General features: G+C 73.9%; 96 protein-coding genes, 2 pseudogenes and 1 riboswitch. Of the genes and pseudogenes, 51 read left to right on the top strand and 47 right to left on the bottom strand.

What is annotated here, in order from left to right; translation table 11 throughout:
- Positions 1-249 (bottom strand): EamA family transporter (locus AMK29_RS37180; RefSeq protein ID WP_241845488.1); only part of this gene is annotated, 249 nt, incomplete at its 3' end.
- A 71-nt stretch (positions 250-320) separates the two neighbouring features.
- Here AMK29_RS37180 and AMK29_RS18625 point away from each other — a divergent pair.
- The gene (locus AMK29_RS18625; RefSeq protein ID WP_073814261.1) at positions 321-1,199 is read left to right on the top strand and encodes a LysR family transcriptional regulator; all 879 of its coding nucleotides are present in this window, start codon (positions 321-323) and stop codon (positions 1,197-1,199) included.
- Between the two features lie 24 nt (positions 1,200-1,223).
- On the opposite strand, the gene AMK29_RS18620 is transcribed toward AMK29_RS18625, so the two are convergent.
- Positions 1,224-1,868 (bottom strand): DUF6197 family protein, encoded by a 645-nt coding sequence (locus AMK29_RS18620; RefSeq protein WP_073814259.1) that lies wholly within the window; start codon positions 1,866-1,868, stop codon positions 1,224-1,226.
- Positions 1,869-2,210: 342 nt separating this feature from the next.
- Positions 2,211-2,392: riboswitch (cyclic di-AMP (ydaO/yuaA leader) on the top strand.
- Between the two features lie 4 nt (positions 2,393-2,396).
- Between AMK29_RS18620 and AMK29_RS18615 the strand changes: the two genes are divergently transcribed.
- Positions 2,397-3,281 (top strand): LysM peptidoglycan-binding domain-containing protein, encoded by an 885-nt coding sequence (locus tag AMK29_RS18615; RefSeq protein WP_073814257.1) that lies wholly within the window; start codon positions 2,397-2,399, stop codon positions 3,279-3,281.
- Here AMK29_RS18615 and AMK29_RS18610 read toward each other — a convergent pair.
- Positions 3,275-4,561, bottom strand: coding sequence for a phosphoribosyltransferase family protein (locus tag AMK29_RS18610; RefSeq protein WP_073814255.1), 1,287 nt, complete (start codon positions 4,559-4,561; stop codon positions 3,275-3,277). The two genes, AMK29_RS18615 and AMK29_RS18610, sit on opposite strands and share 7 nt — an antisense overlap.
- Before the next feature lie 119 nt (positions 4,562-4,680).
- Entirely contained in the window at positions 4,681-5,445 is a 765-nt protein-coding gene (locus tag AMK29_RS18605) for an alpha/beta fold hydrolase (protein ID WP_073814253.1), read from the bottom strand.
- Positions 5,446-5,599: 154 nt separating this feature from the next.
- On the opposite strand from AMK29_RS18605, the gene AMK29_RS18600 reads away from it, so the two are divergent.
- From AMK29_RS18600 to AMK29_RS18590, 3 genes are all read left to right on the top strand, one after another.
- Positions 5,600-8,164, top strand: coding sequence for a SpoIIE family protein phosphatase (locus AMK29_RS18600; protein ID WP_073814251.1), 2,565 nt, complete (start codon positions 5,600-5,602; stop codon positions 8,162-8,164).
- 112 nt (positions 8,165-8,276) lie between these two features.
- Positions 8,277-8,525, top strand: coding sequence for a type B 50S ribosomal protein L31 (locus AMK29_RS18595; protein ID WP_073814249.1), 249 nt, complete (start codon positions 8,277-8,279; stop codon positions 8,523-8,525).
- A gap of 135 nt (positions 8,526-8,660) precedes the next feature.
- Positions 8,661-9,497 (top strand): NAD(P)H-binding protein, encoded by an 837-nt coding sequence (locus AMK29_RS18590; RefSeq protein ID WP_073814247.1) that lies wholly within the window; start codon positions 8,661-8,663, stop codon positions 9,495-9,497.
- 136 nt (positions 9,498-9,633) lie between these two features.
- Here AMK29_RS18590 and AMK29_RS18585 read toward each other — a convergent pair whose 3' ends face one another.
- From AMK29_RS18585 to AMK29_RS18575, 3 genes are all read right to left on the bottom strand, one after another.
- A complete protein-coding gene (locus tag AMK29_RS18585) occupies positions 9,634-10,131 on the bottom strand; it encodes a peptidylprolyl isomerase (protein WP_073814245.1) in 498 nt (165 codons plus the stop codon).
- Between the two features lie 122 nt (positions 10,132-10,253).
- Positions 10,254-10,469 carry a hypothetical protein gene (locus AMK29_RS18580; protein WP_241845486.1) on the bottom strand — a complete coding sequence of 72 codons (216 nt, stop codon included), beginning with the start codon at positions 10,467-10,469 and terminating at the stop codon, positions 10,254-10,256.
- A gap of 7 nt (positions 10,470-10,476) precedes the next feature.
- Positions 10,477-11,112 (bottom strand): DUF6629 family protein, encoded by a 636-nt coding sequence (locus AMK29_RS18575; protein WP_073814243.1) that lies wholly within the window; start codon positions 11,110-11,112, stop codon positions 10,477-10,479.
- Between the two features lie 98 nt (positions 11,113-11,210).
- Here AMK29_RS18575 and AMK29_RS18570 point away from each other — a divergent pair, with 98 nt between their 5' ends.
- On the top strand, positions 11,211-11,732 hold the full coding sequence (locus tag AMK29_RS18570; protein WP_073814787.1) for an AMIN-like domain-containing (lipo)protein: 522 nt from the start codon (positions 11,211-11,213) through the stop codon (positions 11,730-11,732).
- Between the two features lie 52 nt (positions 11,733-11,784).
- Here the strand turns inward: AMK29_RS18570 and AMK29_RS18565 are convergent, their stop codons facing one another.
- From AMK29_RS18565 to AMK29_RS18555, 3 genes are all read right to left on the bottom strand, one after another.
- Entirely contained in the window at positions 11,785-12,276 is a 492-nt protein-coding gene (locus tag AMK29_RS18565) for an NUDIX domain-containing protein (protein WP_073814241.1), read from the bottom strand.
- Positions 12,277-12,387: 111 nt separating this feature from the next.
- Positions 12,388-13,068: a response regulator gene (locus AMK29_RS18560; protein WP_073814239.1), complete on the bottom strand. Its 681-nt coding sequence runs from the start codon at positions 13,066-13,068 to the stop codon at positions 12,388-12,390.
- Entirely contained in the window at positions 13,065-14,303 is a 1,239-nt protein-coding gene (locus AMK29_RS18555; RefSeq protein WP_073814237.1) for a sensor histidine kinase, read from the bottom strand. The genes AMK29_RS18560 and AMK29_RS18555 overlap by 4 nt, the downstream gene beginning before the upstream one ends.
- Before the next feature lie 135 nt (positions 14,304-14,438).
- On the opposite strand from AMK29_RS18555, the gene AMK29_RS18550 reads away from it, so the two are divergent.
- Together AMK29_RS18550 and AMK29_RS18545 are read left to right on the top strand one after the other, a co-directional pair.
- Positions 14,439-15,347 (top strand): ATP-binding cassette domain-containing protein, encoded by a 909-nt coding sequence (locus AMK29_RS18550; protein WP_073814235.1) that lies wholly within the window; start codon positions 14,439-14,441, stop codon positions 15,345-15,347.
- Complete coding sequence (locus AMK29_RS18545; protein ID WP_073814233.1) at positions 15,344-16,171, top strand: ABC transporter permease; 828 nt, start codon at positions 15,344-15,346, stop codon at positions 16,169-16,171. The genes AMK29_RS18550 and AMK29_RS18545 overlap by 4 nt, the downstream gene beginning before the upstream one ends.
- A 2-nt stretch (positions 16,172-16,173) precedes the next feature.
- Here AMK29_RS18545 and AMK29_RS18540 read toward each other — a convergent pair whose 3' ends face one another.
- Both AMK29_RS18540 and AMK29_RS18535 read right to left on the bottom strand, forming a co-directional pair.
- Positions 16,174-17,028: a YhjD/YihY/BrkB family envelope integrity protein gene (locus tag AMK29_RS18540; protein ID WP_073814231.1), complete on the bottom strand. Its 855-nt coding sequence runs from the start codon at positions 17,026-17,028 to the stop codon at positions 16,174-16,176.
- 73 nt (positions 17,029-17,101) lie between these two features.
- The gene (locus AMK29_RS18535) at positions 17,102-17,575 is read right to left on the bottom strand and encodes a winged helix-turn-helix transcriptional regulator (RefSeq protein WP_073814784.1); all 474 of its coding nucleotides are present in this window, start codon (positions 17,573-17,575) and stop codon (positions 17,102-17,104) included.
- A 111-nt stretch (positions 17,576-17,686) separates the two neighbouring features.
- Between AMK29_RS18535 and AMK29_RS18530 the strand changes: the two genes are divergently transcribed.
- Together AMK29_RS18530 and AMK29_RS18525 are read left to right on the top strand one after the other, a co-directional pair.
- The gene (locus tag AMK29_RS18530) at positions 17,687-18,202 is read left to right on the top strand and encodes a PaaI family thioesterase (protein WP_073814229.1); all 516 of its coding nucleotides are present in this window, start codon (positions 17,687-17,689) and stop codon (positions 18,200-18,202) included.
- Positions 18,203-18,316: 114 nt separating this feature from the next.
- Positions 18,317-19,117 (top strand): hypothetical protein, encoded by an 801-nt coding sequence (locus AMK29_RS18525; RefSeq protein WP_073814227.1) that lies wholly within the window; start codon positions 18,317-18,319, stop codon positions 19,115-19,117.
- 334 nt (positions 19,118-19,451) lie between these two features.
- Here AMK29_RS18525 and AMK29_RS18515 read toward each other — a convergent pair whose 3' ends face one another.
- Positions 19,452-19,817 carry a luciferase domain-containing protein gene (locus tag AMK29_RS18515; protein WP_221743236.1) on the bottom strand — a complete coding sequence of 122 codons (366 nt, stop codon included), beginning with the start codon at positions 19,815-19,817 and terminating at the stop codon, positions 19,452-19,454.
- 137 nt (positions 19,818-19,954) lie between these two features.
- The gene (locus AMK29_RS18510) at positions 19,955-21,217 is read right to left on the bottom strand and encodes a PP2C family protein-serine/threonine phosphatase (protein WP_198942276.1); all 1,263 of its coding nucleotides are present in this window, start codon (positions 21,215-21,217) and stop codon (positions 19,955-19,957) included.
- Positions 21,218-21,345: 128 nt separating this feature from the next.
- Here AMK29_RS18510 and AMK29_RS18505 point away from each other — a divergent pair, with 128 nt between their 5' ends.
- From AMK29_RS18505 to AMK29_RS18490, 4 genes are all read left to right on the top strand, one after another.
- Positions 21,346-22,215 carry an AAA family ATPase gene (locus AMK29_RS18505; protein WP_073814223.1) on the top strand — a complete coding sequence of 290 codons (870 nt, stop codon included), beginning with the start codon at positions 21,346-21,348 and terminating at the stop codon, positions 22,213-22,215.
- Positions 22,212-23,636 (top strand): vWA domain-containing protein, encoded by a 1,425-nt coding sequence (locus AMK29_RS18500; protein WP_073814221.1) that lies wholly within the window; start codon positions 22,212-22,214, stop codon positions 23,634-23,636. The genes AMK29_RS18505 and AMK29_RS18500 overlap by 4 nt, the downstream gene beginning before the upstream one ends.
- Positions 23,637-23,840: 204 nt before the next feature.
- A complete protein-coding gene (locus AMK29_RS18495) occupies positions 23,841-24,050 on the top strand; it encodes a DNA-binding protein (RefSeq protein ID WP_073814219.1) in 210 nt (69 codons plus the stop codon).
- 68 nt (positions 24,051-24,118) lie between these two features.
- Positions 24,119-24,703: a nucleosidase gene (locus AMK29_RS18490; RefSeq protein WP_241845485.1), complete on the top strand. Its 585-nt coding sequence runs from the start codon at positions 24,119-24,121 to the stop codon at positions 24,701-24,703.
- Between the two features lie 12 nt (positions 24,704-24,715).
- Here the strand turns inward: AMK29_RS18490 and AMK29_RS18485 are convergent, their stop codons facing one another.
- The 4 genes from AMK29_RS18485 to AMK29_RS18470 all read right to left on the bottom strand — a co-directional run bounded on the left by AMK29_RS18485 (position 24,716) and on the right by AMK29_RS18470 (position 29,661).
- Positions 24,716-25,930 (bottom strand): alpha/beta hydrolase family protein, encoded by a 1,215-nt coding sequence (locus AMK29_RS18485; protein ID WP_073814215.1) that lies wholly within the window; start codon positions 25,928-25,930, stop codon positions 24,716-24,718.
- A gap of 566 nt (positions 25,931-26,496) precedes the next feature.
- Entirely contained in the window at positions 26,497-27,606 is a 1,110-nt protein-coding gene (locus AMK29_RS18480; protein WP_073814213.1) for a PP2C family protein-serine/threonine phosphatase, read from the bottom strand.
- 1 nt (position 27,607) lies between these two features.
- Positions 27,608-29,026, bottom strand: a complete 1,419-nt coding sequence (locus AMK29_RS18475; protein WP_073814211.1) for an MFS transporter — start codon at positions 29,024-29,026, stop codon at positions 27,608-27,610.
- Positions 29,023-29,661: a TetR/AcrR family transcriptional regulator gene (locus AMK29_RS18470; RefSeq protein WP_079196960.1), complete on the bottom strand. Its 639-nt coding sequence runs from the start codon at positions 29,659-29,661 to the stop codon at positions 29,023-29,025. Before AMK29_RS18470 ends, AMK29_RS18475 begins: the two co-directional genes overlap by 4 nt.
- 298 nt (positions 29,662-29,959) lie before the next feature.
- Here AMK29_RS18470 and AMK29_RS18465 point away from each other — a divergent pair, with 298 nt between their 5' ends.
- From AMK29_RS18465 to AMK29_RS18455, 3 genes are all read left to right on the top strand, one after another.
- Positions 29,960-30,544 (top strand): TMEM165/GDT1 family protein, encoded by a 585-nt coding sequence (locus tag AMK29_RS18465; RefSeq protein ID WP_073814209.1) that lies wholly within the window; start codon positions 29,960-29,962, stop codon positions 30,542-30,544.
- A gap of 178 nt (positions 30,545-30,722) precedes the next feature.
- A complete protein-coding gene (locus AMK29_RS18460; protein ID WP_073814207.1) occupies positions 30,723-31,340 on the top strand; it encodes a TetR/AcrR family transcriptional regulator in 618 nt (205 codons plus the stop codon).
- Positions 31,324-32,970, top strand: coding sequence for an acyl-CoA dehydrogenase family protein (locus tag AMK29_RS18455; RefSeq protein ID WP_073814205.1), 1,647 nt, complete (start codon positions 31,324-31,326; stop codon positions 32,968-32,970). Before AMK29_RS18460 ends, AMK29_RS18455 begins: the two co-directional genes overlap by 17 nt.
- A 98-nt stretch (positions 32,971-33,068) precedes the next feature.
- Here AMK29_RS18455 and AMK29_RS18450 read toward each other — a convergent pair.
- Positions 33,069-33,368: pseudogene (locus tag AMK29_RS18450) on the bottom strand (SMP-30/gluconolactonase/LRE family protein); the annotation flags it as partial.
- Between the two features lie 2 nt (positions 33,369-33,370).
- On the opposite strand from AMK29_RS18450, the pseudogene AMK29_RS18445 reads away from it, so the two are divergent.
- From AMK29_RS18445 to AMK29_RS18425, 4 genes and pseudogenes are all read left to right on the top strand, one after another.
- Positions 33,371-33,724: pseudogene (locus tag AMK29_RS18445) on the top strand (Lrp/AsnC family transcriptional regulator); the annotation flags it as partial.
- Positions 33,725-33,829: 105 nt separating this feature from the next.
- Entirely contained in the window at positions 33,830-35,125 is a 1,296-nt protein-coding gene (locus AMK29_RS18440; protein ID WP_198942275.1) for a M20 metallopeptidase family protein, read from the top strand.
- 181 nt (positions 35,126-35,306) lie between these two features.
- Positions 35,307-35,627 (top strand): cupin, encoded by a 321-nt coding sequence (locus AMK29_RS18430; RefSeq protein WP_073814203.1) that lies wholly within the window; start codon positions 35,307-35,309, stop codon positions 35,625-35,627.
- 161 nt (positions 35,628-35,788) lie between these two features.
- Entirely contained in the window at positions 35,789-37,399 is a 1,611-nt protein-coding gene (locus AMK29_RS18425; RefSeq protein ID WP_073814201.1) for an extracellular catalytic domain type 2 short-chain-length polyhydroxyalkanoate depolymerase, read from the top strand.
- 88 nt (positions 37,400-37,487) lie between these two features.
- On the opposite strand, the gene AMK29_RS18420 is transcribed toward AMK29_RS18425, so the two are convergent.
- Positions 37,488-37,796, bottom strand: a complete 309-nt coding sequence (locus AMK29_RS18420; protein WP_073814199.1) for a CU044_2847 family protein — start codon at positions 37,794-37,796, stop codon at positions 37,488-37,490.
- Positions 37,797-37,850: 54 nt separating this feature from the next.
- Complete coding sequence (locus AMK29_RS18415) at positions 37,851-38,336, bottom strand: SRPBCC family protein (protein ID WP_073814197.1); 486 nt, start codon at positions 38,334-38,336, stop codon at positions 37,851-37,853.
- Between the two features lie 146 nt (positions 38,337-38,482).
- On the opposite strand from AMK29_RS18415, the gene AMK29_RS18410 reads away from it, so the two are divergent.
- The 4 genes from AMK29_RS18410 (at position 38,483) to AMK29_RS18395 (ending at position 41,510) form a co-directional block, all read left to right on the top strand.
- A complete protein-coding gene (locus AMK29_RS18410; RefSeq protein WP_073814195.1) occupies positions 38,483-39,073 on the top strand; it encodes a PadR family transcriptional regulator in 591 nt (196 codons plus the stop codon).
- A gap of 176 nt (positions 39,074-39,249) precedes the next feature.
- Positions 39,250-39,699, top strand: coding sequence for a peroxiredoxin (locus tag AMK29_RS18405; RefSeq protein WP_073814193.1), 450 nt, complete (start codon positions 39,250-39,252; stop codon positions 39,697-39,699).
- 108 nt (positions 39,700-39,807) lie between these two features.
- Complete coding sequence (locus AMK29_RS18400; RefSeq protein WP_073814191.1) at positions 39,808-40,251, top strand: RrF2 family transcriptional regulator; 444 nt, start codon at positions 39,808-39,810, stop codon at positions 40,249-40,251.
- A 71-nt stretch (positions 40,252-40,322) separates the two neighbouring features.
- Positions 40,323-41,510 carry a globin domain-containing protein gene (locus AMK29_RS18395; protein WP_073814189.1) on the top strand — a complete coding sequence of 396 codons (1,188 nt, stop codon included), beginning with the start codon at positions 40,323-40,325 and terminating at the stop codon, positions 41,508-41,510.
- Positions 41,511-41,624: 114 nt separating this feature from the next.
- Here the strand turns inward: AMK29_RS18395 and AMK29_RS18390 are convergent, their stop codons facing one another.
- The 12 genes from AMK29_RS18390 to AMK29_RS18335 form a co-directional block, all read right to left on the bottom strand.
- Positions 41,625-41,996 (bottom strand): peptidase inhibitor family I36 protein, encoded by a 372-nt coding sequence (locus AMK29_RS18390; protein ID WP_073814187.1) that lies wholly within the window; start codon positions 41,994-41,996, stop codon positions 41,625-41,627.
- Positions 41,993-42,709, bottom strand: coding sequence for a hypothetical protein (locus AMK29_RS18385; RefSeq protein ID WP_241845483.1), 717 nt, complete (start codon positions 42,707-42,709; stop codon positions 41,993-41,995). The genes AMK29_RS18390 and AMK29_RS18385 overlap by 4 nt, the downstream gene beginning before the upstream one ends.
- Positions 42,710-43,216: 507 nt before the next feature.
- Entirely contained in the window at positions 43,217-44,002 is a 786-nt protein-coding gene (locus tag AMK29_RS18380; RefSeq protein WP_073814185.1) for a polysaccharide deacetylase family protein, read from the bottom strand.
- 189 nt (positions 44,003-44,191) lie between these two features.
- The gene (locus AMK29_RS18375; RefSeq protein ID WP_073814183.1) at positions 44,192-44,569 is read right to left on the bottom strand and encodes a hypothetical protein; all 378 of its coding nucleotides are present in this window, start codon (positions 44,567-44,569) and stop codon (positions 44,192-44,194) included.
- A gap of 114 nt (positions 44,570-44,683) precedes the next feature.
- Positions 44,684-46,231, bottom strand: coding sequence for an ATP-dependent DNA ligase (locus AMK29_RS18370; protein ID WP_073814180.1), 1,548 nt, complete (start codon positions 46,229-46,231; stop codon positions 44,684-44,686).
- Positions 46,232-46,321: 90 nt separating this feature from the next.
- A complete protein-coding gene (locus AMK29_RS18365; RefSeq protein WP_073814178.1) occupies positions 46,322-47,539 on the bottom strand; it encodes a DUF6397 family protein in 1,218 nt (405 codons plus the stop codon).
- A 135-nt stretch (positions 47,540-47,674) separates the two neighbouring features.
- On the bottom strand, positions 47,675-48,088 hold the full coding sequence (locus tag AMK29_RS18360) for a roadblock/LC7 domain-containing protein (protein WP_073814176.1): 414 nt from the start codon (positions 48,086-48,088) through the stop codon (positions 47,675-47,677).
- A gap of 227 nt (positions 48,089-48,315) precedes the next feature.
- A complete protein-coding gene (locus AMK29_RS18355; RefSeq protein ID WP_073814174.1) occupies positions 48,316-48,933 on the bottom strand; it encodes a GTP-binding protein in 618 nt (205 codons plus the stop codon).
- Entirely contained in the window at positions 48,914-49,330 is a 417-nt protein-coding gene (locus AMK29_RS18350; protein WP_073814172.1) for a DUF742 domain-containing protein, read from the bottom strand. Before AMK29_RS18350 ends, AMK29_RS18355 begins: the two co-directional genes overlap by 20 nt.
- A 13-nt stretch (positions 49,331-49,343) precedes the next feature.
- The gene (locus tag AMK29_RS18345; RefSeq protein WP_073814170.1) at positions 49,344-49,778 is read right to left on the bottom strand and encodes a roadblock/LC7 domain-containing protein; all 435 of its coding nucleotides are present in this window, start codon (positions 49,776-49,778) and stop codon (positions 49,344-49,346) included.
- Positions 49,775-52,894: a sensor histidine kinase gene (locus AMK29_RS18340; protein ID WP_073814168.1), complete on the bottom strand. Its 3,120-nt coding sequence runs from the start codon at positions 52,892-52,894 to the stop codon at positions 49,775-49,777. Before AMK29_RS18340 ends, AMK29_RS18345 begins: the two co-directional genes overlap by 4 nt.
- 79 nt (positions 52,895-52,973) lie before the next feature.
- The gene (locus tag AMK29_RS18335; RefSeq protein WP_073814166.1) at positions 52,974-53,807 is read right to left on the bottom strand and encodes an MHYT domain-containing protein; all 834 of its coding nucleotides are present in this window, start codon (positions 53,805-53,807) and stop codon (positions 52,974-52,976) included.
- Between the two features lie 151 nt (positions 53,808-53,958).
- Here AMK29_RS18335 and AMK29_RS18330 point away from each other — a divergent pair, with 151 nt between their 5' ends.
- From AMK29_RS18330 to AMK29_RS18300, 7 genes are all read left to right on the top strand, one after another.
- Positions 53,959-54,567: a class I SAM-dependent methyltransferase gene (locus AMK29_RS18330; RefSeq protein WP_073814164.1), complete on the top strand. Its 609-nt coding sequence runs from the start codon at positions 53,959-53,961 to the stop codon at positions 54,565-54,567.
- A gap of 158 nt (positions 54,568-54,725) precedes the next feature.
- A complete protein-coding gene (locus tag AMK29_RS18325) occupies positions 54,726-55,073 on the top strand; it encodes a hypothetical protein (protein WP_107422625.1) in 348 nt (115 codons plus the stop codon).
- Between the two features lie 153 nt (positions 55,074-55,226).
- Positions 55,227-56,210, top strand: coding sequence for a hypothetical protein (locus AMK29_RS18320; RefSeq protein ID WP_073814162.1), 984 nt, complete (start codon positions 55,227-55,229; stop codon positions 56,208-56,210).
- Positions 56,211-56,291: 81 nt separating this feature from the next.
- Positions 56,292-58,175, top strand: a complete 1,884-nt coding sequence (locus tag AMK29_RS18315) for an HSP90 family protein (RefSeq protein WP_073814160.1) — start codon at positions 56,292-56,294, stop codon at positions 58,173-58,175.
- A gap of 2 nt (positions 58,176-58,177) precedes the next feature.
- Positions 58,178-61,159, top strand: a complete 2,982-nt coding sequence (locus AMK29_RS18310; protein WP_073814158.1) for a hypothetical protein — start codon at positions 58,178-58,180, stop codon at positions 61,157-61,159.
- 230 nt (positions 61,160-61,389) lie between these two features.
- Complete coding sequence (locus AMK29_RS18305; RefSeq protein ID WP_073814156.1) at positions 61,390-62,325, top strand: hypothetical protein; 936 nt, start codon at positions 61,390-61,392, stop codon at positions 62,323-62,325.
- Between the two features lie 158 nt (positions 62,326-62,483).
- Complete coding sequence (locus AMK29_RS18300; protein WP_073814154.1) at positions 62,484-63,860, top strand: tannase/feruloyl esterase family alpha/beta hydrolase; 1,377 nt, start codon at positions 62,484-62,486, stop codon at positions 63,858-63,860.
- 21 nt (positions 63,861-63,881) lie between these two features.
- Here AMK29_RS18300 and AMK29_RS18295 read toward each other — a convergent pair whose 3' ends face one another.
- Positions 63,882-64,427 carry an MOSC domain-containing protein gene (locus AMK29_RS18295; protein ID WP_073814152.1) on the bottom strand — a complete coding sequence of 182 codons (546 nt, stop codon included), beginning with the start codon at positions 64,425-64,427 and terminating at the stop codon, positions 63,882-63,884.
- An 87-nt stretch (positions 64,428-64,514) separates the two neighbouring features.
- Complete coding sequence (locus AMK29_RS18290) at positions 64,515-65,603, bottom strand: acyl-CoA desaturase (protein ID WP_073814150.1); 1,089 nt, start codon at positions 65,601-65,603, stop codon at positions 64,515-64,517.
- 263 nt (positions 65,604-65,866) lie between these two features.
- Between AMK29_RS18290 and AMK29_RS18285 the strand changes: the two genes are divergently transcribed.
- Together AMK29_RS18285 and AMK29_RS18280 are read left to right on the top strand one after the other, a co-directional pair.
- Entirely contained in the window at positions 65,867-68,911 is a 3,045-nt protein-coding gene (locus AMK29_RS18285) for a DEAD/DEAH box helicase (RefSeq protein WP_241845481.1), read from the top strand.
- Entirely contained in the window at positions 68,908-70,218 is a 1,311-nt protein-coding gene (locus tag AMK29_RS18280) for an SWIM zinc finger family protein (RefSeq protein ID WP_073814148.1), read from the top strand. The genes AMK29_RS18285 and AMK29_RS18280 overlap by 4 nt, the downstream gene beginning before the upstream one ends.
- 90 nt (positions 70,219-70,308) lie before the next feature.
- Here AMK29_RS18280 and AMK29_RS18275 read toward each other — a convergent pair whose 3' ends face one another.
- Both AMK29_RS18275 and AMK29_RS18270 read right to left on the bottom strand, forming a co-directional pair.
- On the bottom strand, positions 70,309-71,430 hold the full coding sequence (locus AMK29_RS18275) for a hypothetical protein (RefSeq protein ID WP_073814146.1): 1,122 nt from the start codon (positions 71,428-71,430) through the stop codon (positions 70,309-70,311).
- 137 nt (positions 71,431-71,567) lie between these two features.
- Complete coding sequence (locus AMK29_RS18270) at positions 71,568-72,422, bottom strand: bifunctional 5,10-methylenetetrahydrofolate dehydrogenase/5,10-methenyltetrahydrofolate cyclohydrolase (protein WP_073814144.1); 855 nt, start codon at positions 72,420-72,422, stop codon at positions 71,568-71,570.
- 454 nt (positions 72,423-72,876) lie between these two features.
- On the opposite strand from AMK29_RS18270, the gene AMK29_RS18265 reads away from it, so the two are divergent.
- The 3 genes from AMK29_RS18265 to AMK29_RS18255 all read left to right on the top strand — a co-directional run bounded on the left by AMK29_RS18265 (position 72,877) and on the right by AMK29_RS18255 (position 76,793).
- Positions 72,877-74,115: a cytochrome P450 gene (locus AMK29_RS18265; protein WP_073814142.1), complete on the top strand. Its 1,239-nt coding sequence runs from the start codon at positions 72,877-72,879 to the stop codon at positions 74,113-74,115.
- A 5-nt stretch (positions 74,116-74,120) separates the two neighbouring features.
- Entirely contained in the window at positions 74,121-74,336 is a 216-nt protein-coding gene (locus AMK29_RS18260) for a ferredoxin (protein WP_073814140.1), read from the top strand.
- Between the two features lie 216 nt (positions 74,337-74,552).
- Complete coding sequence (locus AMK29_RS18255) at positions 74,553-76,793, top strand: MMPL family transporter (RefSeq protein ID WP_073814138.1); 2,241 nt, start codon at positions 74,553-74,555, stop codon at positions 76,791-76,793.
- 10 nt (positions 76,794-76,803) lie between these two features.
- On the opposite strand, the gene AMK29_RS18250 is transcribed toward AMK29_RS18255, so the two are convergent.
- Positions 76,804-77,766 carry a DMT family transporter gene (locus AMK29_RS18250; protein WP_073814136.1) on the bottom strand — a complete coding sequence of 321 codons (963 nt, stop codon included), beginning with the start codon at positions 77,764-77,766 and terminating at the stop codon, positions 76,804-76,806.
- Positions 77,767-77,919: 153 nt separating this feature from the next.
- Between AMK29_RS18250 and AMK29_RS18245 the strand changes: the two genes are divergently transcribed.
- On the top strand, positions 77,920-78,372 hold the full coding sequence (locus AMK29_RS18245) for an Lrp/AsnC family transcriptional regulator (protein WP_073814134.1): 453 nt from the start codon (positions 77,920-77,922) through the stop codon (positions 78,370-78,372).
- Positions 78,373-78,397: 25 nt separating this feature from the next.
- On the opposite strand, the gene AMK29_RS18240 is transcribed toward AMK29_RS18245, so the two are convergent.
- The 3 genes from AMK29_RS18240 to AMK29_RS18230 form a co-directional block, all read right to left on the bottom strand.
- Entirely contained in the window at positions 78,398-79,042 is a 645-nt protein-coding gene (locus tag AMK29_RS18240; protein ID WP_073814132.1) for an alpha-ketoglutarate-dependent dioxygenase AlkB, read from the bottom strand.
- Between the two features lie 61 nt (positions 79,043-79,103).
- Positions 79,104-79,997, bottom strand: coding sequence for a glucose 1-dehydrogenase (locus AMK29_RS18235; protein ID WP_073814130.1), 894 nt, complete (start codon positions 79,995-79,997; stop codon positions 79,104-79,106).
- A gap of 140 nt (positions 79,998-80,137) precedes the next feature.
- Positions 80,138-80,764 carry a flavodoxin family protein gene (locus AMK29_RS18230; protein WP_073814771.1) on the bottom strand — a complete coding sequence of 209 codons (627 nt, stop codon included), beginning with the start codon at positions 80,762-80,764 and terminating at the stop codon, positions 80,138-80,140.
- Between the two features lie 252 nt (positions 80,765-81,016).
- On the opposite strand from AMK29_RS18230, the gene AMK29_RS18225 reads away from it, so the two are divergent.
- The gene (locus AMK29_RS18225) at positions 81,017-82,060 is read left to right on the top strand and encodes an iron-containing redox enzyme family protein (protein WP_073814128.1); all 1,044 of its coding nucleotides are present in this window, start codon (positions 81,017-81,019) and stop codon (positions 82,058-82,060) included.
- A 2-nt stretch (positions 82,061-82,062) separates the two neighbouring features.
- Positions 82,063-82,548 (top strand): flavin reductase family protein, encoded by a 486-nt coding sequence (locus tag AMK29_RS18220; protein WP_382820383.1) that lies wholly within the window; start codon positions 82,063-82,065, stop codon positions 82,546-82,548.
- A 77-nt stretch (positions 82,549-82,625) separates the two neighbouring features.
- Here the strand turns inward: AMK29_RS18220 and ppk2 are convergent, their stop codons facing one another.
- Entirely contained in the window at positions 82,626-83,693 is a 1,068-nt protein-coding gene (ppk2, locus tag AMK29_RS18215) for a polyphosphate kinase 2 (protein WP_079196956.1), read from the bottom strand.
- 134 nt (positions 83,694-83,827) lie between these two features.
- Between ppk2 and AMK29_RS18210 the strand changes: the two genes are divergently transcribed.
- Positions 83,828-84,268, top strand: coding sequence for a VOC family protein (locus AMK29_RS18210; protein ID WP_073814126.1), 441 nt, complete (start codon positions 83,828-83,830; stop codon positions 84,266-84,268).
- 85 nt (positions 84,269-84,353) lie between these two features.
- Here AMK29_RS18210 and AMK29_RS18205 read toward each other — a convergent pair whose 3' ends face one another.
- On the bottom strand, positions 84,354-84,539 hold the full coding sequence (locus AMK29_RS18205) for a CsbD family protein (protein ID WP_073814124.1): 186 nt from the start codon (positions 84,537-84,539) through the stop codon (positions 84,354-84,356).
- 188 nt (positions 84,540-84,727) lie between these two features.
- Between AMK29_RS18205 and AMK29_RS18200 the strand changes: the two genes are divergently transcribed.
- A complete protein-coding gene (locus AMK29_RS18200; RefSeq protein WP_073814122.1) occupies positions 84,728-84,991 on the top strand; it encodes a DUF6479 family protein in 264 nt (87 codons plus the stop codon).
- A gap of 43 nt (positions 84,992-85,034) precedes the next feature.
- Here the strand turns inward: AMK29_RS18200 and AMK29_RS18195 are convergent, their stop codons facing one another.
- Positions 85,035-88,700 (bottom strand): DUF4132 domain-containing protein, encoded by a 3,666-nt coding sequence (locus AMK29_RS18195; RefSeq protein ID WP_073814120.1) that lies wholly within the window; start codon positions 88,698-88,700, stop codon positions 85,035-85,037.
- A 196-nt stretch (positions 88,701-88,896) separates the two neighbouring features.
- Here AMK29_RS18195 and AMK29_RS18190 point away from each other — a divergent pair, with 196 nt between their 5' ends.
- Positions 88,897-89,826, top strand: coding sequence for a TIGR03564 family F420-dependent LLM class oxidoreductase (locus AMK29_RS18190; protein WP_073814118.1), 930 nt, complete (start codon positions 88,897-88,899; stop codon positions 89,824-89,826).
- 88 nt (positions 89,827-89,914) lie between these two features.
- Here the strand turns inward: AMK29_RS18190 and AMK29_RS18185 are convergent, their stop codons facing one another.
- Complete coding sequence (locus AMK29_RS18185; RefSeq protein WP_073814116.1) at positions 89,915-91,108, bottom strand: MFS transporter; 1,194 nt, start codon at positions 91,106-91,108, stop codon at positions 89,915-89,917.
- Between the two features lie 270 nt (positions 91,109-91,378).
- Here AMK29_RS18185 and AMK29_RS18180 point away from each other — a divergent pair, with 270 nt between their 5' ends.
- Genes AMK29_RS18180 through AMK29_RS18155 form a run of 6 tightly spaced genes read left to right on the top strand, consistent with a single transcriptional unit; the run spans position 91,379 to position 96,895 of the window.
- A complete protein-coding gene (locus tag AMK29_RS18180) occupies positions 91,379-93,082 on the top strand; it encodes a sensor histidine kinase (RefSeq protein ID WP_073814114.1) in 1,704 nt (567 codons plus the stop codon).
- Positions 93,079-93,480 carry a roadblock/LC7 domain-containing protein gene (locus AMK29_RS18175; protein WP_073814112.1) on the top strand — a complete coding sequence of 134 codons (402 nt, stop codon included), beginning with the start codon at positions 93,079-93,081 and terminating at the stop codon, positions 93,478-93,480. Before AMK29_RS18180 ends, AMK29_RS18175 begins: the two co-directional genes overlap by 4 nt.
- Positions 93,477-93,830, top strand: a complete 354-nt coding sequence (locus AMK29_RS18170; RefSeq protein WP_073814110.1) for a DUF742 domain-containing protein — start codon at positions 93,477-93,479, stop codon at positions 93,828-93,830. The genes AMK29_RS18175 and AMK29_RS18170 overlap by 4 nt, the downstream gene beginning before the upstream one ends.
- Positions 93,811-94,428: a GTP-binding protein gene (locus tag AMK29_RS18165; RefSeq protein WP_073814108.1), complete on the top strand. Its 618-nt coding sequence runs from the start codon at positions 93,811-93,813 to the stop codon at positions 94,426-94,428. Before AMK29_RS18170 ends, AMK29_RS18165 begins: the two co-directional genes overlap by 20 nt.
- The gene (locus AMK29_RS18160; RefSeq protein ID WP_073814106.1) at positions 94,425-95,654 is read left to right on the top strand and encodes a cytochrome P450; all 1,230 of its coding nucleotides are present in this window, start codon (positions 94,425-94,427) and stop codon (positions 95,652-95,654) included. Before AMK29_RS18165 ends, AMK29_RS18160 begins: the two co-directional genes overlap by 4 nt.
- Complete coding sequence (locus tag AMK29_RS18155; protein WP_073814104.1) at positions 95,651-96,895, top strand: cytochrome P450 family protein; 1,245 nt, start codon at positions 95,651-95,653, stop codon at positions 96,893-96,895. Before AMK29_RS18160 ends, AMK29_RS18155 begins: the two co-directional genes overlap by 4 nt.
- A gap of 61 nt (positions 96,896-96,956) precedes the next feature.
- On the opposite strand, the gene AMK29_RS18150 is transcribed toward AMK29_RS18155, so the two are convergent.
- On the bottom strand, positions 96,957-97,685 hold the full coding sequence (locus tag AMK29_RS18150; protein WP_073814102.1) for a hypothetical protein: 729 nt from the start codon (positions 97,683-97,685) through the stop codon (positions 96,957-96,959).
- Between the two features lie 124 nt (positions 97,686-97,809).
- On the opposite strand from AMK29_RS18150, the gene AMK29_RS18145 reads away from it, so the two are divergent.
- A complete protein-coding gene (locus AMK29_RS18145; protein ID WP_073814100.1) occupies positions 97,810-98,457 on the top strand; it encodes a hypothetical protein in 648 nt (215 codons plus the stop codon).
- A 66-nt stretch (positions 98,458-98,523) separates the two neighbouring features.
- Entirely contained in the window at positions 98,524-98,790 is a 267-nt protein-coding gene (locus AMK29_RS18140; RefSeq protein ID WP_073814098.1) for a DUF4235 domain-containing protein, read from the top strand.
- 138 nt (positions 98,791-98,928) lie between these two features.
- Here AMK29_RS18140 and AMK29_RS18135 read toward each other — a convergent pair whose 3' ends face one another.
- The gene (locus AMK29_RS18135; protein WP_073814096.1) at positions 98,929-100,026 is read right to left on the bottom strand and encodes a glutamate--cysteine ligase; all 1,098 of its coding nucleotides are present in this window, start codon (positions 100,024-100,026) and stop codon (positions 98,929-98,931) included.
- Positions 100,027-100,166 lie beyond the last annotated feature (140 nt).

Here is a 100,166-nt window from a genome sequence, read left to right as displayed (position 1 = left end):
CGAGAAGAGCAGGAACGGCAGAGCGTTGCAGAAGAAGGCGGCGACGACGAGCCGTCCCCAGGTCGCCCGGTCCCGGGGCAGCCGCTGCCCCGCCCCGTGGGCGAGCGCGACGAGCACCGCGGCGCCGAGCAGGCAGCGCACGAAGGTGATCCATCCCGGGGTGAGGCCCTGGTTGAGGGAGATCTTGATCCAGAGGAAGCCCGAGCCCCAGAGCAGGGCCAGGACGCCCATGCGTATCGCCGATGTCATGTCCTCACGGTCCCGTGCCCCATCCGACAGGACAAGCGATGAATCATGCATCCAGCGTTAAGCTGTGCTACATGCTGGATGTGAGACGTATGCAGGTGCTGCGGGCCGTCGTCAGCAGTGGCTCCGTCACCGCCGCGGCCGCGCACCTCGGTTACACGCCCTCCGCCGTGAGTCAGCAGATCGGCGTCCTGGAGAAGGAGGCCGGTATCGCGCTGCTCGAACGGTTCGGCCGAGGTGTGCGACCGACCGCCGCCGGACGGCTGCTCACCGAGCACGCCGCCGTGATCGGCCGTCAGGTCGCCGAGGCCGAGACCGCCCTGGCCGATCTGCGGGCGGGACGCACCGGACAGATCTCGATGCGCTACTTCGCCACGGCGGGCGCGGATCTGGTCGCTCCCGCCCTGGCCCGGTTCCGCGTCGAGCACCCCGGCGTACGCGTCGTGCTCACGATCGCCGACGGCACTCCGGACGAGGACGCGGACCTCACCCTCGTCGTACGCCCCCGGAGCGGTGCCACCGCCGCGTCGGGCGACGGACTGCGGCTGGTCCATCTGCTCGACGACCCCTACCGGGCCGTCCTGCCCAAGGGGCATCCGCTCGCGGCCCGCCGTACCGCCGTCGACCTGGCCGAGCTCGCCGCCGAACCCTGGGTCGGCAGCGAGCGCCCCGGGCCGTGCCTCGACGCGGTCATGGACGCGTGCGCGGCGGCCGGGTTCACCCCGGACATCGCGGTGGAGTGCGAGGAGTACGCCACGGCGCAGGGCTTCGTCGCGGCCGGCCTCGGCGTCAGCCTGGTCCCGTTGACGGGCCTGGGCAGCCGCCACCCGAACGTGGTCGTCCGCAAGGTCCGCGGCCCGGAGCCGGTCCGCGCGATCCACGCGGCGGTACGGGAGTCGTCCCTGAGCCTGCCCGCCGTGCGGGGTCTCGTCACGGCGCTCCAGGAGGTGTGAGCCGCCGGCGACGGCGCCTGCCGGTCAGCGGCCGGCGTGCGCGGCGCGGCGGATCGTGGCGTCGAGGAGGGCGACGGCGTCGGCTGCGGTGCGGCCGGGTGCCCGGTTCCACGGTCCGATCAGCTCGCGCCACCCGCGTGACCGCAGTTCGGCCATGATCCAGGCGGCCGCCTCGTTCATCGTCGCCGCACTGCCGTAGCCGAGGCGGTGAGCGGCGAGCAAGGCGCCGCAGACGCATCGGGCCCCTCGGGCGTCCCGCAGCTTGTACGGGGTGTTCTGCCAGCCCCACTCGGTCAGGACCAGGCGCGCGTAGCCGAGGTGGACCGAGGGGCGCAGTTCGGGCTGGCCGACCCGGCGCCAGGCGTGCAGCCGGTCGGGCAGGACGGCGCCGATCCGGCCCGGGAGCCGGCGCTCGACGGGAAGGGGCGGCGGCAGCGCGTCGAGCGCGTCGGCGACGAGCCGGTCCACCGGCAGGCTGAGCAGGGCCCGCCATCTCTCGGGGTCCGGCGCGGCGTCCGGGGTGATGCCGGGTACGGGGCCGGGCGTGGCCGGGTGCGGTGGGGCGGCCATCCAGTCCGTGACGATCCGCTGCCAGGTGGCGCTCTCGTAGAGGGCGGCGGCCTCGCGGTCGAGGGCGTCGGGGCTGATCAGGGCTGCGGAGGGGGACATCCGGGCGGCTCCTAGGTCGGGGTGCACCATCCTTCAACACAAATGTCGGCTTTGCGCTGTATGCCCTTGAGCGCCCCGAATCCCTTGACCCCTTACAGAACACTTCAGTATTAACAGAATTAAGGTGCATATTCGGACATTAGGCACCTGGTGACGCGACTCACTCCCCGGCGACGCAACCCCCTCCATGGACGGACGCGATCCGGGCCGCGCAAGGAAGTTCGGCACGCCGGAAGAACGGTCGATCTTGAATTCGGCGAATTCGGTGATCCTTCTTCCGGGGACGACCACCCATCCCTCTTGTCCTTTTCCGCATTGCTGGCCTACGGTCACCTCCATTCGAGCGGATCGCCGAATCCTGCCACCGCTCGAAATACCTCCCTTTTCACCCGACGGCAGGAGCGGGGGACCCACGAATACGCCGGCCCGGAATCCGGGACGGCTCGGGGTGAAGCCGCGTGCGCGCGGCCGGGCATCTCCAGTCCGAACCCGACAGCTCACCCCGCAGGCGCCGGAGAGGAATCCGTCATGCCTGCTCACGGTAAGCACCGCCGCCCCCGACGCCACACCGTCTCTCGTGGACTCGCCCTGTTCGGAACGGGTGGAGCCGCCCTGGCCCTCCCGCTGATCACCCCCGCCACCGCCGGTGCCGCGCCCGTCTCCGGAGCCCCGGAACTCGCCGCCCGGCCCGCCGCCGCCCTCGCCGCTCCCGCCTCCGCCGCGGCAGCCGTCAAGGCTCCCACCGCCCCGGCCGCCGCCCGCACCTACACGGTCGTGCGTGGCGACTCGCTTTCCCTGATCGCCCAGAAGAAGGGAATTCAGGGGGGTTGGAAGGCTCTTTATCAGGCCAACAAGAGCGCGGTGGGTGACAACCCGTCACTTATTCGCCCCGGGCTTGAACTGACGATCGGTCGGGTTTCGGCGAAGGCCGCCCCACAGCAGGCGAAGAAGACCGGTTCGGCCGATCGGGCGAGCCGCTCCGAGCGCCGCGCGGCCGCCCCGGCCGTCGCGAAGAAGACGGGCGCCTCCGCCGCGCAGGCCGCTCCCGCCGCCGCTCCCGTGAAGGCCGCTCCCGTCGCCGCCACCCAGTACGCGAACAACCTCGACGGCTGGATCCGGCAGTCGCTGGACATCATGGCCCAGCGCGGCATCCCCGGCTCCTACGACGGGATCCTCCGCAACATCATGCGCGAGTCGTCCGGCAACCCCCTCGCCATCAACAACTGGGACTCCAACGCGGTGGCCGGAACCCCCTCGAAGGGCCTCCTGCAGGTGATCCAGCCGACCTTCGACGCCTACCACGTGCCGGGCACGTCCACGGACCTGTTCGACCCGGTCGCCAACATCACCGCCGCCTGCAACTACGCGGCCGACCGCTACGGCTCCATCGACAACGTCAACGGACCCTACTGATCCCGGAAGTGCCGGGTGAACCAGGAGCCGGCGAGCTCCGCCACCTCCTCAAGGGCGCCCGGCTCCTCGAACAGGTGCGTGGCGCCCGCCACGACGGCCAGCCGGTTCTCGCAGCGCAGCCGGGAGCCGGCCCGTCGGTTGAGGTCGAGGACCAGCGGGTCCCCGCCGCCCACCACCAGGAGCGTCGGGGCCCTGACCTGGGCCAGGTGATCGGCCGCGAGGTCGGGCCGGCCGCCGCGTGAGACGACGGCGACCACGGAGGACGCGGGAGCGGCCGCCGCCCACAGGGCGGCGGCCGCTCCCGTGCTCGCCCCGAAGTAGCCCAGCGGCAGGGCACCGGTCTCCGGCCGTGCGGCGAGCCACTCCGTCGCCTCGGCGAGCCGGCCGGCGAGCAGCGGAGTGTCGAACACCCGGGCCCGGTCCCCCGCCTCGGCCTCGGTGAGCAGGTCGAAGAGGAGGGTCCCGAGGCCTGCCCGGTTGAGTGCCGCCGCCACCGCGCGGTTACGTGGGCTGTGCCGACTGCTGCCGCTGCCGTGGGCGAACAGGACGATCCCGAGGGCGCCCTCGGGCATCGCGAGCCGTCCGGTGAGGGTGGCTCCGGTGGCCGGGATCCGTACGTCCGTCTCGTGGACGACCGGGCCCCGCGTCGCCCGGTTCCGGTCCAGGCAGGCGATGACCTCGGCGTCCGGGGTCTGCGTGAAGTCCCCGTAGAACTGTCCGATCGCGTAGAAGGACTCCGGGGTGTGGACGCTCACGGTCTCGTCCGCCTCGCCGCCGAGCCGGGCCGTCCAGCCGGGCGGCGCGACCGGCACCGCGAGGACGATCCGGGCGGCGCCCCGGGCGCGTACCACCCGACAGGCCGCCAGGGCCGTGGCACCGGTCGCGAGACCGTCGTCGACGACGAGGACCGTCCGGCCTTCGAGCGGCATGGAGGGCCTGCTGCCCCGGTAGCGACGGGCGCGATGGTCGAGCTCGGCCTGCTCGCGCCGCTCCACGGCCGCGAGGTCGCGCGCGTCCGCGCCGGTCTCACGCATCACCCGCTCGTTGACCACCCGCACGCCGCCCTCGCCGAGCGCGCCCATCGCGAGCTCCGGCTGACGGGGCAGGCCGAGCTTCCGTACGAGACAGATGTCGAGCGGCGCGCCGAGGGCGTCGGCGACCTCGGCGGCCACCGGTACACCGCCACGAGGGAGACCGAGCACCACGACGTCCCGGCCCTTGAGGTGGCCGAGTCGGGCCGCGAGCTGCCGGCCCGCGTCGATCCGGTCGCTGAAGTACATGGCCGCCGCCCTTCCGCCTGCGCGGCCGGGCCGGGAGGAACGGTGTACCCGGCCCCCTGCCCGCATCTCCAGGGTAGACGCGTCCAGGGCGGCGCCAGGTCGGGGGCGGAGAAGTCCGGTCAGGCGGCGAGGAAGGCCTCGATGGCCTCCGCGAGGGCCTGCGGGGTCTCCTCGGGCGCGTAGTGGCCGGCGTCCTTCAGGACCGCGAGGCGCGCGTTCGGGTACCAGCGCAGCCAGGTCGCCTCCATCGCCTCGGTGCCGAGCGCGGGGTCATGGGCGCCGACGACGAGCAGGACGGGCGTGGGGTTGTCGCGGACGCGCTCATGGAAGTCGGTGCGGGACCAGGAGTCCAGGTAGGCGCGGAAGGCTGTCGGGGAGGAGCGCGCGAGGGACCGGTCGACGAGGGTGCTCAGCCAGGCGTCGTCGTATCGGCCGCCGGTGGTGTTGTCGATGATCGCGCGCCGGTTCGCCGGTTCCTCGGCGGCCCCGGCGAACAGCTCCCAGGTCTCGCCGTCGAGGGGGAAGCCGGCCGCCGAGACGGGCGAGATGCCGACGATCGAGCGGACGCGGTCGGGGGCGTCGAGCAGCATCAGCTGGGCCGCCTTGCCGCCCATCGAGTGACCGATGACGGAGAAGGAGTCCCAGCCGAGGTCGTCGGCGACCGCGAGGGCGTCGGCCGCGACCTCCTCCATCGTGTAGGCCCCGGCGCGGTCCAGCGCCTCGCCGTATCCGCGGCAGTCGACGAACGCGTAGGAGCCGTCGGCGTCCTGAAGGTGGGCGCGCAGCGGGGCGAAGCTGGTGCGGTCACCGAACCAGTTGTGCAGCACGAGGGCCCGCCGGGGGCCGTCGCCCTGTACGTCGTACGGAAGAACGCGGTCCGTCATCGTGCCCCCTGAGCGAGAGGTGGTGGTGGCGCCGCACGACTGCGGGCGCGATCGACTACCGAGTGTGACGGTATGGACGCGTGTGGTCAATACGACATCGGGCGACGCCCGTCCCGGGATGCAGGGCGTTTCCTCTCGGGGGCATGCTGGCTGTGTGACCTCGCACGGCACGTCCGGCCCCGGCCCGGCTGGCGGAACCGGGCGTCCGTCCGGAACGGGAGCCGCGGACGGGCCTGCTTCCGGTGCGCTGACCTGGGCGCTCGCGGAGGCGGCGCTCCGGACGATCGAGGCAGTCGGCGGCTACGCGGGCGGGGTGTACCTGCGCTCGGGCACGACGGGGCTGCTGAAGCTCGCGGTCCTGGTGGGACTGCCGGGGGAGTTGTTCCGTCCGTGGTGGCGGATGCATGAGAACCGGCCGTTCCCGGTGGCCGAGGCGCATCGATCAGGCCAGTCCGTCCACCTCGCCGACGTCGAGGAGGCGATGCGGCGGTTCCCCCAGCTGGTCGCGAGCCTGCCGTTCCCCTTCGCCTCGCTGTACACGCCCGTCGTCGCGGGGCGTGAGCGGTTCGGGGTGCTCGTGGTCCTGCGGGCGCCGACCCCCGGGGTTCCGGTGGAAGCCCGGGACCGCGACCGGATGACGCGGGGGGCGCTCCGCCTCGGCGAGGCCCTGGCCGATCTGGCCCGCCGGGGGACGGTGGTCGAGTGGCCCGGCGACCCGGTGTGCGTGCAGCTGTCCACGACGGGCGCGCCACCGGTCCGGTTCGGTTCCTTCGACTGGGACCTGCCCACGGGCACGGTCACGATGGACGCCGGGCTCCTGGAGATCCTCGGCACGGAGGTGACCTCGCCCTGTTCGATCGAGACGCTGACGTCCCTCCTCGATCCCGAGGACGGGTACGCGCTCTGGGCGGCGGCCCGGCAGGCCACGGGAGCGGACGGGCGGCCGGCGGTGCGCAGGATCCGGCTCAAGGGGCCGGACGGCGGACTGCACCTGCTGGAGGTCTCCACGCAGGCGCGTGTGGCCCCGCCGACGGCGGAGCGTGAGGCGGACCCGGACCGGCTGCCCGATCCGCCCGGAGAACGGGTGCGGCTCGTGTGCACCCTCGTCGACCTCGGCACGGGGCTGATCGGCTCGGACGCCACCGACCGGCTGCCCCGGGCCATCCTGGCGATCGACCGCCTGGGACGCGTCACCTACGTCAACGAGCGCACCGAGCGGCTGCTCGGGCGCCCCCGCGGCGCTCTGGCGGGACGACCGTTGTGGGAGGCGCTGCCCTGGTTCGGTCTTCCGTTCCACGAGGAGCAACTGCGCGCCGCTTTCATCTCCGGTGAGCCGGCGCGGTTCCTGGCCCGGCCCGAGGCGGGCCTGTGGCTGTCCGTCTCGCTGCATCCCGGACGGGACGGGGTGACGATGGTCCTGGTCCCGGAGGAGGACCCGTCGCACCTCACGCCGGGCAGCGGCGCCGGGGCCGCCATGGACGACACGCTCTCCTTGACCGAGGACCAGGCGGTGGCGTCGTACCGGCCGGTCGCGCTGGCGATCGCGCTCTCCGAGGCCGTGACCGCACGCCAGGTGTCGGCGGTGGTGACGGAGGAGCTGCTCCCTGCGTTCGGCGGGCGCCAGTTGGCCATCTACCTGCTGAGTGACCGGCGTCTGTACCTGGCGTGGGAGACGGGCTTCCCGCCGGGATTCCTGGAGTCCTTCGACGGTGTGGCCCTGGACGCCCGGTTGCCGGGGGTGGAGACGCTGACCACGGGCAGGCCGCTGTTCTTCGAGTCGATGGAGCGGCTGGGCCGGACGTATCCCGGTCTCCCGCTGGACGCGGACTCGGGAGCGCGGGCGTTTCTGCCGCTGATCGCCTCGGGCCGGCCGGTGGGCTCCTGCATCCTGGGCTTCGACCGGCCCCGCGGCTTCAGCCCGGAGGAGCGGACCGTGCTCACGGCACTCGCGGGCCTCATCGCGCAGGCCCTGGAGCGGGCACGGCGGTACGACTCGGAGTCGGCGGTGGCGCGGGGGCTCCAGGACGCGCTGCTCCCGAACCGGCTGCCGGTTCGGGAGGGGGTGGACACAGTGGGCCGCTATCTTCCGGGCACCGAGGGCATGGACGTCGGCGGCGACTGGTACGACGTGATCGAGGCGGGGCAGGGGTGCCTCGCCCTGGTCATCGGCGACGTGCAGGGGCACGGCGTGGCGGCGGCGGCCACGATGGGGCAGCTGCGCAGCGCGGTGCGGGCGTTCGCGCTGGGCGGTCATCGGCCGCAGGACGTGATGAGCGGGACGAACCGGCTGTTGATCGACCTGGACCCGGGGCAGTTCGCGAGCTGCTGCTACATGCTCCTCGACCCCGCCACGGGTGAGGTGACGGCGGTCCGGGCCGGGCATCCGCAGCCCCTGTTGCTCCGGCCGGACGGGACGACGGAGCTGCTGGACCTCGCGGGCGGTGTCGTGCTGGGGGTCGACGACCGTGCCTCGTATCCGGTGACGCGGCTGCGGCTGGCTCCCGGCGAGGTGCTCGCGCTGTTCACGGACGGCCTGGTGGAGCAGCCGGGGCGGGACATCGACGAGGGGATCGAGCGGCTGCGCCGGGCGCTCGCCGCGACCGCTTCGCTGCCGCTCACGGAAGCCGCCGACCGGGTGATCCGGGAGGCCCGGCAGGCGACGGCCCGCCCGGACGACATCGCGCTGCTGCTCGCCGCGCGCTGGGCCGAGCACGGCTGAGGTTCACCCGGTCGGACCCGTGGCGCTGGTCGGCGGCCGTCGGCCCGGGGACGCTGGGGATGCCCGTGCCGACGGAGGCCGGGATGTCAGGGCGGAAGCCCGAGGAGGACACGTGCAGCAGGACGAGCAGCCCGAGTACCGCCCGGTGGTCTTCCGTGACCGCTCGGCCGGATACGCCTTTCTGACCCGGTCCACCGCGACCAGCGACCGGACCATCGAATGGGACGACGGCGTCACGTACCCGGTCGTCGACGTCGAGATCTCCTCCGAGAGCCACCCGTTCTACACGGGCAAGGCGAGGACGGTGGACTCCGAGGGACGGATCGCCGCGTTCGAGCGGCGCTTCGGCGAGAAGGGCTGACCCCCGCGGCTCCGGCCGCTCGCGAGAACGCGCGGGGAAACTGGCCGGAAGATGGCCAGTTCGCCTTCCAGGATGAGGTCACGAAGACGGCGGAGCGCGGGCGCTCCGCCGGGGACTCCCTGGAGGGGAACTGCTGTGATCGTGGTGACCGGAGCGACCGGAAACGTCGGACGACCGCTGGTGGAGCTGCTGGCCGCGGCCGGTGAGAGGGTGACGGCGGTGAGCCGGGGGCCTGCGGCCGGGTTGCCGGCGGGGGTGACGCACCGGCAGGGCGACCTGGCCGATGTGGACGGCCTCAAGGGCCTGTTCGAGGGAGCGGAGGCGGTCCATCTGCTCGTCGCCGGCCTCGGGGACGAGCTGAGTCCCCGTGAGATCGTGGCGGCTACGGTGGCCGTCGGGGTGCGGCGGATCGTGTTCCAGTCCTCCCAGCTCGTGGGGACGCGGACCGGTTCCGTGTCCCACGAGATCCTGCGCGCCTTCGAGACGGCGGTACGGGAGTCGGGGCTCGACTGGACGGTCCTGCGGCCCGGCGGGTTCGCCTCGAACGCCTTCCTCTGGGCCGAACAGGTGCGTTCCGCCCGTACGGTGGCGGCGCCGTTCGCCGATGTGGCGCTGCCGGTGGTGGACCCGGCGGACATCGCGGAGGTGGCGGCGCGGGCGCTGCGCGATCCGGCGCACGCGGGGCGTACGTACGTGCTGACCGGGCCGGTGGCGGTGTCACCGCGCGAGCAGGTCGACGCGATCGCCAGGGCGGTGGGGGCCCCGGTGGGATTCGTGGCGCTGAGCGCGAGCGAGGCGCGGGCCCGGCTGGTGCGGTTCCTGCCGGAGGACGCCGTCGACGGGATGCTGGCCGTGATGGGCGAGCCCAAGGAGGAGGAGCGGCGGGTGAGCCCGGACGTGGAGCGCGTGCTCGGCCGGGCACCGCGTCCGTTCTCGGCGTGGGCGGAGCGCAACGCGCCAGCGTTCGGCTGAGGAACGTCCGGCGGCGGTGGAGGTGTGCGGCCCACGGGCGGGGGCGGGGTGCGCGTCGCGTGGACGGCGTTCCCCGCCCCGGCCGGGAAGGTCGAGCGAGGGCGCCAGGCGCCCTCCGCTCAGCTCGGAAAGGCGATCAGGCCTTCACGATGCCGGACTCGGCCACCTTGATGGAGGCGCTGGTGGCGCCGGAGCGGGAGCCGAGGCCCTCGATCTTCTTCACGAGGTCCTGGCCCTCGACGACCTCGCCGAAGACGACGTGCTTGCCGTCGAGCCAGTCGGTGACGATCGTGGTGATGAAGAACTGCGAGCCGTTGCTGTTCGGGCCGGCGTTGGCCATCGAGAGCAGGAACGGGCGGTCGTGCTTCAGCTTGAAGTTCTCGTCGGCGAACTTCTCGCCGTAGATGCTCTTGCCACCGGTGCCGTTGCCACGGGTGAAGTCACCGCCCTGCAGCATGAACTGCGGGATGACGCGGTGGAACGGGGAGCCGGCGTAGCCGAAGCCGTGCTGGCCGGTGCAGAGCTCGCGGAAGTTCTGCGCCGTCTTCGGGACGACGTCGTCGAACAGCTTGAAGGTGATGCGGCCCGCGGGCTCGTCGTTGATGGTGATGTCGAAGTAAACGTTCTCGCTCATGGGGACATCCTGTCATTACTCGCGCACCGCACGCGCACGGGCCGCCGCCTCTCGGGTCACGGCGCGCCGGTGCCCCGCGGCCCGTGGGGGCGCGGGGCACCGTGTCCGCGTGTCGCGGTGGGTCAGAGCAGCCCGCCGGATCCGGGTGCCGGGAGGGCGCCTTCGGCGCCCTGGACGGTGTCGTGGAGGACGGTGTCGACGCCCTGGTCCTCCTGGAGGAGGCCGGTGGCGCCGCCCAGGGGGCTCTCGGCCGCGCTGGCCTGCGGCGGAGGGGTGACGAGGGCGGTGACGACGCCTGCGGCGAGGGAGGCGATGGCGAGCATGCTGCGCTTCTTCATGACCGGGTCAACTACTGAGAGGCCGATGAGTTACGGTCGGTCGCCGCCGGATCCAGACCAGGAGCAGCAGCGAGGCGACGGCGGCGAGGGCGCACCAGGTGGAGAGGAACTCGGTGCTCCACAGCAGGGCGCAGACGGCCGCCCCGGCCCCGGTGACCAGGCCGAGGAGCCGGAGGAGCCGGTCGCGGGCGAGGAGCAACGCGCCGACGGTGGCGGCGAGATACCCGGCGAGGACGAGGGGCGCGTACGGCAGGTCGACGGCGTAGCCGAGGGTGTGCCCCCGGACCTCGGCCGTGACGGGGCGGGTGGCGAGGCGGTACGCGAGGAACGCGGCGGTGACGGTTCCCACGGCGAGCGGGGCGGACAGACGGGGCCGGTCGGCGGGGCGGGCGGCGGCGAGGGCGCCGGCGGGCACCCACAGGGGCAGCAGGGGGAGGGCGATCACCGCCCAGGCGAGGGTGGCGGTCCCGGCTCCGCCTCCGGCGCGCCAGACGGCGGCCTCGACGATCTGGTGGGCGCCGAGGAGCAGGGGCAGGGCGGCGAGCAACGCGTCTCCCGGACGGCGTACGGAGGCGAGGCAGGCCACGCCGACGGCGCCGATCCCGAGGCCGGCCCAGAGGTCGGCCGTCGCACTCCAGCACATAGCGCACTTTTACCCCATATCAGGTGGAACCGTACGGTTGTGGTGGATGTCTCTGCAAGTGACACCACTGTCCCCGAGCAGGAGAGATGGGGGACGTCATGCATCACCGTCACACCCTCGCGGCCGTCGCCGCGGGAATCCTCTCGATCGCCGGCATCGGCGCCACGATCCCGGCGGACGCCACGACCACCCCGCCCCGGAGCACGACGGCCCAGGGCACGGCCCTGGTCGTCAACGCCCGCTGGGGCGGCCACGCGACCTTCGACCGGCTCGTGATCGACACACGGGGTGCCGTGCCCTCGGTCACCGTGCGCCAGGTCTCGGCGCTCCATCAGGACGGCTCGGGGCAGAAGGTCCCGCTCGCGGGGAAGTACTTCCTGGAGATCAGACTCTCCCCCGCCGCCGCCCACGACGACGCCGGGCGGTCCGTCTACCAGGGCCCCCGGCTGCTGAAGATCCATCTGCCCGTGCTCAAGGGAGTCGCGCTCACCGGTGACTTCGAGGGCGTGGTCACCGTCGGTGCCGCCTTCGACACCAAGCCCGTCCACAAGGCCTTCCGGCTGCACGGCCCGGAGCGCTTCGTCGTCGACATCGCCCACCCCGTCGGCTGCCGTGCCTGACCCGTCCGGGCGGGGCCGCCCCACGGACGGTCCCGCCCCCTCGGCCGGCCCTTCAGGGACCGGTGTCCACGTACACCGGTACACCGGTCCTGCGGGCGCCGTCGACCCCGGCGAGGCGGCTGAACTCCCCCGGGTCCATCTCCCGCTCCCACTCGTCCAGAGTGCGCAGCCTGTACTCGCTGTGCTCCTCCGGGTCGAGGACGACGGCGGCGATCTGCTCGTCCGTCAACTCTCCGCCGTCGAAGATGAAGCCGATGTGGTTGGCGGGCCACTCCTGGCCCCGGTCGGTGACGAAGTGCGTGCCGAGCAGCCGTGGTTCGCCGGTGAAGACGAGACCGGTCTCCTCGTGGCACTCGCGGACCGCCGTCTCCCAGGGGGTCTCCCCCGGGTCCATGTTGCCGCCGGGCCACTGCCACTCGGCGCGGTAGGTGGCGCGCAGCTGGAAGGGGCGGCCTGCCGTGTCGGTGAAGTAGAGGCAGGCGTACGCCGTCGCTCTCGGCAGGGTCGCCACGTACTCGACGGGCGGCAGCCAGATGTTCGCCATGGGCGGCTCTCTCTCGACGGACCGATGGTTCGCCCTCATCCAAGCGGGCCCCGCGCGCCCGCCCGGCCGCTCGCCGGGCGATCACCGGATCGTGTGACCGCGACGGCCCGGTCAGGCCGCTGAGACCAGCCCCGCCTCGTACGCGATGATCACCAGCTGCACCCGGTCGCGGGCGTCCAGCTTGGCGAGCAGCCGCGTGACATAGGTCTTGGCGGTGGCGACGCTGATGTGCAGTTCGGCGGCGACCTCCGTGTTGGAGAGGCCTCGGCCGACCAGGGTGAGGACCTCGCGCTCGCGGTCCGTGATCCCCTCGGCCCGGCGTCCCGGCGCGGCGGGGGCGGGCTTGGGCCGGTCGGTGAACTCCTTGATGAGACGCCGGGTGACGCTGGGGGCGATGAGGGCGTCACCGGACGCCACCACCCGGACGGCGGCCAGGATGTCGTCCAGGGCCATGTCCTTCACCAGGAACCCGGACGCGCCCGCGTGCAGCGCCCCGTACACGTGGTCGTCGTCGTCGAAGGTGGTGAGGACGACGACCCGCGCGCCGGTGGGCCCTGTGGTGATGAGGCGGGTCGCCTCGATGCCGTCCGTCCCGGGCATGCGCAGGTCCATGACGACGACGTCGGCGCCGGTCTCCTCGACGAGGCGGACGGCTTCGGATCCGTTCGCCGCCTCGCCCGCGACGACGAGGTCCTCGGTGTCGGTGATGACCATGCGGAGCGCCGTGCGCACCAGAGGCTGGTCGTCGGCGAGGACGACCCGGACGGGCCGCTCGGTGGTGGTCTCGCTCATCGGGCGGTGACTCCTGAGGGAAGGGGGAGGCGGGCGGTGACGCGGAAGCCGCCGCCGGGGCGGGGGGCCGCGGCGAATTCTCCGTGCAGCAGGGCGACCCGCTCCCGCATCCCGGCGAGGCCGTACCCCGACCCGCCTCCGGTGCGCGCCGGGTCCCGGCCGGGGACGGGGCCGCGGTCCTCGACGGTGACGACGACGGTGTCGGGGTCGCGCTGGTCGACGGTGACCGTGCAGGCGTCGGCGCCCGAGTGCCGTACGACGTTGGTGACGGACTCCTGGACGACGCGGAAGGCGGAGAGGTCGATGTCCGGCGGCAGGGTGCGGGGCGCTCCGACGCGGTGGACGGCGACACGGACGCCGGCCGCCGCGGTGCTCTCCACGAGCCGGTCGAGCGCGGCGAGGCCGGGCATCTCGGGGAGGCCGGCGCCGGCGGGGCGCGCTAGGGGGGCGCCCGGCTCGTCGGTGCGCAGTGCCCCGAGCATCCGGCGCAGCCCGGCCAGGGTCTCGCGGCTCGCCGTCTCGATCTCGGTGAGGGCCTGTCGGACCTGTTCCGGCTGGGTCTCCATGACGCGCCGGGCCGCTCCCGCCTGGAGGGCGACGATGCCGATGCTGTGGGCCACCGTGTCGTGCATCTCGCGGGCGATGCGGAGCCGTTCGGCGATGACGGCCTGCTCGGCGGCCTGGGCGCGGGACCGCTCGGCGTACCTCCGGGTCTGCCCATCGGAGCGGCCGAGGAGCCAGGCGACGGCGGCGATGAGGCCGACGGCCAGGCCACTGGTGGTGCCGACGCTCCAGCCCGCGAGCAGCCGGATCGTCAGATAGCCGACGAGGACGCCGAGTGCGAGCAGCAGCGCCCGGAGGGCCTCGCGGGGCGGCCGGGCGGCGGCGACCACGTACAGGGCGACGTCGACGGCGAGGTACTGGGCGAAGGGGATGGCGGTGACGCTGAGCGGGGTGCTGGCGACGACCGCCGCGGCGAGGAGGTACCGGAGGGCGGCGGTCGGACGCCGGGTCAGGAGCACGCTGCCGCGCAGGGCGAGGGCGGTGGCGACGGCCAGCATCGTGAGGCCGTCCCAGCGGAGGAAGACCACGCCGGCCAGGACGTCCGCCGTCTCCTGTCCGGGCAGCCGGACGCGCAGGAGGGCGGTGAAGAGGAGGCCCGCGAGCCAGGCGAGCGCGGCCCAGCCGCCCGGGGTGGCCCTCTTGAGGAACGGCGCTGACGGCGTGGCGGACATGAGCGTGATCGTAGGGGGCGTTTCTCGTCCGGGTCATCGGACCAGGGGTGTACGACCTGGGGTGACCCTGGGTGCCGCCGATTGTCCGCGCTGGTCCGATGCCCGGGGCAGGGGCCGGACGGCACGGTTGTCCCCATGATCGAAGTGGACGAACTCACCAAGCGCTACGGCGCCACGACCGCCGTCGACTCACTCTGCTTCACGGTCCGGCCGGGGCTCGTGACCGGGTTCCTCGGTCCGAACGGGGCGGGCAAGAGCACCACGCTGCGGATGATCCTGGGGCTGCACAGGCCGACGAGCGGGTCGGTCACGGTCGACGGACGACCGTTCCAGGACCGGGCGCGCGGCCTGCGGCACGTCGGAGCGCTCCTCGACGCCGGTGACGTGCAGGGCGGCCGGACCGCTCGGGCGCATCTCGCGGTGCTGGCACGCGGCAACCGCATCCCGCTCTCACGGGTGGACGAGGTCCTGGAGGAGGTGGGCCTCGCCGCCGCGGCCCGGCGCCGGGTCGGCGGCTATTCGCTGGGGATGCGGCAGCGGCTCGGCATCGCGGGCGCGTTGCTCGGTGACCCGCCCGTGCTGCTGTTCGACGAGCCGCTCAACGGCCTCGACCCGGAGGGCGTGAAGTGGGTACGGGGGTTGTTCCGGCGCCTCGCGGCCGAGGGCCGCACCGTGTTCGTCTCCAGCCATCTGATGAGCGAGATGGAGCACACCGCCGACGCACTCGTCGTCGTCGGCCGGGGCTCGCTCATCGCGGCGGAGAGCCTGACGGACTTCGCCGCGCGCGGCATCCGCCCGACCGTGACCGTGGGGACGCCCGACCGGGCGGGTCTCTCGGCGCTGCTGCTCACGGAGGGCGCGGAGGTCCGGGAGGAGTCAGGTCTGCTGACGGTGACGGGGCTCCCGGCCGCCCGGATCGGAGCACTCGCCCTGGAGCACCGGGTGGCCCTGGAGCAGCTGACCACCCGCACCGCCTCGCTCGAGGAGGCCTTCATGGCACTGACCGCCGAAAGTGTCGAGTACCTGGCGGGAGAAGCCCGATGACGACTCTCACCCTGACGGAGCCCCGCGCACGCTTCCTGGACCTGATCGCGTCGGAGTGGCTGAAGCTGTGGTCGCTGCGGTCGACTGCCTGGTCGTTGCTCCTCGGAGCCCTGGCCGTGGTCGCCTTCAACGTCGGCACCGCGTGGGACCACTACCGCTACTGGTTCCAGTACGACGCGGAGGGCCGGGCCGGGTTCGTGCGGAACGAGATGGCGCTGATGGACGCGTTCACGGGGAACGCGTCGATGGTCCTGATCCTCTGCGCCGCCGCGATGGGGGCGGTCGCGGTGGTCGGCGAGTACAGCAGCGGTCTCGTCCGCACGACGTTCGCGGCGGTGCCGGCGCGGGGCTCGCTGATGGCGGCGAAGCTGCTGGTCGTGGCGGGTGTGCAGAGCGGGTTCGGGGCGGTCGTCGCCGGGGTGTCGTTCTGGTCGACGCAGGCGGTGCTCGCGGAGCGGGGCGCGGGGCTGCCGATCACGCACCCCGGGGCCCTGCGGATCGTCGTGGCGTCCGCGCTGCTCGCGCCGGTCTGCGCGCTGGCAGGAGCGGCGCTCGGCGCGCTCCTGCGGCACAGCGCGGTGTCGGTCGTCGGCTCGGTGGTGCTGCTTCTGCTGCTGCCCTCGGTCCTCGGCGACCGCCGGCACCTCACCGCGGTCCTCGCCCACGCGACGCCGCTGCACGCGTGGCAGCGCCTGGTGGGGGTGGGGCCGGCCGCCGTGGAGCCGTACCCGTGGACGGCCGGGGGCGCCTGGCTGGTCTACGCGCTGTGGGCTCTGGGCGCGGGGGCGGTCGCGGTGGTGGCGGTGCGGCACCGCGACCAGTGAGGTCAGGTGCGGTCGGGCCGGGCGAAGCGGCGCCGCAGGAGGTGTTCGTGGACGAGGCGGCCGACGAGGGCGCCTCCGTACACGACGAAGCCGACGCCGACGAGCCAGGACTGGAGGACGAGGACGGTGCCGAACTGGCCGTACGTCACCGCGTTCGAGGCGATCAGCGGGGAGAACACGAGCTGGGAGAAGACCCGCAGCCCGAGGAGGCCGAGCGCCGTGAGGGCGGCTCCGGGGACGAGGGCGCGCCAGCGGATGCGGCCGCAGAGCAGGAAGCGCTGGGACCACCAGAAGAAGACGAAGGTGCCGAGGAGGTCGGCGAGGGCGGTGAGCGTGGTGGTCACGGCCGAGGAGTCGGCGGGTGCCGCGCCGGCGACGAAGAGGAGGAGGGAGGCGACGAGGACGGCGAGCCAGACGACGTGCCGCCACATGGTGTGCCAGCGGGCGGTGGGGAGGTCCCAGACCCGTTCGTACCCGGTCTGTACGGCGGATCCGAAGGTGACGCCGAAGGCGGCGAGGGCGGTGAGGCCGAAGGCGGTGGTGCGTTGCAGGGCCTGTCCCGGCTGGCCGAAGAGCCGCTCGACCTCCTCCTGGGAGACCTCGGAGACGCCGAGGCCCTGGACGAGCCAGCGGGCGAAGCCCTGGCCGCTCGCGAGGTCGGCGGCGGCGACGACGATGAGGAGCGGGACGAGGGTGAGCAGGCTGAGCGCCGCGAAGCCCATGGCACGGTGCATGAGTTCCATGGCCCGGCCGCGGTTCCAGGCGAGTGCGATGGACGAGCCGATGAGCCGGGTGTGGAGTCGCCGGAACCAGTGGCCGTGTTCGTCGTCGCGCGGCGGACCGGGTGTGAGGGGCATGCCTCGTGAGGTACCCGGCCGGGCGGGGGGACCTCTCAGGGGTGCGGCCGAACGGGTGCCGGAGACCTCCGGCTCAGGGACGGAGGGGGCGGGCGCCCGGTCCGGGCCGGACGGTGACGTCGCGGGCCGCGAGGGTGGCCCGCTCGTCGCCCTCGCACTGGACGACGACCCGGACGGGGGCGCCGCAGCCGGTGTGCCGGATGTCGAGCACGGGCCCCTCGGGCTCCGCGGCGTGGAGGTCACCCCACTGCTTGAGGGCGAGGAGGACGGGCCAGAGGTCGACGCCCTTGCGGGTGAGCCGGTACTCGTACCGGGTGCGGGAGCCGGGGTCGCGATAGGGCTCCGCACGCAGGACGCCGGCGGTGACGAGCTTGCGGAGGCGGTCGGCGAGGACGGCCTCGGAGAGCCCGAGGTGCCGGCGGAACTCGTCGTAGCGGCGGACGCCGTTGAGGGCGTCCCGCAGGATCAGCAGGGTCCACTTCTCGCCGACCACGTCCAGGGTGCGGCGGACCGGGCAGTTCTCCGTGTCCGTCTCCAGCCACTTCATCGTCACACTCTAGCCACCTGACTACGTCGTTGACAGTCAGCTGCGGCGGAAGCTAGCTTCGCCGTACAGAGCCAGCTGGGAGCCAGCCGGCCTCGGCGGGCGGAGAGGGTCATGGGGCGGTCGCGAACGGTCGAGTGGGAGGACGCCGGGGCCACCGCGCGGGCCGCGGGGACGATGGCGGGGCTCGACTTCCTGCGGGAGATGGTCGCCGGACGACTGCCCGGCCCTCCGATCGCCGCGCTGATCGGCTTCTCCCTCGAAGAGGTCGAGGACGGGCGGGCGGTGTTCGTCCTCGAACCGGGCGAGGAGCACTACAACCCGATCGGCAGCGTGCACGGCGGCGTCTACGCCACGCTCCTCGACTCGGCGGCCGGCTGCGCGGTGCACTCGACGCTCCCGCAGGGCACGGCGTACACCTCGCTCGATCTGTCGACCCGCTTCCTCCGGCCGCTCACGACGGCGACCGGCAAGGTGCGCGCGATCGGCACGGTGCTGTCACGGGGCCGCAGGACCGCGCTCGCGGAGGCCGCCCTGTACGACGCCGAGGACAGACTCCTCGCCCACGCCACCAGCACGTGCATGCTGTTCCCCGTACCGGCGGAGGGCTCGGGCGCCACGCGCGCGTAGAACTGTCCGGCCGATCTCGGGTGCGGCCCGCGTGGATCGGGACCGGTCCTTCGATGCGCGATCGTGACGGTGCCGCGATGCGAACACGCATACGAAGACGACTACGATCCCGGCATGATCACGTTGTCCGTCGACCCCACTTCGCAGGGCTTCGCCGAGGGCCAGGCGCTGGGGACGCTCCTCGTCACCGCCGTGGCCATGGCCGTCGTCTGGTTCACCACCCGGGCCTGGCGCCGCGGCCCCGTGCCGACCAGTGCCGTGGGCGACGCCGAGCGAGCCGTGACCCTCGCCATACGCCGCGGCAACATCATCCGCGGCGTACTGCTGGCCGTTGCCGCCGCGGGTCTGGTGCGAGCGGTCACGTACGAGGGGGAGCCGCCTGCCGCCTCCGCGGCTCCCGTCGTCCAGGAGCCCACAGCCGTGGCTCCTTCGGTCGCCGCGGCGCCGTCGGCACCCGGGCGCGTCATCGACGCGGCCCCGCACGTCGGCGCGTACCGGCTGCTCACCGGCGCGGAGGCGGCCGAGTACGAGCAACTGATGTCCGGGAAGTCGGCATCGGGCAAGCGCTGGTTCTACGACGGTCCCGGTGCGGGCCCGATGGGCGCCGTGCTGCAGATCAACGCCGTCGAATGGGACGAGGAGCTGGCCGAGGCGAAGCGCTCGGACACCATGACGCAGGAGCTGCGCGACTTCTTCGCCGGAGCGCGGGCGACCGAGGTCACCGCCTTCGAGGCCGGCCCCTGGGGCGGCCGGTTGAGCTGCGGCTTCCTGGCGTCGAGCACCGGACGCCCTGTCGTGTGCGCGTGGACCGACTCCGGCACATGGGGCAACGTGCTGCTGGCGGACGAGAAGACTCTGCCCGAGGCCGCCGAGGCCGCCCTGCGGTTCCGCACCATCTCGGAGAAGCGCACCTGACCGGCGGCGACGGTCGAGGCCTGACCCCTTCCGTCAGCTCGTCCTCGCCGAACCCGAAGGAACAGGCCCGGAACTGGCAGTCCGCTACGTCTACCGGGTCGAGTCCGGTCCCGTGGAGGCATCCGAGGGCGGGTGGCGAATCGTCCGGGCCGAGGCAGAGCGGGACCCCGACCGGTATCCGAATTTCGGGGCGGAGTTCGACGCGGTGATGCTGGAACTCGTCCTGCGCACGTATGCCCTGTCCGATCCCGCAGCGGAACTGCGCACCCTGCCTACGGAGCCGCCTGGGTGATCGACCGGACGGGTCCGGGCGGCCGCTTCTGCGTGCCCCGGGTCAACGGCACCCCGGGATCGGCAGGGTGCGGGTGCAGCCGTCCGGAGTGGCGTCGGGGAGGCCGCTGGCCTGGAGGGCGGCGCTCACCAGCGTGGCGAGCAGGTCGATGTCCGAGCCCATGTCCAGCCGGACGGTCACCCATCCCGAGCCGGCCCGGAGACGGACGGCGCTCGACCCGAGGAGGGCCGGGCGCAGCTTCGCGATCATGGCGCGGGTGAGATGGACGTCCGCCTCGTGTTCGCCGTGGAAATGCACGATCTCCTGTGTCGCGGTGCCCAGTCCGACCTCGGCGCCGCAGTGGGCGCGGCCGGGGGTCAGCGAGGGCCAGCTCATCAGACGTTCACTGGCATGCCTGGCCGTGTTCATACGGAGGAGCGTGCCGGGCCCGGCGGCCGCGCACAAGCGTCCTGCCGGAAGAATCCGGCCCAGGTGCGAAACAGGGCCCTGACAGGCACGGGGTGACCCTGTGTCACGGCGCACCGTGGGGAGGAGGTGACTCCGTGTCACTGTGGTGCGCGAGCGCGGATGCGCGCCGCGAGGACGGCCACGTCGTCCTCCGCGCCGTGGGCGCCGAGGCGGCGGAGGACCTCGTCGACGACCTGGCGGGGGCCGGAGTCCGGGGGGAGCCGCACGGCCGCGAGGCGGGCCAGCGACACGTCGATGTCCTCACCGCGCCGTTCGACGAGTCCGTCGGTGAAGATCAGCAGGGTCTCGGCGGGGGTGAGGGGTCGGGTGGTCGGTTCGTAGCCTCCCACGCCGGTGCCCAGGGGCGGGCCGACCGGGAGGTCGACGAGTTCCGCCGAGCCGTCCGCGGCGAACACGGCGGGCGGCAGGTGCCCCGCGCTGGCGAAGGTCGCGGTGCCGCGGGCCGGGTCGACCCGGACGAGCAGGCAGGTGGCGGGGCGCCGGGCGTCGTTCTCGGCGACCACGGAGTCGAGGTGGCGCAGCACCCGGTGCGGGGGCAGGTCGGTCGCGGCGACCTCGCGGAGTGCGGTCCGGTAGGCGTTCATGTCGACGGCCGCGTCCAGGCCGTGGCCCATGACGTCGCCGACGACGAGCAGGCTGCGGCCGAAGTGGAGCCGTACGGTCTCGAACCAGTCGCCGCCCACCAGGGCGCGGGGCCCGGCGGGCAGGTAGCCGCCGGCGACCTCCAGGTTGGGGTGCGGCCGGCCGGGTTCGGCGACGAGCGCACGCTGGAGGTGGAGCGCGGTGTCCTCGGTGGCCGCGAGACGCCGGGCATGACCGAGGTGCCGCGCCGCGAGCCGGGCGACATGGCGGAGCAGCGCCTCCTCGTCGGCGGAGAAGGGCGCACCGCCGTCCCGGGTGACGGTGACAGCCCCGAGGGGCTCCTCGTCGTGAACGGCGAGGGGGGCGGAGAGGCGATGGGTGGGGGCGGCGGGGGTACGGCCTTCAGTGGCGGGCCGCGAATCCGCGTGAGCGGTGGCGGTACGACCCTCGGTGGCGGGCCGCGAATCCGCGTGGGCGGCAGCCGTACGGCCCTCGGCGGCGGGCAGCGGTTCCGCGTGGGCGACTTGGCTGCGTGGGGTGCCGGGTTCCCTCGTCAGGTCGACCGTCGTGGAGGCGTGCAGATGCCGGGCGGCGAAGGCCGCGAGTTCACGGCAGGTGGTCGTCTCGTCGAGCGTCGTGCCGATCTCACCGATCGCCCGCTCCATGGCCCGCACCCTGGCCACCAGGGCCTCGTCCCGCTCCGCCACGACACCTCCACCGCCGAGCGGTTCCCGGGCGGCGTACCCGGTCTCCCCCATTGCACCAGCGGGTGGCGCCCCGCGCGCGGCACGAACCTCGTGCGGGACGGTTGTGCGACGGTGCCCGATCTGATCAAGTACAGCAGAGGCTACTCGCCAGTAGACGCTTCGTTCCCGGGGGGACCGCCATGACGACCGGATTCTTCAGCTCCGTCGACGATGTCGCGGAAAAGCTCGCCGCGACCGGCTATCTGGCGTCGCCGGCCGTCGCCACCACCGTCTTCCTCGCCGACCGGCTCGGCAAGCCGCTGCTCGTCGAGGGCCCCGCCGGAGTCGGCAAGACGGAGCTCGCCAAGGCCGTGACCGAGGTGACGGGCGCCCGTCTGGTCCGGCTGCAGTGCTACGAGGGCGTCGACGAGTCCCGCGCGCTGTACGAGTGGAACCACGCCAAGCAGCTGCTGCGGATCACGGCCGGCCGGGGTGAGTCCTGGGACGAGACCCGGACGGACATCTTCGGCGAGGAGTTCCTGCTCCCCCGGCCCCTGCTCACCGCGATCCGCTCGGACCAGCCGACCGTGCTCCTGATCGACGAGACCGACAAGGCGGACGTCGAGGTGGAGGGCCTGCTCCTGGAGGTCCTCAGCGACTTCCAGATCACCGTGCCCGAACTCGGCACGATCAGGGCGAGCCGTCGGCCGTTCACCGTGCTCACCTCCAACGCGAGCCGCGAGCTGTCGGAGGCGCTGCGCCGGCGCTGTCTCTTCCTGCACATCGGCTTCCCCGAGGAGGAGCTGGAGCGCCGGATCGTCACGCTCAAGGTCCCCGGTCTCGACTCCGCGCTCGCCGCGTCCGTGGTACGGGTCGTGGGGGCGCTGCGGGCGATGGACCTGCGCAAGGCGCCGTCCGTCTCGGAGACGATCGACTGGGCCCGGACCCTGCTCGCGCTCGGCGCGGACCGCCTGGACGAGCGGATCGTACGGGAGACCCTGGGCGTCCTCCTCAAGCACCAGGAGGACATCACGCAGGCCGCGGCCAAGCTCGATCTGGACGCGGTGTGAGCCCGGCGGACCCGGCCGGGACAGCGACCGCCCCCGTCCCGGCGGACCCGGCCGGGACGGGGGCGGTCGCGCGGCTCACCGGTCTGGTGGCGGCGCTGCGCGCCCACGGGTTCGGGATCGGGACGGGCGAGACCGTGGACGCCGGGCAGGCCCTCGACGCGGTCGGGTTCACGGACCGCGAGCGGATACGGGAGGCACTCGCGGCGACCCTGCTGCACGGGGAGGCGCAGCGTCCCGTGTTCGACCGCGTCTTCGACCTGTACTTCCCGCTCGGCGGCGCCGGGACCGCGGAGGAGTACGACGGCACCCCGGCCGGTCTCGCCTCGCTCCGCGAGCGGCTCGCCGAGGCCCTCACCGCCGGTGACGGCGCCGCCCTCGACCGGCTGGCCGCCGAGGCGGTGGGCGGTTTCGGCGGCTACGGCACCGGCCCCGGATCGGACGGCTGGTCCTCGTACCAGACGCTCTCCCGGGTGCGCCCCGAGACACTGCTCGCCCGCGTACGGGAACGGCTGGGGACGGCCCCCGGCGCGGAGGATCCCGCGTTCACCGAGCGGCTGCTCGACGACGAGATCCGGCGGCGGATCGAGGCCTTCCGCGAGCGGGTGCGGACCGAGGCACGACGGCGGGTCGCCGAGCGGCAGGGGCGGGATTCGGTCGCGCGCCGAGCGGTCGCCGGGACGGCCGACACCGTCGACTTCCTCCTCGCCGGGCGGGCGCAGCTGGACGAGCTGCGGCGTACGGTACGGCCGCTGGCGCGGAAACTTGCCACCCGGCTCGCGGCCCGGCGGCGGGTGGCGGCACGCGGGGAGATCGACCTGCGGCGGACGCTGCGCCGGTCGCTGTCGACCGGGGGCGTGCCGGTGCGCCCGGTGTTTCGCCGGCGCCCTCCCCGGCGGCCGGAGCTGGTCCTGCTGTGCGACGTGTCGGGGTCGGTGGCCGGATTCGCGCAGTTCACGATGCTGCTCGTGCGGGCCCTGCACGACCAGTTCAGCCGGGTACGGGTGTTCGCCTTCGTCAACCGGGTGGACGAGGTGACGGAGCTCATCGCGCGGGGCCCGACGGACCCGGCGGGTCTCGGCGAGCGGATCCTCGCCGAGGCGGAGCTGACCGGCTGGCACGGGCAGAGCGACTACGGGACGGCGCTCGGCGAGTTCGCCGACCGGTACGCGGAGGCCGTCGGCCCGCGCACGGTGGTCTTCGTCCTCGGGGACGCCCGCACCAACGGCTCCGACCCCAACCTCGCGGCGCTGAAGCGCATCGCGGACCGGGCGCGGCGGGTCCACTGGCTCAACCCCGAGCAGCCCTCGCTGTGGGGCACGGGCGACTCGGTGGCCCCTGCCTACGCCGGCCTCGTCGAGATGCGTCCCTGCCGGAACGCCCGCCAGCTGGGGACGCTGATCGGCCGCCTGCTGCCGGTCTGAGGGCGGGGGCGTACGGGGGACGCGTACAGCCGGTGCGTGCGGCGAGCGGGACACCGGCGCGGTCGGGCGGGCGCTCCCCGAGCATGGGCTCACAGGCCGCGCCGCCTGGGCGCGCACTCCCAGGCCGCGCCTGCTCCGCCTGGGCACCCGGGCCGCGCTCCCGGTCCCGGCCACCGCCTCCCCCGGGCGTGGCACGATCGGTTCATGACGACCGGATCCGACCGTCCCGAGACGGAGTTCCCCCGCGCCATCGGCGCGCCCGCCACCCGCGCGCTCGCCGCGGCCGGGTACACGCGGCTCGACCAGCTCGCCGGGGTGCCCGCAGCCGAGCTCCTCGCGCTGCACGGCGTCGGACCGAAGGCGCTGCGCGTGCTCGGCGAGGCGCTCGCGGAGCGCGGTCTGTCGCTGCGGTGACCGCCCGCCGTCCCCGACTCCGGGGCCGGGTTGTACGGCGGGTGACCCTTCGAACTAGCGTGGCCCCCATGGAACTCTTGGGAGAGATCACGGCCGACCGTCCCCTGCTCGTCCTCGCGGTCAAGGAGGAGGCGCAGTTCCTGGACACGGAGCTGCCGGTGCTGCTGACCGGCATGGGCAAGGTGAACGCGGCGACCGCGCTCGCGAGCGTTCTCGGCCGGGGCACGCGGCCTTCCGGGATCGTGAACCTGGGGACGGCCGGGGCGCTGCGGCCCGGCATGACCGGGACGCACCTCATCGGCACCGTCGTGCAGCACGACTTCGACGGCCGGCTGCTCGCCACGCTCACGGGCGAGTCGTACGGGGCGCCGCTGACGCTGCCGGCCGGCGGTGACACGGTCCTGGCCACCGGCGACACGTTCATCTCGGACGAGGCCACCCGCGCCCGGCTCGCCGAGCAGGCGGCCCTCGTCGACATGGAGGGGTACGCCCTCGCGCACGCCGCCGCGCTCGCCGGGGTGCCGCTGCGCATCGTGAAGCACGTCAGCGACGAGGCCGGGGACGGTGCCGCGCGCACCTGGCGGGAATCGGTCGCGGAGTGCGCGCGGGCGCTTGCCGACTGGGCGGAGGCGAACACGCCGTACCGCTCCTGAGGCCCCCGGGGGTCAGCGGTGCTGGAAGTGGACCTCCGGGTTCGCCGGGGACGGGCCGTCGAGGAGGGGCCGCGGGAGTCCGCGCAGGTGCTGGTCGAAGAAGGCGGCGACGTACGTCCGGGTGACGGCGACGGCGCGTTCGGTGGGCAGCGCGGGCTGCGGCAGGCCGAAGTGACGCGTGATCACGGGGCCGTCGGAGAAGGTGAAGTGCTCCGAGCCGGCCACCGTGATCCAGCGCTTCCACCCGTCGAGCGCGGACCACGTCCGGTCCCAGGTGACGTCGGCCCCTCCGGGCAGGTGCGTGTCGTCGTGCGTCCCGAGCATCAGGAACGGGCGGCCCCGCAGTCCCTCCGCCGGCAGCTCCTCCCAGAAGGCCCCGTCCATGTTGATGCCGGCGCCGACGCGGGGATCCGCCACCATCGTGGCGGCCGCGCTCGCCCCGCCGATGGAGTGGCCCGCCATGCCGATCCGGCGGGCGTCGATGACGTCGGCGTGCCGCCAGGCGGGCCGGGGACCGGTGAGCCGGTCCAGGACGTAGCGCATGTCGGCGGCGCGGGTCGAGGTGACCACGCTGCCGTGGACACCGCCCTCGTCGAGGGCGGTGCAGGCGACGCAGGTGAGGGTGCGGCCGTCGGGGAGGCTGATCCCGTACGACTCGTAGGCGTGGTCGACGGAGGCGACGACATAGCCCCGTGAGGCGAGGTCCTCGGCGAGATGCGTGAGCGTCCAGCGGGAGACGCTGAAGCCCGGCGAGAGCAGCACCAGGGGGCGGCGGCCGGGCGCGGGCCGCGCGTCGGTCCTGCTGTGGGCGCGCGTCCGGGCGAGTACGTCGCCCGGCACTCCGGGCCCCAGCTGCTCGGCGAGCAGCCGCGCCTCCTCCTGGGTGGCGTACGCGGCGGGGCGGCCGCCCCCGGGCCGGGCGGCCGGATAGTGGAGCGTGACCATGAGCGCGCGTCCGTCGGCGGTGGGGACCCACGGGTCGGTACGGGACCGGTCGACGAGCGGCAGGATCGTGCTGCCGACGGAGTACGGCCCGGTGGGCGCGGGAAGCACGGCGCGCGTGACGGCAGGCGCGAGGGGCGTCGCGGGCCCGGCCGCGCCCGCGGTCGGCGTGGCGTCGGCCGCCTGGACGACGGCCGCGGCGGGGCCCGTCGCGGCGAGGGCCACCGGTAAGGCGAGGGAACAGGCGAGGAGGGCGGCCGCTGCCGCCCTGGTGCGTCGGGTCATGGCAGCACGCTAGGGACCGCGGACCTGTCGGCGCGTCCTGCTGCGGGCTCATGTGCCGTCAGACCGTGGGCTGACGCGGGGCGGTGTGCGCCATGGGGAACGGGCGCACGGACACGGGGGGCGCGAGGACGTCGTGCGGATCGGCGGCGATCCGGGCGAGGACGTCGTGCGCGGCTCGCGGGCGATCCGGGTAAGGACGTCGTGCGGCTCGCCGGCGATCCGGGCCCGCTCGGCAGCGACCGCGACCTGGGCCCGGGCCTCGCGCGCCTTCTCCAGGCGCGAGCACCCGGGCCGACGAGGGTGCGCGCGCCCGGCCAGACGCGCGCACCGTCCGCCGTCCGGCTCCGGAGGTCGGCCGAGCGGCAGTCCGAGGAGGACGGTTCGCGCCTCTCCGCGGTGCGAACGGTCGCAAGCCTCACGCATCCGGGGCCGGGGCAACAGAGCGCACGAACAGCGCACGCGTCACACGACCCGTCAGGAACGACACAAGCCGCCCCGAGGTCGATGTTTGGTGACGACCGGGACAGGTCCGACAGGCTTCGGCCCGCCCCCGGGGGACGGTCCGCTCAGCGGACTCCGGGCGGATAGACCACGAGGAGGGCGGCGACATCGTCGTCGAGACCGTCGGCGCCGTAGTCGGCGAGGTCCTTGTGCAGGAGTTCCGGCAGCTTCCCGGCCGGTTCCGCCGCCCACCGGCGCATACGCGGTTCGAGCGGGTAGAAGGTGCCGGCCCGGTCGCGGGTCTCGCTGACGCCGTCGGTGTAGAGGAGGAGCCGGTCGCCCGGACCGAAGGGGACCTGCTCGATCCGGTGCCGCGAGTCGGCGAGGCCCGCGAGGTTGACGGGTAGCGAGGGGTCGGCGAAGTTCACGGGCCGGACGCCGGCCCCGTGCTGGAGCAGCGGGGCGGGGTGTCCGCAGCTGAGGAGCCGTGCGGTGTCCTCGCCGTCGGGGAATTCGACGAGGACGACGGTGGCGAAGCGTTCGGCGGCGTCGGAGTCCGGGTCCCAGGCCCCGTAGCGGGCGAGGCCCTCGTCGAGCTGGTCGGCGAGGGTGGCCAGGTCGGGGGCCTCGTAGACGGCGGCGCGGAAGGATCCGAGCAGGACGGAAGCGGTCTCGACGGCGCCGAGTCCCTTGCCCTGGACGTCACCGAGCATGATCCGCACCGCACCGGGGACCCGTACGGCCTCGTAGAAGTCGCCGCCGATCCTGGCCTTCGCGGCGGCCGCCACGTACAGCAGGTGCAGGTCGAAGCGGCCCAGGCGGGCGGGGAGCGGGCGCAGCACGACCCGCTGCACCACCTCCGCGACGGCGGTGAGCTCCCGCAGGTCCCGCTCGTAGCGGGTCCTGACGTGGCTGGCCCAGGCCGCGCCCGCGGTCACCAGCGCGAGCACGGTCTCACTGGCGATGAGTTCGGGGACGAGCTCCTCACCCCGGGTCAGGCTGAGCACCATGCGGGCGACCATGGCGAGCAGACCGATGCCGAGCGTCCCGGCCACGCTCCAGGTGACGGCGGCGAGCGCGGGCGCGGCGACGAGAAGGCGGTCGAAACGCTCCCGGTCGGGGGTGATCAGATCCAGGAGGATGGTCAGGGCCAAGACCAGGAAGGGCAGTGCGCGACCGAGGTGGAACTGGGTGCGGGCCGCTGTGCCGGGACGGCCCCGGTGACCGTCGGGCATTTCATGATCGTACGCAGGATCGCCGTCCGGGCCGGGGTGACGTGGGCCCCGGGCGTGTCCTCCGCCGGTCCGCGCCGCCACCGGGCAGGGCGAGCGCGGCCGGGACGGCGAGCGCGGCGATCACGACGAGGGCGGGGAGGGCGGCGCCCGCGGCCGGGACGAATCCGCCGAGCGGGACCCGGGCGAGCAGCAGCGTCGCGACGGCGACGCCGAGCGCGGGTCCGACGTTCATGGCGGTCTGCTGGAGGCCGCCGGCGACTCCGGCATGGGCCTCGGGTGCCCGGTGCACGACGACCGAGGTCGCCGTGACGAGCAGGCTGACGAACCCGGCGCCGAGCAGGGCGGCGGCGGTGCCGACGGAGGCCGCGCCGGCCGTCGCGTCGAGCCGGGAGAGGAGCAGCACCCCGAGCGTGAGCAGGGCGGCGCCCGCCGTCGCCGTACGCCGGGGGCCGAACCGGCGCTGGAGCGGCGGGCAGAGGGGCGCGCCGAGGACCATGAGGACGGCGAGCGGCAGCACGCGCAGCGCGCAGTCGAGGGGGTCGAGGCCCTGGACGTCCTGGAGGAAGTACGTCGCCACGAAGAGCGAGCCGAAGAGGGCGGCCGAGGCCGCGAGAAGGACGGCGAGGCCCGCGACGACGGGGGCGCTCCGGAGCAGCTCCGGCGGCAGGAGGGGGCGCGCGGCGCGGCGTTCGTGCCGGGCGAGCGTGACCGCTGCCGCGACGGCCCCGGCACAGACGAGGGCGCCGGTGATCGCGCCTCCGGGACGCGCCGCTTCGACGAGGCCGTGGACGAGCAGTCCGAGCGCGACAGCGAGCAGCAGCGCACCGAGCGGATCGAGTGCGTGACGCTCGACCTGAGGTCGAGGCTTCCGTTCGGCGGTGACGAGGGCCAGCAGGCCGATCGCGAGGGTCGGGGGCACGCCCAGGAGGAAGACCGAGCGCCAGCCGTACGCGGAGACCAGCGCGCCACCGACGAGCGGTCCGGCGGCGGCCGCGAGCCCGATGGCCGCGGTGCGCACGGCGATCGGGGTCCCGAGCCGCTCGGGCGGGAAGGCGGTGCGGAGCATACCGAGGGTGGCGGGCTGGAGGAGCGCCCCGCACACCCCCTGGAGCACGCGCAGCACGATCACCGCGCCGATGCCGGGAGCGAGGGCGATGCCGGTGGAGGTGGCGGCGAAGCCGAGGGCGCCGAGGGCGAAGACCCGGTGGTGGCCGTAGCGGTCGCCGAGCCGGCCGGCGCATACGAGGAGGCTCGCGACGGCGATCAGATAGCCGGTGCTGGTCCACTGGACCTGGTCGAGGCCGGCGTGCAGGTCGCGCTGGAGGGCGGGCTGGGCGACGGTGAGGACGGTGCCGTCGAGCGCGACGACTGCGGCGCCGACGACGCTGCACGCGAGGACCGGACCTCGGCGGGTGGTCATGGGGCGGGCTCCGCGGGTCCGAGGTGGGCGTCGAGTGCGGCGGCGAGGAGCGGGGCGGGGTCGTCGTTTCCGGTCGCGAGCCGGAGGCTGCCCCAGTGCCAGAGCTGGGCGATGCCGTGGAGGTTGGCCCAGAGCGCGCCCGCCACGAGGACCGGGTCGGCGCCGGGGCGGACGCGGGCGACGAGCCCGCTGAGGTGGGCGAAGAGCGGCAGGCTCGTCTCCCGCAGGCCCAGTCGGCCGCTCTCCAGGAGGTCGTGCCGGAACATCAGCTCGTACATGCCGCGCCGGGTGCCCGCGTAGTCGAGGTACACCCGGGCGAGGAGCACGATCCGTTCGCGCGGCGCGGCGGCCTCGTGGTCGTCGGCGGCGACACGGGCGGCCAGTTCGGCGAAGCCCTGGCGGGCGATGGCCGACAGGAGGTCGAGGTGGGTGGGGAAGTGGCGCCGGGGCGCTCCGTGGGAGACGCCGGCGCGGCGGGCGATCTCGCGCAGCGAGAGGGCCTGGGCGCCTTCGGCGTCCACGAGCTTGACGCCGGCCTCGACGAGCCGGGCCCGCAGCCCGCCTCCACGGCTCTCACCCTCACCCTGCTGTTCACCGTGAGGGTCGGCCTCGCCCTGCTGGGGTCCTGTACGCATAGACACTGTCTACCAAAGCCTTGTAGACAGTGTCTACTCACCCGTGCGCCCCGGTCGGTTACACTGAGGGACAGCGAAGGGGAGTAGCCCTGCGAACCGGTCGTCGACACACTGGAACCCCCGGGTTCCCGGTGGCCGGGTCCGCGTCCGACGCGGGCGGGCGAGACCTTCGGCCAGGCATCAACCGCGTCCGCGCTCGTGCGGGCGTGGTCCGTCATGCCGGGCCGAGTGGTCCTCCCGTCGCCCACCGAGGCGCCGTGCCGAGCCCACGGGCCCGGACCGAGCAGAGAGCCCCGGTATGCACCTCGACCCCTTGGCGATCCTCACCGCCTTCGGGCTGATCTTCCTCGCGGAACTTCCCGACAAGACGATGTTCGCGTCCCTCGCCATGGGCACGCGGATGCGTCCTCTGTACGTGTGGATCGGCACCTCCACGGCCTTCCTCGCCCATGTCGCCATCGCCGTGGGAGCCGGCAGCCTGCTCGGACTGCTCCCCGGCTGGACCGTGAAGCTGGTCTCGGCCCTGCTGTTCGGCTTCGGCGCGTTCATGCTGCTGCGCGGCGGGGGTGACGACGACGAGGCCGACGCGGGCGGCCGGACGGTGACCGGCTTCCTGCCCGTCTTCTCGACCGCCTTCATGGCCGTCTTCATCAGCGAGTGGGGTGACCTCACCCAGATCACGACCGCCAACCTGGCCGCCACCAACGGCACCTGGTCGACGGCGATCGGCTCCCTCGCGGCCCTGATGAGCGTCTCCGCGCTCGCGCTGGTGGCGGGCCGGTTCATCGCCAAGCGCGTGCCGCTCAAGACCGTGCAGCGCATCGGTGGCGTCTGCATGGCGGGCCTCGCCGTCTGGTCGCTGACCGAGGTCTTCACCGGCTGACGCCGATCGATCCTCTCCTCCCGCACGCCCCCGCCCCTCTCCGGGCGGGGGCGTGCGCGCTGTGCGGGGAAACCCTCGATCCGATGCCGTCGACCAGGAGCCCCAGGCGCCTCAGGCCAGGAACCCTCGATGGGGCAGCGGCCTTGATGAAGCAATGAATCACTGCTTCACTTCTTCCATGCCCTACCGCCGCACCCCCGCCGTCCAGGCCCGGCTCGACGCCCAGCGCGCCGCCGTCGTCGACGCGGCCCGAGACCTGCTCGCCGAGCAGGGCTACGCGGGCTGCACCGTCGCGGCCGTCGCCGCCCGCGCCGGAATCGCCACGGGCAGCGTCTACCGCCACTTCCCCAGCAAGGCCGCGCTCTCCGTGGAGCTCTTCCGGACGGTCGTGGGCCGGGAGGTCGCGGCCGTCTCCGCGGCGGCCGCGCACCCGGGCCACGGTTCGGCGGCCGAGCGGGTGGTCGCCGTGATCGAGACCTTCGCCCTGCGCGCCCTGAAGTCGCCCCGCCTCGCGTACGCGCTGCTCGCCGAGCCCGTCGACCCGGCCGTGGACGCCGAGCGGCTCGTCTTCCGGCGCGCGTTCCGGGACGTGTTCGCCGCGCGCGTCGAGGAGGGGGTGCGCTCCGGCGAGCTGCCGCCGCAGGACCCGGTCCTGACGGCGTCGGCGCTCGTCGGCGCGGGCGCGGAGGCTCTCGTCGGGCCGCTGGCGGAGGGATCCGTCGGGCCCGGCACCGTACCCGCACTCGTCACCTTCACCCTGCGAGCACTGGGAGTTCCCGATGCCGACCACGCATGAGGTCACCAACCAGGTACCACCCCTGACGGGCTACGACGTCTCCGCCGATCCCGCACTCCTGGAGGCGCTGCACCGGGAGGGCGCGGGGTGGGCCGAGGCCGAGGTCCGCGAGCTCGGGGTGCGGGCCGGCGGCGAGCAGGCCCAGGAGTGGGGGCGGCTCGCCGAGCGCCACTCCCCCGTCCTGCACACCCACGACCGGTACGGGCACCGGATCGACGAGGTCGAGTTCCACCCGTACTGGCACGAGCTGATGGGCGTGGCCGTGCGGCACGGGCTGCACGGCGCTCCCTGGCGCGACGAACGGCCCGGCGCGCACGTGGCCCGCGCGGCGAAGGTGTTCGTGTGGGGGCAGGCCGACGCGGGCCATCTGTGCCCGGTCTCCATGACGTACGCGGCGGTTCCGGCGCTTCGGGCCCGGCCGGAGCTCGCCGAGGTGTACGAGCCGCTGCTGACGTCTCCGTCGTACGACTTCGGGCTGCGGGTGCCGACGGAGAAGCGCGGGATCATCGCCGGGATGTCGATGACGGAGAAGCAGGGCGGTTCGGACGTCCGGGCGAACACGACGCGGGCCGTCCCGGCGGGCGAGCCCGGCCTGTACGCGCTGACCGGCCACAAGTGGTTCACCTCGGCGCCGATGTCGGACGTCTTCCTCACCCTGGCGCAGGCGCCGGGCGGCCTGTCCTGCTTCCTGGTGCCCCGGGTGCTGCCGGACGGCAGCCGCAACGCGATCCGCCTCCAGCGCCTCAAGGACAAGCTGGGCAACCGGTCCAACGCCTCGTCCGAGATCGAGTACGAGGGGGCCGTCGGCCATCTCGTGGGCGAGGAGGGGCGCGGGGTGGCGACCATCATCCGGATGGTCAACATGACGCGGCTCGACTGCGCCATCAGCTCGGCGTCCGGGATGCGTCTCGGGCTCGTCCACGCGGTCCACCACGCCTCGCGCCGGGAGGCGTTCGGGGCGCGACTGGTGGACCAGCCCCTGATGCGGAACGTCCTGGCCGATCTGGCGGTGGAGGCGGAGGCCGCCACGGTCGCGGCGCTGCGCCTCGCCGGGGCGGTGGACCGGGCGGCGCGTGGCGACGCGGAGGAGGAGCAGCTGCGGCGGCTCGGGCTCGCGGTCACCAAGTACTGGGTGTGCAAGCGGGCGCCCGCGCACGCGGCGGAGGCCCTCGAATGCCTGGGCGGCAACGGCTACGTCGAGGACTCGGGCCTCCCGAGGCTCTATCGCGAGGCGCCGCTGCCCTCCATCTGGGAGGGCAGCGGGAACGTCGCCGCGCTCGACGTGCTGCGGGCGATGGCCCGTCAGCCGCAGGCGGTGGAGGCGTACTTCGCGGAGGTCGACCGGGGCGCGGGCGGCGACCGGCGCCTGGACACGGCGATGGCGGCCCTGCGCAAGGATCTGGCGGGGCTCGGCGACCCGGACGCGGTGGCGTACGGGGCCCGGCGGCTCGTCGAGCGGCTCGCCCTCGTGCTGCAGGGCTCGCTGCTCGTCCGGCACGGGCACCCGGCGGTGGCGGACGCGTTCTGCGCCTCGCGGCTCGACGGCGACCGGGGCCTGGCCTTCGGCACGCTGCCGGCCGGGGTGGACACCGCGGCGATCATCGCGCGGAGCGGCCCCGACGCGGCCTGAGAGCCCGGGAGCGCGGGCTCGGCGGGGACGCCGGGCCCGCGGGCTCGGATGCGACGGCGCGCGGGCGCGGCGGGGCGCACCGAGCCGCGGGCGCGGGCTCAGTGCGGCGTCGCGTCCCGCCAGGGCCGGCGCCCCGGGCCGGTCGGATGGGTGCCCGTGGCGCCCATGACCACCGAGTAGAGGCTCGTCCCGGCGGCGATGAAGAGCCGGCTGCGCTTGGCGCCGCCCCACGAGATGTTGGCGACCGCCTCGGCCACGCGGAGCCGCCCGATCAGAGTGCCGTCGGGGTCGTAGCAGTGGACGCCGTCGTTCATCGCGGCGGCCCACAGCCGGCCGGCGTCGTCGAAGCGGAGGTTGTCGAAGCGGGCCTTCTCGCGGGCCGCGGCGTCGGCGAAGACCGGCGCACGAGCGTGTCCGGAAGCTGCGGGAGCGGGGCGTGATCCGGCGTACCACCGTCGAGGTGGATCCGGCCGCGGTGGGCAGCGCCGTCCTCGCCTATGTGATGGTGGACTCGACCTCCTGGATGGGCGATTCGGCGGAGGGCTTCGCCGCCCTGCCGGAGATCCTGGAGGCGCACGTCATCGCCGGGAGCGCCTCCGTGCTCGTGAAGGTCAGGACCACGAGCACCGAGCAGCTCCAGGACGTCCTGCGCCGCATCTGCGCCATCGACGGGGGCAGCGGCACGCAGGCCACGGTGGTGCTCGACACCTTCTTCGAGCGGCCGCTCTCCCCGGAGACCTCCGACCGGACGTAGGGTCCGCGCCCGGCGTAGCCGGTGCCGGGGAGCGCTCCGGGTGGCAGCCTGGTGGGGCACGTGTCCCGTGACCACGGCCCCGGCCGGAGCGAGAGGGAGTTCCCGTTGGACAGCGAGGCGATGCACGACGAACTCGACCGGCGGTCGGCCGGGGTGGCGGATCAGGTGGTGGCGTGGCGACGTCATCTCCACCGGCACCCGGAGCTCTCCAACCGCGAGGTGAACACGGCCCGTCTGGTGGCGGACCAGCTGCGCGCGCTCGGTCTCGACGAGGTCCGCACGGGCATCGCGGGGCACGGGGTGGTGGGCGTCCTGCGCGGCGGGGTGCCGGGTGAGCGGGTCGTGGCGCTGCGGGCGGACATGGACGCGTTGCCGGTGCGGGACCTGTGCGGGACGGACTTCGCGGCCGAGGTGGTGGACGCCGACTATCCGGGAGGTCCGTTCCCCGTCTCGCACGCCTGTGGGCACGACTGCCACACGGCGGCGCTGCTCGGTGCGGCGACGGTGCTGGCCGGGGTGCGCGACCGGCTGCCGGGCACCGTGCTCCTCGTCTTCCAGCCGGCCGAGGAGGGGCCGCCGGTGACCGAGGAGGGCGGGGCGCGGGCGATGGTCGCGGCGGGGGCGTTCGCCGACCCGGTGCCGACGATGGCCTTCGGACTGCATGTGACGCCCCACCCGAAGGGCTACGTGGGGTATCGCGTCGGCAACCAGTACGGCGCCTCCACCCTCGTCCGTATCGTCGTCACCGGCGAGCAGACCCACGGCTCCACCCCCTGGCAGGGCATCGATCCGATGCCGGCGGTCGGCGCGGTCCTGACGGGCATCGGCCAGCTGTACCGGCAGGTCTCCGCCTTCGACCCGGTCACGGTCTCCATCGGGCACGTCGAGGACGTCGGCCGCTTCAACATCGTGGGGCAGACCGTGACGCTCTGGGGCACCGTCCGCTGCGTGGAGGAGTCCGACATGGCGAGCGTGCAGCGACGGCTCACGACGCTGGCGGAGCACTCGGCGGCGGCGTACGGGGCGACGGCCTCGGTGGAGTACCTGCAGTCCGTGCCGCCCGTGCACAACAGCGGTCCGTGGGTCGAGGCGGGGCTGCCGACCTTCCGCCGCGTGGTCGGCGAGGAGCGGGTGGTGGAGACGGGCGGGACGCTCGGGTACGACGACGTGTCCGAGTTCGTGAGCCGGTTCGGCGGGCTGTACGTGATGCTCGGCGTCCAGGACGCGGCCCTCGACGCGACGGGCCGGCCCGTGCCCGTACCGGGTGGCCGTGGACTGGTGACCAACCACAACCCCCGCTTCTACGCGGACGACGACACCCTCGTCACCGGCGTCCGGCTCCACGCGCACGTGGCGTACGACCATCTGGCGGGGACGCTCGTCCCCCGGGGCGCCGGCTGACTCACGGGGTCTGGCCGTACGCGGCACACGGCCGACCGGCCGCCCTCCTCGCCGCGGGGGCGTTCGTCACCGCCGGCGGGGCGGTGGGGATGCGCTCGGTGCGGCCGGCGGCCCCGACTTGCGTACCGGACGTCACACGAGAAGGTGGGGGTATCCGCCCGCGCACCCCGCAGGGAGAGTCATGAAGCTGGACCTCACCGCCCTCGCCGACGAGCATCTCGCCGCGGCCCGCACCGCGCCGCACGGGCGCAGCGCCCATCTGGTGATGCACGACGGGGTGCTGCGGCAGACCGTCATCGCCCTCACGTCGGGCACGTCCCTGGACGAGCACAACGCGCCGCCGGCCGCGAGTCTGCAGGTGCTGCGGGGCCGGGTGAGCCTGACGACGGCCGGGCGCGGCGAGGAACTCTCGGCGGGAACGCTGCGGATGATCCCGAAGGAGCGGCACGGACTCACCGCCCTGGAGGACGCGGTGGTGCTCCTGACGGCGGTGAACGACTGACGACGGCGGGGGCCCTCTCGGCGTGGTTCCCCGCTGCCAGGTGACGGGCCGCCATACCCGGCGGGCCCGATTGTGGCGTCCTCGCCCATGGAGGACGGCGCCGGACCGCCCGTAACCTCCCGGCCGACCCCCCGTCAGGATCGAGCCGTCCGGGAGTACACATGCGTTCGTCCCGCCCCACCCGCCCGAGCCGGCCACGCCGGCTCGCGGCGCTGCTGCTGTGTGCCGCAGCCGCCCTGTTCCCCACCGCGGTCCCCGCCGGGGCCGCCGCTCCCCCGCCCGTGCCCGGCACGCTGCAGGCATACGACATCGGGTCGGTCTTCAGCGCCGGCGTGTCGTCCGGCGGCTACATGGCCACCCAGCTGCACGTGGCGTACTCGGGGACGTTCCAGGGCTCCGCGGTGTTCGCGTCGGGGCCGTACGACTGCGCCCGCGGGCAGCTCGGCACGGCGCTCAACGCCTGTATGGACACGACCCAGAACCTCCAGCTCGCCACCCTGGAGCAGGCCACCCGTGACCGGTCGGCCCAGGGGCAGGTCGACCCGGTGGCCAACCTGGCCGGTGACCCGGTGTACGTCTTCAGCGGCTCGGGCGACTCCACGGTGAAGCGGCCGGTGGTGGACGCGCTCGCCGACTACTACGGGCGCTTCGGCGCCCGGGTGCGCTACGACCGCTCGACGGCGGCGGGACACGCCTGGATCACCCCGCTCGGACCCAACTCCTGCACCGTGACGCAGAGTCCGTATCTGAACAACTGCGGGATCGACGCGGAGGGGACGCTCCTCGGGCACCTCCTCGGCTCGGTCGCGGCGCCCGGGACCGGCACGGGCGGCTCCCTGATCCGCTTCGACCAGAACGCGTACGCGCCGGGCGGTTCGGCGGCCGCGCTCTCGATGGGCGGAGAGGGCTTCGCGTACGTGCCGGCTTCATGCGCCGGAGGGGCGCGCTGCCGGTTGCTCGTGGCACTGCACGGCTGCAAGCAGGGGTACACGTACCAGGGGTTCGGAACGCGGTTCGTCGAGGGCGCGTACCTGAACGAGTACGCCGACACCAACGACATGATCGTGCTGTATCCGCAGGCTGCGGCCACCGCGACCCTGGAGAACCCGAACGGCTGCTGGAACTGGTGGGGCTACCTCGGTGACACCGCCTACGCGCGGCACGGCGGGAAGCAGATCGAGGCGGTCATGGGGATGGTCCGGGCCCTGCGCGGCGCGGGGACCCCGCCCCCGGAGACCGGGCGGACGGTCCTGTCCAGCACGGACGCCGAGGACGGGTACGTGAAGGCGGCGGCTGACGGCTCCGGCGCGGCGGTCGGCACCCTGGAGGACGTGTCGGGGCTCGCGCTCGGCCGGGGCACGGACGGCAAAGTGAACCGGTCGCTCGTCTCCTTCGACACCTCGCGGATTCCGGCCGGCAAGGAGGTCACCCGGGCCTGGCTGACCGTCACGCGGTCCGGTGGCTCCGGTGATCCCTGGGCCTCACCGGCGGGCAACCGGCTCCAGGTGGACCTGCGTACGGGCTGCTTCGGCGGTTGCGCGGTGGAAGCGGCGGACTGGTCCGCGGCGGCCACGGTGGCGGGTGCGGCCCGGATCGACGCGTTCTCCGCCGGAAGCGCGGTGTCGACGGATCTGTCGACGCCGGCGCTCGCGGCGCTGAACCGGGGTGGGGTCACGCAGTTCCGGCTGGGGTTCGCGTCGGCTCCGGCCGGGACGGCGTACCTGTTCGTGAACCGGGACGCGCCGGTGACCCTGACGGTCGAGTACAGGTAGACGGAGCGTCGAGGGAGTCGAGCCGTTCCCGGGTCTCTTCCGGGTCGAAATCCGGGACCGGTCGGACCGGGGCGGCCGTCCCGCTCGCTCAGCGGGGCGGCCTCTCCCATTCGAGGGTGACGCGCAGGCTCGCGTTGGCAGTGCCCTGGACGAGCAGCGCGGTGAGCTTGCCGGCGTCCAGACCGAGCTGGCAGCCGAACTCGACGGTCGCTCGGTCCGGCGCCGCCCGGTGGAGGGCGTCCCCGATCTGCACGGCGAAGGAGGAGAGGGCTTCGGTGACCCCGGACAGATCGGGCAGGCGGTCGCCGAACCCCTCCCGCTCCGAGTCCGGGCCGAGGCGCCGCGCCTCGACGAAAAGGGTCGCGTCCCCGACCTCGACCCGCGTGATGTCCGTCATCGAAGCTCCCTGCGGTGGTGGGGTACGGGCGGGCCGTCACCGGGGTTCGGCGGCTCAGCGGGCCGGCTCGGGGAGTTCCTCCCCCGTCTCCAGAAGGGACTTGAGGCTGGAGATCAGGGCGGGCCAGCCCTCGGCGATCAGCTCCCTCATCAGGCCGTCGGCTTCCAGCTCACCATGGGTGACCGTGAGTTTGACCGTGTCGCCGGAGGGTTCGATCGCGAAGGTGACCTGGGACCTGCGCTCCCGGGCGAGACGCTCGTACACGTCCTGTCCGAGGTGCACGGCCTCCGCCCAGGCCGGCGTGAAGGTGTGCCAGGTGTACGAGAGGAGGCGCCCCGGCTCGGCCGCGAGGACGACCTGCTCGGGGTCGGCCGTCCTGCGTCCGCCCTCGTCCCAGATCATGGCCGCGCCGGGGGTCCACTCCGTGTCGAAGGCGACGCCCCAGTACCGGCGGGTGAACTCCGGGTCGGTGAGCGCAGTCCAGAGTTCGTCGGGGGTGGTCCGCATGTAGCTGGTGTAGACGAACGTGCCGCTGTCCATCGCGCTGCCCCTCGGGTCTGCCGTCCCCTCTCTCCAGCGTAGGCAGGCGCCGGACGGACGTGCCAGCGAAGAGCCCCCGTACGGCATGGCCGCGTCGGTTGAATAGGTGCGGATGAAACTATTCAACGTGCTGCTAGCGTGTCCGGATGTCGCTCAAGCACGCCGTCCTCGCGGCCCTCCTGGAGGGCGAGGCATCCGGATACGACCTGGCCAAGATCTTCGACGTGTCCGTGGCCAACTTCTGGGCCGCCACCCCGCAGCAGCTCTACCGCGAGCTGGACCGGCTCGCGGAGGCGGGGCTGATCGCGGCGCGTGTGGTGGAGCAGGAACGGCGCCCCAACAAGAGGATGTTCAGCCTCACGGAGTCGGGGCTGCGGGATCTGGCCACGTACACGGCGACGCCCCCGCGCCCCAGTGCCGTCCGCGACGAGTTGATGGTCCAGGTGCAGGCCTGCGACGAGGGGGACACGGAGGCCGTCCGAGGGTTCGTGGCGCAGCGGATGGAGGCCGCGCGGACGAAGCTGGCGCGCTACGACCGGCTGCGGGAGTGGATGCTCGCCGGCCGGGACGAGGAGCGGTACCTGGGTGAGGCCGAGCGGGTCGGCCCGTACCTCACGCTGATGCGCGGCAGGTTCTTCGAGGAGGAGAACCTGCGGTGGGGTGAGCGCGTCCTGGCCGTCCTCGACCGGCGCGCGGCCGCGCGGAGCGGGCAGCCCGAGGGGGCGCACCAGGGGTGACGCGCCTCCGGACGGGCGCCGGGGTCTGGGTGACGGTGGTGCGGTGACGTGGTCGGGGCGCCGGTGGTGCAGTGACGCGGCCGGGGGTGACGGCCGAGCTACTCTGCGGTAACGTCACCGGCCGCGAGCACCGGAAGCGCCGGCCGCTCACAGGGACGGATCGGGACGGGCCTGAGATGAACGTCGGTGACCTGGTCGAGGACTTCAGCCTGCCGGACGAGACGGGCACCCCTCGGTCCCTGACCGGCCTGCTGACCGAGGGGCCGGTCGTCCTCTTCTTCTACCCGGCGGCGATGACCCCGGGCTGCACCGCCGAGGCCTGCCACTTCCGTGACCTGGCGGCCGAGTTCCGGGCCGTGGGCGCGCTGCCCGTGGGGATAAGTTCCGACGAGGTGGAGCGGCAGCAGGAGTTCGCCGAGCGGCACTCCCTCGGCTACCCGCTGCTGTCCGACCCGGACGGCGCCGTACGGGAACGGTTCGGGGTGAAGCGCGGGTTCTCGCTCGCGCCGACGAAGCGGGTCACGTTCGTGATCGGCCAGGACCGACGGGTGCGCGAGGTGGTGCGCAGCGAGCTGCGGATGAGCGCCCACGCGGACCGCGCCCTCGCGGCCCTGCGCGACGCCTGACAGGAGAGCCGGGGCCGGTGCCGATCCGACCGGAGCCCCTGTTCGCGCCTCAGTCGTCACCGCACTCCTTAATACGTAGTCCGAATACCACTTTGATACGGTCACGGCGTGAGGCTGACGAAGTTCACCGATCTTGCGCTCCGTGCCGTGATGCGCCTGGCGGTCACCGCTCCCGAGGAATCCGTCACCACCCGTGAGGTGGCGGAGTCGATGGACGTGCCCTACGCGCACATGGCGAAGGTCGTCACCCGGCTCCAGCACCTCGGCGTCGTGGAGGCGCGGCGGGGGCGCGGCGGTGGCCTGGCCCTGACGGAGCGGGGCCGGCGCTCCTCGGTGGGCCGGCTGGCCCGCATCCTGGAGGGCGAGGAGGAGGTCGTCGCCTGCGAGGGCGATCCGCCGTGCCCGCTGCGCTCCGCCTGTCGCCTGCGAGGCGCGCTGCGCGAGGCCCAGGAGGCGTTCTACCGCGTACTCGACCCGCTCACCGTGGACGAGCTCGTGGCATCGCCGACCGGGCCCCTCCTGCTCTCGCTCACCCCCCGCCCCGCCGTCTGAGCCGCGCGCTCCCGTCGGCCGCGCATCCACGCCTTCAAATACGTAGATGATCTACCAGATTGCGAGTTCTCATGCTGTCCGAGCAGGCCGTCCCGGTCGTCCGCGCCACGCTGCCCGCCGTCGTGGGCGCCCTCGACGAGATCACCGAGCGTTTCTACGGGCGCCTCTTCGCCGCCCGTCCCGAACTCCTGCGCGATCTGTTCAACCGGGGCAACCAGGCCAACGGCGAGCAGCGGAGGGCGCTCGCGGGCTCCCTCACCGCCTTCGCCGTCGCCCTGCTCGACCACCCTGACGTCCGCCCCGACGTGATGCTCTCCCGGATCGCGCACAAACACGCCTCGCTCGGTGTCACCTCCGCGCAGTACAAGACCGTGCACGAGCACCTCTTCGCCGCGATCGTCGAAGTGCTCGGAGACGCGGTGACCCCCGAGGTCGCACAGGCCTGGGACGAGGTGTACTGGCTGATGGCCAACGCGCTGATCGCAAGGGAAGCCGTGCTCTACCAGGAAGCCGGCGTCGCCGAGGGGCAGGTCTGGCGGCCGATGGAGGTGACCGAGCACAGGGAGGAGACGGCCGACACGACCTCTTTCGTGCTGCGCCACGCCGATGGCACCCCCACGCCCGCGTTCCGGCCGGGCCAGTACGTGAGCGTCCGCGTCACCCTGCCCGACGGCGCCCGGCAGATCCGCCAGTACAGCCTCTCCGCCGCTCCCGGACGGCGTCAGTGGCGGATCACCGTGAAGCGGGTCGACGGCGACCCCGCCGGCGAGGTCTCCTCCTGGCTCCACGCCCACGCGCGCGCGGGAGACACGGTGGAGGTCTCCGCGCCGTTCGGTGACCTGGTCCTGCCCGCGGGAGACGGCCCCCTGCTGCTCGCCTCCGCCGGGATCGGCAGCACCCCGATGCTGGCGATGCTCCACCACCTCGGGGAGACCGGCTCGACCCGTCCGGTCGTGGTCGTGCACGCCGACCGCTCCCCCGCGTCGCACGCGCACGCCGCCGAACTCCGGCGCCTCGTGGACGCCCTGCCGCAGGGGACGCTCCACCTCTGGTACGAGGAGCCGGGCGACTCCGGGGCCCGGCCGGGCCGCGCGGACGTCACCGCGCTCGATCTGCCGGCCGGCGCGTCCGCGTACCTGTGCGGGCCCCTGCCGTTCCTCCGCGCCGTCCGCGGCGACCTCATCGGCCGGGGCACGGCCGCCGCGGACATCCACTACGAGGTGTTCGGACCCGACCTGTGGCTGGGCCACGAGAGCTGACCCGCGCTCACGCTCGCCGGAGCCCGCGGGCCGGACGCGGCGAAGCTCCGCCCCGGCCGCGCGACGGTCGGCGCCGGGGGGGCGGTGCCGGGGGTGGTCGGCGCCGGGGGGTGGTCAGCAGCCCGTCGACCAGATGTGGGAGTCGCCGCGGTCGTTGGCCGCGCCGCTGTACCCCACCTCCTGGCCCGGGGCGAGACAGATGGTCACGCCGCCGCCCTGCCAGGCGCTCTCGTAGACCTTGACGTGGTCCTTGATGCCGGGTCCGGAGATGCCGTGGTTGGCCCAGGAGGAATCGGTGTCGGAGATCCAGCTCTCCCACCAGCCGTCGTCTCCGCTCCAGTTGGCGCGCTGACCGCCGAAGTCGGAGTTCTGCCAGACACAGAACTCACCGCTGGGGCATTCGGCGGCGCTCGCGGAGGTGGCGAGGGCGAGACCGGCGGTGACGGCGAACAGCGCCGCGGCGGTGGTGACGAGAAGTCGCTTCACGAGAGGGTGGTGCCTTTCTGAGGAGGGGTGGGCGCGGACAGGTCGGCTGCCCGCCGCAGCGCGCGGTCGCGCAACTGCTGGTACGTGGCGAGCTCGTCACGGCGCAGGGCGCGCACCGTGACAAGCTCGGCGGACTCCAGCCGCGCGCGGACCTCGGCGAGTCCGCTCTCGCGGGCGCAGCGGGCGGCGGCGGCCGGGTCGGGGCGGTCGGGGCGGGGCGCGCCGGGTGGGGCCACGCACCGGGTCCAGCGGGCGAGCGCCGCGCGGTGGTCGGGGTCGGCGCCCATGCGGGCCTGGGCCTCGACACGGAGGTTGTCGACGATGACCTGGGCCCGGAACCAGCGACGCTGATCGCCGTAGAGCCGGTGCCGGGCCGCTGCCAGGCAGCCGTCCGCGTGGGCCGTGACCCTGGCGCCCGTGGCGAGGGTGACGGAGAGTTCCCTCGGGCCGGCGCCGAAGAGCGCCGCCCGGTAGGTCCGGTCCGCGTCGGGGGCCCGGGGCCTGGACGTCAGGGACAGTCCCTGCTCGCGCAGGCAGTCGGCGACGAGCCGCCGCTCGGCGGCCTTGAGCAGAGTGTCCTGGGCCGCCGTACCGGAGGGCACTCCGGTGGGACCGGCAGGCGCTTCAGGACCGACGACGGTGCAGGCGGAGATCAGGAGCGCCGACGCCGCGGACAGGAGCGCGCGGCGGGTGCGCGAGGTGGTGTGCAGCACGGTGGTCCCCCTTGGATCGTCCCTGGTCAGACGGGCCGGCGAGTGATCGACTCGACGGCTCGGGAAGATCACTTCCCGGCGGTGGAGCTGCCATGCCGGGCCTCACTCGAACGAGTCGAACGCGCCGGGGCGCGCGCCGCTCGGGCGCCGTCGGCGTGCCGTGCGGGAGGCGCCCGTGGGCCGGTGCGGAGGCGCCGGCGGGTCGTGCGGGAGGCACCGGTGGGCCGGGCGGGAGGCACCGGTGGGCCGGGCGGGAGGCGCCGGTGGGTCGTGCGGGAGGCACCGGTGGGCCGGGCGGGAGGCGCCGGGAACGACAGAGCCCCGGTTGGACGGGGGGTTCCAACCGGGGCCGATCGCCGTGACGCGAAGGGCGGTCACCTCTGGGGGGGACCTTGGGGACCGGGCCCCTTCGCAGTCACATACATATGAACGGTAAACGTTTCCCGAATGTTCCGAGCTTTCCCTCATGAGGGATGTGAGGCACCTCACCCGTTTTCGGGGGACTTGTCAGTCCTTCTCGGGGCGGTAGACGGCGCCCGGCTCCGCCGCGCCGGGGGCGAGGAGCTCGGGCACCGTCACGAAGGTGTAGCCCCGCCGCTTGAGCTCGTCGATGATCGACGGGACGGCCGGGACCGTGCCGTCGTATATGTCGTGGAGCAGGATGATCCCGTCGCCGTGCGCCTGCTCGAGGACGCGCTGCCGTATGAGAGCCGAGTCGGTGGTCGAGTAGTCCTTGGCGGTGATGCTCCAGAGGACCTGCGCGAGCCCGAGTTCCCGGCTGACCTCGGACACGGTGTCGTCGGTGCGGCCCTGCGGCGGGCGCATGAGGGTGGGCTTCCGGCCGGTGATCTTCTCGACGGCGTCCTGAGTGCGGGCCAGCTCGTCGCGTACGTCCGCCTCGTCGAGGTCGGTCAGGATCCGGTGGGTCCAGGTGTGGTTGGCGACCTCGTGCCCCTCGTCGGCGATGCGTCTGACCACCTGGGGGTAGCGGTCGACGTGCTTGTGGCCGAGGAGGAAGAAGGTCGCGGGGACCTGCTTCTCCTTGAGTATGTCGAGGAGCCGGGGGGTGTCCCTGCCCGGTCCGGCGTCGAAGGTCAGCGCGATGCACTTGACCTCGGCGCAGTCGACGCGGCGGGCCGCGGAACCGGGCTTGTCGTCGGTTCCGCCGCCCTCCCGGGCGTCCTGCGGCGTGACGGTGTCGACTCCGCATCCGCCGAGCGTCAGCATCAGCGACGCGGCGGCGAGCAGGACAGCGGCCGTCCCCCGACGTCGGCCCGGCCTGGATCGGAACATGGTGGAACCCGCTTCCCCTCGGTGTCTTCGATACGGCCGGAAACCGCCTGGTCAGGGCGTGACTCACGGCCGACGAAGCACTCTACACACGGTGTATACCGGGGAGATCGCCGGGGTCCTGGGCGCACGGGCACACGTCGACCCCGGACGGCGCCCGTCCGCTCCGTCCGGGGGGTTCGTGCCGTGCGCTCAGCGGGAGGCGAGCAGCAGCCGTGCCTCGGTCTCCTGGTCACCGGAGACGGATTGCAGGGACTGGATGTCGAAGCCTGCGGCGAGCACCTTCTCGACCTCGTCGACGGCGTGGTAGCCACCGGTGAGCGTGGTGGCGACCGGGGAGGTCAGCGGAGTGGGACGCACTTCCTGGTGCCGGCCCCCGGCCGTGTCGAAGGTGGCCGTCCATACGGTGGGAGAGGGCCCCGTGGCCGCCTTCGGGCCGGGGGCCGTCATGTCCTCCAGCTGGTAGACGCCGTCGAGGACGTCGAAGACGGCCTGGGCGTCCTCCCGGCTGCAGTCGCACAGTTGCACGGTGACGTCGGTGTCGATGTGCAGGTCGTACACGTCGCTCATCTCCTCGCGGCCCGCCGGGCGCCCGCGGCACCCCGCGCTCGTCGTACCGGCGCTCGTCGTACCACGACTCCAGCATCCCTCGCGGGACGGCGACGCGCGAGGTCCGGCGGACCCTCAGCGACGCCCGATGATCTCCTCGACCGTGTTCGCCTCCGAGGCCGGCTTGTCGGGTCGGTGGCGCACGACGCGGGCGAAGCGGAGGGTGACCCCGCCCGGGTAGCGCGTCGAGGTCTGGAGTCCGTCGTAGGCGATCTCCACGACGAGTTCGGGCCGTACCCGCACGGTGAATCCGTCGTCCTCCACGGCGAGATCACCGAGCCGCTCGGTCTGCCAGCGGAGCATCTCGTCGGTCAGTCCCTTGAAGGTCTTGCCGAGCATGACGAAGCCGCCGTCGGTGGCGCGGGCTCCGAGATGGAGGTTGGAGAGGAGACCGGTCCTGCGTCCATGGCCGCGCTCGACGGCGAGGACGACGAGGTCGACGGTGTGGACGGGTTTCACCTTCAGCCAGGTGCGGCCCCTGCGGCCGGCGACGTACTGCGCGTCCAGCGCCTTGACCAGGACGCCTTCGTGTCCTCGCGCCAGCGTGTCGGCGAAGAACCGCTCGGCCTCCGCGGTCTGCGTGGGGTCGGCCGGGTCGGTGACGAGGACGCGGCGGACCCGCTGCGACGCGGGGAGCAGCCCGGCGAGGACCTCGTGCCGCTCGCGGCCCGGACGGTCGATCAGCCCCGTCCCGTCGGCCGCGAGGACGTCGAAGAAGACCGGCGTGAGGGGCAGGACGGCCCGCGCGCCGGCCACGTCGGTGCGGGAGCCGACCCGGGCCGCGATGGACTGGAAGGACACGGGGCGTCCGGTGGCGGGATCGAGGGCGATCACCTCGCCGTCCAGGATGAAACCGTCGGCGGGCACGGCGCGGGCGGCCGCGACCACCTCGGGGAGCCGGTCGGTGATGTCGTCGAGCGAACGCGTGTGGACCCGGACCGCGTCCCCGCGCCGGTGGACCTGGATCCGGATGCCGTCGAGTTTCTCCTCCACGACACAGGCGCCGAGGGAGGCGATGGCGTCGGCGACGGATCCGGCGGTGTGCGCGAGCATGGGCTGCACGGGATTGCCGACCCGCAGGGTGAACCGGTCGAGGGCGACGGCCCCCTCCGCGAGCACCGCCTGGGCGACGGGGGGCAGCGCGCCTTCGAGCATCACGGCGCGCCGCAGTTCACCGGCCGGCACCCTGGCGGCCAGCGCGACGCCCTCCAGCGCGATGGCGTCCAGGGCACCCTGACGCACCTCCCCGGTGAGCAGTCGCACCAGGAGTTCCTGCTCGTCGTGGGTGGCGGCGGCGAACAGGGCGTGGACGAGCCGGATCCGCTCCGCGCGGGCGCCGGCACCGGAGACCGCGGCAAGCTCCGTCATCACCTCGTCGACCCTGCCGAGCGTGAGCCCCGGCTCCTGGGCGGGCGGTACGGCGGGAGGGACCACACCCTTGAGCACGCTCCACCCGACGCCGATCCGCCCCTGCGGGAGCCGCCCCGACAGATACGCGATGACGAGAGGGCTCTCCTCCGGTGCCGCCTCCGCGAACAACTCGGCCAGCAGGCCGATCTTGCGCGAACGAGCGGAGGCGGCGGTGACCTCCCGGGACACCTCGGCGACACGGGCGAGCAGCATGGCCCCATCCTCCCCATACCTTCCGGGCGCCGCACGCCGACACCACCGCGCGTCGGGCGCGGACCTCACCACGCCGCCGGCGCGCCGACGTCAGGGCCAGGACACCGGGCGCCTCCGACCCCTGGGCCGCCCGGCGTCCGGCCTCCCGCGGCGGAACCGGTCGAGGAACCCGGTGCGGCCCGGCCGGGCGGGCGGACGGTCCGTCACCGTGACGGGCGAGGCCGATGCCCCCGAGGCAGGAGGTCCGGCCTGTAGCGGTACCGACACCGGCACCGCCCCCGAGGCAGGAGGTCCGGCCTGTAGCGGTACCGACACCGGCACCTGCGCTGGCACCGACGTCGGCACCTGCGGGGCCCCACGCCCCGCCCGGACCCGTACCGGCGGGGCCGCGTCTCCCGCCGGGGCCGGCACCACGGGTGCCCGCGACGGCGAGAAGGACTCCGGTGCCCCCGTCGGTACCCGCGGCGGCGGTGGCGGCGGTACGAGGACCCGGCCCCTCGGCCATGCCCCCGCCACACCGGGCACCGCGGCGCCGGCCTCGCCGGGATACGGGGCCGGTCCCTCGGCTCGCGCCTCGTCCAGGGCCATCGCCAGACTCAACCGCTGCCAGAGGATCTCGTCCGGGTCGTCGGCCCGGGTGAGCCGCTCGGCGATCTCCCGCGCCGCCGTCGCCCCCGGCATCCCCGGCGGCGGCGGTGGACGCAGCCGGTCGAGGTGGGCGCGCTCGTACGGGTCGTCGACGACCTCGGCCACCTGGACCGGGTCGAGCTGGGAGGCGATGGCCGCGGCGCGCGCCCAAGGCTCGTCCGCGGTGCGGAGCAGTACGGCGAGCCGCCGCGCCCGCCAGTTCCGGGGCCTCAGATCCTCGTGCGCCGCCAGGCGTTCACGGAGGTCGAGGGGTAGCCGTCCGGTGAGCAGCGCCGGGCATGCGAGGCCGAAATCGGCGACCTCCTCCGCGAGGTACGTCCACACCACCGCCCTGTAGCGGTTCAGGGAGAACCGCACCGGGCTGACGTGTCCCGTCCGGGCCAGCCTGGTGAAGCGGTCCGGGGCGATCTCCAGGAGTGCGGCGGCCTCCGCCGTGCCGACCGCGCGCACCCGTTCCCGCAGGTTGGTGGGAAAGTCCGGCGCGGCCCTGAGCCGGTCGAGCTCGCGCCGCTCGATCCGGCGCGTCCCGCCGGCCTCTCCCGTCGGCACCGTCCTGACCAGGCCCAACTGGACCGCGAGCCGGAACTCCTCGCGCCTCAGCTCCAGTTCCTGCGCGGCCCGCCCCGGTGTCACCGTGCGCGCCCCTTCGTCCACCGTCATCCCGTCGCCCTCCCCCGTACGTCCGTCCCTGTCTCCTCGGGTCGCGGATCCCTCCGCACCCACACCAGAAACGTAACGCAGAGTGACGACACTCGCACGGCCTGTGGACAACTGCCTGTGGACAGACGGGCAGGGTCAGAGCAGGCCGCCGTCCGGCAGGCCCGGCTGGCGTGCCGCCACGCCGAGGTGTTCGCCGACGCGGTTGACGAGGAGCGTCATCTCGTACGCCACCTGGCCGACGTCCGCCTCCGCCGCGCTCAGGACGCACAGGCAGCTGCCCTCCCCCGCCGCCGTCACGAAGAGCAGGGCCTCGTCGAACTCCACCATCGTCTGCCGCGCCCTGCCTGCCCGGAAGTGCCGGCCCGAGCCTCGGGCGAGACTGTGCAGACCGGACGAGACGGCCGCGAGGTGCTCCGCGTCCTCACGGGCGAGCCCGCTGCTCGCGCCCGTGACCAGCCCGTCGTTCGACAGCACCAGCGCGTGCCGTATGAATCCGACCCGCTGGGTCAGGTCGTCGAGCAGCCAGTCAAGTTCCTTGTCCAGCGCCATCAGTGGTCCTCCCCCTAGGTGGTGCGTCCCCCGTCGGCCGGTCTTCCTCGGTCCTGTGGTCCCGTGCCGGCGTGGTCCGCCGTGTAGCCGTATCCCCGCAAGCCTTACGCACTGTCGTGGACAGGGCAAGCACTGCACCACGGCCGCGCGTGCCGGACGATCCCGATAGCGCGCGGTGACGGCCCGGGGCGGCGTCGCCGACGTGGGCGCGGCCCGCCCCTCGCGGCTCAGCCCACGGTGTCGAGGAGTCGGGCGGTGTGCATCCGCCCGGCGTATTCGACGACGCGGATGAGCACCTCCTTCCCGGAGTCGCGGTCGCGCGCGTCGCACAGCACGACGGGCGTGCCGCGGTCCAGGTCGAGGGCGCGGGAGACCTCTGCCGCGCCGTACGCACGCGCGCCCGTGAAGCAGTTGACCGCGACCACGAAGGGGATCTTGCGGTGCTCGAAGTAGTCGACCGCGGGGAAGCAGTCCTCCAGGCGCCGTGTGTCGGCGAGGACGACCGCTCCCAGGGCGCCCTGGGACAGTTCGTCCCACAGGAACCAGAACCGGTCCTGGCCGGGCGTCCCGAAGAGGTAGAGGGAGAGGCCGGAGCGGATCGTGATGCGGCCGAAGTCCATGGCGACGGTCGTGGTGGTCTTCTGGTCCACTCCGCCGGTGTCGTCGACGAGTTCTCCGGCGCGGCTGAGCGTCTCCTCGGTGCGCAGGGGCCGGATCTCGCTGACCGCGCCGACGAGGGTGGTCTTGCCCACGCCGAATCCGCCGGCGATGAGGATCTTCAGGGCGAGGGCGGTGGTGTCCGCGCCGTCGTCCGTGCCGGTGCTCTCAGAGCGCTCGTAGGCCATCGATTACTTCCCTCAGGATTCTTTCGTCAGGGAGCTGTGCGGGCGGGACGGGCCGGCTCACGCGCACGAAGCCCGATTCGAGGAGGTCGCCGAGGAGGACCCGGACGACGCCGACGGGCAGGTCGGCGTCGGCGGAGAGTTCGGCCACCGACTGGGTCTCGGCCCGGCACAGGGCGAGCAGGGACCGGTGCTCGGGGCCGAGGAGCGACTCCTCGGCCGGTCCGGGCGGATCGTCGTCGACGACGACGAGGGCGATGAGGTCGAACCGCACGTTGCTGGGGCCCGGTTTGGTCCGACCGCCGGTCATCGCGTACGGGCGTACGAGAGGTCCGGCTTCGGCGTCGTACCACTGACTGCCCGGCACGGACGGGCCGCCGCCGGTGCTGTCCTCGTTCATGGCTCTCTCCGGGTCAGCCGACGGCGGGCGGGGTCACCGTGAGCCGGGGCGGGGTGTGGAGGTGCTCGCCGACGCGCTTGACGAGGCGGGCCATCTCGTAGGCGATGAGGCCGATGTCGGCGCTCACGGAGCTGAGGACGGCGAGGCAGGAGCCGTCGCCGGCGGCGGCGACGAAGAGGAAGCCGTCGTCCATCTCGACCATGGTCTGACGGACGCCGCCGGTGTGGAACTGGCGCCCGGCACCCTTGGCGAGGCTGTGGAAGCCGGAGGCGATGGCGGCCAGGTGCTCGGCGTCCTCACGGCTGAGTCCGCTGTCCGCCCCGACGGCGAGTCCGTCGTTGGAGAGCACCACGGTGTGGCGGACCTCCCTGACCCGCATGACGAGGTCGTCGAGGAGCCAGTCGAGCTCGCCGGACCGGTGGTGGGAGATCCTCTCGTGGTCGATCATGCGTGGTCTCCTTCGGTACGGGGGTCGTCGAGGGGTGTCGTGCCGTGGCCGGTGCCGTAGTCCGTACGGGGCCGGTGGGCGGGGCTGCCGGCGGGGTCGCCGTCGACGCCGGTGCCGAGCGGACGTCTGCTGCCGGGGGCGGCGCCTCCGCCGCGCTGCCAGCCGTCCCGGTACGCCGTCATGCGGTCCCGTACCTGCTCCGGCGTGCGGGGGTCCGTGTCCGGCGCGGGCGGCACGAACGGCGGTGCGGGCGCGGGTGCCTCGCGCAACTGCGGCACGAGGCTCGCCTGCCGTACGCGACGGGGTAGCTCGGCTCCGGGGTCGCCGTCCTCCCCGGGGGGCGGGGCGGGTCGCTCCCGCGTCGGCGGCGGTACGGCGGGACCGCGGCGGCGGAGCTCGGTGACGCCGGCGGGCGGAGGCCCGGTCTCCGGTGGGGGCGCGAGCGCGGGGACGACGGTCGGACGCGGCAACTGCTGCGGCCGCGGACGGGCGGGCGGCGGGGCCTGGGGCGGGACGGGAGGCGGGGAGCCGCCCGTCTCCCGGGGCGGGTCGACTGGCCTCGGGCCCGCGGCCCGCCGGGGGTCGGTCCTGCGGGGTTCCGGGACGGATGCCCGGCCGGTGGCTCCCGCGCCCGGGGGAACCGTGGGCGGAGGCGGGCCCGCCTGTCCCGGGGGGCGGGTCATCCGGGGGTGGCCGAATCGGCGCGCCTCGGCGCGGTGCTCCTCCTCGCGCTCGCGTGCGGCACGTGACTCGTCCGCACGCCTGTCGGCGCCCGGCCGGTCGACGTCGAGCCGCTCGCCGCCGGAACGGCCGGCGTTCCCGTGCGCGTCGGGGCTTTCGTGGTCGGTGGCGCTGGCGTGTGCACGGTGGCTCCTGTGATCGGTGGCGCTGCCGCGGTCGTCGACGTCCGGGGCTCCCCCGTCGGAGGGCGTCCGGGGGTCGCGCGCGTGCGGGGGTCCGGCGTGGGCCGGGCCCGGTCCTCGGCCGGTCGTCCGGGTGCCGCGGCCCGGGGGCAGCGCGCCCTGGAGCAGGTCCGTCGGGAGCAGCACGACGGCGGTCGTGCCTCCGTACGGGGAGGTCCGCAGCTGGACCCTGATGTCGTGGCGGGAGGAGAGCCGACTGACCACGAAGAGGCCGAGCCGGTCGCTGTCGAAGAGGTCGAGGGCCTCGGACTGGGCGATGCGGGCGTTGGCCTCGGCGAGGGTCTCCTTGCCCATGCCGAGTCCCCGGTCCTCGATCTCCAGGGCGTATCCGTTGCCGACGGGTTCGCCGCTGACGCGCACCTTGGTGTGGGGCGGGGAGAACTGGGCGGCGTTCTCGATGAGTTCGGCCAGGAGGTGGGTGAGGTCGGCGACGGCGCCGCCGACGACGGCCGTCTCGGGGAGTCGGCGGACCTCCACGCGCGCGTAGTCCTCGATCTCCGAGACGGCGGCACGGACGACGTTGGTGAGCGGGACGGGCATGCGCCAGGCGCGGCCGGGTGCGGCGCCCGACAGGATGATGAGGCTCTCGGCGTGGCGTCGCATCCGGGTGGTGAGGTGGTCGAGCCGGAACAGGTCGCCGAGCTCGTTGGGGCCGTCGGCCCGTCGCTCCATGCTGTCCAGGAGGTTGAGCTGGCGGTGGACGAGGACCTGGCTGCGCCGGGCGAGGTTGACGAAGACGCCGGAGATGCCGCTGGCGAGTTCGGCGCGTTCGACGGCGGCGGAGAGGGCCGCGCGATGGACGGTGGTGAGGGCTTCGCCCACCTGGCCGATCTCGTCCTGGGGGGCGGGTCCCGGCGGCGCCTCGGCCTGGACGTCGATCTCCTCTCCGGCGCGCAGCCGGCGCATGGCGGCGGGGAGTTTGCCGCGCGCGATGCCGAGGGCGGTGTTGCGGAGGCTGACGAGTTCGACGACGAGCCCGCGTCCGATCCGTACGGAGATGACGAGGGAGGCGGCGACGGCCGCCAGGCCGAGGAGCACGGCCGCGCCGCCCGCGCTGAGGGCTCCGCCGGCGAAGGGGTCGGCCCGGTCGGCCGCCGCGGTGCGCGCGTCGGTCTCGATGGCCGTGAGCGCGCTCCGTACGGCGGCGAGGGTGCCGTCCCATTCGGCGGAGGTGACCGCTTGGGCGGCGTCACGGCCCGGGGCCGCGGTGCGGATCCGGTCCTCGGCCCGGATGAGCCCGGTGTGGTCTCCGCTCGCGCTGAGGCGGGCCCACGCGGCGCGGGCGGCGGCGGACAGGTCGGCGGTGGCCGAGGCGGTGAGGGTCCGTCGGGTCTCGACCGCGCCGGAGAAGGCGCGGAGCCGGTCCTCGGTGAAGCGCCCGCCGAGGTGGGCGGAGGTGAGGAGGGCGTCCTCGCGGGACAGCATCTCTCCGGCCCTGCCGAATTCCAGGAGTACGCGCGCGTCGGATCCCTGCTGGGTGTCCTGGATGCCGGTGAGGGCGCCGCCGACGGCGAAGGCGGCGGAGACCGCCGTCGTGTACTCCTCGTACACCTGGTCCCAGTCGGCCCGTCCGTCGGTGGCGGCGGTACGGAGCCGGGCGAGCCCCTCGACCTTCCCGACGAACACGTCCACCCGGGCGCCGACGTCGCCGGGCAGGTCCCCGGTGTCGCCGACGGTGTGCGTGTCGTCCAGACGGAGCCGGTCGACGGCCTCGTCCGTGCGGCGGATGCGGTCCTTGAGCTCGGCGGCTCGGGTGGCGCCGGGGGCGGCGACCTGCCGTACGGCGGCGCGTCGTTCGGCCTGGAGGGCCGTGATCGCCGCCGTCACGGGCTCGCGGATCTCCGCGTCGGCGCGCTGGAGCTGGCGGAGCCGGGCCACGTCCTGGGCGGTGGTGACGGTGGCGAATCCCCACAGGGCGAGGAGCGAGACGACCGGGACCATGAGGAGCGAGACGATCTTGGCGCGGACGGTACGGGGCCTGAGGCCGTGGCGCGGGGGGTGGGTCCCGCGCGGGGCGCCGGGAGGTGCCGGGGGTGCCTCTGCGGCGGCGGTGCGGCCGGCGGGCGGGAAGGCCTCGGGAGTGGGGTCCCCCGGCTCGTCGGCGGGCGGCCCGGCGTGTGCGCGCCGACCGCGCGTGGCTCCCGTCGGCGGCGCCGTCGCCTCGGCGCCCTTGGTCTTGCGGGGAGTTCGCATGGCCTCCTCGTTCCGGCTGCGGCTGTCTCTGGTGCGGTGGGGCCCCTCGGGAGGGGCGGGGGGCGGAGGGGGGTGAGGGTCAGTGCAGAGGCGTTCGGGCGGGCTGGGCGGTGCGGAAGCCGGGCGGTGCGACGTCGACGGCGCGCTCGTCCGGCTCGGTGAGGCGCCCCGCGGAGGCGTACGCGGCCCGTTCCCCGGCCGTCGGGGAGAGGGCGACGAAGGCGGAGGTGATGAAGAGGTACGAGCCGAGGCCGACCGCGAGCGGGAAGATGAACTGCATGACCGTGGCCCCGGGGAGGGTGGCGGCGGAGGGGGCCACGTCCACGCCCACGGCGAGCATGCCCGTGTAGTGCATGCTGCTGACGGCCGCGCCCATCACGAGCGAGGCGACGGCCACGGCGGCGGGCGAGTGGATGTGGAGGGCCGCCCACAGGGCCGCGGTGGCGGCGACGACGGCGATGAGGACCGAGAGGCCGACGAGGAGGGGGTCGTACCGGACCTCGCCATGGAGACGGAGGGCGGCCATGCCCATGTAGTGCATGCTCGCCACGCCGACGCCCGTGGTCAGCCCGCCGATCAGGAGCGATCGGACCCGGTCGCGGCCGTATCCCACGGCGAACACGCCGACGCCGACGACGGCCATCGCGATGACGAGGCTGAGGATGGTGAGCGGAACGTCGTAGCGGATGTCGGTGCCGGTCACGCCGAAGCCGAGCATCGCCACGAAGTGCATCGTCCAGATGCCGGTGCCGAGGGCGGAAGCGGCGGTGAGCAGCCAGTTCCGCCGCGAGCGACCGGTCGCTTCGAGCGCTCGTACCGTGCAGCGCAGCCCGAGGGCGGCGCCGACGCAGGCCATCGCGTACGACAGTGCAGGTGTCAGCCAGCCGAAGGTGGCGTGGTCCAGGTGTCCCATGGCTCAGGGACGCTAGTGCGCATCAGGGGGCGCATCAGGGGCGCATTTCGAAAGCTGATGGAATATGACAGAGAGATGGTCCCGAACGATCGCGCCCGGGTCGAACGTGCACACAGAACGTCCACACCTTCGGGTACGGGATCATGAGCGCATGAGCGATGACCCCACACACGTCCGAGAGTTCTTCGGCGCCCGCGCAGCGGACTGGGACAGCCGGTTCCCCGACGACGGCCCCGCGTACGCGGCGGCCGTGGCCGAGATCGGTCTGCGTCCCGGCGACGCGGTGCTCGACGCCGGCTGCGGGACCGGACGGGCCCTCCCGCCGCTCCGTGCCGCCGTCGGCCCCTCCGGCACCGTCCTCGGCGCCGACCTCACCCCCGAGATGCTCGACGAGGCCGTCCGCGCGGGCCGGGGCGGGACGTCGGGCATCGCGACGCTGCTGCTCGCGGACGTCGGCCGGCTGCCCCTGCGCGACGACGCGCTCGACGCCGTCTTCGGGGCGGGGCTCATCTCCCACCTCGCGGAACCCGTCGCCGACCTGCGGGAGCTCGCCCGTGTCGTACGGCCGGGCGGCCGCCTCGCGCTCTTCCACCCGATCGGCAGGGCCGCCCTCGCGGCCCGCCACGGCCGCCGCATCACGCCGGACGACCTGCGGGCCGAACCCCGGCTGCGCGCCGTGCTCGCCGAAGCGGGCTGGCGCCTCGTCAGCTACGTCGACGAGGACGCACGCTATCTGGCGATGGCCGTCCGCGAGAGCTGAGACCACGGGCTCCCCGTGCCCGCGTCGCCCCTGGCACCGGGGGCCCCGGCACCGGTGTGCCTCCGGGACCTCTACTCGTCAACGCCCCCTTCTGTCACGGCACTTCACTGTCTACCGTGGACGTACCGGGCAGTCGTGCCCGGGAGAGGCGGTGCGTTGTGGCACGGATTCCGGAAAGACTGCGCAGGTTCCTGCCCTCCGCCCGACGGGCACCCGAGTCCACCGCGCCGACGCCGCCACGCCCCCGGCAGGGCCACAACCTGTTCGAGGCCGCGGCGGACTACGTGGCCGCCTGTGCGGAGGACGACGCGGCCCGCGCGGAGGAGGCGGCGGGCCGGGTGTCGCCGGGGATGCTGTCGTTCGGCGTGAACGAGCTCGCCTGCCGGGCCCTGCTCACCCTCGCCCGGGAGCGGAACACGACGCCGACCGCGGTGGCGCGGTCGCTGCTCGGCCTCCGGGACGAGCAGCCGCGACGGCCCGCGGCCGACGCCCCTGACACGCCCTGACCTGCGCCCCGCCGTCCGTGCGGACAGTTGCGGCGTCGCCCCGTCACGGGCGCCCTTCGCGTGAAGCCCCGGTGAAAACCCGGTGGAAGCGGTGTCGGTGGCCCCGCTTATGCTGCACCGGACTCATACACGGGGCCTGGGGAGGGCGCGGCGATGTTCGGCAAGTTGTTCGGCAGGGATGCGGAGAGATCGGCGGCGGATCCGCACGCCCTCTCCGTCCCGCGCAGGAGGAACGGGATGTACACCCTGCGCGCACTCGGCGACACGCGGGTGCTCGCGCTGGTGGAGGCGGCCGACGCAGGTGACTGGGAGGCGGTCAAGGCGGCGCTCGCCCCCTTCGATCTCGGCCGTGACCACCAGGTCCTGGGCGAACTGGCCGACATGGACGGCGTGCAGGACTGGATCGGCCGGGCCGTCGAGGGGGACAAGGAGCACCGGGCGACCGCGCTGCTGATCTCCGGGGCGCGCCACATCACCTGGGGCTGGGAGGCCCGTACCGCCGCGCGTGCCGTGGACGTCACGCAGGAGCAGTGGCGGGTCTTCCACGAGCGGCTCGAGATCGCCGAGGACCAGCTGTTCGAGGCCGCCGAGCTGCGGCCCGAGTGGGTCACGCCGTGGCGCCGTCTCCTCACCTCCGGCCGCGGCATGTCGCTGGGCTCCGCCGTCAACGAGACCCGGCTCGACGCCGCCCTGCGCCGCGACCCGCTGGACCTGGAGACCCACCTCGAGTGGCTGTCGCAGTTGCAGCCCCGGTGGGGCGGTGAGCCCGGCGAGGCCATGGCGTTCGCCCGTGACGCGTTCGCCCGTGCCCCGCAGGGGCACCGGCTCGGCTGCGTGATCGCCATGGCGCACATCGAGAACTGGGTCGAGTCGGACCGGAGCGACTGCCTCGACGACCCGGCGATCCGGACCGAGCTGCGGAAGGCGGCCGACCACAGCATCCTCCATCCCGACCATCAGCGGGCCCCCGGCTGGCAGCACGACTTCAACACCTTCGCCATGGCCCTGTCCCTGGCGGACGAGCGGCACACGGTACGCCGCGTCTTCCAGGCGCTCGACGGTGCCTACACCAGTTGGCCCTGGACCTACTTCGCGGAGCCGGAGAAGCAGTTCGCGAAGGCGCAGCGTCGCGCCTGAGCGCGACACCGGCCCCGCGCCCGAGCCGCCCCGTACCCGCACAGCACGCACCCCGCCGCTCCTCGCACCCCGGACTGCCCCATGACTCTGCCCGACACCGCCCCGAACCCGGACGGCGCCGACCGCACCTTCCAGGTGGATCTGCGCGGCCTCGTCGACCTCCTCTCCCACCACCTCTACTCCAGCCCCCGCGTCTACCTGCGCGAACTCCTGCAGAACGCGGTGGACGCGCTGACCGCACGCCACGCCCTCGAACCGGGAGCCTCCGCCGACGACTTCGGCATCCGCCTGCACGCCGACGGCTCGGTGGTGCGCGTCGAGGACGACGGCGTCGGCCTCACCGAGGCCGATGTGCACACCTTCCTCGCCACGATCGGCCGCAGCAGCAAGCGCGCCGCCGGCGGCTCCCCGGACGAGCCCGTCCGGGGCTGGGGAAGGATCGAGGAGCAGCGCGGCGACTTCATCGGCCAGTTCGGCATCGGACTGCTCTCCTGCTTCCTGGTCGCGGACGAGATCCACGTCCTGAGCCGCTCCGCCCGGACCCCCGACGCACCCGCGGTCGAGTGGCGCGGACGAGGTGACGGCAGCTACACCGTGCGCACGCTGCCCGCTTCCGCCCGCCCCCGACCCGGCACGACCGTCACCCTGACGCCGCGCGCCGACGCGGACGAGTGGACCCGCCCGGTGAAGGTGCACGCGCTCGCCCGGCACTTCGGCTCCCTGCTGCGCCACCCGGTGACCTTCGACGACGGCTCGGGCGGCCCGGGCGTGCCCGTCAACCCCGAGCCTGCGCCCTGGGCCCGTACGTTTCCCACCCCGGGCTCCCGCTCGCGCGCGCTGGCCGCGTACGGCGAGAAGGTCTTCGGCTTCACGCCCCTGGACACCATCGAGCTGGATCTGCCCGCCGTCGGTCTGAAGGGCATCGCGTGCGTGCTGCCCGAAGCGGTGCCCGCCGGGCGCCGCCACGGGCACCGCGTGCACGTCAAGGGCATGCTGCTGTCCGAGCAGGCCGAGGAGATCCTGCCCGAGTGGGCGTTCTTCGTCCGCTGCGTCATCGACGCCGAGAGCCTGCGCCCGACGGCGTCCCGCGAGTCCCTGTACGAGGACGCCACCCTCGCCGCCGTGCGCGACGCCCTCGCCGAGCGGCTGCGCGCGTGGATCTCGCGGGCCGCCGCCAGCGACCCCGACCTGCTCGCCCGCTTCCTCCAGACCCACCACCTGGCCGTGAAGTCGCTCGCGGTGCACGACGACGAGATCCTGCGGATGCTGCTGCCGTGGCTGCCGTTCGAGACCACCGACGGGCACACCACCCTCGACGAGTTCGCGCGCACCCACCGCACGGTGCTCGTGACGTCGAGCGTGGAGGAGTTCCGGCAGGTCGCCGCGATCGCCTCGGCGGCGGGGCTCGGCGTCGTCAACGGCGGCTACACCTACGACCGCGAGCTGGTCCACCGGCTGCCCGAGGTCCGGCCGGAGGTCAACGTCGCCGACCTCGACCCCGCGACCCTCACCGCCCATCTGGACCCCGTCGACCGGGAGACGGAACTGGCGGCCGCGGCCTACCTCGCCCGGGCTCGCGACGCCCTCGCCGTCTTCGACTGCGACGTCGCGCTGCGCACCTTCCAGCCCGCCTCCGCCCCCGCCCTCCTCGTCGACAGCCGGGAGGCACGGCACGAGCGCACCCGCTCCCAGCTCGCCCGTGAGCAGGAGGGCGGCCTGTGGGGCGACATCCTCGGCGCCCTCCGCCAGGAGGCCCCCCGGGCCCAGCTGATCCTCAACCAGCTCAACCCCCTGGTCCGCACCGCTGTCGCCATCGACGAGCCCGAACTGGCCCGCACCAGCGCCGAAGCCCTGTACGGGCAGGCCGCGCTGCTGTCCCGGCGTCCGCTCAGGCCCGCCGAGTCGAGCCTCATCAACCGCTCCTTCCTCGACCTCCTCGCCCACGCCCTCCGCAAGGACAGCTGACGATGCCCAGCGCACCCCATCCCCAGAACACGGACGAGCTGTACCAGGCGCTCCAGGAGAACCACGAGCGCCCCTACGGCCGTACCCGCACCGTCACCGCCGAGGAACTGGTCGACGCCGCCGAGCAGTTCGCGGAGCCCGTCCCGCTCGCGCGGGCGCTGTTCGAGCTCCAGGAGGCGTACACCTACGGCTCCGAGCCCCGGAAGTCTCCCGTCGTCTTCGCCCGGCTGCTCACCCTCTTCGACGAGCAGCCCGACGTCTTCGACGAGCGGATGCGCCACCAGTTGTTCTGGCGGTTCAAGTGGGTGGCCAACGCCCTGCGCGCGCTGCCCGAGATCCCGCTGGCGAGCCTGCGTCAGTGGCTCACCGAGATGCGTGAGCGGTACGAGAAGGCCGGTCTCGGCCTCCAGCCGTACTACGGTCAGGCGTACCAGCTCGCCGCCCACCGCGGTGAGGACACGACCGTCGCCTACGAGCTGTGGGCGGGCCGCACCCGCACCCGGCTGAGCGACTGCGAGGCCTGCGAGATCTGCGAGCGCGCCCTCCACCACCTCGCGGCGGGCGACGAGGCGCGGGCGCTGCGCACCTGGGAGCCCGTACTGGCCGGGAAGGAGTCCTGCCAGGAGGAGCCGGCCCGTTCCGTCTCGTACGCGCTGCTGCCCCTGCTGCGCGCCGGAGGCGCCGACCGGGCCCGGGAGCTGCACCTCGCCGGGTACCGGGCCTGCCGGCGCAACCCCTCGATGTCCGGGGAGGTCGGCCGGCACCTGGAGTTCTGCGCCCTGACCGGCAACGAGGCGCGCGGTCTGGAGCTGCTCGCGGAGAACCGGAACCTGTTCGACGAGGTCGACTCCCCGCTGGACCAGCTCGACTTCCTCACCGGCGTCGGCGTCCTGCTGCGGCGCGTCGAGGCCCTCGGCCACGGCGAGCTTCCCACCGCCGGGTTCGCGGGCCGCGCCTGGACGGTGGCCGGCCTGCGCGCCGAGGCGGGGGCCCGCGCCGACGACCTCGCCGCCCGCTTCGACGCGCGGAACGGGACCACGGCCCACACCGACCGCCGCAGGGCCCGCCTCGACCGTGCCCCGCTCCTGGACGCCCTGGAACTGACCCTGCGCAGCCGCGGTCTCGACGACGTGGCGTCGGCCGCCCCGGTCGCCGCGCCCGCGCCGCGCCCGGCCGCGGCCGAGCCCGAGCCGCTGCCCGAACTCATCGTCCGGGCACGAGCCCTGGACGCGCAGGGGCACCCGGACGCGCAGGCCTGCTGGGCCCGGCTGCGCGCCCTGGTGACCAGCCGCGACTACGTCCACCCCGACGACCCGGCCGTCGGCCCGCTGGTACGGCTGCGTGCCGATCTGCTGGCCGACGAGTCGAGCCGGCTGGGCGACGACGAGCGCGAGCTCGCCGCCGCCCTGTACGAGGAGGCCGCGGGCCTGTACGAGGACGCCGGGGAGCTGGGGGACGCGGCCGTCGAGCGCGCCGCCGCCCTGCTCGCCGCCGCCGAGACGGCCGCCGAGACCGCCGCGGAGAAGGGTGCCGAGGAGCGCCCGGAAGAGGGCGCGGAGTGCACCCACGGACCGGGGGCGAAGGCGGACGTGTTCACCGCGGCCCACGAGGCCCTGGTCCGTCTGCACGAGGAGACGCCCGGCCTCGCCCCGCACCAGGAGGCCCGTCTGCTGCGCATGCGGGTCACCGCGCTCGGCCTGCGCCTGCAGACGTCGGGGAGCGACGAGCACGTCGCTCCGGTCTTCGCCGAGGCGGAGCTGCTCCACGCCTTCGCCACCCGGCACGACATCGTGGGGCAGGTGTCGAACGCCCTGCTGCTGCGCGCCAGCACGCACGCGATGTCCGGGGACCTGGCCGGCGCGGTCACCGAGACCGACGCCCTGCTCGACCGGCTGAGGACGCACGGCCCCGCCTGGCACCTGCCGCGCACGCTCGGGCTGCGCGGCCGGCTCCAGCTCGGTCTGCGGGACGCCGAGGCCGCGTACGCGGATCTGTCCGAGGCCCTGCGGCTGGCCGCCGGCTGGCCGGCCGACTCGGTCGACTCCGCCCGCCTCCACAGTGACCTTGCCGAGGCCTGCATGCGCCTCGGCCGCACGGACGAGGCACTGCGGCATCTGACGCGCTCCGCCGAGCTGGGCCTGCGCCGCGGCGACCGGACGGACGCGTTCTGCTCGTACAGCGGCGCGGCCCAGCTCAGCCTGGACCTGGGCCGGATCGAGGACTGCATCGCCCTGCTCGACTCGCTCCTGGCCGAACCGGACGTGGCCTCGGGGGAGCTGAACGACCGGCTCGTCGCCCAGCTGCGTCTGACCCGCGCCCGCGCGCTGTACGCCGGGGAGGACCTCAAGGCCGCCACGGCGGAGTTCGTCGCGCTCGCGGCCGAGTCGGCCGGCTGGGACGACGACCCGGGGAGCCACGCCATGATCGCCGCCGAGACGGCCACGCTCCTGGGCGAGTCCGGCGACTTCGACCGGGCCCGAAGTGCCGTGGACCAGGCACTCGCCGCCCACGCCCTGGCCCCGCGCTACGGGCAGCTCAGCAGCTGCCTGCGCGAACTGGCCCGCCTCCAGACCCAGCAGCAGGGCCCCGACGGCCTGCCGGGCGCCCTCGGCTTCCTCGCCGACGCCTCCAGGGTCGCCGACGAGGCCCGTGCCGCCGCGTACGAGGGCGAGGACCGTTCCCTGGACACCGCCCTCGCCTACGAGTTCGGACGGGTGAACGCCCTCGGCGGTGAGCACGAGGACGCCCTCGCCGCCCTGGAGAAGGCGCTCGGGCTGCTCGGCGAGCCGGGGCCGGAGGACGAGCGCGTCGGCGAGTGGGCCGAGTGCGTCCGGTTCGCGGGTGCCGTGGAGGGCATCTTCCTGGAACGCGTCGCGCCCGCCCTGAGGCGCCTCGGCTCGGCGATCTCCCGCCTGACCGCCATGGACCGCACCGAGGAGGCGGAGCCGCTGATCGCCCTGGCGGCCAGGCTGCGCGACGAGTGAGGCCGCTCCCTCGGCGTCACGGGTCCCGGTGACACCGCCGTGCCCGCTCCCCTGTCGACGGCAGGGGGGGCGGGCACGGGGGCGTCCGTCCGGTGACGCGGATCATGGTGCCGGGGTGGGGAGCCCGCACCGGGACGTCCGCACGGCGACGCAGGTCACGGCGCCGAGCTATGGACAGGTGTCCCTCCTGACTGGTTATGGTGCGCCGACAACCGGATGGGGAGGCAAGCGTGGCTGGGACGGACCCGATCGCCGAGGCCGAGGCCGTCGGCGACGCCGACGCCGACGCGCTGTTCGTGCTGACGGCGGCGCTGCTCACGCCCGCGCGCTTCCCGAGCGTGCTCGGTGACGACTACCCGGCGGCCTGCGCGGCGCTCGGGCTCGAACCGTACGAGGAGGGATACGGGCTGGTCTTCGGCCAGGACGGGCTCGGGGCACGCTGGACGGTCGTGGTCGACGACGTGTCGCTGGTCGCGGTGGCCATCTCCTCCTGGGACTGCGGCATGGCCTACGACCTCTCGCCCGCCGAGCACACGGTGGTGACCGGGCTGCCGGGCTGGCCGCTGGCCGTGGCGACCCGTGCCCCGGGAGTACCGGCTCCGCACGATCCCGAACCGGAGGAGGGCGATCCCGCCCCGCTGGTGCCGCCCGCCGAGGACGAGTGGGGTCCGGCCCAGCGCCGCCTCGGCGCCGACGAGGTGGCCCTCCAGTGGGCGACGTGGCGGGCCCAGGTGTCCGACGGTCCCCCGCCCGGGGAGCAGCCCGCGGGTCCGGCCGCCGGCACGGTCCCCGGCCGCGCCGAGGGTGCGACCGCGGCTCCGGGTGCGGCCGTGACGCCGAGTGCGGCCACGGCTCCGAGTGCGGCCACGGCCCCGGACAGGGCCGTCCCTGACCCGTACGACGGCGTCCGGGAGGCGCTCGACGCGCTCCGGGGGTATCTGGTGGAACCGCCGCCGGTCGGGCGGGTGCGGTCCGTCGCCGGTGCGGAGGGGGGCGTGCGGACGCTGCGCGCGGACGGCCCCGGATGGTCGCTCGTGGCCCGGGCCGACGACATGGCCTTCGTACTGCTCGACGAACTGCCGGGCGAGGTGCTCCCGGTGGCTCGGGGCGCACGGCTGCCCGCGCTCCTCGAAGGGCTCGACGCGATGGCGATACGCCCTTCCTGACCGCTCCTCCGACGGCTGGAGTCCGCGGAACGACTCCGCACGACGACTCCCCATAGGACGACGGCCCGAGGTGTGGTCCCGGACCATGGCCCGGTGGTGGGCGCTCGCCGCAGGATGTGGCGCCGCACCCCATTCCGTCGTCCCTTCGGAGGCCCACCATGCGCCTGTTCCCAGGCGTCTCCCTGTTCGCCGCGCTCCTGACCGGGGTCACCGTCCTCGCGCCCGCGAGCCCCGCCGGGGCCGAGGAGCGGGCGGCCGGGCACTGCGCCCGGCAGGATCGATTGCGCGTACCCGGCGCCGAGCACCAGCGGTCCGCCTGCCTGGACGACCTGACGACCGCCGGGCTCGCCGGCACGCGGTACACCGACCTGGCGGACCAGGCCGGCCTGGCCGCCAAGGGGACCCGCAACCCCTCGGGGGTGCCGGGAGTCCAGATCGACGGGTACTTCCCCGACGACTCGCGCCTCAACGCCACCCACGGCTGGGCCCACGACGCGCAGTTCGTCATCCGCCTGCCCGACCGCTGGAACGGCGGGCTGGTCGTCACCGGCGCGCCGGGAACCAGGCGCCAGTACTCCACGGACGCGCTCATCTCCGACCAGGTCCTGGCCCAGGGGTTCGCCTACGCCGCCACCGACAAGGGCAACACCGGGCCGGACTTCTTCACCGACGGCCGGGGCCCGGGCGACGCGGTCGCCGAGTGGAACCGCCGGGTGACGGAGCTGACGCGGGGGGCCAAGCGGGCCGTGCGCCAGCGCTACGGCCACGCCCCGGAGCGCACGTACATGACCGGGATCTCCAACGGCGGCTATCTGACGCGCTGGCAGCTGGAGAACCGGCCCGAGCTGTACGACGGCGGCGTGGACTGGGAGGGCGCGCTGTGGACGGCGCGCGACCCCCAGCTCCTGACGAGCCTGCCCGTGACGGTGGCCAGGTCACTCGGGCAGGCCTCCGACGCGGACATGATCGGGGCGGGCTTCGCGCCGGGGTCGCGCTTCCTGTGGCCCTACCACGAGAAGGCGTACTGGGGACTGACCCAGAAGATCTTCCGGGCGGAGTTCGACCCCTCCTACGACCCGGCCTGCCCCGGCTCCGGCGCCGGCGGGACCGTGGAGCAGATCTTCGCGCCCTGCGCCTCGGACGCCTCGTACGACTACGCCTCCCGTCCGGCGTCCGTGCACCGCGCGGTGGCGAAGGTCGCGCTGACCGGACGGATCGGCAAGCCGCTCGTCACCCTCCACGGCGACCTGGACACCCTGCTGCCCGTCTCCACCGGGTCCGACCGCTACGCGCGCATGATCGACGGACGGGGCCGGGGCGGGCTGCACCGGTACTACCGGGTGCAGGACGGGACGCACACCGACGGTCTGTACGACACGTATCCGGACCGGCTGCGTCCGATCCTGCCCTGCTACCGCTCCGCGTTCGACGCGCTGACGCGCTGGGTCGAGGACGGCACGGCACCGCCCGCCGACCGTACGATCGTCCGGCCCACGAGCGGTGACCTGGTCAACTCCTGCCCTCTGGCGGAGTGAGCCGGCGCCCGTGTCCGGGGCTCAGACCTTTTCCAGCGGGCGGTGCGGCCCCTCGGGCAACTCGGCGCGGACGGTGTCGCCGGGCCGCACCTCGCCGCCGGTCAGGACGACCCCCATGATCCCGGCCTTGCGCACGATCTCGCCGTTCTCGTCACGGCCGAGGACCTGCTTGAGCAGTCCGTGCCGGAAGGAGTCGATCTGAGCGCAGGGGTTGCGCAGTCCCGTGACCTCGACGACGGCCTCGGCCCCGAGGTGCAGCAGGGTGCCGGTGGGCAGGCCGAGGAGGTCGATCCCCCGGGTGGTGACGTTCTCGCCGAGATCGCCGGGGGCGACGTCGAAGCCTGCGCCGGCCACCTCGTCGAAGAGCTCGGCGTGGATGAGATGCACCTGGCGCAGGTTGGGCCGGGTCGGGTCCTGGGCGACGCGGGACCGGTGCTTCACCGTCACGCCCGCGTGGACGTCGCCCTCCACTCCGAGCCCGGCGAGGAGGGTGATGCCGTCCCTGTTGGGCTTGGTGAAGGAGTAGGTGCCGTTGCTGCTGACCGTGGTGACCGTGCCGTCGTTCATGACGAGGAGCTCCCCTTCTCCGCTCTCCGGCGAGCGGAGTCCCGTCCGCCGGACCGTTGATCACCTCGCGGGTGACCGCTTCCGACCCTACTCGGCCCACTCGGAGCGCAGCGGTGCGCCCACCTCGTGCAGATGGCCGAGGGCCTGTCGGTACGAGTCGACGAAGCCGGTCTCCGTGTACGGCACGCCCAGGGCGGCGCAGTGGGCCCGGACGGCGGGCTGGGCGAGACGCAGATGGGGGCGCGGCATGCTCGGGAAGAGGTGGTGTTCGACCTGGTAGTTGAGCCCGCCGAGGAACCAGTCGGTGAGGGCGCCGCCCCGGATGTTGCGCGAGGTCAGCACCTGGCGCCGCAGATGCCCCCAGCTGTCGCCGTCGGCGTGCTCGTCGGGCCGCTCCATGCCCTTGTGGTTCGGGGCGAAGGCCATGCCCAGGTGGACGCCGAACAGCATCTGGTGGACGAGGGCGAAGACCAGGGCCTGGGCGGGGGCGAGGAGGGTGAGGAGCAGGGCCGCGTAGCCGGCGAAGTGGGCGAGGAGCAGCGCGCCTTCGACGATCCGCTCGCGCCGGGTGCGGCACGGGCCGTCCGCCGCCAGCAGGGCCTGCACCCCGTACACCTTGAGCGCGATGCCCTCCAGGGTCGTCAGCGGGAAGAACAGCCATGCCTGGTGACGGGTGAGGAACCCGCGCAGCCCCGTGCGGCCCGCCGTCTGGTGGTCGGCGAAGACGAGGATGTCGGCCGCGACGTCGGGGTCCTTGTCGAGGTGGTTGGGATGGGCGTGGTGGCGGTTGTGCTTGTCGTTCCACCACTCCCGGCTCATGCCGAGGAGGAGGTTGGCGTGGACGAGCTGGACGATCCGGCTGATCCTCCGGTTCGCGGTGATCTGGGCATGGCCGGCGTCGTGGCCGACGAAGGCGACGCGGGCCGAGAGCAGCGCGAGGGGTACGGCGAGCGGGAGTGCCCACCAGGAGGGTCCGATCAGGGCGAGGCCCGTCACCACGGCGGCGATGCCGAGGAGGTTGACGGCGATGCCGCGGGCGTACCAGCCGGGGCGGTGTTCGAGGAGGCCCTGTTCCCTCACCATCCGCAGGAGCGGGGTGAACTCACTGCCGCCCCTGGCTCGGGCGGGCGCCGCGGCGGGGGCGGCGGCCGGGGGCAGGACGGTGGCCTGGGGCATGGGCGGGCTCCGGTTTCTGTGGGTCGGGATCCGGTGACGTTCGGGTCGGTCGGCGCCTGTGTCGAACGTACGGATCCGCGATCGTCCGGGGCCATGGCGGCACCACCCGAGGCGGGCGGGGGGCGGGCCGGGGGCCGGGGGTAGGGGGAGCCCCACCCCCGCGGACCTGTGGTGCGGATCACGTGGCGGGGGTGCACGTCAAGTCCACTCGGCGAGGTATCCTCGGCCGCTCGGTCTTCAGGTAGTCAAATTTGAGGAATGCGTTGTCGCTGTCGCACGGACCCGATGATTCCGCCCGCGGAACCACCGTCGAACCCACTCGGGACACCCTCTTCGGACTCGCCCACCACTCCCCCGTCTTCCTCCCCGCCGATCCGCCGCGCACCGGCCGGATCGCCTTCTGGTCACCGGTCGGCGAGACGCTGCCGGCAGCGGGGAGCGCCGTGGACGACCCGTCGGCGGGCGCGCCGGGGCTCGCATCGGCCGGAGACGAGATCACGGTCGTGGACGGCGTCGGCCGCCGCCCCGTGAGCGTCCCCGCCGTCACCCTTCCCGTACGGGACGCCCTGCCGCTGCTCGCCCGCGCGCGGTTCTCCGCCACCGCGTCTGCCGCGACCGCTTTCTGGGGTGCCGCCTCGCTCCTCGCCCTCGATCTCGTCTCTCGCGGTCTGCTCCTGCCCGGCCTCGGCTCCGACGACGTCGACGCCTGGCGAGCCGGTCCGCTCGGCCCGGAGGAGCTGGCGGAACTGCGTACGCTCGCCGCGTCGATGCCGCCCACGGCCCACGCCGTACCGCTGTCACCGGACGAGCCGTCGCTGCTGCCGGAACCCGAGGCGCTGCTCCGCGCCTTCACGGACGCCGTCGCGGACACCCTGCCCCGTACACCGGCGGCTCAACTCGCCGCCGGCGGGCCCGCCTTCGCGGCCGACGAGCCACAGCGGATCCCGGGGCAGCGGACCTGGGCGGCCGACGTGGCGGCCGTGCACGACGCGGGCATCCGGCTGTCGCTCCGGCTCGAACTCCCCGGCTTCACCGCCGATGCGGAGGAGGCGCCGGGGTTCCGCGCGGTCCTGCAACTGCACGCCGTCGCCGACCCGACGCTCGTCGCGGACGCGGCCGAGGTGTGGGCGGGCTCCGGTCGGAACGCAGAGGCGTTCGGACCCCGGGCCCGGATGGACGCCCTGCTCGCGCTGCGGCGCGCCGCGCGCGCGTGGGCCCCGCTGACGCCGCTCCTGACCGCGGCGGTGCCCGACACCGTCGAACTCGCCGACGAGGAGGTCGCGGAACTCCTGGGCGCCGCGGGCCAGGCCCTCGCCGCGGCGGGCGTCCAGGTGCACTGGCCGCGCGAACTCGCCGACCGGCTGACCGCCGACGCGGTGATCGGCCCGATGGACGCGGACACCCGTGGAGCGCAGGGTGCCGTCGGCGTGTCGCGGTCCGCCGGGCAGACCGGGGGTGCCGGGTCCGCCGAGGACCCTGACGGCGCCGGGGGCGGGTCGCCCACCGGGGAGTTCGACGGCTTCCGCGCCTCCGGGCTGCCCTCCTTCCTCTCCGCCGACGCCCTGCTCGGCTTCAACTGGCGCTTCGCCGTGGGAGACCGGGAGTTGACCAGGGCCGAGCTCGACCGGCTCGCCGAAGCCGGGCGGCCCCTCGTGCGCCTGCGGGACCGCTGGGTGCTCGTCGACCCGGCCGAGGTACGCCGGGCCCGCGCCCAGCAGGACCGCGAGCTCACGCCGGTGGACGCCCTCTCGGCCGTCCTCACCGGCACCACCGAGGTCGAAGGACAGCTCGTCGAGGTCGCCGCGACCGGCTGGCTGGAGCGGCTGCGGGAGCGGCTCGCCGACCCCGAGGGCGGCCGGCCCGAGGTGGCTCAGCCGCCCGCGCTGGCCGCGAACCTCCGGGACTACCAGCTGCGCGGCCTCGACTGGCTGCACCGGATGACCTCCCTGGGTCTCGGCGGCTGCCTCGCCGACGACATGGGGCTCGGCAAGACGATCACGGTGATCGCGCTGCATCTGCACCGGCAGTCCGACCCGGCGGCCGCGGGACCCACTCTCGTCGTCTGCCCCACGTCCCTCATGGGCAACTGGCAGCGGGAGATCGAGAAGTTCGCGCCCGGCACGCCGGTGCGCCGCTTCCACGGCGCCACCCGTGACCTGGAGGACCTCGACGAGAACGGTTTCGTCCTCACCACGTACGGCACCATGCGGCTCGACGCCGCGCGACTCGCCGCGCGGAGCTGGGGACTCGTCGTCGCGGACGAGGCGCAGCACGTCAAGAACCCGTACTCGGCGACGGCCAGGCAGCTGCGGACCATCGGCGCACGCGCGCGCGTGGCGCTGTCCGGGACGCCGGTGGAGAACAACCTCTCCGAGCTGTGGGCGATCCTCGACTGGACGACGCCGGGGCTGCTCGGCAGCCTGGGAGCGTTCCGGACCCGGTTCGCCGCCGCCGTGGAGGGCGGCAGGGACCCGGCCGCGGCCGCGCGACTCGCCGCGCTCGTCCGTCCGTTCCTGTTGCGGCGCCGCAAGTCGGACCCCGGTATCGCGCCCGAGCTGCCGCCGAAGACGGAGACGGACCGGGCCGTGTCCCTGACACCGGAACAGGCCGGTCTCTACGAGGCGGTGGTGCGGGAGACGCTGACGGCGATCGCCGAGGCCGACGGCATGGAGCGCCGCGGTCTGGTCGTGAAGCTGCTGACCGGCCTCAAGCAGATCTGCAACCACCCGGCGCAGTACCTGAAGGAGGAGGGGCCGAGGATCGAGGGCCGTTCGGGCAAGCTGGAGCTGCTCGACGAGCTGCTCGACACGATCCTCGCCGAGGGCGCGTGCACCCTGGTGTTCACCCAGTACGTGGGCATGGCCAGGCTCCTGGAGACGCACCTCGCCGCGCGGGGCGTGCGGACGCAGTTCCTGCACGGCGGTACGCCGGTCGCCGAGCGCGAGGCGATGGTCGCCCGGTTCCAGAACGGGGAGGTCCCGGTCTTCCTCCTCTCCCTGAAGGCCGCCGGCACGGGGCTCAACCTCACCCGCGCGGAACACGTCGTGCACTACGACCGCTGGTGGAACCCGGCCGTGGAGGCCCAGGCCACCGACCGCGCGTACCGGATCGGGCAGGACCGCCCGGTGCAGGTCCACCGGCTGATCGCCGAGGGGACGATCGAGGACCGGATCGCGACCATGCTCGACCGCAAGCGGGAGCTGGCGGACAGTGTCCTCGGCACGGGCGGGGACGCACCGCCGGAACTGACCGAACTGACCGATGCCGAACTGGCGGAGCTGGTGCGACTGCGAGGGGACGGACGATGAGCGGGTACGGACACGGGGACGAGGAGCGGACGTTCGCGGCGCTGCCGCCCGCGCGGGGTGCGGCCTTCACCCGGACCTGGTGGGGCCGTGCCTGGCTCAAGGCCCTCGAGGACACGGCGCTCGACGGCCAGCAGCTCAAGGCGGGGCGACGGCACGCGCGCGCGGGGGCGGTGGGCGCCGTGTCGGTACGGCCCGGCCGCATCACGGCGGTGGTCAAGGACCGCGACGGCACGTCGTACCGCAGTGACGTCCTGGTGCGGGAGTTCTCGGAGGAGGAGTGGGAACGGCTCCTCGACCTCGCCGTGGACAGCGCCGGCCACATCGCGGCGCTCCTCGAACGGGAGATGCCGCCGCACCTGGTGGAGGACGCGGCGGCGGCCGGGCTCGATCTGCTGCCGGGGATCGGTGACCTCGACCCGGAGTGCGGATGCGAGGCCTGGGACCACTGCGGGCACACGGCGGCACTCTGCTACCAGGTGGCCCGTCTGATCGACGAGGATCCGTTCGTCCTGCTGCTGATGCGGGGGCGGGGCGAGCGCACGCTCCTCGACCAGTTGCAGACGCGCAGCGCTTCACGGGCCGCGCGCGGCGGCCCGTTGACGGACGACACGCCCGGAGAGGAGCCCTCGGGGACCGCGGGTGGGATGCCCGGCGTGTCGGCCGACGAGGCGTACGCCGCGGAGTTCCTGCTGCCGCCGCTGCCCGCGCCTCCGGTCGCCGCCGACGCGCCCGGCCGGTCGCCGTCCCTGGACACGGAGACGGATCCGGAGCCCGGGATCGACCCGGCGGCGCTGGAGTTCCTCGCGTCGGACGCGGCGGCCCGCGCGCACCGGATGCTCCTCGACGCCCTCGGGTCGGAGCCGTCGGCGCCGCCACTGACCGCCGCTCAGGATGCCGTGCGGCTCGCGGTCGGCTCCCCCGCGCCCTGGATCGCGGCCCGGCTGGCCACCGGTTCGGGCAGGACGCGGGCGGAGCTGGACCTCGCCACGCGCGCGTGGCGGTGCGGCGGCGCCGCCGCCCTCGCCGTACTGGAGGAGGAGTGGACGCCGGACGAGGAGGCGCTCGTCCGGGCCGGTGCGCGGCTGGCGGAGGCCTGGGAGGACGACGAGCGGCCGGTGCTGCGGCGGGCGGGCGGACGGTGGACGGCCGTGGGCGCGGAGGCGCAGCTGCGACTCGGCGAGGACGGGCGCTGGTGGCCGTACCTCAAGTCCGGTGCCCGCTGGACCCCCGCGGGCCCGGCGGACCGTGACCCGGCGACGGCCCTTGCGACGGCCCTCGCCGCCGGTGCCACGGGGGCGGCCGGCTGAGAGCGAGCGGCCGGCCGAGGTCGATGCCGGGGCCGGGGCCGAGGTCGACGCCGGGGCCGGAAGCGCCGTCGGCCGCGCTCGGCGCCGGTGCTACAGGAGCGGCCGGCTGAGCTTGCCGCCGGTGGCGGAGGGAGCGGCCAGGCTGCAGGCGACGGTGGCCGAGCCTAGGAGGTAGCTGGTGCGGTACGGGTACTGGACGAAGGTGGTCCAGCGCGTGCCGAGCGGCTGCAGCGCGGCCTTGCGGCGCAGGGGTTCACGGCACAGCAGGGTGGCCGCTTCCCGGATCGCCGCGTCGGTGGCGAGGACGCCGGTGAGCCGGAGCCGGGCGACGAGTTCGGCGTTGTGCGGCGTGTCGCAGGAGCGCCGGAGGGCGGTGCCCGGCGCGTCGCGGTCGATGTCGAAGCAGTCCCCGACGCGCAGCGCCTCGAAGGAGACGGGCCGGGCCGGTGTGCCGGTGTGCGTCGCGGTGGCTGTCGGTCGAGGTGTGGGGGCGGCGCTTCGGGTACGGGAGGGGGTCGGGGACACGCCCGTCACGGTGCTGTCGGGGCGGGCCGAGGGATCGGCGGGCGCGGTGCGGGTCGGTGTGCCGTCGACGGTCGCGTCGGCCGTCGCGGTGTCGTCCGACGGTGTGTCGTCCCCACGGGTGCCGGGCCCGCCTCCGCCCGGCGCGCCGCTGTCCCGGCCGTGCGTGTCGCCCGTCTCCTGGCCGGCCGTGGGGGTGGTGGCGGCTCCGCCGTCGCCCGCGGGCGACGGCGCGCCGACCTGGTCGCCGCCCGGCCGCCCGCCGGTGGCGAGGCCCTGCTCGGTCCCGCCCCGGGCGGCCAGGAACGCGCCGGCGACCAGCGCGGCCACGAGCAGCGGGACGAGCGGCACGCCGAACCACTGCGCGCGTCCCGCGGCCGGCACGGGCCGGGCCGCACCGAGCCGGCCGAGGCGCGGCGACCACCCGGACTCGGAACCGGCGCGCCCTACCGGAGCGTCGGAGTCGGCCGACGCCTCGGGGACGCAGAAGCCGACCGGCTCCGCGGACACGCCGGATCGCGCAGGCGCCACCGGAGCGCCGGAGTCGGTCGAAGCGGCGGGTGCGCCGGAGCCGGCCGACGCGGTGGGGGTGTCGGGGCCGGCGGGCGCGTCCGGGGCCGCGGGCTCGACCGGGCCGGGCGCGTCGGGTCGGTGGTCCGGCGGCGGGGTGGCGGGTGACGGGTGGGACACGGGGTCAAGATTCGCCCGTCGGCGGGCCCGCGGCCACCTTTTTTCGGGGGTCGGGCGAGGCCCGTACAGAACCGTGACAATCGAGGTCCCCCGCCCCCGCCCGCCACCACCCGTGCCGCCGCCCCGTCATGACACCCTTACAGGCCGAGCTGACGCTCCGCGCCCTCGACCGTCTGGGCGAGGAGCACGGCGATCGTCATGGGGCCGACACCGCCGGGTACCGGGGTGATGAGCGAGGCGCGCCCGGCGGCCGACGCGAAGTCGACGTCGCCGATGTTGCCCGGGTTGTAGCCGGCGTCGACGACGACGGCACCGGGCTTGATGTCGGCGCCCTTGATGAAGTTCGGCTTGCCGACGGCGGCTACGAGGATGTCGGCCTCGCGGATGACGGAGCCGAGGTCCTCGGTGCGGGAGTGGCAGTAGGTGACGGTGGCGTCGCGGCCGAGGAGGAGCAGGCCGGCCGGCTTGCCGAGGATCGCGCTGCGGCCGACGACGACGGCGCGCCTGCCGCGGAGTTCGACGTCGTACGCGTCGAGGAGGCGCATGATTCCGCCGGGCGTGCAGGAGACGAACCCGGGCAGCCCGAAGCCCATGGCGGCGAACGAGGCCATGGTGACGCCGTCGACGTCCTTCGCGGGGGCTATGGCCTCGAAGGCGGCGCGCTCGTCGATGTGGGGGCCGACCGGGTGCTGGAGCAGGATGCCGTGCACCTCGGGGTCCTCGGAGAGGGCGGTGATCGCGGCGACGAGCTCCTCGGTGGTCGTGGCGGCGGGCAGCTCCACGTGCCGGGAGCGGATGCCGGCCTTGGCGCAACGGTTCTGCTTCATCTTCACGTACGTCACGGAGGCGGGGTCCGCGCCGACCAGGACGGTCGCGAGACACGGCGTGACACCGGTGCGGCGGGTTATCTCGGCGGCGCGGGCCGCGGTCTCCTCGACCGTGCGGCGGGCGAGGGCCGTGCCGTCCATGAGGGTGGCGGTACCGGTGGACATGGCGACTCCTGGGCTTCGTCTCTGACGGGTGGTTCGCCCAGGCGCACGGCATCGGTACGGGCCCGCCGATGGGCGCTCCCGCCGGGCCGCTCCCCGGGGGGCCCCTCTCTGACGGGTGCGCCTGCCGGGCAGCCGGGCGGGCCGGCCGTCGACCACGGCCGCGTACGCCGTCCGCGCTGTACCCCGACCACGTGTGGGCGTTACCTCCGGCGCCACCTGGTGCCACAGTGGCTTGCCTTGGCGCCATTGTGGTGCCACTATCTCTCCAAGGGCCGATTCACCGGTGCCGCGCTGGTCCCGTCAGGGCGCTTCCGCGCGCACCTCCACGACTCTGCCCGTCATGGCGTCACCTGTGGCACCTATGGCACCACCTTCGTTCCGGGCCGGGAAGAACCCACCAGGCTCCTTTCCTCGCCCCGCACGCTCACCACCCGCCGCACCGCACGGAGGACACATGCAGCACGACACGCAGCACGACCCGTCGGCCCGACCCGAGAGCGCGGAGCCCGTCTCGCTCCCCACCCGGCGCACCGCCGGCTGCCCCTTCGACCCGCCCGCCGGACTCGGCGCTGTGCGTGAGCGGCGCCCGCTGGCCCGGATGACGTACCCCGACGGGCACGTCGGCTGGCTGGCCACCGGATACTCCACGGTCCGCGCCGTCATGGGCGACCCCCGGTTCAGCTCGCGCTACGAGCTGATGCACTATCCGTTCGCGGGCGGGCCCGAAGGCCCGCTGCCGCCCGCGCCCGTCGGTGACATGACCGGGATGGACGCGCCCGAGCACACCCGCTTCCGTAGGCTCCTGACGGGCAAATTCACCGTCCGCCGGATGCGGCAGCTCTCCGACCGGATGGAGGAGATCACCGCCGAGCACCTGGACGCGATGGAGCGGCGCGGTCCCGGAGCGGACCTCGTCGAGGCCTTCGCCCGTCCTCTCCCCGCCCTCATGATCTGCGAGCTGCTCGGGGTGCCCTACGCCGACCGCGAGCGCTTCCAGACCCATGCCCACACGATCATGTCCATGGACGCGACGCCCGAGGACCGGTACGCCGCCCACACCGGACTCCACGACTACATGGCCGAGTTGGTGGCGGCCAAGCGCGCCGCGCCCTCCGACGACCTGCTCGGTGACCTCGCACGGGACTCCGACCTCACCGACGAGGAACTGGTCGGCGTCGGGGGCTTCCTGCTCGCCGCCGGGCTCGACACCACCGCCAACATGATCGCCCACGGGACGTTCGCGCTCCTCACCCACCCGGAGCAGGCCGAGGCCCTGCGCGCGGACCCGGACCTCGCCCCGCAGGCCGTCGAGGAGCTGATGCGCTATCTGACCATCGCCCACACCGGCATCAAGTCCGCGCTCGAGGACGTCGAGCTGGAGGGCGAGGTCATCCGGGCGGGCGAGAGCGTCACCCTGTCCCTGGAAGCCGCCAACCGGGACCCGGAGCGGTTCCCCGACCCGGACGTCCTCGACCTGCGCCGCAGGGCCACGGGGCATCTGGGCTTCGGACACGGCATCCACCAGTGCCTCGGCCAGCAGCTGGCCCGGGTGGAGATGACGGTCGCGCTGCCGGCACTGCTGAGGCGGTTCCCGACGCTGCGGCTCGCCGTGGCCGCCGAGGAGGTCCCGCTCCGGACGAACATGAACATCTACGGCGTGCACCGGCTGCCGGTCGCCTGGGACGAGGCCTGACCCCCGTGGAGATCAGCGTCGACCGCGACCGCTGCCTCGGCGCCGGAATGTGCGCTCTGACCGCCCCCGAGGTCTTCGACCAGGACGAGCAGGAGGGGCGGGTCCTCCTGCTGGACGCCCGGCCGCCGCGGGAACGGCACGCGGCGGTCCGCATCGCGGCCGGTGTCTGCCCGGCCTCGGTCATCACCGTCGCACCGCGGGGCTCGTCCCGCGCCGATTAGGCGCGGCGGCCGATCCCGGGCACGACGAGGCCCGCCCGCCTCACGGACGGCCGCCACGGCCCGCACCATGGTTCGCCCCCGCGACGACCACCGTCCCGCAAGCGCGCCCACACCCGCACCCGCACAAGACCCCGCACAGACCCCCGGTCGTGTCGCCGACCGTGCCTCCGGCATGCCTCGGCGACACGGCCGCCTCACCGACAGGACTCCTCCACCGTGGCCGTGTTCCTCTCCCGACTGGGCCGCCTCGCCTTCCGCAGGCGCGGCCTCGTCGTCCTCCTCTGGCTCCTGACCCTCTTCGGCGCGGGCTTCGCCGCCTCCACCGCCGCCGCCCCGCCCGCCGACACCTTCTCGATGCCGGGCACGGAGTCGCAGCGGGCCTTCGACCTCCTCCAGGAGAAGTTCCCGGACGCCCGCGCGGACGGTGCCGCCGCCCGCGTCGTCATCCGCGCCCCCGGCGCCGAGGCGCTCACCTCCCCCGCCCGCAAGGCACAGGTCGAACGGCTGGTCGCCGACCTGGCGACGGCCCCTCAGGTGGCGCGCGTTGCGGACCCGTTCGAGGCGGGTGCCCTGAGCGGGGACCGTACGACCGCGTACGCCTACGTCACGTACCGGGTGCAGGCCACCGAGCTCACCGACGCGGCGCACGACGGGCTCACCGAGGCGATGGAGCGGGCCAGGGACGCGGGCCTCACCGTCGAGGCGGGTGGGGACGCCGTCGCGGTCGAACAGGCGATGAGCGGTACGGGCGAGAAGCTCGGCATCCTCGTCTCCGCCGTCGTCCTCCTCCTCACCTTCGGGTCCCTCGTCGCCGCCGGGATGCCCCTGCTCACGGCCATGGTCGGCGTCGGCATCGGCATCAGCGCCATCACCGCGCTCGGCAGCACCCTCGGCCTGTCGTCGACCACGTCGACGCTCGCGATGATGATCGGCCTCGCCGTCGGCATCGACTACGCCCTGTTCATCGTCTCCCGCTACCGCTCCGAGATCGCCGAGGGGCGTGAGCGCGCGGAAGCCGCCTCGCGGGCCGTGGGAACCGCGGGCTCGGCCGTCGTCTTCGCCGGCCTCACCGTGATCATCGCCCTGGCGGGGCTCGCGGTGGTGAACGTCCCGATGCTCACCACGATGGGCCTCACCGCGGCCGGCACGGTCGCCGTCGCCGTCCTCGTGGCCCTCACCCTCGTGCCCGCGCTGCTCGCCTTCGCTCCCGTCCGGGTCCTGGCACGGAGGGAGCGCGGGCAGCACACCGGCAAGCCCCTGTCGAAGCGTCAGCAGCGGAGGGAGGCCCGGCGCGCGGCCCGCCGCAAGCCGAACCTGGGTGCCCGCTGGGCCGGCTTCGTGCTCCGGCACCCCGTGGCCGTGCTGCTCCTCGGCGTGGCCGCGCTGGGTACGGTCGCCGTGCCCGCCGCGAGCCTCGAACTCGGCCTGCCGGGCGAGGGGTCGATGGCCCCGCACACCACACAGCGTCAGGCGTACGACCTGCTGTCGGACTCCTTCGGCCCCGGCTTCAACGGCCCGCTGACGGTCACCGTCGAGGCGAAGGACGCCAGGACGGCGGCCGGGCAGGTCCGCGCGGCGTGGGAGGGTGTCCCCGGTGTCGCGGCCGTCTCCCCCGCGACGGTCAACCCGTCGGGTGACACCGCCGTCGTCACCGTCGTCCCGGAGACCGGACCCACCGACGTCAGGACCGAGGACCTCGTGCGCTCCCTGCGCGCCACGGCGGACGGTCTCGAGTCCCGGACCGGGGCGTCGGCGATCCTGGTCGCGGGCCAGACCGCGATGTTCATCGACTTCTCCCGGACCCTGGACGACGCCCTGCTGCCCTATCTCGGCCTGGTGGTCGGGCTGGCCTTCCTCCTGCTGATGCTCGTCTTCCGCTCCGTGCTCGTCCCCCTCAAGGCGGCCCTCGGCTTCCTGCTGTCGGTGAGCGCGGCGCTGGGCGCCGTCGTCGCCGTGTTCCAGTGGGGCTGGCTCGCGGACGTCGTCGGCGTCGACCAGCCGGGCCCGGTCATGAGCACCCTGCCGATCTTCATGATCGGCGTGGTCTTCGGTCTGGCGATGGACTACGAGGTCTTCCTGGTGTCCCGGATGCGTGAGGCGTACGTGCACGGGGCCCGCCCCGGCGAGGCGGTCGTCACCGGCTTCCGGTACGGCGGCCGGGTCGTGAGCGCGGCCGCGATCATCATGACCAGCGTCTTCTCCGGCTTCATCGCGGAGGACAACGACTTCGTGAAGATGATCGGCTTCGGCCTCGCCGCCGCCGTCCTCTTCGACGCCTTCGTCGTACGCATGGCCCTGGTGCCCGCCCTGTTCGCCCTGCTCGGCAGGTCCGCCTGGTGGCTGCCGAAGTGGCTCGACCGGCTCCTGCCGGACATCGACGTCGAGGGCGAGCGACTGAACCACCGGCGAGACGCGCTCCCGGGCGGATCCGCACGACAGGACCACCTCGTGGGCTGACCCCCCCCCGTCACGCGGGCGGAAGGGCGACGGGCTCCTCGGCGGCCGCCGGGGCCCGTCGTCCCGCGTCGGGCTTCGGCGCGGCTCCTCCTCCGCGCTCGATCATGCCGAGGGCCACCCCGGCGACGATGATCACGCCGCCCGTCAGCTGGGCGAGGCGGACCGACTCGCCGTTGATCACGACGGCGCCGATGACGCCGAAGACCGGCACCAGGTTGAGGATGTTGACCGCGACGCTCGACGCCATCCTGCGCAGGCCGTAGTTGTAGAGCAGGAAGCCTCCGACCGAGCACCCCACGGCCAGATACACCAGCAGGGCCGAGGCGGTCGCGTCGGGCATCCGCCAGTCGTCGGCCTCGAGGAGGGAGGCGAGGAGGAAGCCGGCCGCGCCGGCCAGGGTCTGGTGGTAGGTGACGCTCACGGCGTCCAGACCGGCGCTCGCTCGCTTGCCGAGCACGTTGTATCCGGCCCAGGCCAACCCGCCGAGCAGCAGCAGGACGTCGCCGAGCCAGCGCGAACCGCCGCCGACCCGGGCGCCGTTGTGGACGACGAGGAGGACGCCGAGGGTGGCGAGCAGGACGCCCGCCACCCTCGGCAGCGGCAGTCGGGCACGGAAGACGACCAGTTCCAGCAGCATCGTCATCAGCGGGTAGGTGGCGACGATCAGCGACGCGTCGGACGCCGTGGACAGGTCGACGCCGACGTTCTCCAGGACGAAGTAGACGGTGATGCCGAGAAGACCGCTCAGATGGAGCTGTCGCCGCTGCCTCGGGTCCGGACGGGCCGTGCGGCGGCGCGGCATCCGCACCATCAGGCCCAGGAGCAGCGCCGCGAGGGTGAACCTCACGGCGCCGACGGCGAGCGGGCCGACGTCCTCCAGGAGCCGTTCGGTCACCGCGTACGAACTGCTCCAGAACAGCGCGGCCGCCGTGACCGCGCACACCGCCCCCGCCGTGGGTCCTCGTCCCCGCATCACGCCGCCTCTCTCCCCTGTGCCGCACGCAGTGCCGTCCGATCACACCGTGACCGAACGAACAGCGGCTGATCGGGCTGGACGCTAGCAACATCGTCGTTGGCTATGCTCGGAGTCCGAATTACCTTCGGCATCCGATGGAGCGAGGCAGGCGTGGACGAACTTGATTCGGCGTTGGTGCGGATGTTGCAGGAGGACGGTCGGCGCACCAATCGGGACATGGCCCAGGAGCTGGGGATCGCCCCGTCGACCTGCCTGGAGCGGATCCGGGCGCTGCGCAGGAGCGGTGTCCTGACGGGATTCCACGCGGAGGCGGACCTCGCGGCGATCGGCCGCGGGTTGCAGGCGGTGATCGCCGTACGGGTCCGCCCGCCGACGCGTGCGGTGATCGAGGCGTTCCAGGCCTTCCTGGAGGGGATGCCCGAGGTCGTCTCGATCTTCGTCCTCACCGGGAACGACGACTTCCTGGTGCATGTCGCCGTCCGGGACACCGACCATCTGCACGCCGTCGTCCTGGACAAGATGACGAAGCGCCCGGAACTCGCCGACGTACGCACGTCGGTGGTCTACGGGCACATGCGGAAGAAGGTCGTCGGTCCGATGTGACACCGGGAGCCGGGGCCGGCCTCTCTCAGGCGACGCCCCGCGGGCGGAACTGGACGCTGATCCGCGGTCCGACCGCGCGGCTCGTCTTCGGGATCGCGTGGTCCCAGGTGCGCTGGCAGGAGCCGCCCATCACCACGAGGTCGCCGTGGCCCAGCGGCAGCCGGATTGCCGCGGGGCCGCCGCCGCGCGGGCGGAGCGCCAGGTCGCGCGGGTCGCCGAGGGAGAGGATGGCGACCATGGTGTTCCGCGTGGAGGAGCGGCCGGTCCGGTCGCCGTGCCAGGCGACGCTGTCACGTCCGTCGCGGTAGAGGCAGAGGCCGGCGGTGACGAAGGCTTCGCCGAGTTCCGGCCCGAAGTGGTCGTCGAGGGCGGACCGGGCCTCGACGAGGGCGGGGTGCGGGAGGGGCTCGCCCTCCCGGTAGTACGCGAGGAGACGCGGTACGGCGACCACGTCGTCGTACATGGTGCGCTCCTCGGCCCGCCACGGCACCCGTTCGACCAGCTCGTCGAAGAGCGCGTCGGCGCCCTCGAACCATCCCGGCAGATGGTCGATCCAGGCCCCGTCGGCGAGCTCCGTCCGCCGGATCCCGTCCAGCGGTCCGGGCCGGGGGTCGTCGCCCTGGTCGAACAGGGAGCCCTGGAGGCCGGGGATCGGTCGTGGTGCGGTCATGGTCCCAGCGTAACCGCAAACCGAACATACGATCGAACGACGTGAGGTTTGATCCCCGGGGCTACGGCAGGGGCGTGCCCCCGGTCGCGTTGACGATCTCCCCGGTGATGTAGCTCGCCTGGGGCGAGGCCAGGAAGACGTACGCGGGAGCCATCTCGGCCGGCTGGGCGGCCCGGCCCAGGGGCGACTGGGCTCCGAACTCCTTCGTGTCCGGCATCGTCGCCGGGATCAGCGGGGTCCACACGGGGCCGGGCGCGACCGCGTTCACGCGGACCCCGCGCTCGGCGAGCATCTGCGCCAGACCGTGCGTGAAGGAGATGATCGCCGACTTCGTCATCGCGTAGTCGAGGAGGTGCGGGCTGGGCTGGTAGCCCTGCACGGAGGTGGTGTTGATGATCGAGCCGCCGCGCGGGATGTGGGGCAGGGCTTTACGGGAGAGCCAGAACATCCCGTAGAGGTTGGTCTTCATCACCCGGTCGAACTGCTCCGTGGTGATGGCCTCGATCCCGTCCGGCTGCGACATCTGGTAGGCGGCGTTGTTGACGAGGACGTCGATGCGCCCGTGTTCGCTCACCGCACGGTCGATCAGGGCCGCGCACTGGCTCTCGTCACGGATGTCGCACGCGACGGGCAGGGCCTTGCGCCCCGCCTCCCGGACCAGACGGGCGGTCTCGGCGGCCTCCCGCTCCTCCTCCGGCAGGTGGGTGAAGACGATGTCCGCGCCTTCCCGTGCGAAGGCCAGGCAGACGGCCCTGCCGATGCCGGAATCGCCGCCGGTGACCACCGCCACCCGGTCGACGAGCACGTCGTGACCGCGGTAGGAGTCCTCGCCGTGGTCCGGTCGGGGCGTCATCTCCTCGGTCGAGCCGGGGTGGTCCTGCTCCTGGTCGGGGAAAGGGGGGCGGGGGTGGACGGTCGCCGGGTCGGGGACGTGGGCTCGTTCCTCAGGGGGCATCGGGATCTCCGTGGTGCTGTGGCTGCTGTGCGGTGCTGTGCCTGCTGTGCTGTGCCGGCCCGTGCGGTGCGGTGCCGGCTGTTCCGTGCCGTGCCGGCTGTTCTGTGCCGTGCCCGCCGTGCTGTCGGCGGGTGACCGCCTCAGGACGAGGCCGGGTACGGCGCCGACTTCAGACGGCGGGCCAGGTGGGCGGTGTTGGCGGCCAGGGTCGCGGTCGTGGCCGCGGTCTTCTCCGGGGTCTTCTCGAGGTCCTGGTAGTCCGTTCCCTGCATGGCCTCGCCGACCCAGTAGGTGACGGCGTTCGGGGCGAGGGAGAACCCGACGTCGTTGAGCCCCTGGAAGAGGTCGGCGCTCACCTTGTGCGCCCCGTCCTCGTTGCCCACGACGCAGACCGCGGCCACCTTGCCGTAGGTCAGCATCCGGCCTTCCTCGTCGGTCTCGGAGATCTCCGCGTCCAGCCGCTCCATGACCCGCTGGGCGATGCTCGACGGATGCCCGAGCCAGATCGGGGTCGAGAGGACGAGGATGTCGCAGCCGAGGATCGTGTCCCGGATCTCGGGCCAGGCGTCCCCCTCGCCCATGTCGGTCTTCACCCCGGGGCGGACGTCGTGGTCGGCGATCCGGATGACCTTGCCGGTCACGCCGTGCTCGGCCAGGGCGGCCATGGTCTGCTCGGCCAGCAGCTGTGAGCTGGAGGGAGAGGGGCTGGGGGACAGGGTGCAGACCAGGGCGACGGCGCGCAGCGGGGTGGTTTCGTTGGTGTCCATGGCCACCCCCCTACCCCCGACCCTCGCCCCTATCTCACCTTTCGCCCGACTCCGGCCCGGATGGCGATGAGGGGGTGGGCCAGGCGGGGGTCTCCCGGGCGCGCGCCGGGCGCGGCCGCCGAATAGTGCCGTACAGAGGGGGTAGGCGCGTCCATGCTCGCCAGCCAGCCGGCCGGGCGGGGAAAGGTTTCCGCTCGCTCACGCGGACGGGCCGCCCGCCCTTGCCGTCGCCCCGAGGACAGGAGCCCCCCGATGACCCCGCTCAGCACGAGCACCCCGGAAGCAGCCACCGCGGGCCCCCGCCTCGTCGCGGGGCGCGGTGACCTCTCGGGGGCCGTGGAGAGGGCCCTGAGGACCGGTCGGCCGCCGGCGTACACCGAGGGAAGCATCCGGCGGCTGGACCCCTGGGGCGAGGATCTGCAGCTCGCGCTCTATCTGCTGTACGAACTGCACTACCGGGGCTTCGAGGGGGTCGACGACGCCCGCGAGTGGGATCCGGACCTGCTGCGTCTGCGGCGGGAACTGGAGGAGTGCTTCCTCCACGCGCTGCGCTCCGCGCTCGCCGACGCGCCGCGGTCCGTCGAGGAGGCCTTCGCGCCACTGCTCGTCGAACCGGTCGATCCGGCCGACAGCGTGAGCCGCCTCCTGGAGACGGAGGGCGAGCTCTGGCAGCTGCGCGAGTACGCGGCACTGCGCTCCCTCTACCACCTCAAGGAGGCGGACCCGCACGCCTGGGCCATCCCCCGGCTGACCGGCCGGGCCAAGGCCGCCATGGTGGCCGTCGAGTACGACGAGTTCGGCGCCGGGCACGCCGACCGCATCCACGCGCGGCTCTTCGCGGACCTGATGACCGACCTCGGCCTGGACACGACCTACGGCCACTATCTGGACCACGCCGACGCCCCGCTCCTGGCGACGGTCAACCTCATGTCCCTCTTCGGCCTGCACCGGGCCCTGCGGGGAGCGCTGGTCGGCCACTTCGCCTGTGTCGAGGTCACCTCCTCCCCCGGCTCCCGCAGGCTCGCCAAGGCGATGCGGCGCTGCGACGCGGGGCCGGCCGCCGAGCGCTTCTACCTCGAGCACGTCGAAGCCGACGCCGTCCACGAGCAGATCGTGCGGCGCGAGGTGATCGGCGGACTCCTCGCCGACGAGCCCGCGCTGGAGCCGGACATCGCCTTCGGCTGCGCGGCGACCGTGCTGCTGGAGGACAGGCTCGACGCGCACATCCGCGGCGCCTGGGCGGCGGGCCGCTCGGCGCTGCGCAGCCCGCTGCCGGACGCGGACCCTCGGGTGTGACCGTGGCGGGCGCCGGTGGGTTCGCGGACGTGCTCGACTACCCGATGTACGTGGTGACGACGGCGGCCGGGGACGAGCGGGCGGGCTGCCTGGTGGGGTTCGCCTCGCAGTGTTCGATGGACCCGCCCCGCTTCATGGTGTGGCTCTCCAAGGCCAACCACACGTACCGCGTCGCACGCGATGCCTCCCACCTGGCGGTCCACACCCTGCGGCGCGACCAGCGGGGGACGGCGGAGCTGTTCGGGGGACGGACCGGTGACGACATCGACAAGTTCGGGCGGGTGGAGTGGTCGCCGGGGGTAGGAGCCGTCCCCGTCCTCACCGACTGCTGCGCCTGGCTCGTCGGCCGGATCCTCGAACGTGTCGACGCCGGCGACCACGTCGGTCACCTGCTGGCGCCCGTCGCGGAGAGTCCGCCGGGCCCCGTACGGCCGCCGCTCGTCCGATTCAGCGACGTCATGGACCTCTCCCCCGGCCACCCGGCCTGAGCCGGGCCGGGTCGGTGACCCGGGGAGACCGGGTGGTCCGGGACCGCTCGGCCTCGCCGGGCGGTCCCGGACCGCCGTCACCGGTTACGCGGATGGTCTCCGGGGTGCTCCCCCGGGCCGTCCCGCAGCGGGGCCAGCGGGGTGGGCGACAGGTCCGTCGTCTCCTCACCCGGTTCGAGCAGGGTGTCCGCCGCGCCGACGATGAGGGGATCGGGCGTACCGACCGCCTCCGGGTCCTTGTTCGCGTAGTCGATACGGGCCAGGAGGCTGCGCATGGCCTCCAGCCGGCCCCGCCGCTTGTCGTTGCTCTTGACCACGGTCCACGGTGCGTGCTCGGTGTCCGTCTCCCTGAACATGGCGATCTTGGCCGTCGTGTAGTCGTCCCAGCGGTCCAGCGAGGCGAGGTCGGTGGGTGAGAGTTTCCACTGCCGTACGGGGTCGACCTGGCGGATGGCGAAGCGGGTGCGCTGCTCGGCGCGGGAGACGGAGAACCAGAACTTCACGAGGTGGATGCCGTCCTCGACCAGCATGCGTTCGAACAGGGGGCACTGGTGGAGGAACAGCTCGTACTCCTCGTCCGTGCAGAAGCCCATCACCCGTTCGACCCCCGCCCGGTTGTACCAGGAGCGGTCGAAGAACACGATCTCGCCGGGGCCCGGCAGGGGCGCCACATAGCGCTGGAAGAACCACTGTCCGGCTTCTCGCTCGGTCGGCTTGTCGAGGGCGACGATGCGGGCGCTGCGCGGATTGAGCCGCTCGGTGAAGCGCTGGATGGTGCCGCCCTTGCCGGCCGCGTCCCGGCCCTCGCACAGCACCACGATCCTGGCGCCGGTGTCCCTCGCCCAGCGCTGTAGCTTGAGCAGCTCGATCTGCAGGATCCGCTTCTGCCGCTCGTACTCGGCGCGGCGGACCTTCCGGGTGTACGGATAGTTCTCCCGCCACGTGCGGATGGGGTCGCCCGTGGCGCTGAGCAGCACGGGCTGCTCGGGCCGGCTGGCGTCCACGCTGAGCCCATCGAGCAGATCCTGCTCCCGGGCCAGGGCCTGGTGGTCCTCGACCTCGTCCTCGGCGTCGACCTCGTCCTCGACCTCACCCCCGACCCCGACCCCGACCTCGTCCTCGTTCACTCCGTCGGCACCGTTCATGTCTGTCATCCGTCGCCCCCGCTCCACTCGCTCGCTCGGTCCGACTCCTCGTACCCGTCGACACCGTCGTACTCACCGATCCCGGCTTCATCGCCCCCGGGCTTGGCCGCCGGGGCTCGGGGCAGACGGGACCCATGACTGTGCCCAAAGCTCTCGTCCTCGTCCTCGACTCCACCGACCCGGAATCCCTGGCGCGGTTCTACGCGGCCCTCCTCGGCGCCACCGTGGAGCCCCACGCGGGCGACCCCGACCTGCTGCTCATCTCCGGCGACGCCGGGGCGGTGCTCGGGATCCGCCGTGACCCCGGACAGGCGCCGCCGAGCTGGCCCCGTCCCGAGGACGCCCAGCAGGCCCACCTGGAGATCCTCGTGGCGCCCGACGCCCTCGACGAAGCCGAACGCGAGGCGGTCTCTCTCGGCGCGCGGCCCGTGGCGGCCGTGCGCGACGGCACCCGGACCGACCGGCGGACGGACCTGCGCCGCTACATGGACCCGGCCGGTCACTCGTTCGTGCTGGTCACGGCGGCGGCCCCGGTGCAGGCCGCCCCGCGTCTGCCCCGCCCGCGACAGCCCTGAGCGCGGGCGGGAGCGCGGCACCCCCGCCTCCCGCCGGGGAGGCCGGGGCAGCCGGCGCGGGGGTCGCGACACGCGTCGGGCCTGCCTACTTGTCGCGGTCCAGGGAGTCGCGGACGCCTTCGGCGCGCTCGCGGGCCGAGTCGGCCGCCTCGCGGGCCTTGCCCTTCATCTGGTCCGTCTTGCCCTCCGACTCCATGCGCTTGTTGCCCATGGCCTTTCCAGCGGCCTCCTTGAGCTTGCCCTTCGCCTTCTCCGTGCCCTTGCCTGCCATGATGTGATGCCCCTTTCATGTGGAAATGTTCCAGGTGCCACGCTAGGCAGACTCCACGGATCCCGCCCGTCGACCGGCCTGCCCTCGGTGGGCGTTTGAGGTGGCCGGGACGGGACAGACGCTGAGCGCGTCACAGCGCCCCGTCGGCCGAGCCGCCGGGTGCGTCCCGATCCGCGAGAAAGGCGATCATGATCACTTCCCCCCTGGCGGCCGCGCCCGTCCTCACGCCCGGCCCCGCTCTCGCGTCGGCCGGGTCGAACGCCGTGTGGTTCGCCATCGCCATCGGCGCGGTGGTCGTCCTCCTGCTGCTCGGCGCGTTCTGGTGGGGCAGTCGCCGGGTCGCGCGTCGACGCCGCCCGGTGGGTGACCCGACCCAGGCGGCAGGCCGGGCGGGCCGCGACTCGTGGACCACACCGGACGACGACCCGGACCTGGGCGACTCGCACCGCTGACCTCAGGCACGAAGCGGGTCGGGGGCGGCACGGTGGCGGTTGGTCAGGTCGTGCGCATCGCGGCGCGGAGGCGAGCGCACTCCACCGCCGACCAGAGGACGCCGGTGAGGCCGTCCACCAGCCGGTCGTCCGTGACCTCCGGCAGGAACCGCCGCACCACGTCACCGAGTTCGCCCCAGATCCGCGCCGTGGCGTCCTGCACGCCCCTGACCCCGCTCGGGCTCCGGGCCAGGAAGTCGAGGGCGGTGTGCGTCCCGGGGTCGAGGGCCTTCAGCATCCGCGCGGCCGTGGCCGTGTCCATGGCCCGCAGCCGTACCGAACCTGCCACGTCGCGCGGGTGCAGCACGTGCCACCAGCCCGGCGGCGGGGTGAACGGGGAACCGGCGGCCCACCTCGACCGGCGCAGGCCGAACGCCGTGCGCCCCATGAGCGGCCATGCCGCCACGACGGCGCCGTCCGGGCCGCGCAGCTCGCCGTGCTCCCCGGTGGCGCCGACGACGCGGTGCACCGTACGGGGTGCGTCGTCGCCCGGGACGAGCACCGGCTCCCGCTCGGCCGACCCGGTTGCGGACCGGAGGCGCCGGCTTCCGTCGTAGGGCACCGTCTCGAAGGCGCCGCCCCGCCAGCACAGGCCCGTCGACCAGGGCTTCCGGTGGTCGTACGCCTCGTCCGCCCAGCGGGTGACGAGCCCTGCCGGTCCCACGGCGACCGCTCGGCCACCTCCCGCGAGGAGCAGGGCGTCGCCACCGTCGCGGATCTCCGCCCACTCGCCCCGCTGCCAGGCCGCCCCGTCATCGGGCAGCCCCAGTTCGTCGGGGAGGCCGGCGCGCAGGGTGCGCGCCAGGGCCATGGCCGGGTCGACGGCGAGGATGCGCTCGGCCTCCCCCGCGAAGTGCCGGCCCACCGCCGGGGCGGCGAACGGCTCAAGATCCCGCAGCGCCGCGTGCAGCGGCAGCACTCCGCCGTCCGTGGCCCGGCGGCCGTGCTCACCGAGGAACCCGGCGACGAACGCACGCAGGCCCGGCCGGGTGGCGAGCGTCTTGAGGCGTCCCGGGTCCCCCGTCAGCGGGTGGGGCGGCCGGTGGCCGACCGCCAGGGCGTCCGTCGGGTCGGACAGACCCGCCAGCAGTCGGGGGGCGAACCGCTCGTCCCTGGTGACGTGCGGCAGGTCGTCACCCTTCGCCCGGCCGAGCCAGCCCAGGAAGCCGAGCGGCGTGGTCTCGTCGGCGTCGACCGGAACGCCCGCCGCCAACAGGGCGTCGAGCAGACCCAGATCGACGCACCGGTCCCGTGCCGACGCGTGGGAGTCCGGCATCCGCAGCGACGGGAGCGCGCGGTGGGTGACACCTGCGGCACGCAGCCGGGCGGCGGCCCCGGCGAGCAGCTGGTCGAGCCCCTCGACCGGCGCCCGCAGCCCTCGGTAGCGCTGCGCGAAGCGGTTCAGCCAGTCCCGGACGTCTTCCACGCCGACGGCGGGTTCCGCGGCGGTGGCAGGTCGCGACGCGACGCAAAGGACTTCTGCGGTCTCTCCGGTCGCTCCCAGCTCTCCCGTGGCTCCGGACTCTCCCGCCGCTCCGAGCTCTCCCGCCGCTCCGGACTCTCCCGTGACTCCGGACTCTCCTGCCTCTCCAGGCTCTCCCGCCGCCCCGGTGAGCAGCGTGTCCGCTCCTGTCAGCCTCAGCAGCCTCACCCAGCCGGCCGCGGTCTCGGTGAGCGCGGCCCGGCCGGTGCCGACGGGTGCGGCCGTCAGTCCGAGCAGGGCCTTCCGCGTGACCCGGCCCTCGGCGAGGAGCGCCAGCAGGACGGGAGTCCATCCGTCCCAGACGTGCGTCGGGGCGTCGTCCATGCCGCCGTGGGCGAGGAGGCCCACGAGGAGCCGCCGGTGCTCCTCGTCCACGGGCGCAGTGCCCTGCGTGAAGTCGAGGAGAACGCCCGCGAACTCGGGCCGGGACGGCAGTGCGGCACGGTGCCAGGCCAGGACCAGGCGCCGGTGGTGGGCGGCGGCGAGCGGGGCCGGAGCGCGGGCGATCAGGGCGTCGCGGTGGGCGGCGAGGGCACGGTTGGAGACGGCGCCCACCGCCGCGCTCGCGACGAACGACTCGATCACGGCGTCCTCGTCGACGGCGTGGCCGCTGGTGTTCTCGACCTCGCGGGCTCGCGCGAACAGCGGTTGCGCCATGGCGGGGCTGCCCGCGCCGGCGACGATCCGGGCGCCTTCGTCCAGTACGGCCGTCATCAGCCGCGGCGCCTGCTTCTCCAGCGGGGCGACGGCCGTCTCCAGCGCCTTGGCCGCGCGGCCCGGCTTGGTGGCCGCGGTCGTGGCGCAGGCGCGGAGGACCCCCAGCAGGCCGATCGCACGGTGGACGGCGGAGGGTTCGGCGCGGGACACACGGGCGAGGAAGCCCAGCGGGGTGGGCCTGACCCGGCCCACGACCTCGCGTCCCTCCCCGTGGTCGGGGACGGGGGTGAGGCCGAGCGCGCGGGCCACGGTGTCCTCGGCGTCGGCGGCATGCCCGGGCACCAGCCGGACGAGACAGGCCTCGTCGTCCAGCGCGGCCCACGTGTACCGGCACACGGTGAGGACGTCCTCGTCGTCGGCGCCGGGCGAGGTGCCGGGGGCCACGGCGCCCGCGTCGAGCAGCTCCCTCTCTCCCCAGACCTCCGGCGTCGCCCCGGGCGCGGCGTCCGGCTCCTCGGCTCCGCCGGTGTTCTCGGCGCAGCGGATGAGGAACCGCTGGTAGGCGGCGGACGCGTCGGGGCGTTCCTCCTGGCGGTAGCCGCCGTCGCGGGAGTCGTAGAGGTGTGCGGCGGCCCGCGTCCCCTCGGACCAGGCGACGGGCGGGATGTCGTCGTACGCTCCCGGCCCTTCGCGGCGCCGGTCGTGGTGGCCCCAGCGGACGTCGTTCATGAGCGTGCCCGACAGGGGGCCCTGCCAGCGCAGGTCGATGCGCATGGCGTGCCGCACGGGACCGGCATGCAGGTCGAAGTGGGCGGTCTCCCCCCGGATGCGGCCGCCGAACCGGGACACGGCCCGCTCGAAGCGGGCCCCGCTGTCGAACTCGGCGCCGTCGAAGGCGTCCACCCCGCGCCACGGGTGCCGTGCCACGGGTGCCGCCCGGGGCCGCCACCACACGGTCCGGTGCAGCTGCTCCACTCCCTGCTCGCCGCCGTACGTGTCGAGGAGTCGGCGCCAGCGTTCCAACCTCCCTCGCCCGTTCGGATCGAGCAGGACGGGATGCGGGACCGTCACCAGGGGTACGTGGAGGATCAGTTCGCCCTCGGGGGAGACGACGCGCAGTCCGTCGGGCGTACCGGGTCCGGCGTCGACGAGCAGTCCGGCGCGGGTCACGTCGGCCGAGCCGTCCGGCTCGTAGGGCGCGACGACCAGGTGGCGCAGCGCGCGCTGCCAGTAGGGGTCGGGCCAGACGGCGCGCAGCAGGCGGGTGGGGACGGGCAGGGAGCGGGTCATCCACCGTTCGGCCTCGGCGGCGGCGCGTGCGGTGTGGTCGGCCAGCCAGTCGGCGAGGGCGAGCAGCGGCTCGGCCCGCTCGTCCTTGCGCGCCTGCGCGGGGACCTTCTTGAGGACCTTGCCCGACGCGTTCCTGCAGATCAGCGCAGGACGTGGTTCCGCGTACGCGTCGAGTGCCAGCTCGTAGGCCGGGCCTCCCGCGCCGTCCTGCCCGGTGCCGTCGATCGCGACCCAGTCCATCCTGTCCCCCGTGCCCTGCGTGTCGTTCCGTCGAGCGTGCGACGGCGTGTCACACCGTCGTGATCACTCTAGGCGGGCCCACCGACAGGGCCCGCGTGTCCGTGGTGCGGTGCGGCCGGTGGGGGCGACGCGCTCGCCACATGGTTGTCACACACGGTTCGGAATGCCGCCCGTGTGCGCGCCCGTTGACGCCGACATGACTATCGGTGTGACGCTGAGTACGACCTCCCGCCGGCTACCGATCGACGCGACCGTGCGGCTGGCACGGGAGGCCCGGGACGCCGGACTGACCTCCGGATGGTTCGGGCAGAGCTTCGCGTACGACTCCCCCCAGCTGGCCGCGATCGTCGGACGGGAGGTCCCCGGGCTTCAGGTGGGCACGTCCGCGATCCCCGTCTTCGGCCGCCATCCGCTGGTGGTCTCCGGCCAGGCACAGACGGCCCAGGCGGCGACCGGCGGCCGCTTCCACCTGGGGATCGCGCTCGGGACACGGCACCTCACCGAGAACGGCTTCGGGATCCCGTACGAGCGTCCCGTCGCGCTGCTCCGGGAGTTCCTCAGCGCGCTGCGGCCCCTGCTCGCGACGGGGCAGGCCGACTTCCAGGGCGAGCTGCTGACCGCGCGGACCCCGCTGCCGGCGGCGGTGCCCGGCGGCGCGGAACCGCCCGTACCGCTGCTCGTCGCCGCCATGGGACCGCAGACCCTCCGGGTCAGCGGTGAACTCGCCGACGGGATCCTTCCGTTCCTGGCGGGTCCGCGGGCTCTCGCCGAGCACATCGTCCCGGCCGTCACGGCCGCTGCGGAGGCGGCGGGCCGGCCGGCACCGAGGATCGTGGCGCTGGTCCCGGCTGTCGTGACCGCCGAGGCCGAGAAAATCCGGGAGGCCGCCGCCGCGGCGCTGGCGCTGTACGACGACATCCCCTCGTACCGGCGGGTGGTCGGTCTGTCCGGCGGCGCACGGGCCGCCGACCTGGCCGTGATCGGCGACGAGGAGCTCGTGGCCGCGGAGATACGGCGCTACCGCGAGGCGGGGGCGACGGAGGTGGTGGTCACGGCGACCGACCTCGGCGGTGAGGCCGACCGGCGCCGGACCTGGGCGCTGCTCGGCGGGCTGGCCGGCGCCTAGGTGTATCGACCCGCAGCGTTGTTGACGCGGGTCAACACACCTGGGCCGTGGTCGGAAAGGAGCGCCGTCCGCCCGGAGGCCGCCCCCGTCAGGGTGCCCGTACGGCGCCCGGTCGGCGGAGCAGATAGACGGCGGCGGCGGCCACCAGCGTCAGCATGCAGGCGATGAAGACGAGCCCCGCCCCTTCGAGTCCGAGCGGATCGGCCAGGAGTCCGACGCCGATGACGGGGATCGAGATGCCGGTGTACGCGACCACGAACAGCGTCGAGATCACCGCCGCGCGCCGGTCGCCGGGGGCCGCCGCGGCGACGGAGGAGAGCGCCGCGCGGAAGGCGAGGCCCTGTCCGACGCCGCCGACGACGGCGGCGAGGACGATGAGGACCAGGAGGTCGGTGTAGAGGGCCGACCCGAGGAGGACGAGCCCGGCGAAGAGCACGGCGCAGCCCAGGGAGAGGGAGCGCGCCACGCCGACGCGGTCGACGGCCAGTTGTCCTGCGGTGGAGGCGAAGAAGGCCAGTGCGACGACCAGTCCGCTCACGGCGTGGTTGTCCACGTTCAGGTAGCGGGCGAGGAACGCGGGGCTGACCGAGGTGAACACGCCGAACAGCGCGAATCCCACGAAGCAGGCGATCGCCGCGGGGACGAACGCCGCTCTCACCTGGGGCGGCAGGGCGGGCCGCCGCGGCCGTACGGCCGAGAGGGGCCGGCGTTCCCGCACCGTCTCGGGGAGCCACAGCAGCACGACGGCGGACAGGACCACCAGGGCGAGGTGGACGGCGAACGGCAGCAGCAGCGGTTCGGGGGCGTACTCCGCGAGCAGGCCGGCGAGCAGGGGTCCGCACCCCAGGCCGCCCATGTTGGCGGCCGTGGCCACGAAGGTCGCCCGGGACCGGCCGCCGGACGGGGCAAGCTCCATCACGTAGGCGGTGGCGGCCCCGGTGAACAGGCCGGCCGAGAGGCCCGACAGCAGCCGGCCCGCGTACAGCCAGGCCAGACCGTCGGCGCACAGGAAGCAGACGGCGCTCGCCGCCGCGAACCCCAGGCCCCAGGCGAGCGCGGGCCGCCTGCCGACGGTGTCCGAGGCGTTGCCGGCGAGGAGGAGGACGCCGATGACCCCGAAGGCGTAGACGGCGTACACGACGGTCACGGTCAGCTCGGAGAACCCGAACTTCTCCTGGTAGAGGGGGTAGAGCGGCGTCGGCAGCGTGGTGCCGGCCATACAGACGACGAACACCGCGCCGGCGAGCAGACACCGGAGCCAACCCTGACGGTCATCTTCCATGCCGCCGACCGTAAGCCCGCGGACCGCCGATCGGCCGTCACGAACTGCGGCAGCGGGAGGACGTCACCCCGTCTGCCGGGCCGGACGGGCGTCGAACTGAGTACCGGTCAGAGACCGTATGAATTGTGACTTTCCTCTGCGCAAGCCTGGCAGATTCCTTCACCTTGTACATACCAATCCGCTCAAGGGCGTTCCGAACTGATCAAGATCGCCTCTATAGTTCCGTCGTTCAACCTTCTTCCCCCGTGACTGCTCCCGAGAGTCTGGTTGATGTCGGCCTCCCCCACCCCGTTCCGTCCCGCCCTGATCGCCGCGCTGCTGACCGCCGCGGCGAGTGGCGCACTCGCCGCGGCGGCCACGACCGCGGCTCCGGCCGGGGTACGCCCCGCGCTCGGCTGGTTCGCCGTCTGCGGCGCCCTGCTGCTGTCCGCGGCGGCCTTCTCCGTCACCTGGTACGCGCGCGTCGCCCGGGCCCTCGGACGGCGTGCCGAGGTCCTCTCCGCCGAACTCGCCTCCCGTGACGCCTACGTCAGCCGGTTCAAGGCCACCGCGGAGCGGGAGGCGGCAGAGCTGAAGGAGCGTCACGAAGCCGAGGCCGCCGACCACGCGGCGAGAGCGGAGGAGCTCGTCCGGGCCCACCGGGCCGAGGCGGAGGAGCTCGTCCGGGCCCACCGGGCCGAGGCGGCCCGGCTCGCCGAGGAGCGGACCGCCGACCTCGAACGGCTCGAAGGCCGGCTGCGCCGTGCGGAGTCGGCCCGCTCCGCCGCCATGGCCGCCGCCGCCAACGCGGCCGGACGCATGCAGGCACTGGCCACGAGCATGATGGCCGACCTGCGGGAGATGGAGCACCGGCACGCCGACGAGGACGTGCTCACCGACCTGCTCCACCTCGACCACCGCACCGCCCAGGCGGGCCGGCTCGCCGACTCCGTCGCGGTGCTGACCGGAGCCCGCTCCGGCCGGCGCTGGGCGCGCCCGATCGTCATGGAGTCGATCCTGCGCGGCGCCATGGGCCGGATCGGCGGCTACCAGCGGGTGCGGCTGCACTCCGGCAGCGACGCGGCGGTCGCCGGACACGCCGCCGAGGGCGTCATGCACGCGTTGGCCGAACTCCTCGACAACGCCGCGAACTTCTCCCCGCCGAGCGCCGAGGTGCACGTCTACGTGGAGGAGGTGCCGGCCGGCATCGTCATCACCGTCGAGGACAGCGGTCTGGCCATGAGCGACGTGCAGCTGAGGCGCGCCGAGGCCGCCGTCGGTTCGGCGGCCCATGACCTCGCCGGCCTCTCCGGGACCCGCCTCGGCCTCCATGTGGTGGGCCGCCTTGCGCGCAAGCACGGCATGACCGTGTCCTTCCGCCCGTCCGCGCGCGGAGGCACCGGGGCCCTGCTGATGCTGCCTCAGGAGCTGATCAGCCATGTCACCGCGGAGCCGGCCGGGACGTCCGGCGAGCCGCCGCTTCCCGTGTCGGGCCGCGGCGTGACCTCGCCCGCCCCGGACCGCATGCCCGCCGCACCGCCCGCCGTCACCCCGGCCGCTCCGGCCGTCCCCCGCCCACCCGAGCCCGAGACCGTGCACGAGTCGGCCGGAGGCGCGGCGGAGGCGGAGGCCGACGGGATCGTCCTGCCGCGCCGTCGCCGGGGTGAGACCCTGGCCTCGCAGCTCAAGAACGCCGAGGCACCCTCGCCCTCCCGCCCGGCGGCCCCGCGCACCGGTACCTCGTCCGGGACCACGCCGCGCTTCGGCAGCTTCCAGCGGGCCGTACGCGCGGCCGGCGCCGCGCCGGCGGGCGGCCCCGGGACGGCCGGCGCCCGTTCCGACGGAGCCGCACCCGACCCCTCCGGCTCCCCCGGGCCGGCGACCGACGACCTCCCGGCCGGCACACCCGTACCGGCCGACCCCCAGGACCCGACGAGCGCGCCGCGTCCGTCGCAGTCCTCGAACCCCCTGTATTCGGAAGGCAATCCGCGATGACCGGCACCACCACCGACGAGAAGCTCAGCTGGCTCCTGGAGGGCCTGCTGGAACGCACCCCGGCCACCCGTCACGCGCTGGTGCTCTCCCGTGACGGCCTCAAGCTCTGCCGTACCTCCGGGCTCACCGTGGACCAGGCCGACCAGCTCGCCGCCATCGCCGCGGGCATCCAGAGCCTGTCGCACGGCGCCTCCGTCGAGTTCGGCGACGGCAGCGGCGGGGTCCGTTCCGCGATGACCGAGTTCTACGGCGGCATCCTGTTCATCGTGGAGGCCGGGGACGGGGCCCACCTCGCCCTGGTCGCCGACGAGGACGCCGACGCCGGACTCGTCGGCCACAACATGGCGGAGCTGGTCGAGCAGCTGGGCGAGCACCTCGTCGCCAGGCCCCGGGGATGAGCCGGGTCAGGCCGGGTCGGGACGACTCCCCCGACCGCCTCTACACGGTGACCGGCGGTCGCAGCCGTGCCGGATCCGACGCCTTCGACGTGGTGACGCTGGTGGTCGCCGAGAGCGACCCCGTCCCCGGCATGCAGTCCGAGCACGCCGCGATCCTGCGCATGTGCCGCTTCCCCACGGCCGTGGTGGAAGTGGCGTCCGGGCTCGGCCTGCCCGTGTCGATCACACGGATCCTGCTGGCCGACCTGCACGCCACCGGCCGGATCAGCGCGCGTCATCCCCGCCCCGCGTACCGCCTTCCCGATCACGACATCCTGGAGCAGGTGCTCGTTGGACTCCGTAGCCTCTGAACAGCGCCAGACCCTGCACAGCACCGCCGACAACGGTCTGAAGATCGTCGTCGTCGGCGGGTTCGGAGTCGGCAAGACCACCCTGGTCCGCTCGGTCAGCGAGATCCGTCCGCTGAACACCGAGGAGACGATGACGCAGGCGGGCGAGCACGTCGACGACACCGACGGCGTCGCCGCGAAGACGGCCACCACCGTCGCGTTCGACTTCGGCCGGATCTCGCTCGACGCCCACAACGTCCTCTACCTGTTCGGCGCCCCCGGCCAGGAGAGGTTCTGGTTCCTGTGGGACCGGCTCTTCTCGGGGACGCTCGGTGCCGTCGTGCTCGTCGACACCCGGCGGCTCGCCGACTCCTGGTACGCCGTCGACCGGCTCGAACACCACGGCACCCCGTTCGTCGTCGCCTGCAACGACTTCGGCGGACCCGCCCACACCCCCGCCCAGATCCGCGAGGCCCTCGACCTCGCCGACGGGGTTCCGCTGGTCTTCTGCGACGCACGGTCGCGCGAGTCCAGCAAGCAGGTCCTCATCACGCTCGTCGAGCACCTGCAGACCCTCGTCGCCCCGGACCCGCAGCCGATACCGGAGCCCACCCCGTGACCCACCCCGAGCCCCAGCCCGTCCCGCTGAGCGGCCCCCGGTTCCAGACCGACCCCGTCGAGCTGTACCGGCGGATACGGCGCGAGCACGGCGCCGTCGCCCCCGTCCTCCTCGACGGGGACGTGCCCGCCTGGCTGGTCCTGGGCTATCGCGAACTGCACCAGGTCACCAGCGATCCGGTCCTCTTCTCGCGCGACTCCGAGCTGTGGAACCAGTGGGACGCCATCCCGGCGGACTGGCCGCTGCTGCCCATGATCGGCCGCAGGCAGCCGTCCATCCTCTACACCGTCGGCGAGCGGCACCGCGAGCGCGCCGGGGTCATCTCCGACGCCCTGGAGGCCGTCGACCCCTTCGTCCTCAAGGAACGCGCCGAACGCTTCGCCGACGAACTCATCGACGCCCTCTGCGGCAAGGGCTCCTGCGACATCATCGCCGAGTACGCGATGCTGCTGCCGGTACGGGTCCTCGCCAGCGTCTACGGCTTCGCCGACGAGCAGGGGCCCGGCCTGGTCACCGCACTCAACGACATGATCAACGGTCAGGAGGGCGCGCTCGAGGGCCAGCGCCATCTGGCCGAGTCCATGTTCGCACTGCTCACGGCCAAGGCGGAGGCGCCGGGCGACGACGTCGCCTCGCGGATGATCGCCAACACGGCCGGGTTCACCGTCGAGGAGGTCGCCCAGGACCTCATGGTGATGATGGCGGCCGGGCACCAGCCCACCGCCGACTGGATCGGCAACTCGCTGCGCCTGATGCTCACCGACGACCGGTTCGCCGCCTCCCTCTCCGGCGGCCGGCACAGCGTCGGCGAGGCGATGAACGAGGTCCTGTGGGAGGACACCCCCACCCAGAACGTCGCCGGACGGTGGGCCTCGCGCGACACCCGCCTCGGCGGCCGCCGGATCGACCGCGGTGACCTGCTCCTGCTCGGTCTCGCCGCCGCCAACTCCGACCCGCACGTCCGGGCCGACTCCGGCGCCTTCACCGGCGGCAACAACGCCCACCTCTCCTTCGGACACGGCGAGCACCGCTGCCCCTTCCCGGCCCAGGAGGTCGCCGAGACCATCGCCCGGACGGGGATCGAGGTGCTGCTCGACCGGCTGCCGGACGTGGACCTCGCGGTGGCGGAGGACGCCCTCAGCCGCCGCCCGTCCCCCTGGCTGCGGGGCCTCACCGCGCTCCCCGTGACCTACACCCCGACCCCCGCCCTTGGAGCCTTCGCATGAGCTGCCCGTACGACCACACCGCCGCACCCGCCTCCGATGTGATCACCCTCGACCCGTTCGTCGGTGACCTCGACGGCGAGAGCGCCCGACTGCGCGAGGCCGGTCCGCTGGCCCGTGTCGTCCTGCCCGGCGGGGTGCCCTGCTGGGCCGTCACCCGGCACGCCGAGGCGCGCAAGCTGCTCACCGACTCCCGCCTGGTCAAGGACATCGACGTGTGGGGGGCCTGGCAGCGCGGCGAGATACCGCTCGACTGGCCGCTGATCGGCCTCGCCAACCCCGGGAAGTCCATGCTGACCGTGGACGGCGACGAGCACCGGCGGCTGCGCGCGCTGGTCGCGCAGGCGCTCACGGCACGCCGGGTGGAACGGCTCCGCGCGGGCATCGAGGCGCTCACCGAGGGCATGCTGGACCGGCTGGCGGAGCGCCCGGCCGGCGAGGTCGTGGACCTGAAGGCGGAGTTCGCGTACCCGCTGCCGATGAACGTGGTCAGCGAGCTGATGGGGGTCGACGCGGCCGACCACCCGCGGATGAAGACGCTGTTCGACAAGTTCTTCTCGACGCAGACTCCGCCCGAGGAGGTGCCGCAGATGATGGCGGACCTGGGCGCCCTGTTCGCCGGGATCGTCGCGGGCAAGAAGGAGCGGCCCGGTGACGACCTCACGAGCGCGCTGATCGAGGCGTCGGAGGACGGCGACCGGCTCTCCACGGAGGAGATCACCAACACCCTGCAGCTGATGGTGGCGGCCGGGCACGAGACGACCATCAGCCTGATCGTGAACGCCGTCGTCGCCCTGGAGAGCCACCCCGAGCAGCGCGCCCTCGTGCTCAAGGGCGAGGTGCCGTGGGAGAACGTCATCGAGGAGACGCTGCGCTGGTCGACGCCGACCTCGCACGTGCTGATCCGGTTCGCGGCCGAGGACATCGAGGTCGGCGACCGGGTGCTGCCCAAGGGCGAGGCCCTGATCGTGTCGTTCGGAGCGATCGGGCGGGACGAGGCGCAGCACGGTCCGACGGCCGGAGACTTCGACGTGACCCGTACGCCGAACCGCCACATCTCCTTCGGTCACGGTCCGCACGTGTGCCCGGGAGCGGCACTGTCCCGGCTGGAGGCGTCGGTGGCGCTGCCCGCCCTCTACAAGCGTTTCCCCGAACTCCGTCTGGCCGTGCCGCGCGAGGAGCTGCGGAACAAGCCGGTCGTCACCCAGAACGACCTCTTCGACCTGCCGGTCCTCCTGGCCTGAACAGCCTGCCGCCCTGGCCGACCCGCCGCGGGCGGCCAGGGCGTTGCCCGGCGCCGCCCGGTCAGCCGACCCTGTCCGACGCGGTCACGCGGTGGACCTCCAGGCCGGGAGCGGTGAGCAGGTCGGCGACGAGTTCCTCGGAGCCGCCGACGTACGTGCTCACCAGGTCGACGTCACCGCCCACGCACCAGGCGCGGTCCTGCGGCCACCACAGGTCGGGGAGTTCGGCGAACTCGTCCAGGCCCACGGGGGAGACGGCGTCGGCCAGCGGTCCCGACAGCAGGATCTCGTCCCGTTCCGGGGTCGGGAAGGTGGGGACGCCCTCCCATTCCCAGCGGCCGTACCCCTCCCACAGGCCGAACCAGCACCGCTCCGGCGTCCGCGTGTGCCGCGCCAGGACGGGAAGCACGGCCCGCGCCACCCCGACGGGGGTGGGGCCTTCGGCCGGATGCTCGTCCCAGACGCCGGGCAGGCCGTACTCCCCCTGGTTCTGGTAGAACCGCTCCGCGCCGATCACCTCGTGCCAGTCCGTCAGCGCGCGCACCTGCCGCCCGTAGGCCGCGGCGACGGCGTCCCAGCGGACCGGTCGGTCGTCGAGAGCCGCGGGATGCAGCACGCGCGCGTACGCGGGGAATCCGGGCGCCGCGACGCCGGACACGGTGCCGAAGTCACCGAAACCGGGACGGCGTTCGTTCAGCCAGCGTGCCGGTCCGAGGTCCGCGCTCTCGACGCGCAGCCGCCCGTACGGGTCGGGGCCGGCTTCCCGGTACGACCGGGTCCATGTGTCCATCCGCCCAGTCTCCCCGACGGTCGGCGTCGGTGCCCCGGCCCCCCAGGGTGGGTCCCGCGGGTCGTAGGGTGGCCGCGATCACCCGCCGGGACGAGGACCCGGCACGAGAACACACGGGGGACACATGACCATTCACCGGCCGGGACTGCCGGAGGACCTGCCGTCGGGCGAGACGCTGTGGGCCCGCTGGGCGCTGCTCGCCGCCGTCGGGGCGACCACCGCGGAGGAGAACCGCGGGAGCGGCTACCGCACGGGCCGCTGGATCGACGCGGAGGGGCTCCACTGGGACGACTCCGGCTGCACCTGGTGGATCATGTCCCGGATGGGCGAGGGCCGGTTCGTGCTCTACGGCGAGGACGAGTCGAGCGGAGTGAAGTGGCACGAGCCGCCGATCGACATGCTGGCCGGCGGCCCGGACTGGCTCCCGTACGGCGAGCTGCGCGACCGGCTGGAGGGGTACGAGCTGGGGTGCGTCTACTGGTACGAGAACGGGACGTGGGCCCGCGCGCCGTACCCGGACGGTCTGCGCGACGACGGCCTGGACTGCGGCATGAGCGGCTTCGTGGAGCGGCGCGAGGTCCTGGCGGAGTTGTCGGAGTACGTCGACGACACCACGGGCGGGCCGGGCGCGGAGCGTCTCCTCGCCGACGCGGAGGCCCACCGGCTGGAGCCGGGGCTGCTCCTGGAGCGGCTGCGCCCGAACGACCCCGACGGCGAGCCGCTGGACCCGCCGGCCGTCGCCAGGGCCCTCGCGCTCGCGGGCCTCGCCTGAGCGGAGGCATGCGGGTCCGTCCCGTGGGTAGCCGGGGGCATGAGTCCGAGGGAAGGTGACAGTGTCATGCGACGATCACGTCTCGTGTTCAAGCCGGTCGCGCTCGTCCTGGGTACGGCGGGCGGCCTGCTCGCGGGGGCCGCGTTCAAGAAGACCTGGCAGATCCTGGGGCACGACGACGACGCACCGGACGCGACCGACGAGGACCGGCGGTGGCGCGAGATCCTGCTCGCCGCGGCGATCCAGGGTGCGATCTTCGCCGTGGTGAAGGCGGCGGTCGGCCGCGGTGGCGCGACGGCGGTGCGACGCGTCACGGGCGTCTGGCCGGCCTGACCGCGTCCGCGCGGGCCGTCCGGGCCCGCACCGTCCGGCCGTCCCCGCGGGGTCGGCCGGTACCCCCGCAGTCCCCGCCTCCCCGCCCGGCGCCCGCGAAGGCCCCCGCCTCCCCGGCGGGGGCCTTCGCACGGGGCCTCACGCGGAGGCGGTCGTGATGTCGGCGCAGGCCCGTACGACGGCGTCGAGCTCCAGGCCCTCGTCGCGAAGGGCGCGCTGGCGGGCGGCGCCGCCGCCGTCCTTCAGGTGCGCGGCGATTCCCTGGCGCGCCGCGTCGAGGTCCCCGGTGTCCCGCAGGGCCGCCTCGACGTACTGGAGGAGGGCTTCGAAGGCCGCTTCGGGGCTGGTCTCCCTCATGGTCACCGGGTGGATGAGCGGTCCCTGGAGCCCGGACCGGGCCGCGCGCCAGGAGGCCAGCCGCAGCAGGCCGGTGGGGATGCGGGGTGCGGGCTCGCCGTCCCGCCAGGCGCGGGCCGCGGTCTCCACGAGGCCGCGGGCGAGGGTGGCGATGAGCGTGGTCGTGCCGGGTTCCAGGCAGACGTCGGCGACCCTGAGCTCGACGGTCGGGTAGTTCTTGGAGAGCCGCGCGTCGAAGTAGATCATGCCGGGGTCGCGCAGGACGCCGGTCTCCAGCATGTCCCGCACCTGCTCGTGGTACCGCTCCGCGCTGCCGAACAGTTCGTACGGCCCGGCGGACGGCCACCTGTTCCACACCAGGCTGCGGTAGCTGCTGTAGCCGCTGTCCTGGCCCTGCCAGAACGGCGAGTTGCCGCTGAGCGCGTTCAGGAGGTAGAGCCAGGGTCGGATCCGGTCGAGGACGGCGACCCCCTCCTCGTCGGAGTCCACGGCCACGTGCACGTGGCACCCGCACGTCAGCTGTTCCCGGGTGGTGAGCGCGAACTGCTCGGCCATCCACCGGTACCGCAGGCCCAGCTGGCGGGAGGGCTCCACGGGGAGCGGGGAGGTCGCGAGGGCGGCGACGAGCGCGCCCTGCTCCCGGGCGTAGCGCAGGGCCTCGCCACGCAGCCGGACGATCTCGTCCCGCAGCTCGCCCATGTCCTTCATCGGCCGGGTGGAGAACTCCAGCTGCTCCTGGTGCAGCTCCTTCTCGAAGCTCTCGCCCGCCGCGTCCCCGGTCAGGGCGACGGACGCGAGCACCGCCGACGACACGGCGAAGGGCTCGCCCGTCTTCGCGTTGACGAGCATCAGCTCTTCCTCGACACCTACTGTGCGCATGGACGCTCCTGTACGGAAAAACGGGATGTCCCGCCCCGCCGGCCGCCCCTGGTGGGACCGTCAGCGGTTGCGAGACCGGGATGTCACGCGTATGCCCACTTCGGCGAGGGCGAAGCGTCCGTTCGTTGGCGGGCCCGGAC

This window comes from Streptomyces sp. CB02261, assembly GCF_001905665.1.
GTDB lineage: Bacteria > Actinomycetota > Actinomycetes > Streptomycetales > Streptomycetaceae > Streptomyces.
The sequence above is the reverse complement of the archived record's forward strand: the minus strand, read 5'-3'. Positions and strand labels throughout refer to the sequence as shown.

Bases quoted from the DNA above. Each gene is read 5' to 3' on its own strand.
- AMK29_RS18625 (WP_073814261.1), top strand. From the start codon at position 321: ATGCTGGATGTGAGACGTATGCAGGTGCTGCGGGCCGTCGTCAGCAGT.
- AMK29_RS18620 (WP_073814259.1), bottom strand. From the start codon at position 1,868: ATGTCCCCCTCCGCAGCCCTGATCAGCCCCGACGCCCTCGACCGCGAG.
- AMK29_RS18615 (WP_073814257.1), top strand. From the start codon at position 2,397: ATGCCTGCTCACGGTAAGCACCGCCGCCCCCGACGCCACACCGTCTCT.
- AMK29_RS18610 (WP_073814255.1), bottom strand. From the start codon at position 4,561: ATGTACTTCAGCGACCGGATCGACGCGGGCCGGCAGCTCGCGGCCCGA.
- AMK29_RS18605 (WP_073814253.1), bottom strand. From the start codon at position 5,445: ATGACGGACCGCGTTCTTCCGTACGACGTACAGGGCGACGGCCCCCGG.
- AMK29_RS18585 (WP_073814245.1), bottom strand. From the start codon at position 10,131: ATGAGCGAGAACGTTTACTTCGACATCACCATCAACGACGAGCCCGCG.
- AMK29_RS18580 (WP_241845486.1), bottom strand. From the start codon at position 10,469: ATGAAGAAGCGCAGCATGCTCGCCATCGCCTCCCTCGCCGCAGGCGTC.
- AMK29_RS18575 (WP_073814243.1), bottom strand. From the start codon at position 11,112: ATGTGCTGGAGTGCGACGGCCGACCTCTGGGCCGGCCTCGGGATCGGC.
- AMK29_RS18570 (WP_073814787.1), top strand. From the start codon at position 11,211: ATGCATCACCGTCACACCCTCGCGGCCGTCGCCGCGGGAATCCTCTCG.
- AMK29_RS18565 (WP_073814241.1), bottom strand. From the start codon at position 12,276: ATGGCGAACATCTGGCTGCCGCCCGTCGAGTACGTGGCGACCCTGCCG.
- AMK29_RS18560 (WP_073814239.1), bottom strand. From the start codon at position 13,068: ATGAGCGAGACCACCACCGAGCGGCCCGTCCGGGTCGTCCTCGCCGAC.
- AMK29_RS18555 (WP_073814237.1), bottom strand. From the start codon at position 14,303: ATGTCCGCCACGCCGTCAGCGCCGTTCCTCAAGAGGGCCACCCCGGGC.
- AMK29_RS18550 (WP_073814235.1), top strand. From the start codon at position 14,439: ATGATCGAAGTGGACGAACTCACCAAGCGCTACGGCGCCACGACCGCC.
- AMK29_RS18545 (WP_073814233.1), top strand. From the start codon at position 15,344: ATGACGACTCTCACCCTGACGGAGCCCCGCGCACGCTTCCTGGACCTG.
- AMK29_RS18540 (WP_073814231.1), bottom strand. From the start codon at position 17,028: ATGCCCCTCACACCCGGTCCGCCGCGCGACGACGAACACGGCCACTGG.
- AMK29_RS18535 (WP_073814784.1), bottom strand. From the start codon at position 17,575: ATGAAGTGGCTGGAGACGGACACGGAGAACTGCCCGGTCCGCCGCACC.
- AMK29_RS18530 (WP_073814229.1), top strand. From the start codon at position 17,687: ATGGGGCGGTCGCGAACGGTCGAGTGGGAGGACGCCGGGGCCACCGCG.
- AMK29_RS18525 (WP_073814227.1), top strand. From the start codon at position 18,317: ATGATCACGTTGTCCGTCGACCCCACTTCGCAGGGCTTCGCCGAGGGC.
- AMK29_RS18515 (WP_221743236.1), bottom strand. From the start codon at position 19,817: ATGAACACGGCCAGGCATGCCAGTGAACGTCTGATGAGCTGGCCCTCG.
- AMK29_RS18510 (WP_198942276.1), bottom strand. From the start codon at position 21,217: ATGGGGGAGACCGGGTACGCCGCCCGGGAACCGCTCGGCGGTGGAGGT.
- AMK29_RS18505 (WP_073814223.1), top strand. From the start codon at position 21,346: ATGACGACCGGATTCTTCAGCTCCGTCGACGATGTCGCGGAAAAGCTC.
- AMK29_RS18495 (WP_073814219.1), top strand. From the start codon at position 23,841: ATGACGACCGGATCCGACCGTCCCGAGACGGAGTTCCCCCGCGCCATC.
- AMK29_RS18490 (WP_241845485.1), top strand. From the start codon at position 24,119: ATGGAACTCTTGGGAGAGATCACGGCCGACCGTCCCCTGCTCGTCCTC.
- AMK29_RS18485 (WP_073814215.1), bottom strand. From the start codon at position 25,930: ATGACCCGACGCACCAGGGCGGCAGCGGCCGCCCTCCTCGCCTGTTCC.
- AMK29_RS18480 (WP_073814213.1), bottom strand. From the start codon at position 27,606: ATGCCCGACGGTCACCGGGGCCGTCCCGGCACAGCGGCCCGCACCCAG.
- AMK29_RS18475 (WP_073814211.1), bottom strand. From the start codon at position 29,026: ATGACCACCCGCCGAGGTCCGGTCCTCGCGTGCAGCGTCGTCGGCGCC.
- AMK29_RS18470 (WP_079196960.1), bottom strand. From the start codon at position 29,661: ATGCGTACAGGACCCCAGCAGGGCGAGGCCGACCCTCACGGTGAACAG.
- AMK29_RS18465 (WP_073814209.1), top strand. From the start codon at position 29,960: ATGCACCTCGACCCCTTGGCGATCCTCACCGCCTTCGGGCTGATCTTC.
- AMK29_RS18460 (WP_073814207.1), top strand. From the start codon at position 30,723: ATGCCCTACCGCCGCACCCCCGCCGTCCAGGCCCGGCTCGACGCCCAG.
- AMK29_RS18455 (WP_073814205.1), top strand. From the start codon at position 31,324: ATGCCGACCACGCATGAGGTCACCAACCAGGTACCACCCCTGACGGGC.
- AMK29_RS18430 (WP_073814203.1), top strand. From the start codon at position 35,307: ATGAAGCTGGACCTCACCGCCCTCGCCGACGAGCATCTCGCCGCGGCC.
- AMK29_RS18425 (WP_073814201.1), top strand. From the start codon at position 35,789: ATGCGTTCGTCCCGCCCCACCCGCCCGAGCCGGCCACGCCGGCTCGCG.
- AMK29_RS18420 (WP_073814199.1), bottom strand. From the start codon at position 37,796: ATGACGGACATCACGCGGGTCGAGGTCGGGGACGCGACCCTTTTCGTC.
- AMK29_RS18415 (WP_073814197.1), bottom strand. From the start codon at position 38,336: ATGGACAGCGGCACGTTCGTCTACACCAGCTACATGCGGACCACCCCC.
- AMK29_RS18410 (WP_073814195.1), top strand. From the start codon at position 38,483: ATGTCGCTCAAGCACGCCGTCCTCGCGGCCCTCCTGGAGGGCGAGGCA.
- AMK29_RS18405 (WP_073814193.1), top strand. From the start codon at position 39,250: ATGAACGTCGGTGACCTGGTCGAGGACTTCAGCCTGCCGGACGAGACG.
- AMK29_RS18395 (WP_073814189.1), top strand. From the start codon at position 40,323: ATGCTGTCCGAGCAGGCCGTCCCGGTCGTCCGCGCCACGCTGCCCGCC.
- AMK29_RS18380 (WP_073814185.1), bottom strand. From the start codon at position 44,002: ATGTTCCGATCCAGGCCGGGCCGACGTCGGGGGACGGCCGCTGTCCTG.
- AMK29_RS18375 (WP_073814183.1), bottom strand. From the start codon at position 44,569: ATGAGCGACGTGTACGACCTGCACATCGACACCGACGTCACCGTGCAA.
- AMK29_RS18370 (WP_073814180.1), bottom strand. From the start codon at position 46,231: ATGCTGCTCGCCCGTGTCGCCGAGGTGTCCCGGGAGGTCACCGCCGCC.
- AMK29_RS18365 (WP_073814178.1), bottom strand. From the start codon at position 47,539: ATGACGGTGGACGAAGGGGCGCGCACGGTGACACCGGGGCGGGCCGCG.
- AMK29_RS18360 (WP_073814176.1), bottom strand. From the start codon at position 48,088: ATGGCGCTGGACAAGGAACTTGACTGGCTGCTCGACGACCTGACCCAG.
- AMK29_RS18355 (WP_073814174.1), bottom strand. From the start codon at position 48,933: ATGGCCTACGAGCGCTCTGAGAGCACCGGCACGGACGACGGCGCGGAC.
- AMK29_RS18350 (WP_073814172.1), bottom strand. From the start codon at position 49,330: ATGAACGAGGACAGCACCGGCGGCGGCCCGTCCGTGCCGGGCAGTCAG.
- AMK29_RS18345 (WP_073814170.1), bottom strand. From the start codon at position 49,778: ATGATCGACCACGAGAGGATCTCCCACCACCGGTCCGGCGAGCTCGAC.
- AMK29_RS18340 (WP_073814168.1), bottom strand. From the start codon at position 52,894: ATGCGAACTCCCCGCAAGACCAAGGGCGCCGAGGCGACGGCGCCGCCG.
- AMK29_RS18335 (WP_073814166.1), bottom strand. From the start codon at position 53,807: ATGGGACACCTGGACCACGCCACCTTCGGCTGGCTGACACCTGCACTG.
- AMK29_RS18330 (WP_073814164.1), top strand. From the start codon at position 53,959: ATGAGCGATGACCCCACACACGTCCGAGAGTTCTTCGGCGCCCGCGCA.
- AMK29_RS18320 (WP_073814162.1), top strand. From the start codon at position 55,227: ATGTTCGGCAAGTTGTTCGGCAGGGATGCGGAGAGATCGGCGGCGGAT.
- AMK29_RS18315 (WP_073814160.1), top strand. From the start codon at position 56,292: ATGACTCTGCCCGACACCGCCCCGAACCCGGACGGCGCCGACCGCACC.
- AMK29_RS18310 (WP_073814158.1), top strand. From the start codon at position 58,178: ATGCCCAGCGCACCCCATCCCCAGAACACGGACGAGCTGTACCAGGCG.
- AMK29_RS18300 (WP_073814154.1), top strand. From the start codon at position 62,484: ATGCGCCTGTTCCCAGGCGTCTCCCTGTTCGCCGCGCTCCTGACCGGG.
- AMK29_RS18295 (WP_073814152.1), bottom strand. From the start codon at position 64,427: ATGAACGACGGCACGGTCACCACGGTCAGCAGCAACGGCACCTACTCC.
- AMK29_RS18290 (WP_073814150.1), bottom strand. From the start codon at position 65,603: ATGCCCCAGGCCACCGTCCTGCCCCCGGCCGCCGCCCCCGCCGCGGCG.
- AMK29_RS18280 (WP_073814148.1), top strand. From the start codon at position 68,908: ATGAGCGGGTACGGACACGGGGACGAGGAGCGGACGTTCGCGGCGCTG.
- AMK29_RS18270 (WP_073814144.1), bottom strand. From the start codon at position 72,422: ATGTCCACCGGTACCGCCACCCTCATGGACGGCACGGCCCTCGCCCGC.
- AMK29_RS18265 (WP_073814142.1), top strand. From the start codon at position 72,877: ATGCAGCACGACACGCAGCACGACCCGTCGGCCCGACCCGAGAGCGCG.
- AMK29_RS18250 (WP_073814136.1), bottom strand. From the start codon at position 77,766: ATGCGGGGACGAGGACCCACGGCGGGGGCGGTGTGCGCGGTCACGGCG.
- AMK29_RS18240 (WP_073814132.1), bottom strand. From the start codon at position 79,042: ATGACCGCACCACGACCGATCCCCGGCCTCCAGGGCTCCCTGTTCGAC.
- AMK29_RS18235 (WP_073814130.1), bottom strand. From the start codon at position 79,997: ATGCCCCCTGAGGAACGAGCCCACGTCCCCGACCCGGCGACCGTCCAC.
- AMK29_RS18230 (WP_073814771.1), bottom strand. From the start codon at position 80,764: ATGGACACCAACGAAACCACCCCGCTGCGCGCCGTCGCCCTGGTCTGC.
- AMK29_RS18225 (WP_073814128.1), top strand. From the start codon at position 81,017: ATGACCCCGCTCAGCACGAGCACCCCGGAAGCAGCCACCGCGGGCCCC.
- ppk2 (WP_079196956.1), bottom strand. From the start codon at position 83,693: ATGAACGGTGCCGACGGAGTGAACGAGGACGAGGTCGGGGTCGGGGTC.
- AMK29_RS18210 (WP_073814126.1), top strand. From the start codon at position 83,828: ATGACTGTGCCCAAAGCTCTCGTCCTCGTCCTCGACTCCACCGACCCG.
- AMK29_RS18205 (WP_073814124.1), bottom strand. From the start codon at position 84,539: ATGGCAGGCAAGGGCACGGAGAAGGCGAAGGGCAAGCTCAAGGAGGCC.
- AMK29_RS18200 (WP_073814122.1), top strand. From the start codon at position 84,728: ATGATCACTTCCCCCCTGGCGGCCGCGCCCGTCCTCACGCCCGGCCCC.
- AMK29_RS18195 (WP_073814120.1), bottom strand. From the start codon at position 88,700: ATGGACTGGGTCGCGATCGACGGCACCGGGCAGGACGGCGCGGGAGGC.
- AMK29_RS18190 (WP_073814118.1), top strand. From the start codon at position 88,897: ATGACTATCGGTGTGACGCTGAGTACGACCTCCCGCCGGCTACCGATC.
- AMK29_RS18185 (WP_073814116.1), bottom strand. From the start codon at position 91,108: ATGGAAGATGACCGTCAGGGTTGGCTCCGGTGTCTGCTCGCCGGCGCG.
- AMK29_RS18180 (WP_073814114.1), top strand. From the start codon at position 91,379: ATGTCGGCCTCCCCCACCCCGTTCCGTCCCGCCCTGATCGCCGCGCTG.
- AMK29_RS18175 (WP_073814112.1), top strand. From the start codon at position 93,079: ATGACCGGCACCACCACCGACGAGAAGCTCAGCTGGCTCCTGGAGGGC.
- AMK29_RS18170 (WP_073814110.1), top strand. From the start codon at position 93,477: ATGAGCCGGGTCAGGCCGGGTCGGGACGACTCCCCCGACCGCCTCTAC.
- AMK29_RS18155 (WP_073814104.1), top strand. From the start codon at position 95,651: ATGAGCTGCCCGTACGACCACACCGCCGCACCCGCCTCCGATGTGATC.
- AMK29_RS18150 (WP_073814102.1), bottom strand. From the start codon at position 97,685: ATGGACACATGGACCCGGTCGTACCGGGAAGCCGGCCCCGACCCGTAC.
- AMK29_RS18145 (WP_073814100.1), top strand. From the start codon at position 97,810: ATGACCATTCACCGGCCGGGACTGCCGGAGGACCTGCCGTCGGGCGAG.
- AMK29_RS18140 (WP_073814098.1), top strand. From the start codon at position 98,524: ATGCGACGATCACGTCTCGTGTTCAAGCCGGTCGCGCTCGTCCTGGGT.
- AMK29_RS18135 (WP_073814096.1), bottom strand. From the start codon at position 100,026: ATGCGCACAGTAGGTGTCGAGGAAGAGCTGATGCTCGTCAACGCGAAG.